Annotated in this window: 101 protein-coding genes, 2 tRNA genes, 1 other RNA gene, 2 pseudogenes and 2 riboswitches; of the genes and pseudogenes, 54 read left to right on the top strand and 52 right to left on the bottom strand. The window is 67.9% G+C overall.

Annotated elements, in window-relative coordinates:
- Positions 1 to 611 precede the first annotated feature (611 nt).
- The 3 genes from purF to arfB are packed head-to-tail and all read left to right on the top strand — an operon-like array spanning position 612 to position 3,720.
- Positions 612 to 2,156, top strand: a complete 1,545-nt coding sequence (gene purF, locus ACFXI3_RS11440) for an amidophosphoribosyltransferase (RefSeq protein ID WP_344266235.1) — start codon at positions 612 to 614, stop codon at positions 2,154 to 2,156.
- Between the two features lie 31 nt (positions 2,157 to 2,187).
- Complete coding sequence (purM, locus tag ACFXI3_RS11435) at positions 2,188 to 3,258, top strand: phosphoribosylformylglycinamidine cyclo-ligase (RefSeq protein WP_182892735.1); 1,071 nt, start codon at positions 2,188 to 2,190, stop codon at positions 3,256 to 3,258.
- 33 nt (positions 3,259 to 3,291) lie between these two features.
- Positions 3,292 to 3,720 (top strand): alternative ribosome rescue aminoacyl-tRNA hydrolase ArfB, encoded by a 429-nt coding sequence (gene arfB / locus ACFXI3_RS11430; protein ID WP_370933219.1) that lies wholly within the window; start codon positions 3,292 to 3,294, stop codon positions 3,718 to 3,720.
- Here the strand turns inward: arfB and ACFXI3_RS11425 are convergent.
- Both ACFXI3_RS11425 and ACFXI3_RS11420 read right to left on the bottom strand, forming a co-directional pair.
- Complete coding sequence (locus ACFXI3_RS11425; RefSeq protein WP_378399452.1) at positions 3,717 to 4,448, bottom strand: GNAT family N-acetyltransferase; 732 nt, start codon at positions 4,446 to 4,448, stop codon at positions 3,717 to 3,719. The two genes, arfB and ACFXI3_RS11425, sit on opposite strands and share 4 nt — an antisense overlap.
- Positions 4,449 to 4,641: 193 nt before the next feature.
- Positions 4,642 to 5,535 (bottom strand): Gfo/Idh/MocA family protein, encoded by an 894-nt coding sequence (locus ACFXI3_RS11420; RefSeq protein WP_378399451.1) that lies wholly within the window; start codon positions 5,533 to 5,535, stop codon positions 4,642 to 4,644.
- A 28-nt stretch (positions 5,536 to 5,563) separates the two neighbouring features.
- A riboswitch (cobalamin riboswitch) is annotated at positions 5,564 to 5,713 on the top strand.
- Between the two features lie 12 nt (positions 5,714 to 5,725).
- Between ACFXI3_RS11420 and ACFXI3_RS11415 the strand changes: the two genes are divergently transcribed.
- The 4 genes from ACFXI3_RS11415 to ACFXI3_RS11400 are packed head-to-tail and all read left to right on the top strand — an operon-like array spanning position 5,726 to position 9,819.
- Positions 5,726 to 6,376: a hypothetical protein gene (locus ACFXI3_RS11415; RefSeq protein WP_344266220.1), complete on the top strand. Its 651-nt coding sequence runs from the start codon at positions 5,726 to 5,728 to the stop codon at positions 6,374 to 6,376.
- Complete coding sequence (locus tag ACFXI3_RS11410) at positions 6,363 to 7,442, top strand: CbiQ family ECF transporter T component (RefSeq protein WP_378399450.1); 1,080 nt, start codon at positions 6,363 to 6,365, stop codon at positions 7,440 to 7,442. Before ACFXI3_RS11415 ends, ACFXI3_RS11410 begins: the two co-directional genes overlap by 14 nt.
- Positions 7,439 to 9,037, top strand: coding sequence for an ABC transporter ATP-binding protein (locus ACFXI3_RS11405; RefSeq protein ID WP_378399449.1), 1,599 nt, complete (start codon positions 7,439 to 7,441; stop codon positions 9,035 to 9,037). The genes ACFXI3_RS11410 and ACFXI3_RS11405 overlap by 4 nt, the downstream gene beginning before the upstream one ends.
- Positions 9,034 to 9,819: an ECF transporter S component gene (locus tag ACFXI3_RS11400; protein WP_378399448.1), complete on the top strand. Its 786-nt coding sequence runs from the start codon at positions 9,034 to 9,036 to the stop codon at positions 9,817 to 9,819. Before ACFXI3_RS11405 ends, ACFXI3_RS11400 begins: the two co-directional genes overlap by 4 nt.
- Here the strand turns inward: ACFXI3_RS11400 and ACFXI3_RS11395 are convergent.
- From ACFXI3_RS11395 to ACFXI3_RS11385, 3 genes are all read right to left on the bottom strand, one after another.
- Positions 9,812 to 10,645, bottom strand: coding sequence for an alpha/beta fold hydrolase (locus tag ACFXI3_RS11395; protein ID WP_378399447.1), 834 nt, complete (start codon positions 10,643 to 10,645; stop codon positions 9,812 to 9,814). The genes ACFXI3_RS11400 and ACFXI3_RS11395 overlap by 8 nt on opposite strands.
- A 68-nt stretch (positions 10,646 to 10,713) precedes the next feature.
- Complete coding sequence (locus ACFXI3_RS11390; RefSeq protein ID WP_344266205.1) at positions 10,714 to 11,574, bottom strand: 3-hydroxybutyryl-CoA dehydrogenase; 861 nt, start codon at positions 11,572 to 11,574, stop codon at positions 10,714 to 10,716.
- 111 nt (positions 11,575 to 11,685) lie between these two features.
- Complete coding sequence (locus ACFXI3_RS11385) at positions 11,686 to 11,868, bottom strand: DUF3073 domain-containing protein (protein WP_037353984.1); 183 nt, start codon at positions 11,866 to 11,868, stop codon at positions 11,686 to 11,688.
- A 207-nt stretch (positions 11,869 to 12,075) separates the two neighbouring features.
- Between ACFXI3_RS11385 and ACFXI3_RS11380 the strand changes: the two genes are divergently transcribed.
- Positions 12,076 to 12,972, top strand: coding sequence for a hypothetical protein (locus ACFXI3_RS11380; RefSeq protein WP_344266198.1), 897 nt, complete (start codon positions 12,076 to 12,078; stop codon positions 12,970 to 12,972).
- Here the strand turns inward: ACFXI3_RS11380 and ACFXI3_RS11375 are convergent.
- Genes ACFXI3_RS11375 through ACFXI3_RS11365 form a run of 3 tightly spaced genes read right to left on the bottom strand, consistent with a single transcriptional unit; the run spans position 12,953 to position 15,631 of the window.
- Positions 12,953 to 13,897, bottom strand: coding sequence for an asparaginase (locus ACFXI3_RS11375; RefSeq protein WP_378399446.1), 945 nt, complete (start codon positions 13,895 to 13,897; stop codon positions 12,953 to 12,955). The two genes, ACFXI3_RS11380 and ACFXI3_RS11375, sit on opposite strands and share 20 nt — an antisense overlap.
- Positions 13,894 to 14,460 (bottom strand): aerial mycelium formation protein, encoded by a 567-nt coding sequence (locus tag ACFXI3_RS11370; RefSeq protein WP_344266192.1) that lies wholly within the window; start codon positions 14,458 to 14,460, stop codon positions 13,894 to 13,896. Before ACFXI3_RS11370 ends, ACFXI3_RS11375 begins: the two co-directional genes overlap by 4 nt.
- Before the next feature lie 49 nt (positions 14,461 to 14,509).
- On the bottom strand, positions 14,510 to 15,631 hold the full coding sequence (locus ACFXI3_RS11365) for a YgfZ/GcvT domain-containing protein (protein WP_378399445.1): 1,122 nt from the start codon (positions 15,629 to 15,631) through the stop codon (positions 14,510 to 14,512).
- 31 nt (positions 15,632 to 15,662) lie between these two features.
- Here ACFXI3_RS11365 and ACFXI3_RS11360 point away from each other — a divergent pair, with 31 nt between their 5' ends.
- Positions 15,663 to 16,508: an aminodeoxychorismate lyase gene (locus tag ACFXI3_RS11360; protein WP_378399444.1), complete on the top strand. Its 846-nt coding sequence runs from the start codon at positions 15,663 to 15,665 to the stop codon at positions 16,506 to 16,508.
- On the opposite strand, the gene ACFXI3_RS11355 is transcribed toward ACFXI3_RS11360, so the two are convergent.
- The 11 genes from ACFXI3_RS11355 to ACFXI3_RS11305 form a co-directional block, all read right to left on the bottom strand.
- Positions 16,490 to 16,687, bottom strand: coding sequence for a hypothetical protein (locus ACFXI3_RS11355; RefSeq protein ID WP_378399443.1), 198 nt, complete (start codon positions 16,685 to 16,687; stop codon positions 16,490 to 16,492). The two genes, ACFXI3_RS11360 and ACFXI3_RS11355, sit on opposite strands and share 19 nt — an antisense overlap.
- 198 nt (positions 16,688 to 16,885) lie before the next feature.
- Positions 16,886 to 17,296: a hypothetical protein gene (locus ACFXI3_RS11350; protein WP_378399442.1), complete on the bottom strand. Its 411-nt coding sequence runs from the start codon at positions 17,294 to 17,296 to the stop codon at positions 16,886 to 16,888.
- A 2-nt stretch (positions 17,297 to 17,298) separates the two neighbouring features.
- On the bottom strand, positions 17,299 to 18,150 hold the full coding sequence (locus ACFXI3_RS11345) for a biotin-dependent carboxyltransferase family protein (protein ID WP_378399441.1): 852 nt from the start codon (positions 18,148 to 18,150) through the stop codon (positions 17,299 to 17,301).
- A complete protein-coding gene (locus ACFXI3_RS11340; RefSeq protein ID WP_378399440.1) occupies positions 18,150 to 18,752 on the bottom strand; it encodes an allophanate hydrolase subunit 1 in 603 nt (200 codons plus the stop codon). The genes ACFXI3_RS11345 and ACFXI3_RS11340 overlap by 1 nt, the downstream gene beginning before the upstream one ends.
- 16 nt (positions 18,753 to 18,768) lie before the next feature.
- Entirely contained in the window at positions 18,769 to 19,380 is a 612-nt protein-coding gene (locus ACFXI3_RS11335; protein ID WP_344266171.1) for an FABP family protein, read from the bottom strand.
- Between the two features lie 129 nt (positions 19,381 to 19,509).
- Positions 19,510 to 20,844 (bottom strand): MFS transporter, encoded by a 1,335-nt coding sequence (locus ACFXI3_RS11330; RefSeq protein WP_378399439.1) that lies wholly within the window; start codon positions 20,842 to 20,844, stop codon positions 19,510 to 19,512.
- A 119-nt stretch (positions 20,845 to 20,963) separates the two neighbouring features.
- Positions 20,964 to 21,269 carry a DUF1416 domain-containing protein gene (locus ACFXI3_RS11325; RefSeq protein ID WP_344266165.1) on the bottom strand — a complete coding sequence of 102 codons (306 nt, stop codon included), beginning with the start codon at positions 21,267 to 21,269 and terminating at the stop codon, positions 20,964 to 20,966.
- Complete coding sequence (locus ACFXI3_RS11320) at positions 21,269 to 22,105, bottom strand: sulfurtransferase (RefSeq protein WP_344266162.1); 837 nt, start codon at positions 22,103 to 22,105, stop codon at positions 21,269 to 21,271. The genes ACFXI3_RS11325 and ACFXI3_RS11320 overlap by 1 nt, the downstream gene beginning before the upstream one ends.
- 28 nt (positions 22,106 to 22,133) lie before the next feature.
- Complete coding sequence (locus ACFXI3_RS11315) at positions 22,134 to 22,568, bottom strand: DUF4395 domain-containing protein (RefSeq protein WP_344266159.1); 435 nt, start codon at positions 22,566 to 22,568, stop codon at positions 22,134 to 22,136.
- Positions 22,569 to 22,974: 406 nt separating this feature from the next.
- A complete protein-coding gene (locus ACFXI3_RS11310; protein WP_378399438.1) occupies positions 22,975 to 23,409 on the bottom strand; it encodes a TlpA family protein disulfide reductase in 435 nt (144 codons plus the stop codon).
- Between the two features lie 5 nt (positions 23,410 to 23,414).
- Positions 23,415 to 24,317 (bottom strand): DUF2993 domain-containing protein, encoded by a 903-nt coding sequence (locus tag ACFXI3_RS11305; protein ID WP_344266153.1) that lies wholly within the window; start codon positions 24,315 to 24,317, stop codon positions 23,415 to 23,417.
- 174 nt (positions 24,318 to 24,491) lie between these two features.
- Between ACFXI3_RS11305 and ACFXI3_RS11300 the strand changes: the two genes are divergently transcribed.
- The 6 genes from ACFXI3_RS11300 to pstB all read left to right on the top strand — a co-directional run bounded on the left by ACFXI3_RS11300 (position 24,492) and on the right by pstB (position 30,317).
- Complete coding sequence (locus tag ACFXI3_RS11300; protein ID WP_344266150.1) at positions 24,492 to 25,223, top strand: response regulator transcription factor; 732 nt, start codon at positions 24,492 to 24,494, stop codon at positions 25,221 to 25,223.
- A gap of 22 nt (positions 25,224 to 25,245) precedes the next feature.
- Positions 25,246 to 26,145 (top strand): mycothiol synthase, encoded by a 900-nt coding sequence (gene mshD / locus ACFXI3_RS11295; RefSeq protein WP_378399437.1) that lies wholly within the window; start codon positions 25,246 to 25,248, stop codon positions 26,143 to 26,145.
- A gap of 239 nt (positions 26,146 to 26,384) precedes the next feature.
- Positions 26,385 to 27,515, top strand: a complete 1,131-nt coding sequence (pstS, locus tag ACFXI3_RS11290) for a phosphate ABC transporter substrate-binding protein PstS (RefSeq protein ID WP_344266144.1) — start codon at positions 26,385 to 26,387, stop codon at positions 27,513 to 27,515.
- Positions 27,516 to 27,699: 184 nt separating this feature from the next.
- Positions 27,700 to 28,620: a phosphate ABC transporter permease subunit PstC gene (gene pstC, locus ACFXI3_RS11285; RefSeq protein ID WP_344266713.1), complete on the top strand. Its 921-nt coding sequence runs from the start codon at positions 27,700 to 27,702 to the stop codon at positions 28,618 to 28,620.
- A 2-nt stretch (positions 28,621 to 28,622) separates the two neighbouring features.
- Positions 28,623 to 29,537, top strand: coding sequence for a phosphate ABC transporter permease PstA (gene pstA, locus ACFXI3_RS11280; protein WP_344266141.1), 915 nt, complete (start codon positions 28,623 to 28,625; stop codon positions 29,535 to 29,537).
- Positions 29,538 to 29,540: 3 nt separating this feature from the next.
- The gene (gene pstB, locus ACFXI3_RS11275) at positions 29,541 to 30,317 is read left to right on the top strand and encodes a phosphate ABC transporter ATP-binding protein PstB (RefSeq protein WP_116204524.1); all 777 of its coding nucleotides are present in this window, start codon (positions 29,541 to 29,543) and stop codon (positions 30,315 to 30,317) included.
- A gap of 115 nt (positions 30,318 to 30,432) precedes the next feature.
- Here the strand turns inward: pstB and phoU are convergent, their stop codons facing one another.
- Together phoU and ACFXI3_RS11265 are read right to left on the bottom strand one after the other, a co-directional pair.
- Positions 30,433 to 31,107 (bottom strand): phosphate signaling complex protein PhoU, encoded by a 675-nt coding sequence (phoU, locus tag ACFXI3_RS11270; protein ID WP_344266135.1) that lies wholly within the window; start codon positions 31,105 to 31,107, stop codon positions 30,433 to 30,435.
- 83 nt (positions 31,108 to 31,190) lie between these two features.
- Complete coding sequence (locus ACFXI3_RS11265) at positions 31,191 to 32,579, bottom strand: LCP family protein (protein ID WP_377926896.1); 1,389 nt, start codon at positions 32,577 to 32,579, stop codon at positions 31,191 to 31,193.
- 1,740 nt (positions 32,580 to 34,319) lie between these two features.
- Here ACFXI3_RS11265 and ACFXI3_RS11260 point away from each other — a divergent pair.
- On the top strand, positions 34,320 to 35,225 hold the full coding sequence (locus ACFXI3_RS11260; RefSeq protein WP_378399436.1) for a hypothetical protein: 906 nt from the start codon (positions 34,320 to 34,322) through the stop codon (positions 35,223 to 35,225).
- Positions 35,226 to 35,945: 720 nt separating this feature from the next.
- Here the strand turns inward: ACFXI3_RS11260 and ACFXI3_RS11255 are convergent.
- The 3 genes from ACFXI3_RS11255 to ACFXI3_RS11245 form a co-directional block, all read right to left on the bottom strand.
- On the bottom strand, positions 35,946 to 36,605 hold the full coding sequence (locus ACFXI3_RS11255; protein WP_378399435.1) for a GGDEF domain-containing protein: 660 nt from the start codon (positions 36,603 to 36,605) through the stop codon (positions 35,946 to 35,948).
- 115 nt (positions 36,606 to 36,720) lie between these two features.
- Positions 36,721 to 37,284 carry an isopentenyl-diphosphate Delta-isomerase gene (idi, locus tag ACFXI3_RS11250; RefSeq protein WP_344266123.1) on the bottom strand — a complete coding sequence of 188 codons (564 nt, stop codon included), beginning with the start codon at positions 37,282 to 37,284 and terminating at the stop codon, positions 36,721 to 36,723.
- A gap of 148 nt (positions 37,285 to 37,432) precedes the next feature.
- Positions 37,433 to 38,266 (bottom strand): alpha/beta fold hydrolase, encoded by an 834-nt coding sequence (locus tag ACFXI3_RS11245; protein ID WP_378399434.1) that lies wholly within the window; start codon positions 38,264 to 38,266, stop codon positions 37,433 to 37,435.
- Between the two features lie 164 nt (positions 38,267 to 38,430).
- Between ACFXI3_RS11245 and ACFXI3_RS11240 the strand changes: the two genes are divergently transcribed.
- On the top strand, positions 38,431 to 38,850 hold the full coding sequence (locus ACFXI3_RS11240) for an Hsp20/alpha crystallin family protein (RefSeq protein WP_344266118.1): 420 nt from the start codon (positions 38,431 to 38,433) through the stop codon (positions 38,848 to 38,850).
- A 77-nt stretch (positions 38,851 to 38,927) separates the two neighbouring features.
- Here the strand turns inward: ACFXI3_RS11240 and ACFXI3_RS11235 are convergent, their stop codons facing one another.
- A complete protein-coding gene (locus ACFXI3_RS11235; protein WP_344266116.1) occupies positions 38,928 to 39,614 on the bottom strand; it encodes a DUF2306 domain-containing protein in 687 nt (228 codons plus the stop codon).
- 310 nt (positions 39,615 to 39,924) lie between these two features.
- Positions 39,925 to 41,097 carry a tRNA dihydrouridine synthase DusB gene (dusB, locus tag ACFXI3_RS11230; protein ID WP_378399433.1) on the bottom strand — a complete coding sequence of 391 codons (1,173 nt, stop codon included), beginning with the start codon at positions 41,095 to 41,097 and terminating at the stop codon, positions 39,925 to 39,927.
- A 94-nt stretch (positions 41,098 to 41,191) separates the two neighbouring features.
- On the opposite strand from dusB, the gene ACFXI3_RS11225 reads away from it, so the two are divergent.
- The gene (locus tag ACFXI3_RS11225) at positions 41,192 to 43,594 is read left to right on the top strand and encodes a DUF2339 domain-containing protein (RefSeq protein ID WP_378399432.1); all 2,403 of its coding nucleotides are present in this window, start codon (positions 41,192 to 41,194) and stop codon (positions 43,592 to 43,594) included.
- Between the two features lie 192 nt (positions 43,595 to 43,786).
- Positions 43,787 to 44,188, top strand: a complete 402-nt coding sequence (locus tag ACFXI3_RS11220) for a TIGR03667 family PPOX class F420-dependent oxidoreductase (RefSeq protein WP_378399431.1) — start codon at positions 43,787 to 43,789, stop codon at positions 44,186 to 44,188.
- A gap of 13 nt (positions 44,189 to 44,201) precedes the next feature.
- Here the strand turns inward: ACFXI3_RS11220 and ACFXI3_RS11215 are convergent, their stop codons facing one another.
- The gene (locus ACFXI3_RS11215; RefSeq protein WP_378399430.1) at positions 44,202 to 44,789 is read right to left on the bottom strand and encodes a superoxide dismutase; all 588 of its coding nucleotides are present in this window, start codon (positions 44,787 to 44,789) and stop codon (positions 44,202 to 44,204) included.
- A gap of 967 nt (positions 44,790 to 45,756) precedes the next feature.
- Here ACFXI3_RS11215 and ACFXI3_RS11210 point away from each other — a divergent pair.
- Positions 45,757 to 46,230: pseudogene (locus tag ACFXI3_RS11210) on the top strand (DUF6328 family protein); the annotation flags it as partial.
- A 112-nt stretch (positions 46,231 to 46,342) separates the two neighbouring features.
- On the top strand, positions 46,343 to 48,172 hold the full coding sequence (locus tag ACFXI3_RS11205; protein WP_378399429.1) for a LamG-like jellyroll fold domain-containing protein: 1,830 nt from the start codon (positions 46,343 to 46,345) through the stop codon (positions 48,170 to 48,172).
- A 1,730-nt stretch (positions 48,173 to 49,902) separates the two neighbouring features.
- Here the strand turns inward: ACFXI3_RS11205 and ACFXI3_RS11200 are convergent.
- Positions 49,903 to 50,400: an Lrp/AsnC family transcriptional regulator gene (locus ACFXI3_RS11200; protein ID WP_116202834.1), complete on the bottom strand. Its 498-nt coding sequence runs from the start codon at positions 50,398 to 50,400 to the stop codon at positions 49,903 to 49,905.
- Positions 50,401 to 50,580: 180 nt separating this feature from the next.
- On the opposite strand from ACFXI3_RS11200, the gene ACFXI3_RS11195 reads away from it, so the two are divergent.
- Positions 50,581 to 52,107: an APC family permease gene (locus tag ACFXI3_RS11195; protein WP_378399428.1), complete on the top strand. Its 1,527-nt coding sequence runs from the start codon at positions 50,581 to 50,583 to the stop codon at positions 52,105 to 52,107.
- Here ACFXI3_RS11195 and lysA read toward each other — a convergent pair.
- A complete protein-coding gene (gene lysA / locus ACFXI3_RS11190; protein WP_378399427.1) occupies positions 52,104 to 53,438 on the bottom strand; it encodes a diaminopimelate decarboxylase in 1,335 nt (444 codons plus the stop codon). The two genes, ACFXI3_RS11195 and lysA, sit on opposite strands and share 4 nt — an antisense overlap.
- A gap of 210 nt (positions 53,439 to 53,648) precedes the next feature.
- Between lysA and ACFXI3_RS11185 the strand changes: the two genes are divergently transcribed.
- Positions 53,649 to 54,614, top strand: a complete 966-nt coding sequence (locus ACFXI3_RS11185) for an RNA polymerase subunit sigma-70 (protein ID WP_378399426.1) — start codon at positions 53,649 to 53,651, stop codon at positions 54,612 to 54,614.
- A 4-nt stretch (positions 54,615 to 54,618) separates the two neighbouring features.
- On the opposite strand, the gene ACFXI3_RS11180 is transcribed toward ACFXI3_RS11185, so the two are convergent.
- Complete coding sequence (locus tag ACFXI3_RS11180) at positions 54,619 to 55,521, bottom strand: dihydrodipicolinate synthase family protein (protein ID WP_378399425.1); 903 nt, start codon at positions 55,519 to 55,521, stop codon at positions 54,619 to 54,621.
- A gap of 169 nt (positions 55,522 to 55,690) precedes the next feature.
- Between ACFXI3_RS11180 and ACFXI3_RS11175 the strand changes: the two genes are divergently transcribed.
- Entirely contained in the window at positions 55,691 to 56,404 is a 714-nt protein-coding gene (locus ACFXI3_RS11175) for a class I SAM-dependent methyltransferase (protein WP_378399424.1), read from the top strand.
- A 34-nt stretch (positions 56,405 to 56,438) separates the two neighbouring features.
- On the opposite strand, the gene ACFXI3_RS11170 is transcribed toward ACFXI3_RS11175, so the two are convergent.
- Positions 56,439 to 57,668, bottom strand: a complete 1,230-nt coding sequence (locus tag ACFXI3_RS11170) for a M20 family metallopeptidase (RefSeq protein WP_378399423.1) — start codon at positions 57,666 to 57,668, stop codon at positions 56,439 to 56,441.
- A gap of 76 nt (positions 57,669 to 57,744) precedes the next feature.
- Here ACFXI3_RS11170 and ACFXI3_RS11165 point away from each other — a divergent pair, with 76 nt between their 5' ends.
- The 11 genes and pseudogenes from ACFXI3_RS11165 (at position 57,745) to ACFXI3_RS11115 (ending at position 70,461) form a co-directional block, all read left to right on the top strand.
- A complete protein-coding gene (locus ACFXI3_RS11165) occupies positions 57,745 to 58,227 on the top strand; it encodes a tRNA adenosine deaminase-associated protein (protein WP_344266077.1) in 483 nt (160 codons plus the stop codon).
- A gap of 23 nt (positions 58,228 to 58,250) precedes the next feature.
- Positions 58,251 to 58,691: a nucleoside deaminase gene (locus tag ACFXI3_RS11160; protein ID WP_378399422.1), complete on the top strand. Its 441-nt coding sequence runs from the start codon at positions 58,251 to 58,253 to the stop codon at positions 58,689 to 58,691.
- A gap of 43 nt (positions 58,692 to 58,734) precedes the next feature.
- Positions 58,735 to 58,824, top strand: a tRNA-Ser gene (locus ACFXI3_RS11155).
- Between the two features lie 619 nt (positions 58,825 to 59,443).
- Complete coding sequence (locus ACFXI3_RS11150; RefSeq protein WP_378399421.1) at positions 59,444 to 60,607, top strand: hypothetical protein; 1,164 nt, start codon at positions 59,444 to 59,446, stop codon at positions 60,605 to 60,607.
- 75 nt (positions 60,608 to 60,682) lie between these two features.
- Positions 60,683 to 62,107, top strand: a complete 1,425-nt coding sequence (locus ACFXI3_RS11145; protein WP_378399420.1) for a hypothetical protein — start codon at positions 60,683 to 60,685, stop codon at positions 62,105 to 62,107.
- Positions 62,104 to 63,996 (top strand): SNF2-related protein, encoded by a 1,893-nt coding sequence (locus ACFXI3_RS11140; protein WP_378399419.1) that lies wholly within the window; start codon positions 62,104 to 62,106, stop codon positions 63,994 to 63,996. Before ACFXI3_RS11145 ends, ACFXI3_RS11140 begins: the two co-directional genes overlap by 4 nt.
- On the top strand, positions 63,996 to 64,940 hold the full coding sequence (locus ACFXI3_RS11135) for a protein NO VEIN domain-containing protein (protein ID WP_378399418.1): 945 nt from the start codon (positions 63,996 to 63,998) through the stop codon (positions 64,938 to 64,940). The genes ACFXI3_RS11140 and ACFXI3_RS11135 overlap by 1 nt, the downstream gene beginning before the upstream one ends.
- 401 nt (positions 64,941 to 65,341) lie before the next feature.
- A complete protein-coding gene (locus tag ACFXI3_RS11130; protein WP_378399417.1) occupies positions 65,342 to 67,102 on the top strand; it encodes a hypothetical protein in 1,761 nt (586 codons plus the stop codon).
- 935 nt (positions 67,103 to 68,037) lie between these two features.
- Positions 68,038 to 68,310: pseudogene (locus tag ACFXI3_RS11125) on the top strand (AAA family ATPase); the annotation flags it as partial.
- A gap of 969 nt (positions 68,311 to 69,279) precedes the next feature.
- On the top strand, positions 69,280 to 69,645 hold the full coding sequence (locus ACFXI3_RS11120) for a hypothetical protein (RefSeq protein WP_378399416.1): 366 nt from the start codon (positions 69,280 to 69,282) through the stop codon (positions 69,643 to 69,645).
- A gap of 21 nt (positions 69,646 to 69,666) precedes the next feature.
- Positions 69,667 to 70,461: an SAM-dependent methyltransferase gene (locus tag ACFXI3_RS11115; RefSeq protein ID WP_378399415.1), complete on the top strand. Its 795-nt coding sequence runs from the start codon at positions 69,667 to 69,669 to the stop codon at positions 70,459 to 70,461.
- Here ACFXI3_RS11115 and ACFXI3_RS11110 read toward each other — a convergent pair.
- A complete protein-coding gene (locus ACFXI3_RS11110; protein WP_378399414.1) occupies positions 70,458 to 71,027 on the bottom strand; it encodes a hypothetical protein in 570 nt (189 codons plus the stop codon). The genes ACFXI3_RS11115 and ACFXI3_RS11110 overlap by 4 nt on opposite strands.
- Positions 71,027 to 71,320, bottom strand: coding sequence for a hypothetical protein (locus ACFXI3_RS11105; protein WP_208720114.1), 294 nt, complete (start codon positions 71,318 to 71,320; stop codon positions 71,027 to 71,029). Before ACFXI3_RS11105 ends, ACFXI3_RS11110 begins: the two co-directional genes overlap by 1 nt.
- Positions 71,321 to 71,645: 325 nt before the next feature.
- Between ACFXI3_RS11105 and ACFXI3_RS11100 the strand changes: the two genes are divergently transcribed.
- The gene (locus ACFXI3_RS11100; RefSeq protein ID WP_378399413.1) at positions 71,646 to 72,566 is read left to right on the top strand and encodes a TauD/TfdA dioxygenase family protein; all 921 of its coding nucleotides are present in this window, start codon (positions 71,646 to 71,648) and stop codon (positions 72,564 to 72,566) included.
- Here the strand turns inward: ACFXI3_RS11100 and ACFXI3_RS11095 are convergent, their stop codons facing one another.
- A complete protein-coding gene (locus tag ACFXI3_RS11095) occupies positions 72,567 to 73,133 on the bottom strand; it encodes a TetR/AcrR family transcriptional regulator (protein ID WP_378399412.1) in 567 nt (188 codons plus the stop codon).
- Between the two features lie 98 nt (positions 73,134 to 73,231).
- Between ACFXI3_RS11095 and ACFXI3_RS11090 the strand changes: the two genes are divergently transcribed.
- Positions 73,232 to 73,939, top strand: a complete 708-nt coding sequence (locus ACFXI3_RS11090) for an alpha/beta fold hydrolase (RefSeq protein WP_378399411.1) — start codon at positions 73,232 to 73,234, stop codon at positions 73,937 to 73,939.
- Between the two features lie 378 nt (positions 73,940 to 74,317).
- On the opposite strand, the gene ACFXI3_RS11085 is transcribed toward ACFXI3_RS11090, so the two are convergent.
- Entirely contained in the window at positions 74,318 to 75,334 is a 1,017-nt protein-coding gene (locus ACFXI3_RS11085; protein WP_378399410.1) for a CapA family protein, read from the bottom strand.
- A 215-nt stretch (positions 75,335 to 75,549) separates the two neighbouring features.
- On the opposite strand from ACFXI3_RS11085, the gene ACFXI3_RS11080 reads away from it, so the two are divergent.
- The gene (locus tag ACFXI3_RS11080) at positions 75,550 to 77,961 is read left to right on the top strand and encodes an endonuclease/exonuclease/phosphatase family protein (protein ID WP_378399409.1); all 2,412 of its coding nucleotides are present in this window, start codon (positions 75,550 to 75,552) and stop codon (positions 77,959 to 77,961) included.
- Between the two features lie 53 nt (positions 77,962 to 78,014).
- Here ACFXI3_RS11080 and ACFXI3_RS11075 read toward each other — a convergent pair whose 3' ends face one another.
- The 8 genes from ACFXI3_RS11075 to ACFXI3_RS11040 all read right to left on the bottom strand — a co-directional run bounded on the left by ACFXI3_RS11075 (position 78,015) and on the right by ACFXI3_RS11040 (position 83,928).
- Positions 78,015 to 78,221: a hypothetical protein gene (locus ACFXI3_RS11075; protein ID WP_378399408.1), complete on the bottom strand. Its 207-nt coding sequence runs from the start codon at positions 78,219 to 78,221 to the stop codon at positions 78,015 to 78,017.
- A gap of 317 nt (positions 78,222 to 78,538) precedes the next feature.
- Positions 78,539 to 78,910: a hypothetical protein gene (locus ACFXI3_RS11070; protein WP_344266039.1), complete on the bottom strand. Its 372-nt coding sequence runs from the start codon at positions 78,908 to 78,910 to the stop codon at positions 78,539 to 78,541.
- Positions 78,907 to 81,657: an FtsK/SpoIIIE domain-containing protein gene (locus ACFXI3_RS11065; RefSeq protein WP_378399407.1), complete on the bottom strand. Its 2,751-nt coding sequence runs from the start codon at positions 81,655 to 81,657 to the stop codon at positions 78,907 to 78,909. The genes ACFXI3_RS11070 and ACFXI3_RS11065 overlap by 4 nt, the downstream gene beginning before the upstream one ends.
- Positions 81,658 to 81,664: 7 nt before the next feature.
- The gene (locus ACFXI3_RS11060; RefSeq protein ID WP_378399406.1) at positions 81,665 to 81,913 is read right to left on the bottom strand and encodes a hypothetical protein; all 249 of its coding nucleotides are present in this window, start codon (positions 81,911 to 81,913) and stop codon (positions 81,665 to 81,667) included.
- Positions 81,914 to 81,918: 5 nt separating this feature from the next.
- Positions 81,919 to 82,179 (bottom strand): hypothetical protein, encoded by a 261-nt coding sequence (locus ACFXI3_RS11055; protein ID WP_009084635.1) that lies wholly within the window; start codon positions 82,177 to 82,179, stop codon positions 81,919 to 81,921.
- A gap of 371 nt (positions 82,180 to 82,550) precedes the next feature.
- The gene (locus tag ACFXI3_RS11050; protein WP_378399405.1) at positions 82,551 to 82,928 is read right to left on the bottom strand and encodes a nuclear transport factor 2 family protein; all 378 of its coding nucleotides are present in this window, start codon (positions 82,926 to 82,928) and stop codon (positions 82,551 to 82,553) included.
- A 102-nt stretch (positions 82,929 to 83,030) separates the two neighbouring features.
- Positions 83,031 to 83,115: transfer RNA gene (locus ACFXI3_RS11045), tRNA-Ser, on the bottom strand.
- A 63-nt stretch (positions 83,116 to 83,178) separates the two neighbouring features.
- Positions 83,179 to 83,928 (bottom strand): protein phosphatase 2C domain-containing protein, encoded by a 750-nt coding sequence (locus ACFXI3_RS11040; RefSeq protein WP_344266024.1) that lies wholly within the window; start codon positions 83,926 to 83,928, stop codon positions 83,179 to 83,181.
- A gap of 77 nt (positions 83,929 to 84,005) precedes the next feature.
- On the opposite strand from ACFXI3_RS11040, the gene ACFXI3_RS11035 reads away from it, so the two are divergent.
- Both ACFXI3_RS11035 and ACFXI3_RS11030 read left to right on the top strand, forming a co-directional pair.
- Positions 84,006 to 85,748 (top strand): N-6 DNA methylase, encoded by a 1,743-nt coding sequence (locus ACFXI3_RS11035; RefSeq protein ID WP_344266021.1) that lies wholly within the window; start codon positions 84,006 to 84,008, stop codon positions 85,746 to 85,748.
- Between the two features lie 17 nt (positions 85,749 to 85,765).
- Positions 85,766 to 86,653 (top strand): serine/threonine-protein kinase, encoded by an 888-nt coding sequence (locus tag ACFXI3_RS11030; RefSeq protein WP_344266018.1) that lies wholly within the window; start codon positions 85,766 to 85,768, stop codon positions 86,651 to 86,653.
- On the opposite strand, the gene ACFXI3_RS11025 is transcribed toward ACFXI3_RS11030, so the two are convergent.
- Positions 86,643 to 87,155, bottom strand: coding sequence for a hypothetical protein (locus ACFXI3_RS11025; RefSeq protein WP_378399404.1), 513 nt, complete (start codon positions 87,153 to 87,155; stop codon positions 86,643 to 86,645). The two genes, ACFXI3_RS11030 and ACFXI3_RS11025, sit on opposite strands and share 11 nt — an antisense overlap.
- A 260-nt stretch (positions 87,156 to 87,415) precedes the next feature.
- Here ACFXI3_RS11025 and ACFXI3_RS11020 point away from each other — a divergent pair, with 260 nt between their 5' ends.
- The 3 genes from ACFXI3_RS11020 to folP all read left to right on the top strand — a co-directional run bounded on the left by ACFXI3_RS11020 (position 87,416) and on the right by folP (position 92,170).
- Entirely contained in the window at positions 87,416 to 88,054 is a 639-nt protein-coding gene (locus ACFXI3_RS11020; protein WP_378399403.1) for a L,D-transpeptidase, read from the top strand.
- A 93-nt stretch (positions 88,055 to 88,147) separates the two neighbouring features.
- Entirely contained in the window at positions 88,148 to 91,126 is a 2,979-nt protein-coding gene (locus tag ACFXI3_RS11015) for a PQQ-dependent sugar dehydrogenase (protein WP_378399402.1), read from the top strand.
- A 76-nt stretch (positions 91,127 to 91,202) separates the two neighbouring features.
- Positions 91,203 to 91,293, top strand: a riboswitch (ZMP/ZTP riboswitch).
- Positions 91,294 to 91,318: 25 nt separating this feature from the next.
- Positions 91,319 to 92,170, top strand: coding sequence for a dihydropteroate synthase (folP, locus tag ACFXI3_RS11010; RefSeq protein WP_378399401.1), 852 nt, complete (start codon positions 91,319 to 91,321; stop codon positions 92,168 to 92,170).
- Positions 92,171 to 92,284: 114 nt separating this feature from the next.
- Here the strand turns inward: folP and ACFXI3_RS11005 are convergent, their stop codons facing one another.
- Both ACFXI3_RS11005 and ACFXI3_RS11000 read right to left on the bottom strand, forming a co-directional pair.
- Positions 92,285 to 93,802 carry a 3-hydroxyacyl-CoA dehydrogenase gene (locus tag ACFXI3_RS11005; protein ID WP_378399400.1) on the bottom strand — a complete coding sequence of 506 codons (1,518 nt, stop codon included), beginning with the start codon at positions 93,800 to 93,802 and terminating at the stop codon, positions 92,285 to 92,287.
- 46 nt (positions 93,803 to 93,848) lie between these two features.
- Entirely contained in the window at positions 93,849 to 94,529 is a 681-nt protein-coding gene (locus tag ACFXI3_RS11000) for a TetR/AcrR family transcriptional regulator (protein WP_378399399.1), read from the bottom strand.
- A gap of 125 nt (positions 94,530 to 94,654) precedes the next feature.
- Between ACFXI3_RS11000 and ACFXI3_RS10995 the strand changes: the two genes are divergently transcribed.
- Positions 94,655 to 95,101 (top strand): nitroreductase family deazaflavin-dependent oxidoreductase, encoded by a 447-nt coding sequence (locus ACFXI3_RS10995; RefSeq protein WP_344266001.1) that lies wholly within the window; start codon positions 94,655 to 94,657, stop codon positions 95,099 to 95,101.
- Between the two features lies 1 nt (position 95,102).
- Here ACFXI3_RS10995 and ACFXI3_RS10990 read toward each other — a convergent pair whose 3' ends face one another.
- Together ACFXI3_RS10990 and ACFXI3_RS10985 are read right to left on the bottom strand one after the other, a co-directional pair.
- Entirely contained in the window at positions 95,103 to 95,297 is a 195-nt protein-coding gene (locus tag ACFXI3_RS10990; protein ID WP_344265998.1) for a hypothetical protein, read from the bottom strand.
- A gap of 60 nt (positions 95,298 to 95,357) precedes the next feature.
- Positions 95,358 to 95,933, bottom strand: a complete 576-nt coding sequence (locus tag ACFXI3_RS10985) for a hypothetical protein (RefSeq protein WP_344265996.1) — start codon at positions 95,931 to 95,933, stop codon at positions 95,358 to 95,360.
- Between the two features lie 179 nt (positions 95,934 to 96,112).
- Here ACFXI3_RS10985 and ACFXI3_RS10980 point away from each other — a divergent pair, with 179 nt between their 5' ends.
- From ACFXI3_RS10980 to ACFXI3_RS10970, 3 genes are read left to right on the top strand one after another with little or no spacing between them, the layout of a single operon-like run.
- A complete protein-coding gene (locus ACFXI3_RS10980) occupies positions 96,113 to 96,865 on the top strand; it encodes a response regulator transcription factor (RefSeq protein WP_043834561.1) in 753 nt (250 codons plus the stop codon).
- Entirely contained in the window at positions 96,840 to 98,327 is a 1,488-nt protein-coding gene (locus ACFXI3_RS10975; RefSeq protein ID WP_378399398.1) for a sensor histidine kinase, read from the top strand. The genes ACFXI3_RS10980 and ACFXI3_RS10975 overlap by 26 nt, the downstream gene beginning before the upstream one ends.
- 45 nt (positions 98,328 to 98,372) lie before the next feature.
- The gene (locus ACFXI3_RS10970) at positions 98,373 to 100,190 is read left to right on the top strand and encodes an ArnT family glycosyltransferase (protein WP_378399397.1); all 1,818 of its coding nucleotides are present in this window, start codon (positions 98,373 to 98,375) and stop codon (positions 100,188 to 100,190) included.
- Here the strand turns inward: ACFXI3_RS10970 and ACFXI3_RS10965 are convergent.
- Positions 100,177 to 101,082 (bottom strand): serine/threonine dehydratase, encoded by a 906-nt coding sequence (locus tag ACFXI3_RS10965; RefSeq protein WP_378399396.1) that lies wholly within the window; start codon positions 101,080 to 101,082, stop codon positions 100,177 to 100,179. The two genes, ACFXI3_RS10970 and ACFXI3_RS10965, sit on opposite strands and share 14 nt — an antisense overlap.
- Positions 101,083 to 101,343: 261 nt before the next feature.
- Between ACFXI3_RS10965 and ACFXI3_RS10960 the strand changes: the two genes are divergently transcribed.
- From ACFXI3_RS10960 to ffs, 4 genes are all read left to right on the top strand, one after another.
- Positions 101,344 to 103,689: an ATP-binding protein gene (locus ACFXI3_RS10960; protein WP_378399395.1), complete on the top strand. Its 2,346-nt coding sequence runs from the start codon at positions 101,344 to 101,346 to the stop codon at positions 103,687 to 103,689.
- A complete protein-coding gene (locus ACFXI3_RS10955) occupies positions 103,686 to 104,105 on the top strand; it encodes a roadblock/LC7 domain-containing protein (protein ID WP_009084595.1) in 420 nt (139 codons plus the stop codon). The genes ACFXI3_RS10960 and ACFXI3_RS10955 overlap by 4 nt, the downstream gene beginning before the upstream one ends.
- Positions 104,106 to 104,108: 3 nt before the next feature.
- Positions 104,109 to 104,603 carry an ATP/GTP-binding protein gene (locus ACFXI3_RS10950; protein WP_344265976.1) on the top strand — a complete coding sequence of 165 codons (495 nt, stop codon included), beginning with the start codon at positions 104,109 to 104,111 and terminating at the stop codon, positions 104,601 to 104,603.
- Between the two features lie 5 nt (positions 104,604 to 104,608).
- An RNA gene (gene ffs / locus ACFXI3_RS10945) (signal recognition particle sRNA small type) lies at positions 104,609 to 104,708 on the top strand.
- A gap of 7 nt (positions 104,709 to 104,715) precedes the next feature.
- Here the strand turns inward: ffs and ACFXI3_RS10940 are convergent.
- Complete coding sequence (locus ACFXI3_RS10940; RefSeq protein WP_378399482.1) at positions 104,716 to 105,525, bottom strand: spermidine synthase; 810 nt, start codon at positions 105,523 to 105,525, stop codon at positions 104,716 to 104,718.
- Positions 105,526 to 105,612: 87 nt separating this feature from the next.
- Here ACFXI3_RS10940 and ACFXI3_RS10935 point away from each other — a divergent pair, with 87 nt between their 5' ends.
- The gene (locus ACFXI3_RS10935; protein ID WP_378399394.1) at positions 105,613 to 107,736 is read left to right on the top strand and encodes a DNA polymerase III subunit gamma and tau; all 2,124 of its coding nucleotides are present in this window, start codon (positions 105,613 to 105,615) and stop codon (positions 107,734 to 107,736) included.
- A gap of 238 nt (positions 107,737 to 107,974) precedes the next feature.
- Here ACFXI3_RS10935 and ACFXI3_RS10930 read toward each other — a convergent pair whose 3' ends face one another.
- Both ACFXI3_RS10930 and ACFXI3_RS10925 read right to left on the bottom strand, forming a co-directional pair.
- The gene (locus ACFXI3_RS10930) at positions 107,975 to 111,073 is read right to left on the bottom strand and encodes a TIM-barrel domain-containing protein (protein WP_378399393.1); all 3,099 of its coding nucleotides are present in this window, start codon (positions 111,071 to 111,073) and stop codon (positions 107,975 to 107,977) included.
- A 105-nt stretch (positions 111,074 to 111,178) separates the two neighbouring features.
- Positions 111,179 to 111,997 (bottom strand): N-acetylmuramoyl-L-alanine amidase, encoded by an 819-nt coding sequence (locus tag ACFXI3_RS10925; protein WP_378399481.1) that lies wholly within the window; start codon positions 111,995 to 111,997, stop codon positions 111,179 to 111,181.
- A gap of 139 nt (positions 111,998 to 112,136) precedes the next feature.
- On the opposite strand from ACFXI3_RS10925, the gene ACFXI3_RS10920 reads away from it, so the two are divergent.
- Positions 112,137 to 112,493, top strand: coding sequence for a YbaB/EbfC family nucleoid-associated protein (locus ACFXI3_RS10920; protein ID WP_344265967.1), 357 nt, complete (start codon positions 112,137 to 112,139; stop codon positions 112,491 to 112,493).
- A 3-nt stretch (positions 112,494 to 112,496) separates the two neighbouring features.
- A complete protein-coding gene (recR, locus tag ACFXI3_RS10915; RefSeq protein WP_043834546.1) occupies positions 112,497 to 113,093 on the top strand; it encodes a recombination mediator RecR in 597 nt (198 codons plus the stop codon).
- The last annotated feature ends 339 nt before the right edge of the window (positions 113,094 to 113,432 follow it).

Genomic DNA, 113,432 nt, shown 5'->3' with positions numbered 1-113,432 from the left:
TGGCTCATTTCTGCCCCCCCTCGCGCCGCCGCACGTGGCCCGCCCACTGCCGTGAGGGCCACCTTCCCGGACTCTGAGTCCCTCAGGGTTCCCCTCACGACCCGCGCACGCCGTGAGGGACCCCTTCACGGACCTGGATTCCCTCAAGGGGCCCTTCACGGCCCGCCCGCTCACCGCCGCCGCTGCCGATGCGCCCCAATGTGGCGTTGGGTGCATGCCGCGAACCCCGACGCGCCCACGCGCTCCAGCCGCGCGCCCTAAACCGCAATCCCGCACCCCCAACTCAGCCATGCAGCCACTCCCGCCCCGCACCCCGATACGAAGCCAAAATGCGGTCTGAGGGTGGTTGTCAAGGCATCTTTCCCGCCTTGACAACCACCCTCAGACCGTCATCACAATCGGCTTCGGGGTGCCCACCCAGGAGAAGAACGGCAATGTCGCCGCCAGGCGACGAGCCGAATCCCGGAACGAGACCCCCGCTCCAAAACCAGATCACCGCTCCGCAACGACCTCCCCCGTAGTGGTCAGAACCACGCCGCAACCCCGATCCCCGACCGATCCACCCCTTACACTTGGACCTGGCCCGCCCGCGTCTTCCTGGGAGCTCCCCGGTGGTTTCCGACCCCTCCGCCAGTCCTGCTCGACCCGAAGATCAAGATCAACCCGATCCGGAACCCCGTGAGGAGTGCGGCGTCTTCGGCGTCTGGGCTCCCGGGGAAGAAGTCGCCAAGCTCACCTACTACGGCCTCTACGCCCTGCAGCACCGAGGGCAGGAGGCAGCGGGCATCTCCGTTTCGGACGGCTCGCAGATCGTCGTCTTCAAGGACCTCGGGCTCGTCAGCCAGGTCTTCGACGAGCAGGTCCTGCAGTCGCTGCAGGGCCACATCGCCGTCGGGCACTGCCGGTACTCCACGACCGGAGCCACGATCTGGGAGAACGCCCAGCCGATCTTCCGCACCACGGACACCGGCAGCGGCCTGTCCTTCGCGCACAACGGCAACCTGGTCAACACCGCCGAGCTGCGCGATCGCACTGTCGCCGCGGGGCTGAAGCCGCACGCCGGGCTCACCGGGTCTTCCAGCGACTCCGACCTGGTCTGCGGGCTGCTCGCCGCGAACGCCGCCGACAAGGGCATCGAGGCCGCCGCGCTCGAGCTGCTGCCCACCCTCAAGGGCGCGTTCTGCCTGGTCTTCGCCGACGAGAACACCCTGTACGCGGCCCGCGACCCGCACGGCGTGCACCCGCTGGTGCTCGGCCGGCTGGAGCGTGGCTGGGTCGTGGCGAGCGAGACCGCCGCGCTCGACATCTGCGGCGCGTCCTTCGTGCGCGAGGTCGAGCCGGGCGAGCTGATCGCCATCGACGCCGAGGGGCTGCGTTCGTCGCGGTTCGCGAACCCGGAGCCCAAGGGCTGCGTCTTCGAGTACGTCTACCTCGCGCGCCCGGACACGTCGATCGCCGGCCGCAGTGTGCACGCCACGCGCGTCGAGATCGGCCGCAAGCTGGCCGTCGAGCACCCGGTGGACGCCGACCTCGTGATGCCCGTGCCGGAGTCCGGCACCCCGGCCGCGATCGGGTACGCGCAGGGCTCCGGCCTTCCGTACGGCACCGGTCTGGTCAAGAACGCCTACGTCGGGCGCACCTTCATCCAGCCGTCGCAGACCATCCGGCAGCTCGGCATCCGGCTGAAGCTGAACCCGCTGCGCGACGTCATCCGCGGCAAGCGCCTGGTCGTGGTGGACGACTCGATCGTCCGCGGCAACACCCAGCGCGCGCTCGTGCGGATGCTGCGCGAGGCAGGCGCACTCGAGGTGCACGTGCGGATCGCGTCGCCGCCGGTGCGGTGGCCGTGCTTCTACGGCATCGACTTCGCCTCGCGCGCCGAACTCGTCGCCAACGGCGTCGACCTCGACGGCATCCGCCGGTCGATCGGAGCCGATTCGCTCGGCTACATTTCGCTGGACGGCCTGGTCGCGGCGTCGGAGCAGCCGAAGTCGCGGCTGTGCACGGCCTGCTTCTCCGGCGAGTACCCGATCGCGCTGCCCGAAGACGCGCTCATCGGCAAGCACCTGCTCGAAAGCATGGACGCCGCAGGTGGCGCGGCCGCTCCCGTCAGTGCGGCCGGGTACGGTGCCGAAGACGCCGTCCGGCGTCCGTGAACCAAGCATGTCCAGTAGGGAGTCCGCTTCCGTGAGCGAGTCCACGAGCGCCACGTACGCAGCCGCCGGGGTCAGCATCGACGCCGGTGACCAGGCCGTCGAGCTGCTCAAGCCACACGCCGAGCGAGCCACGAGGCCCGAGGTGCGCGGCGGGGTCGGCGGTTTCGCCGGGCTCTTCTCCCTCAAGCTCGACAAGTGGAAAGAGCCGATCCTCGCGTCGTCGACGGACGGCGTCGGCACCAAGATCGCGGTCGCGCAGGCGCTCGACAAGCACGACACGGTCGGCATCGACCTGGTCGCGATGGTGGTCGACGACCTCGTCGTCACCGGGGCCGAGCCGCTGTTCCTGCAGGACTACATCGCGGTCGGCAAGGTCGTGCCGGAGAAGATCGCGGCGCTGGTCGGCGGCATCGCCGAGGGCTGTGTTCAGGCTGGTTGCGCGCTGCTCGGCGGCGAGACGGCCGAGCACCCCGGCCTGATGGGCGAGCACGACTACGACCTGTCGGCCACCGGCGTCGGCGCGGTCGAGGCGTCCGCGCTGCTCTCGCCGGAGAAGGTCCGCCCCGGTGACGTCGTGATCGCGATGGGCTCGTCCGGCCTTCACTCCAACGGCTACTCGCTGGCCCGGCACGTGCTGCTGGACATCGCGCGGATGCCGCTGGACGGGCACGTCGAGGAGTTCGGCCGCACCCTCGGCGAGGAACTGCTCGAGCCCACCAAGATCTACGCGAAGGACTGCCTCGCGCTGGTCGCCGAGACCGAGGTGCGCACGTTCGCGCACATCACCGGCGGCGGCCTCGAGGCCAACCTCGCGCGCGTGATGCCGCGCGGCCTGGTCGCCAAGCTCGAACGCGGCACGTGGACGCCGGCTCCGGTGTTCGCGCTGATCGGGCAGCGCGGCAAGGTCGAGCGCGCGGAGCTGGAGAAGACGTTCAACATGGGCGTCGGCATGGTCGCGATCGTGTCGGCCGAGGACGTCGACCGGGCGCTGGCGGTGCTCACCGCGCGGCACGTGCCCGCGTGGATTCTCGGCGACGTCCAGCCCGCCGAAGACCCGGACGGCCCGCGCGCGGTGCTGTCCGGCGACCACCCGCGGTTCTGAAAGCCGCTTGCCACGTCTTGAGACACTGAAGACATGGCGGAGGACGTACGCGTCGGCGCCCGGTTCGTGATCCCGGGCGCCGAACTGCGAGAGCGGTTCTCCCGGTCCTCGGGACCGGGCGGACAGGGCGTGAACACGACGGACTCGCGCGTCGAGCTGTCGTTCGACGTCGCGAGCTCCGCCGTGATCCCGCCCGCGCTGAAGGAACGCATCACGGCCCGTTTGGGCACGCGTCTGGTCGACGGCGTGCTGACCATCGCGGCCAGCGAGTACCGCTCCCAGCTGATGAACCGCGACGCGGCCCGGGAGCGGTTGGCCGACGTGTTGACGAAGGCTTCCGCGCCGCCGCCTGCCAAACGGCGTCCGACCAAGCCTTCGCGAGGCTCGAAGGAACGCCGTTTGGCGGCGAAGAAGCGCCGCAGTGATGTGAAGCGTGGTCGCGGCGGCCGGTACGACGATTAGGTCAGCGACAGGTGCACGCACTCACCGGCGACTTGGTAGCCCGCGCGGCGGTACACGGTCCCGATGCCGACATCGCCTGGTGTGAGGAAAGCCGTCCGTGCGCCGCGTTCGTGGGCGAGGCGCGTTAGGTACGCGGTGATTGCCGCCGCGATGCCTTGGCCGCGGTACTCGGCCGCCACCGCGATGCCGACGATTTCTGTTGCACCGGAGACGATGTCCAGCGCGATTCCGCCGCCCACAATGGTTTCGCCGTGTTCGGCCAGGACGGTCAGGTAGTTGCGGTTGCGTTCGACATCAGCATCCGACACCTCCGGAGACTCGCCGAAGGCGACATTCTGCACGGACCGCAGGCGGCGGAATTCGTTGTCGGACAACGGTTCCCGAAGCTGAACGTGCTCCGGTGCGCCGCAATCGACGCGGTCTTCGGCAGTGCAGGTCATCACCGGCACGCGTCGTTCCAGCGTGAAGCCTGCGGTGACAAGGGATTTCTCGACGTCGGGAGCGGCGTCGGTGAAGAACTCCAGCCGCGGCAGGAGATTTCGTTGCTGGTAAGCGGAAATCAACAGAGCGATCTCAGCGGGCGTGGGTGCGGCGCTGTCATCGGGGATGGCGTAGTTCTCCATCGGATGCGAGCTGTCCTCGGCGAAAGTCGCCAGGAACGGGCCGATGCGCTCGGTGTCGCGGCCGATCGGTGCGGTCGCGCGGACGTAGGCCTGAAGGGCGGACATCTCTGGTGGAAGCCTTTCGAGAAAGAAGGAATGCAGCACAAGAACCGGGCAGGGCGAACCCCACGACCGGCGCGCAGGCCGAACAGCTCAGGCCACGCGGCCGGAGTGGGCCGTGGCGGAGCACATAGGCATTCCTTCGTCCGAAACGAACTTCCCGTTCATCGTCTCAGGCCGGGCAAGCGAATAAACGGGCTCAGCGAAGAGCGGCGCGCGCCTGGTCCACGATCCGAGCCAGGTGCACGCCCCGCCGGACATCGCAGGGATGCGTGGTCGTTCCGCACGACACCATCGCGGCGAAATCGTCCAGCAGCGCGGTGTACGCGTCGTTCGCCGTGCCGGTGCGGCCGAGGGTGCGGAAGCCGTGCTCGCCGAAGACCGAGTACTCGACCACCGTCGGCTGCACCGGCAGGCGCAGGCTGAGCGTCGCGGTGCTCGTGATGCCGCCTTCGTGTTCGAGCAGCAGTTGCCACAGGTCCTCGGGACCGCGGTGCGCGGCGAGGACGTCGGTGATCGGGCCGAGGGCGGCGTCGAGCAGGTCGAACGCGTGCGGGCCGATGTCGGCGAGCGCGCCGGCAGCCGGATCCTGCCGCCAGGCCGAGGTCGCGTACTTCCCGGCGAGCAATGCGCCGGACAGCCACCGCACGCTGCCGCCTCGCCAACCGCCAGCAGCGGTGACGCCGTCCAGCCAATCGCGCGTCTGCTGAGCGAACCGCAGCGTCAGCATCACCAGCGACGCGACGCCAGCGGACGTCACGGCGTCGGCGAGACGCTGCGCCGAGGCGAGGTCGGGGGCGATCGGCTTCTCGAGGATCAGGTGCTTGCCCGCCTCCGCGGCCCGGGTCGCCAGCTCGGCCTGCACGGTCGGCGGTACGGCGAACGCGAGCGCGTCGACCTGCTCGAACAGCTCGTCCAGATCGCTGGTCGGCACGGCGTCGTAGGCCTGCGCGAGCGCGGCGGCGGCCTCCGGCCGACGGCTCCACACGGCACTGAGCACGGTCCCTGGATGATCCGCGAGCCCGGGAGCGTGCACCGTGGTGGCCCACGGTCCGGTTCCTACGAGGCCGACGCGCAGCTGGTCCTGTCCCACGCCCGGAAGTGTAGGTGTGGCCGCGGTCGCTTCCAGCGGGGCCTGCGGTGCGTTAACGTCGACAAGTTCTTCGCCACGAACGGGGGAAGCCGGTGAGAATCCGGCGCTGGCCCGCAACCGTGAGCGGCCCCTCGAGGGACCGCGAGCCGGATCGCCCGTCGTGGTCCGATCGATGCGAGGTACATCTGACATGCGATTCGTGCACGCGCGGCACTGGGGGCGAGTCCTCGCCGGCTGCGCTCTTCTCGTCGCCACCGGTTTAGGCGGGGCGTCCTCCGCCTCCGCGACCACGCCCGGCAAGGGCGCCGACGGCTATTGCCAGGACGACAACGGCGTCACGGTAATCGTCGATTTCCAGGGGCTGGGCGGGGAAACCCTCATCCGGTGCGCGCCCGGCAAGCAGGAAAACGGCGTCACCGCCCTGCAGAACGCGGGTTTCGAACTCGCCGGCGCGGGCAAATACGGCCTGGCCGTGATGTGCAAGATCGAGGGCAAGCCCGCTGACCAAGCCTGCACCGGGATGCCGCCGGAGAAGGCGTCGTGGAGCTTCTGGACCGCCACCAACGGCGGCAAATGGGAGTCGGCGCAGGTCGGCGCACAGAGCTGGAAGCCGCCGGCCGGGGCGTTCGAGGGCTGGTCCTTCGCGATCGGCAAGTCCTACACCGAGTATCCGCCGCCGCGCACCGAGCCGGTGCGCAAGGCCGCCGCGCCTGCCCAAGCCCCGGCGTCCACTTCGGACAGTGGATTCCCGTGGGGCCTGGTGATCGGCATCGTGGTCGTCGTGCTGCTCGCGGTGGCCGGGACGGTCGTCGCGGTGCGTCGCAGGCGTGCCGCGGAGTAGTCCGCGGGCGCTCCATCCCGGCGCGTGGTGGGTGTGGGCGCTCGCGCTCGCCGTCGCCGCGAGCCGGACCACGAACCCGGTTCTGCTCGCGCTCGTGATCGCGGTCGCCGGGTTCGTCGTGGTGCTCCGCCGCGGCGACGCGCCGTGGGCGCTGGCGTTCCGGATGTACGCCTGGATCGCCGGGGTGATCCTGGCGTCGCGCGTGCTGTTCCGGATCCTGATCGGCGGCGAGGACGGCGGCCACATCCTGTTCACGCTGCCGACCATCCCGCTGCCGAGCGTCGCCGCCGGCATTCAGCTCCTCGGCCCTACTTCGGCCGAGGAGCTGCTCGGCGGGCTGTACGACGGGCTCCGGCTGGCCACGATCGTGCTCTGCATCGGGGCCGCGAACGCGCTGGCGAACCCGAAACGCCTGCTCAAAGCCGTACCCGGCGCGCTGTATGAGGTTGGTACCGCGGTCACGGTCGCGTTGTCCGTCGCGCCGCAATTGGTCGAGAGCGTGCAACGGGTGCGCCGCGCGCGTCGGCTGCGTTCCGGCAAGACGCGCGGCCTTCGGTTCGTGAAGGGGATTTTCGTGCCCGTGCTCGCCGACGCCATGGACCGATCGCTGCAGCTCGCGTCGGCGATGGATTCCCGCGGCTACGGACGGCGCGCGTATCTCTCGCCACGCGTCCGGATCCTGATCGCGACCTGCGTGCTGGCCGGGCTGGTCGGCGTCGCGGTGGGGGTTTACGGCGTGCTCGACGGGTCCGCTTCGTGGCTCGGCGTGCCGATGCTCATCGCCGGTCTGGTGCTCGCCACCGCCGGATTCGTGCTGGGCGGACGGCAGATCCGGCGAACGACCTACCGGCCCGATCCGTGGCGGCTGCCGGAGACGCTGGTCGCGCTGTGCGGCGTCACGACCGCGGTGCTCGTGCTGATTGCCGACCCGGTGTCGCTCACCACCCCGGCCAGCCCGCTGACCTGGCCGGAGCTGCCGCTGCTGCCGACCGTCGCGGTGCTGATCAGTGTGCTGCCCGCTTGGTTCGCGCCGCGTCCGGCGCTGGTGTCGGAGGTCGCCCGATGATCGAGTTCTCGCACGTCAGCGTCACCTACGACGGGGCGGACCGGCCGGTGCTCCGGGACGTCGACCTCGTGATCGAGGAAGGCGAGCTCTGCCTGGTCGCCGGGCGTACCGGTGTCGGCAAGTCGACATTTCTCGGGGCGATCAACGGTCTCGTCCCGCATTTCACCGGCGGCAAGCTGGCTGGACGCGTCGCGGTCGCCGGGCTCGACACCGCGACGCATCCGCCGCGCGAACTGGCGTCGGTGGTCGGCGTGGTCGGGCAGGATCCGCTGGCCGGATTCGTCACCGACACCGTCGAGGAAGAACTGGCTTACGCGATGGAGCAGCTCGCTGTCGCGCCGGACGTGATGCGCAAACGCGTCGAGGAAACCCTTGACCTGCTGGGCATCGCCGAACTCCGCGACCGTCCACTTCGGACGCTCTCCGGCGGGCAGCAGCAACGCGTCGCGATCGGCGCGGTGCTCACGGCGCATCCGAGCGTGCTGGTGCTGGACGAACCGACATCGGCGCTCGACCCGACCGCGGCCGAGGAGGTGCTGGCCGCGATCACGCGGCTGGTGCACGACTTGGGCACGACGGTTGTCGTCGCCGAGCACCGGATGGAACGCGTCGCGCAGTACGCCGACCGCCTGCTCTACCTGCCCGGCGACGGCACCGTGGTGTCCGGTCCGCCGGCGGAGGTTTTCGCCGAGACCGATGTCGCGCCGCCCATCGTGGAGCTGGGACGACTCGCGGGCTGGTCGCCGCTGCCCCTCTCGGTCCGCGACGCCCGACGGCTCGCCAGTCCGCTCAGGGAACGCCTCGCCGAGCGTCTGCCGGCTCAGGCGGCACAAAGCTCTGGCGAAGCGGTCCTCACCGCGAGAGGTGTGCGGGTTCGGTACGGCGGCGTGAACGCGGTGCGCGGCGTTGACCTGCGGCTGGATCGCGGCGAGGTTGTCGCGCTGATGGGCCGGAACGGCTCGGGCAAATCTTCGCTGCTGTGGGCGTTGCAGGGCAGCGGACCCCGATCCGACGGCACGGTCGACGTCGAAGGCGCGGACCCGAAGACGCTCCGCTCGCGCGCTGCCCGCACCCGCGTCGGCCTGGTTCCGCAGACCCCGTCTGACCTGCTGTATCTCGACTCAGTCGGCGCGGAATGCCGACAGGCCGACGTCGAATCGGACGTCACACCAGGCACCGCGCGGAAGCTGCTCGACCGCCTCGTGCCCGGCATCGAAGACGACACCAACCCGCGAGACCTGTCCGAAGGCCAGCGACTCGCCTTGGTCCTCGCCGTGCAACTCGCCGCCGCCCCGCCGGTCGTGCTGCTGGACGAGCCGACCCGCGGCCTCGACTACCCGGCGAAACGGCACTTCGCGACCATCCTCGCCGACCTGGCCGCCGAGGGGCACGCGGTGCTGCTGGCCACCCACGATGTCGAGTTCGTCGCCTCCGCCGCGCACCGCGTCGTGGTCCTGGCCGAGGGCGAAGTGGTCGCCGACGGCCCGACCGCGGACGTCGTTGTGGCCTCGCCCGCCTTCGCGCCGCAGGTGGCGAAGATCCTCGCGCCGGAGCCGTGGCTGACCGTGGACGCGGTGGCGAAGGCGTTGGCGTGACCGATTTCCTTGGCCCCGCCGTCCGCATCCGGCACCGCACGGCGCTGGTGCTGACGGCCGCCGTCGTGGTCGGCCTGGCGATGTTCTGCTGGCCGTTGCTCGCCCGCAGCACCGTCGGGACCTCCGCACACGTGACCGACGCGCCGTTCGTTTTTCTCGTGACACTCCCGGTGCTGATCCTGATCGTGCTGGCCGAGCTGTCCAGCGGCGGACTCGACGCGAAGGCGCTCGCGCTGCTCGGCGTGCTGTCCGCGGTGAACGCCGCGCTGCGTCCGCTGGGCGCTGGCACCGGCGGGATCGAGCTGGTGTTCTTCCTGCTCGTGCTGGCCGGGCGGGTCTTCGGGCCAGGCTTCGGGTTCGTCCTCGGCTCGACGTCGCTGTTCGCGTCCGCGCTGCTCACCGGCGGGGTCGGGCCGTGGCTGCCGTTCCAGATGCTGGCGTCGTCGCTGGTCGGCCTGGGTGCCGGGCTGCTGCCGCGCCGGGTGAAGGGCCGGTGGGAGATCGCGATGCTGGCGGTCTACGGCGTGGTTGCCGCCTACTTCTACGGCCTCGCGATGAGCCTCTTCACCTGGCCGTTCCTGGCGAGCCACACCGCGCTGGACTTCGTCCCGGGCGGCCCGCTCGGCGAAAACCTGCACCGGTTCCTGGTCTTCACCGTGCTGACGTCCACTTTGGGCTGGGACACCGGCCGCGCGCTCACGAATCTGGTCGCGATCCTCGTGCTGGGCCCGGCGATCCTGACGGTGCTGCGCCGGGCCGCACGACGAGCCGCGTTCAGCTGAGCGACTGGCCGACCTTGTCCAGCACCTCGACGAACTGAGCCATGCCGGCCGCGTTCGGGAAGTGCGACGTGTCGATGTCGTGCACCTCGAACTGCGTGCCGGGCGTGCGTGCGTCGGCCTCGGCGATCATCCGGTCCTGCAGGGCGAGCGGCACCAGGCGGTCTTGGAGATGCCGGACGTAGAAGCGCGGGACGCGCCCCCACCGCTCCGGCGTGCCGCGCGAATCGGTCGAGCTGCGGCCGATGATGTCGTCCGGGGCCATCGCGTTGAGCAAGGCGTAGAACTCGCCGTCGGTGGCGTCCGCGCAAAGAGCCGCCTTCGCCGCCGTCAACGCCTCCGCCGACGAAGACCGCCAGTTGAACCGCATCGCACCGATCACCGCCGGATCGGCCGCGATGAACCCGAGCATCGCCCCGACCTGCGACGACGCGGCTTCGGGCGTCGCCAAGTACTCCTCCGGCGTCGGCAGATCGACACAGCAGAACGCGGCGTCGTAGACCAGCGCCGACACCAGATCCGGGACCTCTTCGGCGACGAGCGTGACCAGCGCGCCGCCGATGCTCGACCCGACCAGCACGACCGGACCCAGCGTGGCGGCGCGGCGGACGACGTCCACAGTGGTCGCGACCTGGTCGGCCACGGTCACGCCGGCCAGCGCCGACGGTTCCGTGGCGAACGCGCCGAGAGCCTGCGGAGCCTGGTACGACAGCCGAAACTGCTGCTCCGGCTGCGGCACCCCCACCCCGCGATACCCGCGCAGCACGAGTTCCGGCGGGGCGGCGGACACGCCGTTGGCACCGGCGGCGAAGACGAACGTCGAAGTCATGCCGCACAGTCAAGCGACCCGCCCGGCCCAGCACAGCGGGGAAAAGTGGATCAGGCCCGCAACTAAAGTCAGGAGTAGGAGTAGAACCCGCGGCCGGTCTTCTTGCCGAGCAGCCCGGCGTCGACCATGCGCAGCAGCAGCGGCGGCGACGAGTACAGCGGCTCTTTGAACTCCGCGTACATCGAGTCCGCGATCGCCTTGATGGTGTCGAGGCCGATCAGGTCGGACAGCCGCAGCGGACCCATCGGATGCGCCGTGCCCAGCTCCATGCCGCGGTCGATGTCCTCGGCCGAGGCGAAGCCCGATTCGATCATCCGGATCGCCGACAGCAGGTACGGCACCAGCAGTGAGTTCACGATGAACCCGGCCCGGTCCTGCGACCGGATCACCGTCTTGCCCAGCGCGCCGGTGGCGTGCTCCTCGGCCCGGCGGGCGGTCTCCTCGCTGGTCAGCAGCGACGGGACCAGCTCGACCAGCGGCAGCACCGGCACCGGGTTGAAGAAGTGGATGCCGACGACCTGCTGCGGACGGCCGGTGGCCATGCCGAGCTTCATGATCGGGATCGACGAGGTGTTGGACGCGAACACCGCGTCCTCGCGCTCGACGATTTTGTCCAGCTGCCGGAACACGTCGACCTTGGCCTGCTCCTGTTCCAGGATGGCCTCGACGACGAGATCGCGGTCGGCGAACTCGGCGATGTCCGTGGTGAAGCGAAGCCGCCCGAGCGCCGCTTCGGCGTCCTCGGCGGCCAGCTTGCCGTTGCGGACGCCGCGTTGCAGCGACTTCTCGATGCGCGCCTTGCCCGCGTCGAGAGCGGGCTGGTTCACCTCGGTGACCAGCACGTCCAACCCGGACCTGGCGTGCACCTCGGCGATGCCGGAGCCCATCAGCCCTGCTCCGACCACACCTACTCGTGCGATGTCGCTCACCCGTCCAACTCCTTCGTCACCTCGCCGACAGCAAGAAAACGGGCAGCACACAACGCACGAGGGCGTCTCGGACCTCAGTCCGATTCCGCCCTCGCGTGTCGTGTGCCTGCGTCAACGGCGGTACTCGTCGTACCCGTCGTCGTACGGGTCCTCGTACCGCTTGTCGTCCTCGTGGTTGTCCGAGGAACTACTCGACAGCTCGCGCTGCAAAGCATCGAAATCGGTGTCGTGGGAGCTGTACTTGAGCTCGCGCGCCACCTTCGTCTGCTTGGCCTTAGCCCGGCCGCGCCCCATGGCTCGACCCCCTCGCACAGGGGCGGGGCGGCCGGGGGAATCGGCGGCCCCGCATCGTCTCGACAGTTCTTTCCTGCTGACACCGTACCGTGTCCCGGGGGTTGGATGCGACGTGGCACGGTGTGCTCGTCGCGACAGTGTCCGCCGGACGCCGGTTACCGGCACGTCGATGCCGATCGGCCCTGGTCGGCGTGCCACGATGCTCGGGTGCTCCGACCCTTCGTGGCCTATCTGCGGGTGTACGAACCTCTGCGCGCGCTGGGCGATCCCCCCGCGCAACAGCTGGTCGAGGCCGTTTCCGCGGGCGGGCTCAGCCGGGTCGGGATCGGCGAACGCGAACAGTGGATGTGGCTCAAGTCACAGGCGGCCGCGCCGGTGCGTTTGCTGCCCGCGCAGCTGCGCGACGGACGCCCCTCGCCGAGTCTCGTCAACGACGTGCTCGTGCTGGATCCGGCCGACGTCCCCGCCGGCCACTCGGCCGAAGGCCCGTTCGCGTGCCCGCTCGAAGTGCGCGCCCGCTCGGCCGCCGCGTTGAGCACCTTCCTCGCCGACGCCGAGCCGGCGTTGCGGATCGCGGTCCTCGACTCCGGCGGCGTCACCGCGGATCGCGCCCGCGCCCAGACCAAGGCCGCGATGACCGACCTCACCGCCACCGCCGCGCACACCCTCACCACCACCTGGACCGTCCCGCTGCCGTGGTTTTCACTGGTCGACCCGGACGAGCGCAAGCTCGTGCTCGGCAGCGGCCCGGGCGACCCGACGCGGGAGGCGTCCTGGCGCACCCCGATGTCCGAGGCGCTGCGGCGGGCGTCCGAAGCGGGCGAGCTGATCGAGACGACCTTCGGCGACTCCGGCCCCGGCCGGGTGCTCTCGCAGACCCGCCAGTGGCTGGAGAGCTTCGACGCGGACTCGGTCGTCGAGCTGGATTACGGCGGTCTCGTGCAGCTATTCGCCGATTCGCTGCTGGACGCCGACTCCACCGCGGAGGAGGTCCACGACATCCTCGACGCGCTGCGCACCGGGAACGTCGAGGAGCTGGCCGAGCTGTTTTCGCAGCTGCGCGAGTTCTGGGGCGACCTCGCGGCTAAGGAGCACTCCAACTGACCCGCAGCTCGCCTACCGGTTGACCACCGCCGAGCACCGGCGGATGGACCAGGTCGGCCAGTTCTTCCGGCGCCTCGATGCCGAGCCGAGCGAGGACGGCCATGGCCAGCGGAGCCAAGGCTCGCTTGCTGCCGTCCGCGATCTTGATCGCGCACGCGGTGCCGTCGCCGAGCGTGAACGCCAGGACGCCCTCCGCGCCGCTCTTCGACAGCAGCCCGGGCACGGCCTGCATCAGCCGGGTGTCTTCGCGGCCGGTGCCCGCGACCAGCCACGGGTGCCCGCGCATCGCGTCGGCCACCCGGCGTTCGTCGGTGCCCGGCTCGGCCTGAACAAGGCGGCCGAACGACCGGGCGAGGCCGGTCGGCGAGAACGCGAACAGCGGCGCGCTGCAGCCGTCGACCCCGACCGCGGCGATGGATTCGCCGGTCAGCTCCTCGACCGTCTTCGCGAGCTGGACCTGTAGTTGGTGGCCTGGCCTCTGGTAGTCCTCGATGTCCCAGCCGTTCGCGACGCAGGTGGCGAGCATCGCCGCGTGCTTGCCGGAGCAGTTCATCGTGATCTTCCGCGGCTCGTCGGCCGCGCGCCGGGCGTCCTCGCCGATCGGCAGCTCGGCCGGGCAGGCCAGCGCCGAGGGATCGAGCCCGGCCGCGGACAGCATCGCGGCGACGCGCTCGAGATGTCCGGTTTCGCCGGAATGCGAGGCGCAGCCCAGCGCCAGGTCCGCGCCGTCGTAACCGAGCCCGGCGCGGAGCATCCCGACGCCCTGCAGCGGCTTGTTCGCCGACCGGGGGAAGAACGGGCTGGTCACATCGCCCGCGGAGAACTGGACGGAGCCGTCCGGCGCGGTCACGACGAGGCATCCGTGGTGGACGCTCTCGACGAACCCGTTCCGGACGACCTCGACGAGAATCGGCTGGCCGGTCATTCCTCGACGCGCCCCAGTTCGCTGTCCAGCAGCTGGTCCACAGTGGCCGCTCCGCTGCTGTAGCGCGCGGCGATCTCGGCGTTGAGCGTGTCCATCACGCCTTGGACCTGGCGGCGAAAGGAGGACACAGACGCTTCCTCGGCCGCGTACGTGTCCAGCGCGGCGGCGAGCTTGTCGTCGGTGAGCGAGCCGACGTCGGTGAGCCCGGTGTCGCCGATCAGTGCCTCAGCGTGCCTGCGGTGCTCGCCCGCGCGGGACGGTTCGAGCTGCTGGTGGCGGCCCGAACCGGCGGCGGGGCCGAGCGCGTTGTCGGCGAGGATCGACGCGAGCCGGTCGACGATGCTGGCTTCCCCGCCGGACGAACGGCGCTCCTGTTCCGCGCGCACGATGTCGATGCGGGCGTGCAGGAGCCGGCGCAGGTAGGACAGGTCTGTCTCTTCCTGCGCGGCCTCGTCGCGCCGCTCGCGCAGCACCGGGAGCGGCAAGTCGCCTAATCCGGTGAGATATCCCGGGCCGAGGACGCGGTCGATCCGTCGCCGCCCGCCGGGACGCACTTCGATCACGGGCACATCCTGCTCCACATTCCGCGACGACGCTACCGTCGAGTTCACTTCAGCCCCGCAGTCTCTGCGCTGCTTCCCGTCCGGGCGCCGCGTGCTCGCCCGGCACCGAGTCCGGATCGACAGTGGCCTGGACCACTCGGTCCTCGTCGCCCGCCAGCAGTTCCGCCCCGCCCGGCACCGAGCGCTTGACCAGCGCCAGCGCGATCGGCCCGAGTTCGTGGTGCTGCGCGACCGTGCCGATCCGGCCGACCACGCGCTCGCCGAGCTTCACCGGGTCGCCGGTCTCCGGCGTGATCTCCGGCGAACCGTCGAGGTGCAGCAGCGCGAGATACCGCGGCGGGCGGCCGACGTTGTGCACCTTCGAGACAGTCTCTTGGCCGCGGTAACAGCCCTTCGCGACATGCGCGGCCGAGCCGATCCAGCCGACCTCGTGCGGGATCGTCCGTTCGTCGGTGTCGACGCCGAGCCGCGGATGCCGTGATTCCACGCGCAGCGCGTCGAAGGTCCACGAGCCGGCCGGACGCGCGCCGGCGTCGGTGAGCCGTTGCCACCATTGAGTGAGCTGAGCGCGCGGCACCACGAGATCCGCGCCCGCTCGCGTCGGCCACGGCATCCGCCGGGCGAAACCGCCCTCGGGCAGCGCGGCCACCGAGTACGGCTCGGCGCCGAGCTCGACGCCGAGCACGCTGTCGGTCTCCGGGCCGAGCACCGAAAGAACGGCCAGTTCTTCCGTCGCGTCGCGAATCTCGACCTTGGACCAGAATTTCATCGCTTCGAGGTACTCGCGCAGGGTTTGCTTGCCGCCCTTGGGCAACGCGCTCGTGACGAGCGGGCCGGGGTCGCTGTCGAGGTACACCGTGTCGCCGGTGTGCGCGAGCACGAAATGGGTGTCGACGTGGCCCTGGCTGTCGAGGACGAGCGCTTCGGTGCCCGTGTTTCCGGCGAGTTCGGTGACGTGTTGCGAGATCACCAAATGCAGCCAGGACAAGCGTTCCTCGCCGGTGACGGCGAGGATTTCTCGGTGCGAGCGGTCGATCACGACCACTCCTCGGGCGGCGGTGCGCTGCTCGGCGAACGGATCGCCCCAGTGCCACGGAACTCCGGCTTCCGGATGGCCCTCGGGCGCGGCGACCGCGCGGGGGATTTCGAGCAGCGGCGAGCTGTACGGCATAGCCCTAAGGGTAAGTGAGTACCTTGTGGGGATGCGCGTTCTCGCCTTCCTCGACGGTTCACTGGCCGACCCCGAAGCCGCCCACCTCCGGGTGGACGACCTCGGCCTGCTGCGCGGAGACGGGGTGTTCGAAACGATCCTCGTGGCAGTGAAAAAGCCGCGGGAAATGCGTCCGCACCTCGACCGGCTCGCCCGTTCCGCGGCGATGCTGGACCTGCCGGCACCGGACCTGGACGGCTTCGCCCGAGCCGCGCAGGCAGTCGTCGACGCGTGGCAGGGCGGACCGGAAATCGCCCTGAAACTCGTGTACACGCGGGGTGTCGACGGTGATCCGGAAGGCAAGCCGACGGCGTTCGCGATGGGCCTGGAGGTCGACGAAAAGGTGCTGCGGGCGCGCACCGAAGGCGTCTCCGTGGTGACCCTGGAGCGCGGTTTCGGCCCCGAACTCGCCGAACGCGCCCCGTGGCTTTTGCTCGGCGCGAAAACGGTTTCCTACGCGATGAACATGGCCGCGCTGCGCGAGGCGGCCCGTCGCGGAGCCCAGGATGTGATCTTCACCGCTACCGACGATTCGGTCCTCGAAGGACCGACGTCGACGGTCGTCCTGGCGAAGGAACGGACGCTCTACACCCCGCCGTCCACTGTTGGCATCCTGCCAGGAACGACGCAGTACGCGTTGTTCCGCGGCGCGGAGAAGGCCGGTTGGTCGGTGAAGGTGGAGCCGCTGTCGGTGGACGACTTGCTGCACGGTGACGGCGTTTTTCTTACGTCGTCGGTGCGGAAGGTGACCCGGGTGCACACGCTGAACGGGACGGAGCTGCCGGATTCGACGGCCCTGCACGAGGAGCTGGTGGCGGCTTACGAGAGCGAGTACTGAGCGGCGTTCGCTTCGATGTGGGCGATGTCGCGAAGGCGGTCAGCGGCCGAGTCGATCACTGCTCGCGGGTCGGTGAATCCGTAGCTGTCGCAGACCAGTTTCGCGCGAGGCGGTAGAAGGCGTAGCCGAGGTCGTGCGCGCGGACCGGGATGCGCGGTGTCGAAGTCGATGAGGCCCACGATTTCTTCGCCGCGCAGCACGCAGTTGTACGGCGCTTCGCGGCGGAAATCAGTGCGGGCGGCCGCGGTCAGCGGATAGTTGCTGACCGCGCCGGGCAGGAACTCCAGCGCCTCGGTGTCGTCGTCGGCGCTGACGAACCGCGGGGCCGAACCGTATTGCCGACCCGCACGACGGTGTTCAGGTCGCCGACGAACTTCTCAGTCACCCACGACCTCCGAAATCAGCACCACCGACGGCGTGATCCCCTCTGCCCGGTACGCGCTGATCTTGTGGTGCCCGTCCACCAGCAACGGCCGCGTACCGGACAAAACCACCGCCACCGGACGGTGTCCGGAGCGGATTGCCGTGCGGTAGTACGTGACGCGGGCATCGTCGTCGTCCGGCCAGTCGCTCGCCGGGACCAGGCTCGCCGCCTCGAAGCGTTGCGGGCCGCTGACCCGGTATTGGCCGTCGACGAGCAGCGCCAGCAGTTCGCGCAGGGTTTCCGTCAGCGGCAGGCGTACCTGACCGGTCGCGAGCGCGATGCGCAGCGACTGCGGCAGCTCCGCCCGTCCTCCGGTGTTCAGCTCCAGGAAACCCGCGCCGCCGGTGATCGTTACCCGTTCCACGCTCAGAAGGACGCGTGGAACCGCACCAAGGTTCCGGGGCGTGCTTGAGCGAGTGCTCCGAGTGACTCCCGTCTCACGACCGCGACCACCGGATAACCGCCCGTGGTCGGGTGATCGGCGAGGAACACCAGCGGCGATCCGTTCGGCGGGACCTGAATCGCGCCGGTGAGCACGCCTTCGCTGGGTAACTCCGAATTGGACACTCGACGTAGCGGCTGCCCGGCAAGGCGGACCCCCACTCGGTTGGATTCCGCGGTGACTGTCCACTGTGTGTTGAGCGAGCTCGCGGGCTCGGCGAACCAATCGTCGCGCGGGCCGAGCAGGACGGGCACTGTCAGCTGCGACGGCACGGGCGCGGCGACGACCACGTCGGCACCAGAAGGAACACCGGTGACCGGACCGAGGGGGACTTTCGTACCAGCTTCTAACGGCGAGGGGCCGAGTCCAGAAAGGACATCAGTCGACCGGCTTCCCAGCACCGGCGGCACGGCGATGCCGCCGGACACCGTCAGGTAGCAGCGCAGCCCGGTGGCTGGTCGGCCGATCGTCAGTTTTTGGCCTGGCCGCAGCGAAATCGGCAGGTGCGAGCCGGTTTCCCGGCCGTCCACGGACACCGCGACCGGCGGTCCGGTCACCGCGGCAGTGCACGAAACCACAGCCCGGACAGCCAGTCCGCCCAGCACGGTTTCGATCCCGGCGGCGTCCTCGGCATTGCCGACCAGCCGGTTGCCGAGCCGTAGCGCGGCGACGTCAAGAGCACCCGACGGTGGGACGCCCAGATGTGCGTAACCGGGCCGGCCGAGGTCTTGCACCAGAGCCAGCGATCCGGTCGAGACGATCTCCAACGCGCGCATCAGACGCTCCGGAACCGCACGCGGAGGCCGGGCGTGAACAACGCCGGCCGCTCGGCGGAAGGGTCGAAAAGCGTCGCCTCGGTGTGTCCGATCAGGCGCCAGCCGCCAGGAGATTCTCTCGGGTAGACGCCGGAGTACTCGTCAGCGATGGCCACCGAGCCAGCGGGGACCCGGGTCCGCGGAGAGGCCAGCCGTGGCTGCCGCAACTGAGCGGGAAGCCCGGCGAGATAACCGAAACCGGGCGCGAAACCAGTGAACGCGACCGTGTAGACCGCGCCGGTGTGGAGGGCGACGACCTCGCCCACGCTGAGCCCCGCGTCTTCAGCGACCAGCGAGAGATCTTCGCCGGAGTAGCGCACGTCCAAAACAACTTCGCGGGCATCCCCGGCGGGCGGATGGTCCAGATCGGCCGAAGCCAGCAAGGAACGCGCAGCTTCCAGGGCACCCGCGGACGCGACTACCAGCAGCGTGCGAGCCCCAGGGACGATCTCCTCGACGCCGTCGAGCGCGGCTTCGGCGAGGGTCGCCCGGGCTGCGCTCATCTCCGCGAGCGAGGCGCAGTCGAGCAGGGCGGCGTGTTCACCGTACCGCCGCCAGCGCACGGCGTCTCCCGGAGCCTCAGCCCACCACGCGGCGCAGCAGCGCGGAGGCGTGCGGCTGCATTTCCTGGCCGACCATCGCGCGTTCCTCGACGTACCCGAGGTCGCCGTTCACCAGGCCGTACAGCCTCTGTGCACCGGTGACCTCCTTGGCCGTCGCGGTGCGGATGACCGCGTCGGTGCCGAGTTCCCAGGACGTCTGGCTGCGCGGTTTCCCGTAGTACAGCTCGACGATGCCGGAGCTGTGCGTGAGCAGCAGTTCCAGGGTGTCGTCCTCCTGCGGACGCCAGAACCCGGTTTCGCGGGCGGCGGGCCGCAGCACGCTGCCGTCCTCGTTCAGCAGCCACGAGCGCGCCTCGTGGTACAGGAACGGGCGGCCGTCGTGGGCGACGGTCAGCTGCTGGGCGAACTTGATCGGCCCGTCGATCGTCGGGTAGTCGATCTCGCCCTCGCCGCGCCAGACGCCGACGAGCGGCAGCAGTGCGAGGCACGCGTCGTTCAGGTTCGGGCCCTCGCGCAGGTTCGCCGTGTCGTTCGGGATCGCCAAGTCGTCCCACAACGGCAGGTTGCGGTCGCGCGTGCTGGCGGCCCGCTCCTCGGCTGCCGCGATGGCCTCGTCGCCACTCGTCATGCTGGTCAGCGCTGGTCGGCGTACAGCCGGTAGACGACAAAGACCGCGAACAGCACGGTGGCGATGCCCGCGATGATCAACAGGGTCGTAAACAAGGTCTCCACAGCGAGGACAATAGTCCGCCCCGGCTCATCTAGCGCTGCGCAGGGTCGTCGCGGTGAGGACGGTCACCGCCAGCAGCGCCGCTCCAGCCACCGCCATCGCGGTCTGCAGCCCTGTCGTGAGCGTGCTGCCGCGATCGAGAAGAGCTCCGAGCGCGGCGACACCGAGCGCCATCCCGACCTGTCGCGCGGCGTTCACCGTCCCGGCCGCGGTGCCGGTGCGCTGCACCGGAAGCCCGGCGAGCCCGACGACGTTGGTCGGGGTGATGCTCAGGCCGAGACCGATGCCGGACAGCGCCAGCGGGACGCTGAGCAGCCAATACGGGCTCGTGGTGTCGACCAGCAGAAAGGCGAAACTGCCCGCCGCGGTGATGACCAGGCCGATCGGGAGCACCCGTTCCGCGGTGAAGCGGGCGGCGAGCCTTCCGGAGAAGAACGCGAGAACGGCGTTGGCGACCACGTACGGCAGCATCTGCACGCCGGTCGTCGAGGCGGTGCTGCCCCAAGCCTGCTGCAGGTACACGGCGATCAGGATGGGCAGCGGGTAGCAGGCGAAGCCGATCACGAACGACGTGAAGATCGAGGTGGCGAAGCGGAGTTCGCCGAACAGCCGGATCGGCAGCATCGGATGCGGGGCGCGCAGTTCCACCACGATGAACGCGGCCAGCCCGAGCGCGCCGAGCACCGCGACCACAACGTTGGACGCGATCACGGCGTAGGTGAACGCGCCGATCCACAACGCGCCGAGCACCTGTCCGGGCAGGTCCAGCGCACCGTGCGCCGGATCGGACGACTCGCCGAGACCCCGGCGGCCGGCGAAGACCGCGAAGACGCCGATCGGCAGGTTGACCAGGAAGATCGCGGGCCAGCCGAACGCGTCGGTGATCGGTCCGCCGATGAGCGGCCCGATGACCAGCGCACCTCCGGCCACCGCGCCCCACGCCCCCAGCATCCGCGCCCGTTCGCGCGGCTCCGGATACGCGTGCGCGAGCAGCGCGATGCCGCCGGGGATGACTGCGGCCGCCGCGACGCCTTGCGCGACGCGCGCGGCGATGAGCAGTTCGAGCGTCGGGGCGAGGCCGCACACCAACGAGGCGAGCGTGAACACGGCGAGTCCGCCGAGGTAGATCCGCTTGCGGCCGTAGCGGTCGCCGAGCGTGCCGCCGGTGAGGATCACCGCGGAGAGCGCGACGGTGTATCCGTCGACAATCCATTGCAGGTCAGTGAATTCGGCGTGCAGCTCGTGTTGAATCGTCGGCAGCGCGACGCTCACCACGCTCGCGTCGAGCAACGCCATGAAGCTGCCGACGAACACGGCGATGGCCAGAAGTGGGCTCCGCGCAACGATTTTCGTTTGGGACACCCTCGCGATCTTGGGTCCTCAAGTCGGCTTGAGGTCAAGCGTCCGGAAAGCCGTGAAGGGCCCCTTGAGGGAATCAGATTCCCTCAAGGGGCCCTTCACGGACCGTAAATCAGGTGTTCTCAAGCAACCGAGATGGCCAGCTGGTGCAGGCCCGGTCCCTCCGCGGTGACGTTGGCCTCGCCGTTGCCGGTGCGGTGCAGCGCGCGCACCGTCCAGGAACCCTCGGCCGCGTAGAAGCGGAAGTCGCCGTCAGCCGAGGAAACGACCTCGCCCGCGAAGTCGCCGCCGCCGTCGAGCAGCCGGACGAACGCGCCGCCGACCGGTCCCTCGGTGCCGGTGACCTTGCCGGCCAGCACGACCTGGCCGTTGGTGTCGAAGTCCGCCGGGGTCGCTTCCTGCACAGGTGCGCTGCAGCCGTCTGCCATTACTTAGCTCCCAACTCGACCGGAACGCCGACCAGCGAACCGTATTCCGTCCACGAACCGTCGTAGTTCTTCACGTCCGCCTGGCCGAGCAGCTCGTGCAGGGCGAACCAGGCGATCGAGGAACGCTCGCCGATACGGCAGTAGGCGATGGTCGCCTTGCCCTCGTCGTAGCCGGCCTCCGCGTAGAGGTCCTTGATCTCCTGCTCGGACTTGAAGGTGCCGTCCTCGTTGGCGACCTTCGCCCACGGCACGTTCAGCGCGCCCGGGATGTGGCCCGGCACCTGCGACTGCTCCTGCGGCAGGTGCGCCGGGGCGAGCAGCTTGCCGGAGAACTCGTCCGGCGAGCGCACGTCGATGTAGTTCTTCGCGCCGATCTCCTTGACGACCTCGTCGCGGAACGCGCGCAGCGACAGGTCCTGGTCCTTGGCCTTGTAGCTGGTGGCCTCGCGCTTGACCTCGTCGGAGTTCAGCTCGCGGCCGTCGAGCTCCCACTTCTTGCGGCCGCCGTCGAGCAGCTGCACGTTCTCGTGGCCGTAGAGCTTGAAGTACCAGTACGCGTAGGCGGCGAACCAGTTGTTGTTGCCGCCGTAGAGGACCACGCGGTCGTCGTTCGAGATGCCCTTCTCCGACAGGAGCTTCTCGAAGCCCTCCTTGTTGACGAAGTCGCGGCGGACGCCGTCCTGGAGGTCGTTGCGCCAGTCGAGCTTCACCGCGCCGCGGATGTGCCCGTTGTCGTAGGCGGTCGTGTCCTCGTCGACCTCGGCGAACACCACGCCCGGGGTGTCCAGGTTTTCCTCGGCCCACTGGGTGGTGACCAGGACGTCTTCTCGGCTCATGGAAGCTGGCTCTCTTTCTTGGTTGGGTTTACGAGGACGCCCGCGCGGGGCTGAAACGCTTGATCAGCAGGTACACCTGGCACCCGAGGCAATAGTTGAACGCCGCGTTGAGGAAGGCGGCGAAGAGCGCGAACGCGGTCGCGACGACGCCGAGCGGCGTCACGCCGGTCGCGAAGCCGATCGTGCCGACGAGCGCGAACACGAACCCGACCGCTTGGGCGAACCGCAGCGGAGCGGCGTCCTCGCGTTCGGTCGGCGGCCCGAGCCGCGGCGCGACCACGAGCCGGTACAGCACCGAGTACGGCGCGGGCTTGAGCCCGACGAACGCACCGATCGCGAAGACCACGGTCTGCAGTGCGAGCAACGGCCACCACTGCGTGACGAGCACGACGGCGAGCACCACCGTGGTCACGATCGCGGCGAACCTGGGACCTCGCGGGTCTACGGCCGGTCCGGCGGACATGGGTTCCTCCTGCTCAGTGCGAGGGGAAGGGCGTGCGGGCAGCACGCGGCGAAGACGGGTACAGCGGAACGGCGCGAGACGTGCTTCAGCGCCGGCCGGAAAAAGGCAGACACAAGCTGCTGCGCACGCGGCAGAAATCGACCGCGCGGCGCTGCGTCAGAAGGGTGATGGGCAGCTCGTCCACAGGGGGGAGGGTACCCAGGCTCGCTCGCTCCCGGAACCATGTTCATTCCTTGGGACGAGGTCCGGATCCTGAGAATCAACCGCCGCGGGGCCGGGCTCTCTCCCCGTGCCCGCCGGCCCGGTACGCCGTGCGGAGGTCCGTGAAGGGAACCCTGACGGAATCAGAGTCCGTGAGGGTTCCCCTCACGGACGTCGGGGCAAGCGGAGCCGGGCGGCGAGAGGGTCAGTGCGACGCGGCGGTGAGGTGCGGGCGGAGCGCCTCGAGCAGCTCCGGGCCTTTGGGCACGCCGCCCACGCGCAGCAGTTCCCGGCCTTCCGGGTCCAGCGCGAGCGTGGTCGGCGTGCTGAGCACCGACAATGCCTGCGCGACCTCGGGACGTTCGGTGACGTCCAGGTCGACGTGGTGCAGGCCGTCGGTCTTCTCCGCGAGCGACGACAGAATCGCCCGCGTGTGCCGGCACGGGGTGCAGAACGTGGTGGAGATCTGCACCAGCGTGACGGCGGATTCCGGATCAAGGGCCTCGGCGACCGGAGCGGGGAGAGTGCGGGTCGCGGCGGCCGGTTTGGCCGCGCGGATCCGGCCGTTGCGGGCGCGCAGGACCAGGCCCGCGGCCGTCGCCACGACCAGCGTCGCCAGCAGCACCCACACTCCGGTCACCGGGATCAGCCTCCGTGGTTGGTGGACAGGTCGGCGAAGTTCACGTCGTGCGCTTCGCCCTTGAGCGTCACCGAACCGCTGTCCACGCGGACCGCGGTCGGCGTGACCGACAGCGGCAGCCGGGACGTGGAGATGGTCGCCCGGAAGTTCGGCAGCAGAGCTTTCTGCACAGCTTCCGGAACGATCGTGGTGCTCTGGTCATTCCCGAACTGCAGCCGGTAAGGCACGATCGAGATCGACTTCGCCTTGAGCTCGATCAGCGCGAAGCAGAAGATCTCCACCTTCTGCCCGGCCACCTGGACGTCGCCGGAGATCCGCAGTCCCGCGCTGGTGCCGTCGGCCGGTTCGCCGTCGGCGTTGGTCGGCGTCGGGTCCGGCTGCTTGCCCTGCTCGGTGTCGCCGTACTTCACATACGCCTGGGTCGACTGCTCGATCTTCAGGTTCTGGATCTTGTTCAGCGGCGAGACGCGCGCGAGGTCGGCCGCCTTGATCGTCACCGCGCCGGTGAGCTTGCCGATCTTCACCGCCTTGGTGTTGCCGGACGTGAGGTCCGACAGCGGCGCGATGACGTCCTCGAGTTCGGCGCTGACCCGCAGGTCGCGAAGTTCGCTGCCGACCGGCACGCCGTCCGCGGAAACCGTGATGTGACTGTAGTCACCGGAGAGCGCCTGCACGGTGAACGGGAAGCCGTGGATGGTGACCGACGGATCGTCGCTCAGCCCGAGCTGCGCGCGGGCTTTCTGCGAGATCGTGTGCTCGGCGAAGGCCGCCGCTCCGAAATCCGCACCGACCAGCAGGAGCACCAGCACTCCCAGCACGATGAGCCACCGCCGCACGCGCCTGCCGCGGCGGCCGTTGCCGGGGTTGCTGGCCGGTCGGTCGTCCCGGGTCACGGGCCTGCTCGCCATCGCCTCGGTTCTCCTGTTCGGGTGGATTTCGTCGTGGTGCGGGTCACGCCCGGCGCGTTAGACCAGGTGTGATCGATCCAGCACGAGCTAGGTGCCGGGGTGTTCACCCGCTATTCTCACTTAGCACCGACCGACGCCACGTTTGAGGCGACGAATCTGAAGGCGGTGCGGATCATGAGCTTGGACCTGCTGGTGCTGACGGGGGAACTCGACGCTACCTCCGTACTACCCGCGCTGGACCTGCTGCCGCACACCGTACGCGTACGCGAGCCGGAAGTGACGGCCCTGCTCGACGCGGGCCACCGGGACGTCATCCTCCTCGACGCGCGCAGCGATCTCGCGTCCGCGAAGAGCCTGTGCCGCCTGCTCAAAGGCGCGGAGGACGAATCGGGCACGCCGGTCATCGCGGTCGTCGGCGAAGGCGGTCTGGTCGCGGTCAACGCCGAATGGCGCACTGACGACATCCTTCTGCCCACCGCGGGTCCCGCCGAAGTGGACGCGCGGCTGCGGCTCGCCACCACTCGCGACGGCATCGGCCTGCAGGCGGACGCCGAGCTGCGCGTAGGCGACCTTGTCATTGACGAAGCGACGTACACGGCGAAGCTGCGCCGTCGCACGCTTGAGCTGACGTACAAGGAGTTCGAGCTCCTTAAGTACCTCGCCCAGCACGCCGGCCGGGTGTTCACCCGCGCGCAGCTGCTGCAGGAAGTGTGGGGTTACGACTTCTTCGGCGGCACGCGCACGGTCGACGTCCACGTACGGCGGCTTCGCGCGAAGCTCGGTCCGGAGCACGAGCAGATGATCGGCACTGTGCGAAACGTCGGCTACAAGTTCGAGCGGCCGGCGAAGGGCGCGAAGCCGGTGATCGCCGTTCCGTCCGACGCTTCGGAGCTGACCTCCCGCTGACTTTCGCCGGTAAGGTCGGTCTGTGGCTATCGACCTTGGCGACTGGACGACCGATCCCGGCGACGCGGTGCGCGAAGTGCTGCTCGCGGCGAAAGCGACTGACGGGCGTCCCGAGGTCGACGCGACCGGGCCGTTGCCGCGCGACTTCGAGGGCGGGCTGCATCTCCTCGCCCGCCTCGACGGCGCGCCCGCCGGGTACGTCCACCTTGATACCGAAGGCGATTCCCACGGCCATCAGGTCGCGGAGCTTTTCGTGCACCCGGATTTCCGGCGTCGTGGCGTCGGCACCGCGCTCGCGCGGGCAGTGGTCGAACGCGCCGACGCGGGATTCCGCGTGTGGGCGCACGGCGATCACCCTGGTGCGGCGGCGATCGCGGCGAAACTCGGCCTCGGCCGGCAGCGCGAAATGCTGATCCTGCACGTCGATGTCGCCGGTGCGGACTGGCCGGAACCGGTGCTGCACAACGGTTTCCGGTTGCGCACCTTCGTGCCGGGCCAGGACGAGGACGCGATGGTCGCGGTCAACGCGCGCGCCTTCGACTGGCATCCGGAACAGGGCGCGCTGACCGCCGCCGAGGTGCGCGCCGAAGAACGGCAGGCCTGGTTCGACCCGGCAGGCTTCTTCCTCGCAGAGAACGAGAGCGGCGACGTCGTCGGCTTCCACTGGACGAAGGTCCACGACCCGGTGCCCGGCCGGTTCGACGGAGACCCAGTCGGGGAGGTCTACGTGGTCGGCGTGGATCCTGCTACTCAGGGTAGTGGCCTCGGCAAGGCGCTGACCTTGGCCGGACTCCGTTACCTGCGGTCCCGGGGGCTACCGAGGGTGATTCTCTACGTCGAGGGCGACAACGCCGCGGCCTTGGCCGTGTACAACAAGCTGGGGTTCCAGCGTTTCGAGACCGACGTCCAGTACGGTGAGTGATCACGGTCGGCGCATGCGGTGACCCGGGTTACTTTCTGCGTACTAGCAGGTCACGACCAGGCCACGGCACCCATTCGGGGTAGTAGTCCTGCTCACAAACGGTGACTTGTTCACCTCCCGTTCATGCAACCAAGGACGACCGTCCACCGAGGCTGCCTAGTGTCCGGTTCCGGTGCGGCTCACCCGCCGCCAATCCCGACCGGATTCAAAAAGGCACATCTCCGAGTGGAGGAAATGCAGTGAAGATCATGCGGCCCCTGGGTGCCGTCGGCATCGTGGCGAGCGCCGCCCTCGTCCTCGCCGCTTGTGGCTCCGACCCTTCGGCGTCGAACAGCGGCTCGGGCTCGAACTCCGCCGCTCCCGCCGCCACCGGAACCGCCCAGGTCGACTGCGGGGGCAAGAGCCCGCTTTCCGCTGAGGGCTCGACGGCCCAGAAGAACGCCATCGAGGTGTTCAACCAGGCCTACAACAAGAAGTGCTCCGGCCAGAAGGTGAACTACAACGGCACCGGTTCCGGCGCCGGCGTCAAGCAGTTCAACGCCAACCAGGTCGACTTCGGCGGCTCGGACTCGCCGATCAAGGACGCCGACCTCGAGGCCGCCACCAAGCGCTGCGCCTCGCCCGCGCTGAACATCCCGCTGGTCGTCGGCCCGATCGCGGTCGGCTACCACCTGTCCGGGGTGGACAACCTGACGCTGACCCCGCAGGTCATCGCCAAGATCTTCAACGGCGGCATCAAGAACTGGAACGACCCGGCCATCAAGGCGGTCAAGGGCAACGAGAGCCTGAACCTGCCGGACAAGCCGATCCAGGTCGTCTCCCGCTCCGAGGAGTCGGGCACCACCGACAACTTCCAGAAGTACCTCGGCGCGGCCGCGAAGGACGTCTGGACCCAGGGCGCGGGCAAGAAGTTCGTCGGCGGCGTGGGCAACGGTGCGCAGGGCTCGAACGGTGTCGCGAGCACCGTCAAGGGCGCCGACGGCTCGATCACCTACGTGGAGAGCGCGTTCGCCAAGGACGGCGTCACCCCGGCCAAGATCGACAGCGGCTCCGGCGGCGTCGAGCTGAGCGCGGAGAACGTGGCCAAGTCGCTGGACGCCGCCAAGTTCGCCCACCCGGGCACCAACGACCTGGCGATGGACCTCAACGGCATCTACTCCAGCAACGTGCCGGGCGCCTACCCGCTGCTGCTGACCACGTACGAGATCGTGTGCTCGAAGTACTCGAACCCGGACGTCGCGAAGGCCGTCAAGGCGTTCCTGACGGTGGCCGCCACCGACGGCCAGCAGCCGCTGTCGGCCAAGGGCTACGTGCCGATCCCGCAGAGCCTGCAGGACAAGGTGCTGAAGGCCGTCAAGGAAATTTCCTGAACCGCCTAACTGGTACGAAGGCTGACAGAGACTGTCGATGAGCGACCAATCCTCGACGCGAACGCCCACCGGCGACCCCGGTGGGCGTTCGTCGTCCGCCCGAGCGTTCCCGGAGGATCCGATTTCGGACAAGCCACCCGCGCCGGCGCCGGAAGCGCCGCCCGCGCGGAAGAAGCCGACGAAGGTGCGAGCCGGTGACCGCATCTTCCAGAACTTGACCACCGGGGCCGGGATCTTCGTCGTCGCCCTGATCGCCTTGATCGGGATTTTCCTGGTCGTGCAGGCGATTCCGGCGCTGAAGGCGGACAAGGTCAACTTCCTGTTCAACCACGGGTGGTCGACGAACGACCCGGCCAACATGGCGTTCGGGATCGCCGACCTCGCCGAGGTCACCGTGGCGACCTCGCTGGTGGCGCTGATCATCGCGATGCCGATCTCGCTGGGCATCGCGCTGTTCCTCACCCAGTACGCGCCCGCGAAACTGGCCCGGCCGTTCGCCTACGTCGTGGATCTGCTCGCCGCGGTGCCGTCGATCATTTTCGGCCTGTGGGGCATTCTCGTGTTCGCGCCGGCGATCGAGCCGTTTTCCGAGTGGGTCAACAGCACCTTCTCGTGGATTCCGATTTTCGCGCCGGGCAACATCGCGCCGAACGTGCGCGGCACCATTTTCACCGCCGGGATCGTGCTCGCGGTGATGATTCTGCCGATCATCACGTCGCTTACCCGCGAGGTTTTCGAGCGCACGCCGACGGCGCAGGTCGAGGGCGCGCTCGCGCTCGGAGCCACGCGCTGGGAGGTCATTCGCACCACGGTGCTGCCGTTCGGCAAGGCGGGCTTCGTCGGCGCGTCGATGCTGGGCCTCGGCCGCGCACTCGGTGAAACCATTGCGCTGGCGGTGATTCTGCTGATCCCGCAGGGCCGCAACTTCGACTGGAGCCTCTTCGACGGCGGCGCGACCTTCGCCTCGAAGATCGCCCAGAACTACAGCGAGTTCAACAACCCGACCTCGGCCGGCGCCTATATCGCGGCCGGCCTGGTGCTGTTCGTGCTGACGTTCCTGGTCAACTTCGCCGCCCGCTCGATCGTCGGAAAGAAGGTGGGGTGACCATGTCGACCACCCTCGAACGGCCCGCGACGACACCGGCTTTCCAGCAGGTGAGCGCGGCCCGCAAGGTCAAAAACGGCGTCGCCACGGTGCTCGTGTGGCTGTCCTTCCTGATCGCCGTGGTCCCGCTGGTGTGGGTGCTGTACACGGTGATCGCCAACGGGATCAAGCGGATCCCGTACAGCAACTGGTGGGGCCAGGACTTCGGTTCGGTGCTCGGCGACGAGGTCGGCGGCGGCGTGCTGCACGCGATCATCGGCACCCTGTTGCAGGGCGTGGTGTGCGCGGTCATCTCGGTGCCGATCGGCCTGCTGGTCGCGATTTATCTCGTCGAATACGGTCGCGGCAAGCTGGCCAAGGCCACCACGTTCATGGTGGACATCCTGTCCGGTGTTCCGTCCATTGTGGCCGCACTGTTCATTTACGCGCTGTGGGTCACCACGCTCGGCCTGCCGCGCAGCGGGTTCGCGGTGTCGCTGGCCTTGGTGCTGCTGATGATTCCGGTGGTTGTCCGTTCGGCGGAGGAAATGCTGCGGATCGTGCCGGACGACCTGCGCGAAGCGTCGTACGCGCTGGGCGTGCCGAAGTGGAAGACGATCATGAAGATCGTGCTCCCGACGGCGTTGTCGGGCATCCTCGGCGGCATCATGATGGCGCTCGCCCGCGTGATGGGCGAAACCGCGCCGCTGCTGGTGCTCGTGGGCTACACGTCTTACGTCAACTGGAACATCTTCAGCGGGGAGCAGGCGTCGCTGCCGTTGGTGATGAACAACGAACGCGCCACCAACTCGATGGACCCGGGCAGCGTCGGCTTCGACCGGATCTGGGGAGCCGCGCTCACCCTGGTGCTCATCATCGCCGTGATCAACCTGCTCGCCACGGTCCTTTCCCGCATCGTCGCCCCGAAGAAGAAGTGAGTCATGGCCAAGCGAATCGACGTCAAAGACCTGGACATCTACTACGGCAAGTTCCACGCCGTGGACAGCGTCACGCTGAACGTCCCGCCGCGGAACGTGACCGCGTTCATCGGGCCGTCGGGCTGTGGCAAGTCGACGGTGCTGCGCACGCTGAACCGCATGCACGAGGTCATTCCCGGCGCTCGGGTCGACGGCCAGGTGCTGCTCGACGGCGAGGACATCTACGCCTCGGCGGTGGACCCGGTGCAGGTGCGCCGCACCATCGGCATGGTGTTCCAGCGGCCGAACCCGTTCCCCACGATGTCCATTAAGGACAATGTGGTGGCCGGGCTTCGCCTTGGCGGCACCAAGAACCGCAAGCAGCTCGACGAGATCGCCGAGCGGGCGCTGCGCGGCGCGAACCTGTGGAACGAGGTCAAGGACCGGCTGAACAAGCCGGGCGGCGGCCTCTCCGGCGGTCAGCAGCAGCGGCTCTGCATCGCGCGGGCGATCGCGGTGCAGCCGGACGTGCTGCTGATGGACGAGCCGTGTTCGGCGCTGGACCCGATCTCGACGCTCGCGATCGAGGACCTGATCGGCGAGCTGAAGAAGGAATACACGATCGTCATCGTGACGCACAACATGCAGCAGGCGGCGCGGGTTTCCGACCAGACCGCGTTCTTCAACCTGGCCGGCGTCGGCCAGCCCGGCCGCTTGATCGAGCTGAACGACACGGAGAAGATCTTCTCCAACCCGGACGAGAAGGCCACCGAGGACTACATCTCGGGCCGCTTCGGCTGATTCCACTGTGGACGGCCGCCCTGGTTTTCCTTGCCAGGGCGGCCGTTTTCGTTTCCGGGCACTAAAAAACCGCCACCCGCGCTTGGTCCGGATGGCGGTTTTCGTTGTGGTGTCTTTAGATAGTCAGGTCTTCGTCGTCGGTGCCGTAGCCCGGCATCCGGCCGGTGACCACGAAAATCATCCGCTTGGCGACGGACACCGCGTGGTCGGCGTAGCGCTCGTAGAAGCGGCCGAGCAGCGTGACGTCGACGGCGGAAGCGACGCCGTGCGGCCATTCGCGGTCCATCAGCACGGTGAACAGGTGCCGGTGCAGGTCGTCGACCTGGTCGTCCTCGGCCTCGAGGTCCTTGGCGGCGGAGACGTCCTTGGTCTTGATGACCGCCTCGACCTGCCGGGCGAGCTTGACCGCGGCCTGGCCCATCTCGGCGAAGTACGGCTTGACCGCTTCCGGCAGCACCGGGTCGGGGTGGCGGCGGCGGGCGGCCTTGGCGACGTGCAGGGCGAGATCTCCCATGCGCTCCAGGCTTTCCGCCGCGTGGATGGCGGCGAGCACGGTGCGCAGATCGGTCGCGACCGGGGCCTGCAGCGCGAGCAGCGCGTACGCCTGCTCCTCGCATTCGGCGCGCGCGTCGTCGACCTTCGCGTCGTCGCTGATCACCTGCTCGGCGAGGCCGAGGTCGACCTCCAGCAGTGCTTTGGTGGCCCGCTCCATGGCGTCGGCGACCTGAACCGACATCGCGGCCAGGTTTTCGGCGAGCTGATCGAGTTCCACATGGTAGGCCTCACGCATGAGCACACCCTACGACGTGGACTGTCCGAATACCGCATCGCTGGGTGAACCGCATATGAACCCCGCCTAACGAATCCGAATGATCAGCCGGTGTTGACGCTCTTGCGCGAATCGGCGTTGGCCGGCGGCGCGCTGGCCGCGGTTCCGGCGGGCTGGTTGCCCGGAAGCGGCGTGTTGTCGCGCAACGCGTCGAAGAGGCTCTTGGACTTTTCCTGGACCAGCACTTCGTTGCCGCGCTTGTTCGGCAGGCCGACGGTGGGCACGGTCATGAAGTTGATGTTGGCCGGGTTCAGTCCGCGCATCGACTGCGCGAGCGTCATCATCTGCTGCACGCCGAGGTTGTCGCCGAACGTGGCGTGCGCGAACGCGGTGATGAAGCCGGACAGTTTTCCCGGATCCAGCACGACATCCGAGGACATGACCTTCTTGAGCAGCGCGCCGATGAACGCCTGCTGCCGCTTGATCCGGCCGTAGTCGGAGGTCGGGTCGCCGATGACGTGCCGGGCGCGCACGTAGCTCAGCGCCTGGTCGCCGGAAATAGTGACGTCGCCGGTTTCGGCCAGCACCTTGCCGAGCGTGGTGTCGTCGATCGGTTTCTCGTTGTGCACGGTCACTCCGTGCACGGCATCGACCATTTCCTTGAACCCGTTGAAATCGATGCCGATGAAGTGGTTGATCCGCAGGCCGGTGATCTTCTGGATCACTTTCGTCATGCACTGCGGCCCGCCGACCGCGTAGGCCGTGTTGAGCTTCGCGATCTTCTGCTCGCGCACGATTTCGTCGGTAGTCTGCGATTTGGCCGGGTCCCACCGATTGCAGTCCGGGCGGTCGATTTCGAGGTCCCGGGGGAATGAGACGACGACAACCCGCTTCCGGTCCGCGGGAACGTGCGCCACCATCACCGTGTCCGACCGCGCGCCAGGGATATTCGCCGCGTCCCCGACATTTTCCTCGGACGACGCCCCGTCCCGCGAATCTGAGCCGACCATGAGGAAGTTCTCGTCGTTGGCCTGCGCGTCGGCGTTCTGGATGTCGGAAGAGTTCTCGTCCAGCGCGGAAACCTCGGTGAACTTGGCGTCGAACCACGTGACCGCACCCCAGGCGACTCCCGTGCCGATGAAGATCAGCACAGCGACCACAATAAGCGCGATCCGCCCGATCCGGATATTGCGCGCGATGTGCCGCTGCTTTTTCTCCTGCAGCCGGGTCTGCTCGGATTGTTCGGCGGGTTTCTCTTCTGCTTCGTCCTCTTTGTCCAGCAAAACGACCCGCTGCAACGCGGTCCGGGTCTGCTCGAACAACGCCATCGACCGGGTAGTGAGCCGCTCCCGCCGTTCCCGGCGCTTCGCCTCCTCAGCCGCCGCGTCGTCGTGCGCGGCCGAGAACCGGGCGAGACTGTGATCGATCTTGCGACGGTACTGAGTCGCCTCGTCGATCGCCTCCATCTCGTCGGTCATGGTGAGCGGATCCATCTCAGCCCGCGCCGCCGCGGCCGACTTCACCGGCGTACGCCGCGGCCGCTTGCCGTTCGGCCCCGCAACGGCTGGGCTCAGCTGCGTGCGCTCCGGATCAGCATCCGGTTTGACGGCCGGGCTGAGCTGGGTGCGCTCGGGATCAGCGTCCGGTTTGGCCACCGGGCTGAGCTGCGTCCGCTCCGGATCGGCTGGATGCTCCTCGACCGGGCTGAGGCTGAGCCCCTTGACCGGCGTGAACTGCGTCCGATCGCCCGCGAGCGCGTTCCCGCCGAGCGGCGCGCGTTCCGGATCCGGCCCACGCCGAGGCCGCTCACCACGCCGGCTGTCGATCGCGGAACCGTCGCCGTCCAGGGCCGGACTGAGCTGGGTCTGCTCAAGCCCCGGCCCCCGCGAACCACCACGCCTCTGGCCAGGCTTGCCCCGCAACCGATCCGGCTCGAGGGCCTGACTGAGCTGGGTCCGCTCGAGCCCGTCCTCCGGCTCCGCGCCGTCGACGCCACTGGGCCGCCGCCCACCTGCTGCCCGCCGACCAGGCGTGTTCGGACCAGGCACCCGGTGCCCGCCGGAGTCCTGCCCAGGCGCCCGCTGCGCCTCGGGGTCGGGCCCGCCCGGCATCGCCGCCGATTCAGGGGCCATCGACTGCCCCGCGGACTCAGCGCCTGCGGCCCGTCGCCTGGCCGGGCCGGGCATCGGCATCGCCGCCGACTCGGGACCGGCTACCGGTGGCCCAGCGGACGCTCGTCGTCCTGCGGGACCTGGCGTTCGCTGACCGTCTGGATCGGGCCCGCCCGGCAGCGGCCTTGCCGCCGATTCGCCTGCCACCGCTTGCCCAGCGGACTCCGGCCCTGCCGCGCGTCGCCTTGCTGGGCCGGGCATTCGCTGTCCGTCAGGTTCGGGTCCGCCAGGCATCGCCGCAGACTCGGGGCCGCCCATGGGCTGCCCCGCGGACTCCGGCCCGGTAGCCCGTCGCCTCGCCGGACCGGGCATTCGCTGCTCGCCTGATTGGTGCCCGCCAGAGTCTTGACCGGGCGTCCGTGGCCCAGCGGAATCGGGGCTAGCCAACCGGTGCTCGTCAGGCGGCAGCGCCGCCGAGTCAGGACCAGCGCTCCGTTGCGCGGCCGCGCCGGGATCCGCGACCGGCTGCCCGCCAACGCCCGCCACCCGCGGTCCGCCCGGGCCAGCCATGCGCGGCCCGTCCAATTCCGGACCAGGCAACCGATGCCCGCCGGAATCCGGACCGGGCACCCGCTGCCCAGGAGCGTTCTCCGCCCCGTGCGGCCGCCGAGGCCCAGGCGGATCCGGCGAAACCGGAACCCCACCACCCTGCCGAGGCCGAGGCGGAAGCCCATCCGCCCGCCGACGCCGAGGCTGCATCCCCCGCTCCGGAGAACCCAAATCCTGCTCGGCACTCCCCGGCAGCCCGTCGTCCGCACGCCGCCGCGGTTCTCCCGGCCGCTCGCCCAGCTCCGCGGACCGGCCTTCCTCAAACCGACCGCCAGACTCGGCAACCCGCCCACCCGGCTCCCCACGACGGCCGCCGGTTCGCCCAGCTAACTCGCCAGAACCAGTCTCGTCAGGACGTCCACCTGCCTCGTGCCCGCCCAAGTCCCTGCGACGATCACCAGGCCCGCCGACGTCACCAGGCTGATAGGCCCCAGTCTCCCGACGTCGCGACTCAGCGCTCCGAACCTCGTCAACGGCACCATCCACCGGCGACCCGGCAACATCCGGAGCACCGTGTCGATTGCCGTCAGGCACCGCACCGCCGAAAAGCGCCCGTCCGCCTACTCGCGCGGCATTCCCGCCGTTGACGTCCGAAACACCACCCCGACGATCCCCGTTCGCCCGACGGCCGCCGGACAAACCATCGCCATCGCCCGAAGAACCATCGCGCCGGTCGCCGATCCCGTTGACCTGGCCATTCGCGGGTACGTCCGCTGTCGGCCCGCTGGCTCCGTTCCGGAGCTCGGAACCGTCGGCAACTTCTCGACCGTGCCGACTGCCGACGCCATTGGCCCGGTCAGAGGCCACACCGTCTTCCGCAGCACCACTGTTACGGTTGCCGCGGCCGTTCGCTCGCCTGCCGACCGAGTCGTCGATTCCGGCCGATTCGCCGTGCCGTCCGCCGATTCCGTTGCCGCGCCCGTTCGCCGATCCGCTAACTGGCGGGATGTCTGCCGCGGGCTCGCCGTGCCGACTGCCGATTCCGTTGGAGTAGCCGTTTGCCGGTCCGCTAACTGGTGCGGCCTCATCGGGCTCGCCGTGCCGTCCGCCGACCCCGTTGCCGCGGCCGTTTGCCGGTCCGCCAACGGGCGGGACATCGTCCGCCGCGGGCTCGCCGTGCCGACTGCCGAAGCCGTTTGCCCGTCTGCCCACCGAACCGGCGTCTTCTCCGGCCGGTTCACCGTGTCGACTGCCGACTCCGTAGCCGTTTGTCCGCCCGCCCGCTGGTGCGGCGTCGTCTACCGCGGGTTCTCCATGTCGGCCGCCGACCCCGTTGACCTGGCCATTCGCCGGTCCACCCGCTGGCGCGAGGCCGTCTGCCGCCGGCTCGCCGTGTCGGCTGCCGAACCCGTTGGCTCGCCTGCCGGCCGTGCCGTTGCTGCCTCCGGCCAGCTCGCTGCCGTGTGCGCTCGCTGCTGAAGCGTCGTCCTCCGCCGACCCGCCGTGTCGGCCGCCGACCCCGTTGACCTGCCCATTCGCCCGATCGCCGCCCAGATCCGAGGCGTCTCCCGGCCCAGCGTGCCGACTTCCGAATCCGTTGGCGTGCCCGTTCGCCCGCCGCCGGCCCGGTTCGGCGGGCAACCCGGTGCGACCGTTCGCCCCCGAATAACCAGCGTCCGGCTCGGCCCGCCGTCGTCCCGGTTCGGGTCGTTCGGCGTCCGCGCGGCGGCGGCCCGGCTCTGCCCGGCGGGCGCCCGGTTCGGCGAGCCGGCTCACCGGCTCCGAGAGTTGCGTCCCGGCATCCTCGGCGAAGGCGGGTCGTTCCCCGGTGTGCCGCGCGACCACGTCGGACACGCTGATGCCGCCGTGAGTGTCCATCGAACGGCGGCGTCCGCCTCGGGGGCGTGCCGTGCTGTCGGAATGGCGACCGGTGCCGGGGGTGTTGCGCTCGTCGGGCACTCGGTCTCCTCTCGCACGTCAGGCACCAGGCTGGGGCGGCTTACCTTTGAACACCCGGCGGCTTCGCCGGGTCTCCCAGGACTCGTCGTACCGGGGGAGCTTTTCGTTATCGTACGGATACCCGCCGTTCGTGACGACACCCTCCCGCGAATTTCTTCACCATGAGTCGCCCTAAGGCGCACTGAAGCGGACGAACAGGTGAAGTTCGGGTTCGGTGAATGGAGTAATCGCAGACGTGCGTTACTCAGAGTGCGTAATTACCTGCGCGGTCTCGCGGTCATGGAAAGCGACCTTGTTGCGGCCGGCCCGCTTCGCGGCGTAAAGGAGATTGTCGGCTCGATGGAGCTGCCGCGGCCCGGATTCGGTGCCGTGCGCGAGGCCGACGCTGATCGTAACCCGAAGGCCTGGCTGCAGTTCTGACCAGGGATGACGAGCGACCCGCAGGCGTGCGGCGTCGGCGACCCGGACGGCTCCCCGATGATCGATTCCCGGCAGAACGAGAGCGAATTCCTCGCCGCCGTACCGTGCACAGAACGCATCGGCAGGCAGCCCCTCCTGCAGGAGATCGGCGACCCGACAGAGGACGCGGTCGCCGAGAAGGTGACCGTACGTATCGTTCACGGACTTGAACCGGTCCAGGTCGACCAGGGCGACGGCCACCGCGGCCGGCAGTTCGGGCAGCCGCTGGTCGAGGTAGCGGCGGTTGTAGCTCGAGGTGAGCGGGTCGCGAAGACTGCCCGCTCGGGCAATGTCGAGCGCCGAGCGCAGGTGCCGGTAGGCCCGCCGCCAGTCGCCGCGCGTCGCGAACAGGTCCGCGATGGACTCGTGCAACGTGAGCAGGTCTGGCGCGGTCTCCCCCGTTCCGAGCTCGTCGTCCGCCGACACTCTGACCTCCGCCACTCCATCGTTTTCGTCGTAAAGGAGCGGCGGCTTGAGTCATCGGTACGTTCGAAGGTGAATTTCGCTCAAGTGGACGACGGACTTCCGCTGATGTCACGCAACGGAGTTCTCCGCCTCAGAGCGCGGAAAAGGGCTTTTTGTCCTTGAGCTGCGCGAATTGATCACGAGCCCAGTAACTCGCGTCAGTCGTCGGATCCGTGATCCACTGTGTGTAATCGGCCCAGGAAATCCATCGCCAGCCGCCCACCTCTTCGGGATTCGGCCGCGGATCGACGTCCGTCCACGCGGCGAACACCGGACAGAACTCGTTCTCCACGATCCCCTGGAAGGGCGGCGTGCGGTAGCGGTACGTGGGCAACACGCACTCGAGGTCCTCGAGCCCGGGCAGCCCGAGTTCGTACGAAGCCCGCCGGCGCACGGCGGTCTCCAATGCTTCGGCTGGCGCGGGATGACCGCACACGCTGTTGGTCCACACTCCCGGCCACACCTTTTTGTGCGGCGCGCGTTGAGTGATCAGCAGGGCGTTGTCCGAACGGCGCAGGACGTAGCAGGAGAACGCGAGGTGCAGCCGCGTCTCGGCGTGATGACTGGCGAGCTTCGGCCCGGTCTCCCCGGTGGGCACGCCGTCCTCGGTCACGAAGACGACGCGTTCGGTTTCGGCTTCAGTGCTGGTGTCCACTCCGGATACTGAACACCACGCACCTACCGGCCGATACCGCGAGCCGGGTGGCCGTTTCGCCCGATTCGAGTGTCGGATCTTCACGCAGCGCTTGAATCCTCGTCCCGCCGGACACCCAGCCGAACGACGGCGCAGGCCAGACCGGGTGTCACCGGCTGCCGAGATGCTCGACGATCAACGAGGTCAACGCCTCCGGCGCTTCCTCCGCTACCCAGTGCGACACCTCCTCCAGCATCTCGAACCGGTACGGCCCGGTGCACCAATTCGCCGTGTCGAGCGCGGCGGCCGAGCCGAAGGCGACGTCCTCTGTGGACCACACGTACATCGCCGGCACCGAAATCTTGCCGATCTTCCCGCCCGGACGCCCGGCTCGGTACCAGTTCAGCGCGGCGGTGAGCGCACCTGGTTCGGACAGTCGCTGGACGTACTCGTCGATCTTGCTCGGCGGGATGCGCCGGTCGAAGATCTCGCGCAGCGCTTTGGCGTTGTCGGCCAGCATGCGCTGCTCGGTCGCGGGCGTTTGCCGCCACTCCGTCATATAGGCCGACCGCAGGTGCTGGTCCTCGTCCGTCCGCAGCGCTTCGGCGAGCGCCCCGGGATGCGGCGTGGACACCACGGTGAGGCTGCGCAGCCGGTCGGGGTGCTCGTCGGCCGTCCACCACGCGACCGCGCCGCCCCAGTCGTGGCCGACCAGGTCGAACGTGCTCCAGCCGAGCGTGTCGGCGATTGCCACGACGTCGGACACCAGCGACGCGATGCCGTATTCGGCCGGGCGCTCGGGCCGCACGTCCGGCGAATAACCGCGCTGATCCGGCGCGATCGCGCGGTATCCGAGCACGCCGAGCGTCGCCACCTGGTGCTCCCACTCCACGGCGGCCTGGGGAAAGCCGTGCAGCAGCAGTACCGGTCGGCCGTCTTCTGGGCCGGCCGCGATTGCGTCGAAGGATCCCGCATCGGTCGGGATCGTCAGCTGGTCGATCACGAGACGCACTCTACGGACAGGCACCGACAGTTTCGGGCGGTCTCTCGCTGTCACTGTGATCTGAGCTACATGGGAACAAATAAGTTGAGTCGCTCGTTGGCAACTTTGCAAGGCTTGGTCAGCGCCCCAGCAGCTGGCCGCAGTTGTCCGAAAGGGGATTCGACATGCTGATCCGCACCGACCCGTTCGCCCAGTTCGACCGCCTGACCCAGCAGGTCTTCGGCAGTCAGGGGACCGCGCCGCGCTCCGTCCCGATGGACGCCTATCGCTCCGGCGACGAGTACGTCATCCAGTTCGACCTCCCGGGGATCGCACGCGACTCCATTGACGTGAGCGTCGAGCGCAACGTGCTCACCGTCCGCGCCGAGCGCACCCCGGTCGCGGTCGAGGACGCGCAGGTCCAGGTGTCCGAGCGGCCGCGCGGCAAGTTCTCGCGCCAGCTGTTCCTCGGCGACACGCTCGACACCACGCGCATCGCCGCGGACTACGTCGACGGAGTGCTGACGCTGCGCATCCCGGTCTCCGAGAAGGCCCAGCCGCGCAAGATCACTGTCGGCGGCGCGCCGCAGGAGATCGACGCCTGAGGTCGCGAACCCAAGTTGTCCCCAGGTTGTCCACAGTGGGTTGTGGATAACCTGGGGACAATTGCTATCCGCGCAGGTCAGCTGGGGATACCCGCTCGCTCGCCCGGCTGCCGCTTGCGCACTAGCGGCGCGATTGTGCGGTTGAGGACGAAGTACTCCGCGACGACCACGCAGATCGTGATCGAACCCCACGCGCTCGTCGTGTAGATGTCGGCGAAGCTCAGCGTCGGGAAGATGCCCTGCATCGCCGCGCCGATGCCGAGAAAGCCGCGGAGCACGACCGCGGCGAAGCTCAGTGCGTAGTTGCGGATCATCCAGATGCGGTGGAGCTGGATCTGGCCCTGCCGGATGAAGGTGTAGCCGCGGTAGAGCGTGTAGAGCCACGCGACGGACAGCAGGTAGAAGGCGATTTGTGACGAGATGCCGTCGACCGAGAACGTCGCTGCCACGAGTGCGGCGACCGCGGCGAAGATCATGCTCACCACGTAGACGCGGCCGAGCACCCGGTGGAGTTTCGGTCGACGTGCGCGCAGTTGTTGGGCGAACTGGAACGGTCCGATCAGCAGCACCAGGCTCGCGGGCAAGGCGTGCAGCACGATCGTCAAGTAGTGCAAGGCGATCCCCGGGTTGAGCGGGATCCGGCTCAAGGTCGGGTCGCCGGTCAGGTAGGTCGCGGCGGAGAACAGCGCTACGCCGACGGCGGACACCGCGACGGCGGCCCAGGCGATCCGTCGGCGGCTGCGGCGGGGAACGGCGAAAGTCATCACGAAACTCCTGCTCGGACTGGGTCTGTGCAGTGAGCGTCTCGTGATGGCGGGGATGGCCGTGTCGGCGAGAATTGCGTAGATCGGGTGGTACGCGCGGGTTTGCCGTCGCTGCTGGTTCGGCGAGGTGTCGAGTTCGCGGTCGCAGTTGTGATGGGACCTCTGCGGTGCAGTGGAGTACGCGACGGCAGGGTTCCCAGTTTCCGAACCACTGCTGCGCAGGCAGCGGTGAAACTGGTCTTCCCGGCCGACGGAGACCGTCGTGTTTTGCCCTAGTGCCGCGGTGATCAGCTCGGCCGATCCCTGCTGGTCAGCCTCCGGAGTGCATGTCCTCGGCCTCGGGGACGCAGTCGTCGTCCGGGTCGTCCAGCCAGCCGTGCGGGAGCGTCACCTTGCCCGGCGAGCCCTGGCGTCCGCGCGGGCCGGTGGCGGCCTCGGGGAAGGGGGCGTCGTGGTCGAGCTGGGCGATGAGGTCGTCGAGTTGGTCCATCGACGAGAGCATCGCGAAGCCGCGCCGCAGCTCGGAGCCGACCGGAAAGCCCATCAGGTACCAGGCCATGTGCTTGCGGATGTCGCGCATCGCCTTGTCGTGGCCGTCGTGCTCGATGAGCAGTTCGGTGTGCCGGCGCAGGACGCGCGCGACTTCGCCGAGGTTCGGCCCGGCCGGAATCTCCCGGCCCTGGAAAGCGGCTTCTAGTTCGCCGAACAGCCACGGCCGACCGAGGCAGCCGCGCCCGACGACGACGCCGTCGCAGCCGGTCTCGGCGACCATGCGGAGCGCGTCGTCCGCGCTGAAGATGTCGCCGTTGCCCAGCACCGGAATGCTGGTGACGGCCTCCTTGAGAGCGGCGATCTTGGTCCAGTCGGCCTGGCCGGAGTAGCGCTGCGCGGCCGTGCGCGCATGCAGACTGACCGCGGCCGCGCCCTCGGCTTCGGCGATGCGTCCGGCGTCGAGGAACGTCCGATGATCGTCGTCGATGCCGACGCGGAACTTCACGGTGAACGGAACACCGCCTTCATCCGCCGCCTTCGCCGACTCGCGCACAATGTCCGCGAACAGCCGCCGCTTGAACGGCAGCGCCGCGCCGCCGCCCTTTCGCGTCACCTTCGCGACAGGGCAGCCGAAGTTGCTGTCCACGTGGTCGGCGAGGCCTTCGCCAACGATGATCCGGACCGCCTCGGCCATCGTCTTCGGGTCGACCCCGTAAAGCTGCATGGACCTCGGCTTTTCGTGCTCGCCGAAGGTCATCATGTGCATCGTGCCGGGGTGCCGCTCGACGACCGCGCGGGCGGTGATCATCTCGCATACGTAGATGCCCGCGCCGTACTCCTGGCAGAGCTGCCGGAACGCCACGTTGGTGATCCCCGCCATCGGAGCGAGCACGACGGGAGGATCGACCTGGTAGGGGCCGATCTTCAACGTGGGCGCGGTCAAGGTGGCAGTCACGCTTCCATTGTCGCCCGTGACGTACGGCACACGCATCCGGGCAGCTCCGCGGTCGCGAGACCATCTCGTGTCCAGCCTTGAGTAGTGCTACGGATCCGATCATCGCGCCGTTTCTCCGACGATGTCCGGTATGACCACGGAAGCTGCAACGCTCCACCGCTTGGCAGGCGAACTGGACGACCTCGGCCGCCGCCTGACCCACGTAGGCGCCGAACTCCGCGCAGTGCACCTCCAGCCCGAGTCGGCCACCGATCAGCCCGCGCTGGCCACCGACAAGCCCGCCGAGGCATCCGGCCCAGACGCAGCGGCCTCCCAGCCGACGCCAGGCCACCCGAGCGGCCACGCCGAGCTGGCAGCGTCGACCGGGGAGTCGTCGCAGTCGGCCTTCTCGCCCGGCCTCACTCAGCCGGTCAGCTCCGACGCGGCGGCGGAGGGCATTGCCGACGTGGCAGGCGCTTCCGCTGCGCTGGGTCAGGCCGCCGCGCCGGGCGAGCCGTCCGAGTCAGGCCGCCTCACCGAACAAGGCCACCCGGCCGAACAGGGCCGCCCTACCGAAGAGAGCCGCTCCACCGAACAGGGCCAGCCCGCCGAACAGGGCCGCTCCACCGAACAGGGCCGGGCTGCCGAAGAGGTCCGGGCCGCCGAGTCAGGCCGCTCAGCTGGGCCAACTCAGTCTCCTGCACCTGGTCACCCTGCCGCGCAGGGCTATCCGGCTGCTCCAGGCCAGTCGCCCGCCCCGGGCTACCCAGCTGCGCAGGGCGGCCCCTACCTGTACCCGGCCTACTCGGCCGCGCACGGTGCGGCGTTCCACCCCCACCCGGGTTACTACCCGCACAACCCTTACGCAGCTTCGTATTCCGCCCAATCTGCGGCCAGCGCGACCCACCCGTCAACACCGCAACCCGGCACCCAACAGCCAGGCCCGGACGGTCTTGCAGCTGGACAGTCAGCCCAAGAACACCCGCAGGCAACCGCCCAGCAGGTGCCGTATGGCCAGAGGCTCTTCGCTCAACCGCCTTTCGGCTATCACCGCTACACCCCATCTCCGACGCTCCGTGAGCGACTCGGCCGTGAAGGCGCCGGTTCGCGACTGCTGGCGTGGGTCGGCGGCGCGGTGACGTTGCTCGGGGTTGTCCTGCTGCTGATTCTGGCCATTCAGCGCGGCTGGCTCGGCCCGCTGCCGCGGGTGGCAGTCGGCGCCGCGTTCGGCGGAATCCTTGTCGGCGCGGGCGCTTGGCTGCACCGCAAACCGGCCGCGCGCACCGGTGCGTTCGCCCTTGTCGCCACGGGGATCGCGACGCTCTACCTCGACACTGTCGCTGCCACCTCCTTGTACGATTTCCTACCGGTTCCCGCCGGGCTCGCGGTCGGCTTCGCGATCGCGGTAGGCGGACTTTTGCTTGCGGTCAAATGGGATTCCTCTCTCTTGGCGAATGCCGTGGTGGGAGGATGCGGAGTGTGTGCGCCCCTGATCACTTGGGGCTTCACCTATGAACTCGTGACGTTCCTTCTCATGATCCAGATCGCGACCGTTCCTGTCCACCTCCGACGGTCATGGTCGCCACTTTCGTTTACTGCAGCCATTCCGCCCTTGACAACGGCGCTGATCGGTACCGGGCTGCGCACCTTGCCGGTGTGGGCAGTGATTGCCGCCGGTGTCGTCAGCGCGGCGACGGCGCTGATCACGTTGCGGCGTAACGATAATGAGCCCTACTCGCTGGCCGTGCTCGCTGTTGCCCCGCTGCCTGTCCTGGCTGCCGCACTGCTTCTGCACCGGCCGGAATCCGTGTTTCTGGCGGGCGGAACGGCGGTCGTGCTCATCGCGACCTGGCCCATCGTGCGGGGGAATTCCGGTACTGTCGCGGGAATCGCTGGCCTCGTCGCCGCGATGCAAGCGACTGTCACGCAGTTCGATGGCGGGGCGGTCCTGCTCGGCGAAGCGGTCGTGCTCGCTTTTGCGGCGAAGTTCACGCGGAACCGGTTCGCGCTAGGCGGTTCTCTCGCCTTCGCGGTGATCGGCGGCCTGTTCGTGCTCGGGTCGGAGCTGACGCTGCCACTGCTGATGCTCCCGCACTGGCATCCGCGGGATCTTCTTTTCGCCGCACTCGCCTCTGCTGCGCTTCTCCTCGCCGCCGCGATCGCGTTGCCATGGGCGGCAATTCGGCTCAATGTGGTGAAATCGGCCAGTCTTGCGCCTTGGCTGCCCGCAGGACTGTGTGCGCTCTACGGCGCTGCTGGTCTGGTGCTCGCCGCGTCCATGCTCGTGTCCCCTGGTCGGGTCGGATTCCTGGTCGGCCACACGCTAGTCACGGTTTCCTGGACGGTGGTCGCGTTTGTCCTTCTCCTGCGCGGGATCGAGGTGGTCGCGTTGCGGATCGCCGGGCTGGTGCTGGTGGCTGCCGCGGTGGCGAAGCTCGTGTTGTTCGACCTTGCCGCGCTGGACGGTTTGGCCCGAGTGGGCGCTTTCCTCGGCGCTGGCGTGATCCTGCTCGTGGCGGGAGCACGGTACGCGCGGGTTGTCGCGTCGCGCTGATTCGCGAGAAGTCCCCCGATCCGGGGAATCGAGAATGATCTCGAATCGGAGGATTTCCCTTTTGTGTCAACAAAAATTTACTGTAGTGACAGTGGCTGGAGACGGCCCGGGGCGTCCTCGGTGCGGGCTGATGTCGCGGAACTGTCGGTGGCTCGTGGTTACCTGGGAAACCTACCGAGGAGGTACCCGACCATGACCTACACCCACGACCCGAAACTCATCCAACGCGCAGGCGAGTCCGTCGCATGGCTCACCACCGTGACTCCGAGCGGCCGCCCCGCGCCGAGGCCAGTCTGGTTCGTGCTCGACGGCGAAGACATCGTGGTTTTCAGCCGGCCTGGTACGGCCAAACTCCGGCACCTTGCCGCCAACCCGGAGGTGAGTTTTCACTTGAACAGCGACGAACACGGCGGGAGCATCATCGTCGTCAACGGGCGCGCGCACATCGACGAAGCCAAAGCCTCTGAAGCTCCCGGCTACCTGGCGAAGTACCAACGGCATTACGCCGGTATCGGGTTCGCCGATCCAGCCGCCTTCGACGCCGACTACTCGGTGCGGATCCGGATCGTGCCTGAGAAGTCCTGGGGGTTTTGAGGGCGTTCCGGATTCAGAAGCCGACGTTCAGGCAGGCCAGCCGCCCACCCGCGGTTCCGGCGTGCCCGGGGTTGGTGTGGGTATGGGTTTCGTGGATTACCACGGACTTCGCCCGTCGTTCGCCGAATTTCCAGTCCACAATGGAGGTTGCATGACCGATGCCTGAGCGGTCGGTGGTGAAGTCGAGCCAGATCTCGTTGCGCGGGTTGGCGTAGGCCGGATCCACCGATGGCTTCACCGGGTCCGGCACGTGCTGGAAGTGTCCGCCCGCGGCGTCACCGGTGGCGCCGCAGGAGTTCACGTGCGCGTGTGCACCGTATTCGTGCTGCGGCAGGAGGCCGCTGATCACCAGCACGGTGGTGGTGCCGACGCGGCTGCCGGACAGGGCGGAGACGTGCGCCCTGGCCCCGGCGGGCACGAGATCCGGGCGGTAGGTGACGGCTTGGCTGCCCGGTGTGTATGCCGCGAACGTGCCGTGGGCGGTGGTGAAGCGCAGTGGTGAGGCCTCGGCCGGAGCTGCTGCGACGGTGGTGGCCGAGAGGCTCGTGACGGTGAGACCGGCGGCGAGGGCCGTAGAAAGGAACTTAGGGAGGAAATGCATGAAACTTCTCTAACTAGTCGGCGCGTGCCGTGCCATGTTCTCCACTCGAACGTGTGGAGGTCTCCCGGATCTCGGGACGGCTTTCGTTCGGGCGTGAGGTGCGCTGGGGCGTCGGTTGGGGCGGCAGCGGGAGCGGCCAGATTTAGACGTGGGCCAAGCCGTGCCGCTAGGCAGGTGGTCAGGCCGGGCCAGGCTCGGGTGGGAGCGCGGGCTTCTGTCTGGACGCAAGGCGTGCGGCCGCGCTTGGCATTGGTGCTGGTGCCGGTCGTGTCGCGGTGACGGAGTCCTGGTGCACTCCGCTGACAGGAACGGGCCGATGGGCCGGATGCGGCTTGGGCGGCGGTTGCGGCGGAGGCGAAGGCCGCTCGACTGGCCTGGGCGAGTTTTCGTGCGATGACGCGTTGGGTACTTGGCAGCGTGGCAGCGTCGGACTTGCCCGGCGATGCTTCGGCGAGCACCGGTGGAGCCTGACATGCCTGACGACCCGAACAGCGCCATGGGGTTTGACGGCCGTCGTGCGGACGTCCACGGGTCGGCAGAGGCCGGTGGACCGGTCGAGGCTGGTGGGTCGCCGGAGAGTGGCCGGCCGGCGGACTCCGGCGGGCAGGCCAGCGGCGGCGGATCGACCGAGGGCGGGCAGGCTAGCGGTGGCGAATCTCCCGGCGGCGGGAATACCGGCGGCGGTCAACCGGTCGACGGTGGGCTGGCGAGCAGTGGCAAACCGGCCGACGGTGGGCTGGTGAGCGGTAGCCGACCGACTGACAGTGGGTTGGACGGCGGTGGCCGACCGACTGGCAGTGGACTGGCCAGCGGCAGCCGATCGGCTGGCGGAGGGCTGACGGAAAGCGGCGGACCTTCGCAGCGCACCGGATCGTCGGACGGCACTGGCTCCTCGGAGGGCGGCGGGTTCGCTGCGGTCGGCGGGTCGGCGCGGGTCGGCGGGTCAGCGGAGCTAGACGACGACGTCGAGCACACTGGCGAGACGCGGAACCAGATGCTGCAGCGGAACGTCGGCGAGCTGTTGCAGGAGTTGCGGGTCGCGCAGGCGGGCGTTCAGATCCTTTTCGGATTCCTGCTGTCGGTGGTCTTCACGGGCCGGTTCCACGACGCCAGCGGGTTCGAGAAGACGCTGCACCTGCTGGCGGTGCTGCTCACCGTCGCGGCGACGGCGTTGCTGATCGCGCCTGCGGCTTGGCATCGCATGCTGTTCCGGACTGGGCGGCGGGAGGAGATCCTGCGGGTTGGCAACCGGGTCGTGCTTGTTGGCTTTGGGTGTCTTGCCGCGGCGATCACGGTCACCGTGGCGCTGATCGCGAAGGTCTCTTTCGGACCGGTTGCGATGGGGCTCGTCGGTGGGATGGCGGTGTTGCTGTTCGGGCTGTTGTGGTTCGCGGTGCCGGGCATGCTCGTCGGCGACCAAAGGCGACGCGACGGTCACTGAGCGGCGTCGGTGCGTGCCGGATTTGTCCTGCACAGGACAGAAATGGAGCTGTTCATCGAGCCGTCGGCAATTGTTGCCGTAGCGGTTGGGGCCGGCCCGTAGCTTCCTGCTCGTGACTGACTCTTCACGGCGGAACTTCCTGCGCGGTGCCGGAATCCTCGGTGCCGGCGCGGCGGTGTCCGCGCTGCCTGGTCTGAACGGGATCGCCGCGGCTGATCCCAGTGTCGCTCGCCGGCCGGACGGTGACAGTCCGCGGTTCACGATCGCGGTCATGCCGGACACCCAGTACCTGTTCGACGAGGACCGGGGCGACTCGACGCCGGTGGACGCGTCGTTGTCGTACGTGCTGCGCCACGCGCACGACGACAACGTTGTCTTCCTCGCGCACCTCGGCGACCTCACGCAAAACGGGCAGGCGCGGGAGTTCGCGGGCATCAGCCGGTCGTTCCAGGCGCTCGACCGGTTCCGGTTCCCGTACAGCACGCTCGCGGGCAATCACGACATCGACGGCTCCACCGACGACCAGCGCGGGCGCACGCCGTACCTCGACGCGTTCGGGCCGCAGCGGCAGCGGAACTCGCCGACTTTCCGCGGCTCCTCGAAGGACGGCTACAACACCTACCACGTGTTCCGGGCCGCCGGTCGGGAGTGGCTGGTGCTCGCGATGGACTGGCGTCCGTCGGCGGGCGGTTTCGCGTGGGCGAAGCAGGTTCTCGCGCAGCACCCGCGGATGCCTACCATCCTGACGATCCACGAGCTGGTCAACTCCGACGAGCAAGGCAAGGCCTTCCTGTCGGACTTCGGCCAGCAGGTCTGGGACCAGTTCGTCAACGAAAGCGACCAGATCTTCCTGACCCTCAACGGCCACTACTGGCCGCCGAGCCGTCTGGTGAAGCGCAACGCCGCCGGCCACGACGTCCACCTGCACCTCACGAACTACCAGGACCGCTACTACGGCGGCAGCGGCATGATCCGGCTGTACCAGTTCGACGTCGCCCGCGGCGTGATCGACGTCCGCACCTTCTCGCCGTGGCTCGACGGCAAGCGCGACCTCACCGAACTCGAGCGCATCGAGGCCGAGCGCAGCACCGACGTCGACTACTTCAGCATCGACATCGACTTCGACAAGCGGTTCGCCGGTTTCGCGCCCGTTCCGGTGCCGCCGGCCCGCCCGGTGAAGCCGCAGCTCGTGCCGGGCACCGTCGCGTACTGGCGGTTCGAGGGCGGCCGCGCGGGCTCTCCGGTGCCGGACAACGCGGTGATCAAGGACCTCACCGGCCGCGGCAACGACCTGCGCCGCATGACCGTGCCGGGCAGCGGGCCGACGGCGTTGACTTACTCGGCGGACTTCGCGTCTCGCCAACCATCGCGGGCGAGTCTTCGCTTCGACGGCGCGCGCAATCCCGGTCGGGGCGCGTACCTCCAGACCGTCGACAGCGCACCGATGAACAGCCTGACCTTCCAGCGCGGTTACACCGTCGAAGCGTTCGTCCGGCTGCCGGAAGACTTCCGCGACGGCACCCACGGCTGGTGCGGCATCTTCGCGCGCCTCGGCAACGGCGGCGCGGCCGGGAAGTCCGGCGATGACCCGAACGAATCGGCCGCGACCTTCAGCGTCTCGGACGGCGCGGAGCTTCAGTGGGCGGTGTTCCCGTTGAACCAGAACGGGATCTCGACCAACTGGGGCCACGAACTGCCGCTGGCGAAATGGTGGCACGTCGCGGTCGTCAACGACGGGTGGCGCAGCACGCTGTACGTCGACGGCTGTCCGCTGCTGCGCAATCCCAAGACACCGGCGATCGGCCTGGCCAATCCGGGCGGCGGCTGGCTGATCGGCGCGTCGTCGTACCGGGGCAAGGTGGAGCGCAGCTTCTACGGCGAGATCGGCGAGGCCCGGGTGGTCGACCGGGCGCTGGCTCCGCGGGAATTTCTGCTGGGCTGACCGGCGGCGTCGAGTGGCCGCTCGGCAATTGCGGCTGGCGACCACGGTTCGCGAGGCGGACGCGGCGGCTGGGGATGAGGGAAAGTGGCGCGGCGGCTCGGGATTACGGAAGACGGGTGCGGCGGCTGGGGTTGCGGAAGACGGGTACGCGGCTGGGGATTGCGGAACCGACTTGTTGGCGGAAGGCCGATACGGAATCCAGCTCGCTATTCCGATTGCGCAGCAGGCAAATTCGACTGGTGCGACCGTTCGGGGGTATTAGCAAAACTGATGGCTTCGGCCAGTCGGGCTAATCGGGGAAGGGTTTGTAATGGCCAGCAGTTAAGAGCATCGGAGTGGCTGGTCGCGAATTCGTCGGTGGCGAGCGTTGGCCGCGGGGCATTTTTTCGCGGCCAGCGCTGTTCCGATGAGTGGGACGCAGGTCTGCTGTGCGGAGGGCACGCGGAAATCGGCGAGCGTTCCCGTGCCGGGGACTGGGGCAGGGAACGTCGGTGTGCGACCGGAGGCGGTCCAGCGTCGATGCTGGGACGGGATTCCGGGGGCATGGCCGGTGCCGTTGCCGGAACCGGTGCTGATGCCGGAGTCGCGTTGCCTGGTCGGCACGGATGCCGGGGCTCGGGCTGACGCCCGTTGCCGGGACCAGCGCCTCCGCCTTCGACGGTGACGCCGGGTGGTGCGTGTTGCCGGACCAGCGCGGATGCCCTGGCTGGCGGTGGAGCTCGTTGCCGGGGCCAGCACGGGTGCTGGAACCGGTGGTCGAGCCGGGACCGGCGTCGTTGCCGGGACTGGTGCTGACTTGCTTTGTCGCCGGGTCAGCGTCGTTGCTGGAACTGGCGGCTTAGCCTGTTTGTCGCTGGACCGGCGTTGTTGCTGGAGCTGGCGGTCAAACCTGCTTCGTTGCCAGGTCAGCTTGTTGCTGGAGCCCGTGGTCAGGCCGGAGTCGGATGCCGCGCCAGCGTCGTTGCTGGAGACGGTCGCCGGGTTGAGCCCGTGCTGGCCAGCGTCGTTGCTGGGCCAGCAGTGGGGCCGGGAATCAGTGCCGGAACTGGCGTTTGGCTGGAGCCCGTTGCCGGAACGGGACCTCGTCGCCTGGACCAGTGCTGATTCCGGGACCGGTGTTCGTGTCGGAGTTCCGAGGCCGGGTCCAGTCCGGTTCGGGTACGCCGAGCCAGGCCTGGGGACCAGCCCGGTCCAGTCCGCGGAGTCGCGCCGACGCAGCCGGGGTACCGGTCCGATCCGGACCGGCCGTGTCAGCCCTAGCGCGCCAGACCGAGGACATCGTTCGATGACCCGAGCCGGGCGCTCTAGCCCGAGAGCTAGGACTGAAAGTCCAGCTCAAGCCGCGTGCTCCGGTCTGAGGACCAAGACCGAAAGCCCTGCCCGCGCCGGGCGCTCCAGCCCGAGAACCGAGGCCGAAAGCGCTGCCCAAACCGAATGCTCCGACCCCAGGACCAAGACCACAAGTCCGGCTCAGGAACCCAGTCAGGCATCCGCCCAGCTGAAGAACCCTGCCGAGCAACCGGTCCGTCCGCGCCGGGTGGAGAACCCAGTCGGTTGGCAAGCCGCGCAGCTCAGGCCGGGAACCCCACCGAGAACCCAGTCCGAGCACGTCAGATCGTGGACCCGACCACGAGCCCGACCACGCGCTCACCAAGAGCCCAGCCACGAGCCCGACCACGAGCCAGGCCGGAAACCCGGCCATGGACCCAGTCGCGAACCCAACCCGCGGATCAGGCGGTCAGCCTTCCCCACGAATAGTCCTGTTTCGCGAGCTTCAGGTACACGAACAGCTCCGTCGCGACGACTCCCGCGATGGGCCGTACCTCGTCGCCGAGTACGGACAGCAGGTGGTCGTCGTCGCGGCACAGCAGTTCCGCCAGCAGGTCGAAGCGGCCCGAGCAGAGTGCCACCTGGTGTACGTCGGCGACCTTGGCCAGTTGCTGGGCCACTTCGCGGGCGTCTCCGTCCACCGTGATGCCGACCATGGCCCTTCGGGTCAGGTCGACGTGTTCCGGCGAGGTCACGGCGACTATCTGCACCATTTCCTCTCGCAGCAGCCGTTGTACTCGCTGCCGCACCGCGCCTTCCGAAAGACCCACCGCCTTGGCCAGTGCGGTGAACGACGCCCTGCCGTCTTCCTGTAACAGCGTGATGAGCGTCCGGTCGGTCCCGTCTAGCGCTCTCGGAGCACGCGGTTCCTCGATTTTCGTACGGTTTTCGTCACCCATGCCGTCCCTCCCTGTGTTTCGGCATGTGATTCGTCAGACGCGCAGCGTATCGGCAGGAGCCGGAGAGCAGGAGACCCTTTCCCGTTTTCTTCTCCAGATGGCGGACATGCGGCCGCCGTTCTGGCTCGGGCAAACGCCGGGTACGGTCGCGGACCGCCGATCTTGAGGAGGAATATTCCAATGACCGAAGCCGTCGCCGCGCCGGTGGTGCCGGCCAAGGGGCTCCGCTCGAACGCGCTGGGCATGGTGTCTTCGACGGTGATCGGAATGTCGTCGACCGCCCCGGCTTATTCGATCGCGGCGACGCTCGGGTTCCTCGTGCTCGCCGGAACGGGGTTCAAGGCCGCCGCGTTCGTGTTGCTGTCGTTCGTCCCGGTGCTGTTCGTCGCTTTTGCCTTCCGGGAACTCAACGCGGCCGAACCCGATTGCGGCACCAACTTCACCTGGGCGACCCGCGCGTTCGGCAGTCGCGTCGGCTGGATGACCGGCTGGGTCGTCCTCGTGGAGCAACTGCTGGTGATGAGCAGTCAGTCGGCGCTGACCGGCCGGTACACCCTGCTGCTGTTTGGTCTAGACGACCTGGCCGGCAACCGCGCGGTGACGACGGCGATCGGGGGCGCGTGGCTGCTCGCGCTGTGCTGGCTGTGCTACCGCGGCATCGAGGTGTCCGCACGGGCGCAGTGGGTCCTCCTCGGCATCGAACTCACCGTCCTGGTGATCTTCTCCGCCGTAGCGCTTTCGCGCGTCTACAGCGGCACTGCGGGCCCGCAGGCGACGACGCCGCAGTGGGACTGGCTGTGGCCGAACGGGGTCAGTGTCGGGACGGCGGTGTCGGCGGTGCTGCTCGCGGTCTTCATCTACTGGGGCTGGGAGAGTTCGCTTTCGGTGAACGAGGAATCGGCTGATCCGCGGCACGCGCCGGGCCGGGCGGCGATCCTCTCCACCGTGCTGCTGGTGCTCAACTACCTGCTGGTGACCGTCGCCGCGCTGGCTTTCGCGGGCGTCGGCGAGCACGGGATCGGGCTGGCCAACGAGGCGAACGCCGAGGACGTGCTCGCCGGGCTGGGCGGCGCGGTGTTCGGGACGTCCGGGTTCGGCAAGGTCATGGGGGTGCTGCTGATCGTGTCCGTGCTGACCAGCGGTGCGGCCACGAGCCAGGCGACGATCATGCCCGCCGCGCGCACGACGTTGTCGATGGCCAGTCACGGCGCGCTGCCCAAGGTGTTCGGCCGGGTGCACCCGAAGTACCAGACGCCGTCGGTGACGACGTGGGCGTTCGGGTTGGTGTCGCTCGCCTTGTACGTGCTGCTGGCGTTGTGGAGCCGCAACGTACTCGCGGATTCGGTCGACGCGGTCGGGCTCACGATCGCGATCGAGTTCACGGTGACGGCGCTTGCTTGCGTATGGGTGTTTCGCCGGACGCTGTTGTCGAGCGTGCGCAACTTCCTGCTTCGCGGGTTACTGCCCTTCGTAGGCGGCGTGTTCTTCCTGGCGGTACTGGTGCTCGCGGCGATCGCGTACGCGAAGCCTGACGCCGGAGAGACCACTGTGTTCGGCATCGGCGGTGTCGCGGTGATCGGCGTCGTAGCGATCCTCGTTGGCTTCCCGTTGATGTTTGCCGTGCAACGCGCCTGCCGTGACTTCTTCGCCGGGCGACGTCTGACGCGCGGCGCCGTTGCCCGCGACGGTCAGACCATCGAGAGCTAGCAGCGGCGAAGCAGGTCTTCTTCGGTTTCGCGGCGTACGAGGAGCGTCGCGTGTCCGTCGCGGACGCCGACGAGTGGTGGGCGGCCGACGAGGTTGTAGTTCGACGCCAGCGAGTGGTGGTAGGCGCCGGTGCACGGTACGGCCAGCAGATCGCCGACGTGGATGTCGTCGGGCAGGCAGACGTCCGCCAGCACGTCGCCGGACTCGCAGTGCCGTCCGACAACCGTCATCGGCGTACGCGCGGCCTTCGTGCGACGGCCGACGAGACGCGCGGTGTAGCGCGCGCCGTACAGCGCGGGGCGTGGGTTGTCGCTCATGCCGCCGTCGACAGCGACGAAGGTGCGCGCGCCGCGTTTCACGGCACACACGCGGTAAACAGTGATGCCAGCCGGTCCGACGATCGCTCGGCCGGGCTCGATTGTCAGTCGTGGCAACGGGAAGTCGCGTGACGAGCATTCGTAGCCCAGTGCGACGCGGAGGCGTCGTGCGTACCCCTCGAGGTCGAAGGACGCTTCACGGTCGGCGTACGGCACTGCGTGGCCGCCGCCGAGATCCAAGTCGCGCAAGGTGATTCCGTAGTGGTCGCGGATGCGGACGAGGACTTCGACCATCTTCCGCGCGGCTTCTTCGTAACGGTCCACACGGGACACTTGCGAGCCGATGTGGCAGTGCAGTCCCGTTAATTGGAGGCTCGGTTGCGAGAGCACTGCTGCGACAGCGCGGTCGACGTTGTCGCGTACATCGGGGCGCAGCGAGAAGCCGAACTTCTGTCCTTCGGTGCCTGTCGTGATGGCGGCGTGCGTGTCGCCGCTGACGCCCGGCGTGACGCGGATGAGAACGCGTTGTGCGCCATGGGCAAGGGTGCCGAGTTGTTCGATTTCGTCGAGAGAGTCGAGGACGATGCGGCCGACGCCGTACTGCAGCGCGGCTTTCAGGTCTTCGGGCGTCTTCGCGTTGCCGTGCAACAGAATGCGCTCCGCGGGAAAACCGACAGCGCGCGCGACGGCGATCTCGCCGGCGGAGCACGTGTCGAGTGACAGTCCTTCTTCGGCGACCCAGCGCAACACTGCTCGCGTACAGAGCGCCTTGCTCGCGAAGGCGACGTCAGCCTCCGGCAGCGCACGGCGATACGCGCGGGCCGTGCTGCGCACCTGTTCCTCGTCGAGAAGGTAAGCGGGCGTACCGAAGCGCGCGGCCAAGTGGCTGACCGGCGCGCCAGCGAAGAGCAACTCACCGCCTTCGCCGAGCTTCGTGCCTTGCGGCCAGAGTCCCGGTTCTAGATGGTCGGCGGCCTCGCAGCCAAGACTCGGGAGCAGCTCGCTGAGCGTCACGGTTACCTCCGGTCGATGTCGATCGCGGCGAACATCGCCAGCACACGCCGCCGACCCCGGACCGGGGCGTCCCGGCAACGGGCCCCTGACGGTCCCGGCGGTCGTGCTGACGTGTTCTTAACGCGCGAGTAACCTCCGCCACACCCCGGTTGAGCTGGGCTTTGCTGAGTTTTCCGGGGCCCGGCCGTCTTATCGGACATGGTTGAACAGATGACAGACTTCGCGAGCGAGACCGAGCCGTACCGGCACGAGCTGCGGGTGCACTGCTACCGGATGCTGGGTTCGTTCGACGAGGCGGAAGACCTGGTCCAGGAGACTCTGCTGCGCGCGTGGCGCGGCCGTTCGACGTACGAGGGCCGCGCGAGCCTGCGGGCGTGGTTGTACCGGATCGCGACCAACGCGTGTCTGGACCACCTCGACGCACACCCGCGCGAGCTGCCGACGCTCGATCTTCCGGTCACGCACGACTCCGACCTCGCGCCGCGTCCCGATGTCGCGGTGCCGTGGTTGCAGCCCGCGCCCGACAGCGCGCTTCAGCCGGACGCTGTCGTCGTCGCGCTCGAGACGGTGGAGTTGGCGTTCCTCGCAGCCATCCAGCATCTTTCGCCGCGACAGCGGGCTGCGTTGGTGCTTCGCGACGTACTCGGCTGGTCTGCGCGCGAAACGGCTTCAGCGCTCAGCACGACGCCTGCGTCGGTGAACAGCAACGTGTTGCGCGCGCGGGCCGAGCTGAAGGAGCACTTGCCTACGCGACGTACGGAGTGGGCGTCGGCGTCCGCGAGCGACGAGGAACGGGCTGTCGTCGCGAAGTACGTGAAGGCGCTCGTAGAGCATGACGAAGCGGCCTTCGCCGAACTGTTGCGCGAAGACGTGCGTTGCAGCCACGCGCCTGGCGCTGGCGGGCATATGGGAGCGGAACCGACGTGGTACGCGGGACGGGCTGCTGTGCTCGAAGGCTGGGCACCGGCGTTGCATGGCGGGGCCGCTGCCGAGTTCCGCGTTGTCGAGACGCGCGCGAACGGTCTGCCCGCGCTCGCCACGTACGTGCGCACAGCCGGAGAGTTCCGGGCCTTCGGACTGGTGACGCTGCGTCTGGACGGCGGCCGCGTCGCGGAGGTGACCACCTTCGGTCCGGAAGTCTTCCCGGCTTTCGACCTCCCGCCAGCGCTCTCCTGACGCGTTACGCAAGCCCCCACGCGGACAGGATTTCGAACAGCTGGTCCCGTTCGGCGGCCGTCAGCAGCCTGCTCGGCGGCCGCACGTCGGGGCGGCACAGGCCGAGCTGGGAGAGCGCGTCCTTGACCACGCTGACGTTGTTGGCGTTGCCCTCGGCGGCGCGCATCTGCTCGAACGGGCGGATCCGGTCCCATATCTCCATCGCCCCGGCGAAATCGTGGTTGCGCAGGCGGCGGAACAGGTCGAGCGAGATCTGCGGAGCGACGTTCACCAGGCCGGAGGTGAAGCCCGTCGCACCGACTGCGAAGTACCCAGGGGCGGACAGCTCGGCGAGGCCCGCGATCCACACGAAGCGCTCGTACCCCGCGTCGCGCGCGACAGTGCGGAAGCGCACCGGGTCCGGCACTGCGTACTTCACGCCGAGCACGTTCGGCGCGACATCGGCGAGCTGCGCGAGGTCTGAACCCTCGATGGCGGGGTTGCGCACGTACAGGACAACCCCGAGTTCGGGCACTTCGTTCGCGATAGCGCGGTGGTAGTCGATCCAGCCCGCGCGCGAGACGTACGGGTGCACGGGCTGATGGATCATCACCATGTCCGCTCCGGAAGCGCGCGCGTGCTTCGCGGCCTTCACGGCTGTACTCACGTCATGGCCGACCCCAGCGAGGACGCTCGCCTCGCGCGCGGCCTTCGTGGTGACTTCGAGACACTGCCGCGTTTCTTGCTCGTCGAGCGCGTAGAACTCGCCGGTGTTGCCGTTCGGCGTGACGACCTCGACGCCGTTCAGCACGAGCCGTTCGACAAGCCGCTCGTACGTCTCGGCGTCCACGTCTCCGACCGCGGTGAACGGGGTCACCGGGATCGCCACCACGCCGGCGAGCCGCTGTCGCTGTTTCTCGAACGCCACGAGCAGATCCGATCTGATATATGATGTCTCGACGCACGGAGCGTAACACGCGGATCTGCGGGACAAGTGTCCTGATCTTTGGGATAAGCGTCCCAGTTCGGCGTTAGCGAAGGCTGGACCTGGAGAAAAACAGGGTGGGCGAAGGAGAGTCGCTGAGTACCGTGGTCCGGTGCCTGATGCGATTTTCGCCGATCCCCGCCTCGCGCCGATCTACGACACCTTCGATGGCGACCGGGTCGACCTGCCCGCGTACGTCCGCATCGCCGACGAGTTGAACGCTCGCCGGGTGCTGGACGTCGGCTGCGGGACGGGCTGTCTGGCGGTCTTGCTGGCCGGAACCGGACGCACGGTCGTCGGCGTCGATCCGGCCGAGGCGTCGCTCGACATCGCGCGGGCGAAGGACCCGAGGGTCGATTGGCGGCTCGGGGACGCGACAACCCTGCCCGCGCTCGACGCGGATCTCGCGGTGATGACTGGGAACGTCGCGCAGGTCTTCCTGACCGACGACGACTGGGCCGCGACCCTCCGCGGGATCCGGACGGCCTTGAGGCCCGGCGGGCACCTGGTGTTCGAGACCCGCCGGCCGGACTACCGCGCCTGGGAAACCTGGGACGTGCCGCCGCACACCCGCGAGGTGCCGGGGATCGGCGCGGTGGAGCAGCGGGTCGACGTCACCGAAATCCGGCTGCCGTTCGTCTCGTTCCGCATGACTTACACGTTCCAGGCCGACGGCAGCGTCCTCACCTCGGACTCCACCCTCCGGTTCCGCAGCCAGGACGAGGTGGAGGCAAGCCTGCGAGAGCAGGGTTACCGAGTCGCCGACATCCGGCAGGCACCCGACCGGCCGGACCGCGAGTTCGTCTTCCTCGCACAAGCCGAGTGAGTCGGCCCGCCCCGGTCAAGGGCGGGCCGGAAACTCAGCGCAGAGCGTCCAGCGCGAACGCGGTGTACATGGCCACCCCGGCCGCCATCGCCGGTTCGTGGAACCTCACCCGGTTCGAGTGGTTGTCCTCCGTGGTCGCCGGATCCGCTCCCGGCTCCCGGGCCCCGATGAACGCGAACGTCCCCGGAACCCGTTGCAGCACATACGAGAAGTCCTCCGCGCCCATGATCGGGGTGGTCAGCTCCTCGGCGTTCTCCGCGCCCAGCACCTCGGCGCCCAGCGCCAACACCTCAGCCGCCACCTGCGGGTCGTTGACCGTCGTCGGGTAGCCGGGGTCCACTCCGGCCGACACGCGGCATCCGTGGGCCGCTCCGACCGCCTCGCACACTTTCGGCAGTTCCTCGCGGACGAAGGACCGCGTCGCCTCCGACAGGGTGCGAATGGTCCCCTCGAGCACCGCCGTCTCGGGGATGATGTTCGTCGTCGTCCCGGCCACGATGCGGGTCACCGAGACCACTGCCGGGTCGAAGACGCTGATGCGACGGGTGACCATCGTCTGCAGTGCGCCGACCATCGCGGCCGCGGCCGGGACTGGGTCGATGGCGTCGTGCGGAGCCGAACCGTGGCCGCCGCGGCCGGTGACCTCGACGCTGAACGTGTCGGCTGAGGCCATCATCGGTCCGCCGCGCACCTGCAGGACTCCGCTCGGGCTGTTGGCGATCGTGTGCAGGCCGAAGGCTCGCGTGACGCGCGTGCCCGCCGCGTCCAGCACGCCCTCGTGGATCATGTGCCGCGCGCCGTGGAGGCCTTCCTCGCCCGGCTGGAACATGAACACCACCGAGCCCGCGAGGTCGTCGACGCGCTCCGACAGCAGCCGCGCCGCTGAAGCGAGCATCGCGACGTGCGTGTCGTGTCCGCAGGCGTGCATCGAACCGTCGATCTCGGACGAGAACTCCAGGCCGGTGTCCTCGGTCAGCGGCAACGCGTCCATGTCGGCCCGCAGCAGGATGGCCGGTCCGGGACGGGCTCCGCGCAGCACGCCGGTGAGCGACGTCGTGGAGCGGCCGTCGGTGAGTTCGATCGGCAGGTCGGCCAGTGCGGCGCGGATCGCCGCCTGGGTGCGCGGCAGCTGCAAGCCCTGTTCGGGGTGCCGGTGCACGGCGCGGCGGAGCTCGACAGTGCGGTCCTGCAGCTGCCGAGCGGCGTCGAGCAGCCCGGCGTGCCGATTGCCGGGGAGGGTGGGGAGGTCGGTGGGTCCGGTCATGGCTCGATAGTGGCACCTCGCACGCTTCGGGCGCACCGTGCGTGCGTTCGTCAGCGAGGCGGAATACGGTGTGCGCATGGCGGTGCAAGAGCCGGTCACGGGCTTCGCGATAGCTGTGGTCCGTGAAGACGGTCGGTGGCGGTGCAGTGCGCTCGATTCTTCGGCGCTCACAGAATTGGACGCGGCGATCACCGAGCTGGGGAAGCTCCGGTCGACCGGGGCGGCGTTCGGCCTGCTGGCCGTCGACGACGAGTTCTTCGTGATCGTCCGGCCCAGCCCGAGGGGACCGTCGCTGCTGCTGTCGGACGCCGCGGCGGCGCTCGACTACGACATCGCGGCGGACGTCCTCGACGTGCTGCGCGTCGACCCGCCCGACGAGGACGACGACGCCGTGTGGCCCGAGGGCGACCTCGACATCCTGGCCGACCTCGGCCTTCCCGGCGGCGAGCTGGAGGTGATCGTCGGCGAGGTCGACCTCTACCCCGACGAGCAGCTCCAGATGATCGCCCAGCGGTGCGGGTTCGAGGCCGAGTTCTCGAAACTGCTGGACCAGCTCTGAGACGGCCGGACGACATCGAGGCCGTGCGGGCCGCGCTGGACGCGGCCCGCGCTCCTGGTGCCGACGTGCCCATCGGCGCGGTCGTCTTCGATCCGGACGGACGTCCGCTGGCCGCCGCCCGCAACGCGCGCGTCGAGCTGGCTGACCCCACCGCGCACGCGGAGGTCCTCGCCCTGCGCGCGGCGGCCCGCAAATTCGGCGACGGCTGGCGGCTCGAAGGCTGCACGCTCGCGGTCACGCTGGAGCCCTGCACGATGTGCGCCGGCGCACTCGTGCTCGCCCGCGTCGCCCGGCTGGTGTTCGGAGCCTGGGAGCCCAAGACGGGCGCGGTGTCGTCGCTGTGGGACGTCGTGCGCGACCGCCGCCTCAACCACCGGCCGGAAGTCCTCGGCGGAGTGCTCGAAAACGACTGCGCCGCCCTGCTCGAGGCGTACTTCGCGGACCGTCGGCCCGGGGCCGAGTAACCCCCGCCGCACCCGCTGTCGGGGGTCCGGTATTGTTCTCGGCGGTGGCGTGTCCGAGCGGCCGAAGGAGCACGACTCGAAATCGTGTGACGGTTAATCCCGTCCGTGGGTTCAAATCCCACCGCCACCGCCACCGCCGTAGAGACGGCGTTCAAACCCCCGGTCGAGATCACTCGGCCGGGGGTTTGGTTTTCTGTCGGGACGTTTGACCGGCCCAGGCAACCGCCGACGAGAACACGGTGACGTCGTTCGATACTTCCTAGTGATTACCCGCCTCATCGGAACTTGGCGTGGAACGTGCTGCTGCTGTCGGCGAGCGCAAGCACCCGCAAGCTGGCGAACGGCTCGGTGAACCCCGCTCCCACGATAGAGCCCTCCTCACTGTCGTACAGCTTCTCGGAGAAACGTTGGTTGAGCTGACGACGGAGCGCAGGCTCGCCGTGGTGTGGAGCGTAGTGCAGTCGAGGGCACGGTTGAGCTGATCACTCTCGGCTCAGCTCGCTTTCTGGGCACTCCGACCGGCACCCGGTATGACGTTCCGCTAGCCCGCTTTCTCGCTGCGTCTCTAGGCTGAGGCGCAGACAGGGTAGGGATGTGCGGCCCGCGCCGGGTCGGTGGTAGCGCTTGGCGTGGGAGCAGGCGCTTGAGAGCGACGTCAGTCGCCCACCTACACTCGGAGATCACGATCTGCGCGAAGGGGCTCCGGTGCGTACGGACGTAACGTGCCGGGGAAGGTAGCGGAGGGACTTGAGATGGACATCGAGGATGCTCGGCAGTACCTGATCGCGGCTACGGGGCGTAAGACACTTCGCGACGCCTTGGAGTGGCTAAGGGGAGATCGCACACTGAGGCAGTCACCGAACAGTCGCCGGCTCTTCTCGGCGCTATCGGCCGTTAAACAGGAGCATCCAGATGCGGACACAAAGCGGCTCGGCGAGGAGGCCTTTCGCGTCTTCTGCCGCCGTCAGTTGAACTCTGGAACGGGCATCGCGGCCGGCCTGATCGACGTCGACACAGTAGTTCGACCGCAGCGCTACCGCGATGACCTGGCGCTAATCACGCAGTATACAAAGAGTCTAACTTTAGTCGATATCTCGACAGCTGCGGTTCAGGCTGCCTTGCGCGAAAGTCCTACTGTTATCGACACCCTCTGCGCCGTGGCGGGAATCACCTTCAAAGAATTGAAGAGGCGGACACCCTCTGTTAAATTGCCGAGCGCGCCGGATGGACGGTGGAATAGTCATCAGATTACCGAAGCGTTCCAGGTTATCGATGCAATTGTTCAGGGTCGTATCGAGATGGATTTTCCGCGCATGACGGCAATGCGCCCAGTTGAACTATTGATCGGTGCAGGCAATGTGGCCGCAGGCTGGGCACAGGTACACGTAATGTTCGATACCGGTGTTAGTTACGAAAACCTGCTAGCTCAGCGGGTCGTCGGCACAGCCTGGGGAGCTCACAAGAACCGAACGTCCTCGAAGATGCAGGAACCAGTATTCTCGCAACTTCGGAACGTTCTCGACACGCATCAGATTGGCTACGTCGAAGTGGGTAGGACGGCGAAGCTGAGGAAGCCCCTTCAGGACCTTGTGAAGCAGGGTGCGGCTAAGGGCGACAGCAGCTCGGCGGTTAGTGACGCTCTCGGGAAGGTGAAGCTGGTCGCGACAGCGGGTGAGACCAAGTTCGCCATCGCAGTGTCGGTGGCGAACGACCCTGGGACCGCCAACAAGAGCGGTGCGAGCCTGGCAAAGCTGCCACGGAGTCTCATCGTGCCGGCGGTAGCGGTCCTGGCTGGCTCAGGTTGGGCGGACCGAACGGAGTCGATCGACGTCGTGGAGGCGTTCGGTGGTCGCGTCTACACGGACTTGACCCTCGAAGCCCTCGCCCGGGAACTCGTTTCCCCAGGCCAGTCGTAGGGTAGCTCGGTCTTGTCGGTGGCGGCGTCCATAATGACGATCGCCCGTCGCACTGCACAGCAAGAGAGGCTTCCGATGACGCCCATAACCAGGCAAGCCCGCCGCGATCTGATCGCTACTCGCCTGGCCGCGGCTGAGACGAACCAAACGAGCGACCGTCGGTCCCTGAAGTGGCGTGGTTTGGATGTTTCATGGCCTGAAGTGCAGATTCCTGTCGATCATGCCCTGCTGAATCCGCACAGCCACCGCATCAAGCCGCAGGTCCAATCGGTTGCTTCACGGCGTCAGGTGCTGAGCGACGATCCCTTCAGCGAAGAAGCGCAAGAGATCATCGCGGAGATCATCCGGAACACGCCTGGCTACGCCCGGATCAAGGCTGAGCTGGCGCGCGATGGCCAGGCTGAGCCGGGAATGATGACCTGTGAGGGCGTGTTGGTCAACGCCAACACTCGGCTGGTGGCGCTGCGCGAGCTCAAGTTCAGGAATATCAAGGTTCAGGTTATGCCAGCAGACGCTAGCCCGGCCGAACTAACTGAACTTGAGCTGATTTTCCAGATGCGCCGTGATGTAAAACAGGACTACTCATTCACGGCACAGCTGCTCTTTGTCCGCGACCTTGTCGATGCCAGCTGGTCCCCTGAAAGCATCGGCCTCGCCATGGATCGTTCGCTCGATGATTCACGGGAAACTCATCGTAAACAGGCCCGACAGAAAGTTGAAGCCGATGATCGGATTCTTAATATCATCGGAGAAATTATCGAACGATCTTCGGGGAATCTAACCTACGAATTCTTCGACGACAAACAACAGGCGCTCAGCGAGATCGACGCGGCGTATCAGGGGCAGAAGGAAAAAGACGAGTCGCTCGCAATGCGGGAGCGCGAGGCTAAGATCGCAGGTATGTTGGCTGGCCTCGACTATCGACGGATCCGCCAGATTGACGATACGTACCTAACGGACTATCTGTTGCCGGCGCTCGATGAAGAGGAGATCTTCGCGGGACATGTCGCGATATTGACCAGCCGGACGCAAGATTCTTCGGCTGTCGATGGCTTATCTGGCCTGGATGTGCTCGATGATATCGACGCAGGATCTTCGACAGCTGCGTCAGAAATCTCGCTGGATCCCATTATCAATGCGTTGACGGCGACGGCTGATGATGACGATGTTGTCCTCAAGGGGGGAATTGAAGACGAAGAGCTGCGTGTCCCGAAGAGGTCGTTCGCGGCATCGATCAATCGGGCATTCCAGACAGCGGCCGACATCAAAGATCGTGATAGTCGCGGGCAAAACCTTTTGTCGTCGCCGATGAGGCACCTCGACAACGCGGCTAGAGAATGCGACCGTGTCATCGGCGCGATCAAAGAGATTTCAGATGCGCGTCGACTTGACGTGCGCAAGCTGCGTCGAGCATATGAAGGCTACTTGCGCTCGCACGACGAGCTCGTGATCACGCTTGAGCGTATTGGCGCAATTGATCCTCGGGCGGATAGACCGTGACTATTGCACCGCAGCTGCGCCTGGTGTTGGGGGTCCAGAACCCGCCGATAGTTGTCGCCGAACGCGACAACTTTGTGCCTGATAACTTTTGGGCGCAGTTGCGTGAGATCTGGGGATACGACGGCGATCCAGCAAAGCGTGTCCGTGTGCCGCTTTCCCGATTCCGGACTAACCTGACGTGGTTGAAGTCGGCATGTCAGCGCTACGGGGTTGGGATCGATTGGGATCCACGGGTCGTCGCGCTCGTTCGGCAGGCGACCGAGGAGCGCCAACAGTTGGACAAGGCTGTCAACAGCGTCGCAGGATTAGCTGTTGACGAGGTTGAAGCGCGTCTTGCCGGCTCGCGCTTTCGACGGTCGCTCAAGCAATTCCAATTGCGGGACCTTGGGCGGCTGCTTGCGTTACCCAATGGTGCAAACTTCTCGGTTCCGGGGGCTGGCAAGACGACAGTTGCATACGCCACATACGAAGCTGAGCGGGTAGCTGAACGTGTGTCCCAGATGCTCGTCGTCGCGCCGATATCTGCCTTCGACTCATGGCAGAAAGAAGCCGACGAGTGCTTTACGTTAGATGATGTGCCAGCTGTCGGCGTCTATTCCGGTGACTATCTTAATAATGTCGAAATTCTGGTTGTCAACTATCATCGATTGGCGAGTAGATATAATGACATCGCAAAATGGGTGAGTCGAGAGCCGACGTTGGTGCTGCTTGACGAAGCTCATCGGATGAAGGCCGGGCGAAGCGGAACCCACGGTAGCGCCTGCCTAGACATCGCATTTTCGGCAACGCGGCGGGATATTCTGACAGGCACGCCGGCTCCTCAAGCACCCTCGGATTTCGTGGCACTTCTCGATTTCCTCTGGCCCGATCAGGCCAGGCGCTTGTTGCCAGCAGATGCGCTCCGCAGCAGGCCGCCAGACGACGCGATGCATCGAGTTGGCGACGCAATCAAGCCGCTGTTCGTGCGAACAAGGAAGCAGGAGCTGGGGCTGACACAGCCTGTCATGCGGCTTCGTCATGTGGCCCTCAAGGGACTCCACCGAGATATCTATTTGGCGCTGCGCGACCGCTACGCGGGAATGTTCAACATGACGATGAGTGATCGCGCGGAGCTCGGTCGCATGGGCACCGTCACGATGTACCTCCTTGAGGCAGCCAGTAACCCGCACCTCCTTGCGGCAGGCTCCAGCGACGATGATCCGCCGGTCTTTCGCCACCCACCATTGCCGGTCCAGCCTGGAAGCCGGCTGTGGGACCTCATTCAGCGCTACAACCAGTACGAGACACCGCCGAAGATCGTCGAAGCGATGCGGATGATTCGAGAAAACGCGGAGGCAGACCCACCGAGGAAGACGCTCGTGTGGTCTAACTTCGTCCGCAACCTCCGCACGTTGGAGAGGATGCTCGAGCCGTACAAGCCAGCCCTCATCTACGGGGGAGTCCCGTCCGAGCTCAATCGCCCGCTCGTCGAACGTACACGTGAAGGAGAGCTGAAGCGCTTCCGCGAAGACCCCGGGTGCATGGTCCTGCTGGCCAACCCAGCAGCAATGAGCGAGGGGGTCAGCCTGCACCTGGACTGTCACGACGCGATCTACCTCGACCGGACGTTCAACGCAGGCCAATACTTGCAGAGCATCGACAGGATCCACCGCCTGGGACTCCCCGATGACGTCGAAACAAGGCTGACGTTCTTGGTGACGGCGAGCACTATCGACGAGGTCGTCGACGAGCGGATCGTTATCAAAGCCCGTGCCTTGAGTGACATGCTCGATGATCCGGACCTCGTGACCATGGCGCTCCCTGGCGAGGACGAGGATGAGTACGGCGCGGTCCTCGACGAAGTTGGAGACGTTACGGCTGTGCTCGCGCACCTGCGCGGGGAGGCTTGATGTCTCAGCGCGAGAATCCGACCTACGGACAGGCTTCGCTACCGACGGTTTTCCAGTGCAACGCCGCCTTTTGGGCGGCTAAGGCTCTCGACGTCACTGGAAGTACCCAGGAGGCGCTGAACACAAGCTACAATACTTTGCCAACAGGCGGTTTGTATGACCAACGGTCCTTGCTCGCCGGTCAGCAGCTCTTGCTCAGCTACGAGCTGATAGAGCAGCGAGGGACGTTGCTCTTTCCCGGTGAGTTGTTAGTCGAGTGGCAGGGCATGCCAATCGATCCCTTTACAGAGCTACTCGTTGAACACGTACTTGTCAAGCGCAAAGACCTGTGGCTGCCGAGCCTCGCTGGCGAGGATCAGGTCTTTTGGGAACGAGTGCCGAACGATGCAACGAGGCTTCTGCAGTCGGCTTTTATCGAGCAAGCACAACGCGATGCGTTTGTGCTGTCAGTTGCACAGAAAGTTGATATCGAGCTCCTGAGTGCGATTGGCGCAGAAGGGGAGGAGGTTGTCGTTTCAGACTGTCGTAAATATCTCGCTGATCGCGGCCGCGAGGACTTGGCTGTTCGTGTTGTTCGGGTTAGTTTGCGGGATGACACTCTGGGCTACGACGTGTCAAGTCCTGATTGTATGGGCCGACTCCATCGCCTTGAAGTAAAAGCTACTCGATCACTTGGCGACAGCGTCGATTTCTACATCAGTCGCGGCGAAGCAGAAAAAGGGCAATCTGACCCGATGTGGGCTCTTGTCGTAGTTCGGCAGGATATCATCTCGTCGCCGGACAATATGTCAATGCACGTCGCTGGCTGGTTGCCGTACGGCGAGATTGCACCCTCTCTTCCTGCGGATGCTCCGCCGTGTCCGAATCGCAAGGGAAAATGGCAGTCGGCGCGAATATCGGTTCCGGAGAAGTCTCTCTTCGGCGGGCTTCCGTTCGATAGATGATTGTCGCATTTTCTATTGATTGAAGGAGTGTCTCGTGTAGGGTTGCAAGACGGTATGCAGGCGATAGTCAGTCGATCCGCGGCCCCGAACACGATCGGGTGGGTTGATCAACACGCCGTGTCGTCACCGGTGGACGACGCGGCACAGGGCATGATTGAGGTATGACGGTGACAGTCACGACAAGTCAAGGCGCGACCAATGATGGTGGGGCGTCTGACCTTGCGTGGAGGTTGTCCGAACCGCTCCGCAGCCCTTTGCGGCACCTGAACCCTGAGGAGATCAGCTCGGCGGCACGCGTGGAGAGCAGGAATCGCGAAGTCCATCTTCCGCCGATCAGTACGTATAGATGGTGGGCACGCAGGACCGCAGCCGTCAACGGAGCTATCATCGATGCCGTCAGCATGGATTCGCCTGACCGTCGTCTGTTGATTGCTGACATGTTCGCTGGAGGCGGGGTCATCCCTCTGGCTGCCGTGGTTCGAGGTCATCAGGTCTACGCTCAGGACTTGAATCCGTGGGCAGCCGACGGACTGTCCGCGATGCTGGGCTTGCCGGCACTGGACGCGCTTCAGGAAGCCAAAGCGACGCTAGAGAAGTGGTCCGATACCTTCATCCAGGCTGCCTACGGTACAACGTTGTCGGATGGGGAGCCTGGTCAGATCTCGCACACATTCCGGGTTGCAGCATCGCGGTGCTGCAACTGCGGTGAACGTGGCCGAATGTTTCCACATGCGCTTGTTTCGCTTCTGGTCCGGCGAGAGAGGGATCAACCAGAAGCTTACCTCGCGTGCCCGCGAGGCCACCTGTTCCGCGGCGACTCATCACGCGAATTGCAGAAGTGCCCGCACTGCGGGGACCGCTTCGACACGGCAAAAGCCTATACGGCTGGACGCAAGATCAAGTGCTGGGCGTGCGGCAATGTGGACCGCTTAGTGCAAAGGGCTCCGACCTGGGAGTGGGAGGTAGTTCTCGTCGAACGTAGCCGACACCGTTTTCGAGAGCTGGCTATTCCGACTGAGGCGGAGAAGTCCGGGGCGGATTCAAGCATATGGCAACCAAGTCGCACTCTCGGCGAAATCCCGGATGGGCAAGAGACAAGAGTTCTCCTCAGGCATGGGTTCGTGACATGGGACCAATTATACCCAAGTCGCCAGCGTGCCATCATGGAAAGATTGCTAGATAATGCCCAGCGGTGCTCGCCGGACCCGGCTGTTAATAGAGCTATTATGATGGCGATCATAGGTACGGCTGAGATGGCTGGTCACTTGTCTCGTTGGGATAGGTACTACCTCAAAAGCTATGAGTCCATGGCAGGACATCGGTTCAACTTGACTACATTTTCCGTTGAACCGAATGTATGGGGCGCGCCATCTAGCGGCCGAGGAACGGTGACGCGCCGGCTGGCGCTGCTCAGCAAGGCCGCGTCTTGGTTGCACGGAAAGACTGGTCGCGAGCTCGCGATTGACGGGCCGATAGCGAGCAGCAAGCGTCTGAAAAGGCTTGAGTTAGATGCTGACGTCCGCGTTGTTGAGGGCTCCTCTGAGCGGATTCTTTTGCGCGACGACTGTGTTGATCTTGTGTTGACAGATCCGCCATATCACGATGATGTTCAATACTCTGAACTGTCGATGCCACTCAGGGCATGGGGAAAGTTGGCCGGAGGGCAGCTGATTGGCGAAGCGGTTGTGAACGCTGCTACTGGTCAGCTTGTGGACGACGGCGCGTATGAAGACCTTTTGGTTCGAATTTTCGATGAGACCGTCCGGACGCTTCGTTCAGATGGTCATCTAATCTTCAGCTACGCGAATCGTAGTCCGAGGGCATGGACTGCGCTCTTTGCTGCCCTTCAGCGCGCTGGGCTTCAGGCTCTCGGCTGCACAGTAGTGCACAGCGAGAACGAGACCGACCACGCCAAACGAGGTGTGCGCGCGTGTACGCTAGATCTGATCATGGATCTTGTTCCCATCGACCGGAATCGTCACGTCGAAAACCATTTACCTCCACTTCGAGGTAATGATGGCAACCTCGACGAGGTTGAATTCTTGCAGATAGTTGTCGACTATTTCATGAGAGTCGGTTCACTGAACGGCAACTGGAAAGAGAAAATGCGGGATGCATTGCGCGGATCCATGTTCCTAAAGTTTGCTGGTGCAGTTGAATGAGCTGCCGATGTTGCCGAGCCTGGAAGACTTACGGCTGGTATTCGGAGCACTACTGAATGAAACTCTGACTGCATCTAGTTGCACAGCGCCACCCGCTAGGATCGGTTTGTGCTTCGGTGGGTGGGGTCAGGGCACGCGTGATGAACTGGTGCCGTCAGCGCATCGCGTGCGCCTGCGACAACGACAGCTCGCTGATCTACCGCGGCCGAATGAACCGAGAGCGCCGGCCGGACGCGCCAAGCTGCCTAGCTCGTTGGCGCGTGCAGATGTTGCGTTGGCTGCACCGGACCTTGTCGGCTTGATGTCTAGGGGCTTGGGTTGGTTGCTACCGTTGGCAATTTGGAGAGTCAGGGCCACGGCTTGACCTCGGCGTGAACAGCATCCAAAGTGACTGAACCACGGAGCCAAAGGTGCTTGCAGGAGAAGCGGTGATGGCTGGGGTATCCAGGGATGGCGACGAGCTTGTCGGGCTTGTCGAGGTAGCGGAGATGGCCGGGATGAGTCGGGCCGTTGTCTCGAACTGGCGTAACCGAGATCAGCGTTTCCCTGCTCCTATCGCGGACCTCAAGTCCAGGCACGTCTTCCGGGTTGATCAAATTAGGCGGTACTTGAAGAGGCGGGTGACTCATATGGCAAATGTAGTCGCGACCATCAATCTCAAGGGTGGGGTCGGCAAGGCAACGACCACTGTCGCACTGGCGGAAATCCTGTCCGGTGAATACGGGAACGCGTCCTCTGCGTGGATCTTGATCCACAAACCAACCTGACGACCGTGCTCGTCGGGGAGGAGGCTTGGTTGAAGCTAAACCAGGACGGTCATACTCTTGCGACTCTATTTCGGGATGCCCCTGAGGCCGGAAGGTGAGCCGCCAAAGTTCGACCTCGGGAAGACGCTCCAGCGCAGGGTATCCTCGGTGTGAGAAGTCAGTCGAGTTGACCTGTTGCCTTCGTCGTTGGATCTGATTGACGTGCAAGATCACCTTGGGGCAATGTCGTCCGGAAAATTCTTTGCGAATAACCCGACTGATCTTATTCGTAAAGCAATAAAACCGATTATTGATGACTATAACTATGACTATGACTATGACTACGTGTTGGTGGACTGTCTGTCAAATCTGGGTATAGTGACTCTTAACGATCTAAGAATCTCGGACGGTTGCATTATTCCGACCATGCCGGACGTGCTTTCGACCTATGGCATTCCGTAGCTTCAGAAGCGTGTTGGCGAGTTTGCTGAGTCTATCAGTGAAGAGATTTCCGAGATCGGAATCGTGATCACTAATTTTCGGGCAGTGTCGAAGGTTCACAATAACACGGTCAGTCGTCTTGAGGGAAATCCGACCCTGCCTGTGGTAATGAAGTAGTTTATCCCTGAGGCGGATAATATTGCCGCATCTGCCGAGTTCGCTGAGCGGGGTACTCTTCGGTAAAAGTATGGGTATCAAGGGCAGTTCGATGTCTTCAACGCGCTGACGAAGGAGTTCATAATGCTGGTTGAGGAGAGTGCCTGATGGGTCAGGGATCTGATGGTCGTGGGGATCGGGCTGCTTCGGTATCGTCGGCTTCGAGCCAGCTTCCCCTGGAAGTCCGAGGGGCCACTGAAGCTCTCTTAAGGCTCGCTGAAACAGATCCGGCGCTCGCAGGGCGGCTCGCCAGGTTGATTCGAGTGGTGGCGGCCGAGGCCGGGAGAACTCAGAGGTTTAGTCGCGCTCTATCGAAGGCGCTTGAAGTGTCATCCGCCGAGGTTGGTGGACCCGGCGGAGAGCGAAGTGCCTCCCGCTTGCGCAACCGGCGAGCTCCTGGAGTGATTGACCTATTTGCCTCATTCGCCCGAGAAGGGCGAATCGGGGCTCCGCGCCAGCTTGGCTGCTCTCGAGCTGGAGCAGCTGCGAGATGTTGTCGCGGAGCACGGGTTGGATCACGACCGGCTGGCGATGAAGTGGAAGGATCCACAGCGGGTGATCGAGAGGCTTTGGGATCCACGCTGCGGGTGAACAGTTTCGGTAGGTAGTTTCTTGGTACGCGTTGAACTTTCGCCCGCGCGTGTGGAAGGCATCCACGGGTCCGCTCGCCATTGTTCTTGGGGAAGCAGGCCTCGTCCGGAGGAGCCTCGCCCCCGGATACCCCGGGGGTGGGTCACCTCGCCATGCAGGGCACTCCGGCCGGGGTTCGTTCGTTTGACCTTCCGGGTAGCTGATCCCCGTACCGGAGGTGGCGCGTTGTACATCTATGCCCGGCGTCGTTCGCTCACATTCAGCGGCAAGCAGGTGACGATCAGGGCCGCGATCAAAGACGGCCTGTTCGGCGCGAACAAGACGCACAGTTTCAGGGTCAGCAGGATCAGCGGGGTCAGCAACACCGAACCCCGCGCGTTCAGCCCGGGGTGTCTCAAGTTCAAGGTGACCGGGGCGTCGACGGCGGTGATCGAGAACCCGGCCTCCGGCGGCGACAAGGCCGATCTGTGCACCTTTTACTACAGTTCGTCCGACAGGAAGAAGGTGCGCCGGCTGGTCGAGGAGATCAAAGCCCTGATGCCGAAGTAGCTTCGTCCGTACGCTGGGCTCATGAGCGAAGAGCTTCCGCCGGTCGGCAAGACCGCGGTTGGGGTGGCTGGGCTTCGGGCGTTGGAGAGCGGGCGGCCGGACCGGTTGTTCGAGGATCCGTACGCGGGCGCGTTCTTCCATGCCGGGCGCGCGATCTTCGAAGGCAAGGAGCGGGATTCCCGGCTCGGGATGGTGTTCGCGCAGCAGGTCGCGATCCGCACCCGGTTCTTCGACGACTTCGTTTCCGGCGGGACGCAGACGGTGCTGCTCGCGGCCGGTCTCGACGCTCGTGCGTTCCGGCTCGACTGGCCGGACGGCGCGCGGGTGTTCGAGGTCGACCTGCCGGACGTGCTCGCGTTCAAGGAAGCTGTGCTGGCTGAACAAGGCGCGCGGCCAAGGTGCGAGCGAACGGCCGTCCCGGTGGATCTGCGGGACAACTGGGCCGCTGCCTTGGAAAACGCGGGATTCGACCCCGGTCAGCCGACGGTTTGGCTCGCCGAGGGGTTGCTCATCTACCTCAGCCGGGACGAGGCGGAGCGGCTGCTCACGACCGTCACCGAGTTGTCCGCGCCAGGCAGCCGGATTTCCTTCGAGCACCGGCCGGACGGTGAGCGGGATGGGCTGCTGGATCAGGCTCGCAACGTCGGCGGCGAGGTCACGTCGCTCTGGCTCGGCGGGCTTGCCGGCGACGCTCCGAAGTGGCTCGCCGAGCATGGCTGGCGGCCGGAAACCGTTACTGTCGCGGAACTTGCTGTCCAGTACGGACGCGAGCCGTTGGACATCACGCGCGGCGGATTCGTGACCGCGACCCGCTAGTTTTCTTCCTGCAGCACCGGTGTTCCGAAGGCGTCGAGGAAAGTCGTTGCCTCTCCTATGGTCGCGACGCCGCGAGCGACCGCTTCGGCGATAGTCCCGCACGCCTCTCGGACCGCCGGTTCCGCGGATCGGTCTCCGGCCAGCAGCGCGACGGCCGCCGGGGAAACGCCTTCCGCGATCAGCATGACCCGCGCCGCGGTCTGATCTGCCAGCCGGTCAAGGAGATCCGCCAGATCCAAGCCGACCGACGCGGTGCGGGCGGCGGCTTCGGCGGCTTGCCGGTAATGCGCGTCCAGTTCGTCGGCGCTGCCCCGGAATTGCGCGGCCGGTTCACCGCCCCATTTGCGTTCCGCGCTGTGCGCCCCGCGTTCGAACTCCAGACGGGCCATGACCAAAACGTCGCGGCCGCCGGACAGCGTGCGCGCCGATTCGCGGATCGTCTGCGGGGAACAGTCGATCTGCCTGAGCGCGGCGATCGGGTCCGGTGCGCCGATCACGGCGGCCGCGGCGCCCAATGAAGCAAGCCCGGCGGCCGCGTTGTCCAGCGCCGGGTGGAGGAACGGCATCAACTCAGCAGCGCCGTCGCGATCGTCGGGCGGTGGTGGTGGCCGCGGGCGGCCATCCGCAGCTGGCCGGCGAGGTCGGACGTCGCGTCGCCGAGGATGCGCGCGTCGACGTCCCGCGCGGCGAGCGCGGCCTCCCACCGGGCGGCGATTTCCCGTGCGGGCGCGGAAATCCCCCACGGTGTCGATTCGAGGCGGGCTTCGGAGAACCGGCCCGCCGCCCGGTCCGCGTCGGCAGCCGCTCGATCGAGCGCGTCCGCGGCGGCGTTGAGCCGCTCGCTCGTCGAACCTGCCATCGGGACCTCCGCTTCCGGGAGAGCGCGAACCGCGGTCCGCCACCCTCTGGAGAGATCTAACCCCATCGAGGCGGCCCGGGTCACTCGGCCGGGCGTGCGACGATTCCACATCGTGGGGATCCTTGACCGGGCGTTCCCCGCACCGCCAGAATTGGAGTCATGCCAGAGAACCGGGAAGTGCCGCTAGCCGGCCGTGCCCCGGCGCGGTCGGACGGAGAGGGCGTCGCCGCCCTCCTGAGGCGTCGCGGTCGTCTCGGCTCTCCTCCCGCGTAGGCGATTTTCCGCTGCTGCAGCCGAATTCACCTATTCTTCCGGGAGTACCGCCATGTCTGTAGACCTGCCTGCCCGCCTGCGCTCGTCCGCCACGCCGGACGACGGAATCCTCGAAGGCCCGCGCGTGCTGCGCCGCCTTTCCGGTGCCGAAGCTCCGTACGAACTTTTCACTCTGCGCCCGCTCGGACGAGTGATCGGCGCTGAAATATCCGGAGTGGACCTCGGCGCGCCGGTGCCGCCGCCGCTGCGTGCGGAGCTGAACCGCGCGCTGCTGGAGTGGAAGGTGCTGTTCTTCCGCGACCAGCACATCACGTCGCAGCAGCAGCGCGCGTTCGCCGCGAACTGGGGTGAGCTGGAAACCAACCCGTTCATTCCGCGGGGAGATTCCGACCAGGTCGTGCGGTTCACCCGCACCGCCGGGATGCCCGGCTACGAGAACATCTGGCACACCGACGTCACCTGGCGGCCGAATCCGGCGCTCGGCTCGGTGCTGCGACTGGTCGAGGTCCCGCCGATCGGCGGCGACACGATGTGGGCCGACATGGCCGCCGCCTACGACAACCTGCCCGCCGACGTCCGCGAGCGGATCGACGGCCTGACCGCGGTGCACGACTTCATCCCCGGTTTCGACCGGTTCACCGACCCGGATCTGCTGGCCCAGTGGCAGGACGCGTACCCGCCGGTCGAGCACCCGGTGGTGCGCACCCATCCGGAGACCGGACGGCGGACGTTGTTCGTGAACCAGGCGTTCACCACGCACATCGTCGGCCTCGACCGCGCCGAAAGCGACCGGCTGCTGCGGTATTTGTTCCTGCAGGCGCACACGCCGGAGTTCCAGGTGCGGTTCCGCTGGGAGCCGGATTCGGTGGCGTTCTGGGACAACCGCGCGACGCAGCACTACGCGGTCAACGACTACCACCCGCACGTCCGGATCGCGGAGCGCGTCGCGATCGTCGGGGATCGGCCGTATTGATCAGCGGGTGACTCCGGTGAGGACGGTGTCGACAAGTCGTTCGAGGTAGGCGTCGTCGGCGGATTTCGCACGGATCAGAGTGTGGAACCACAGGTTTCCGCCCAGGAGATCCATGATCATCTCTGCATCCGCGGCGTCGGCTAGTTCGCCTCGGTCGCGGGCGCGGTCGAAGACGGCCTGCTCGCGGCCGAGGCGGTCGGCGAAGAAGCGTCCGGCTGCCTCGGCGGTGGCGGGACGGTCGGGCAGCGCGGAGACGACGGCCGTGATGACGCGCCGGTTCGCGGGATCGGACAGCAGTCGGTGGATTTGCTTCGCCAGTGCGAGGAGATCGCCGCGCAGGGAGCCGGTGTCGGGGATGGCGAAGGTCAGCTCCGGAGCCTGGACCAGGGCATCGGCGAGGACCTCGTCCTTGGTCGCCCACGTGCGGTAGATCGTCGTTTTGTGCACTCCCGCCTGCGCCGCTACAGCCTCGATCGTCAGTGCGTCGTAACCGCGTTCGGCCAGCAGCGCGAGGGTCGCGGAGAAGATGGCGTCCGCCTTGCGCGGGCGGGAGGCAGTCCGGTCCATGGCCCGATCCTAGCCAGTTTTGCAACGGTGCGTTGCATTTGGCCCTGGCACCGTGGTAGACCCGAATGCAACGATCCGTTGCATTCGGAGGTGGGGGCATGAGCGACGTTCTGCCGATGGTTTTCGTACACGGCATCCGGCTGTCCGGAGCATGTTGGGAGCAGCAGAAACGCCTGGCACGCGGCCGAATCGCCGCGCCGGACCTGCCTGGACACGGGACGCGACGCGGGGAGCGGTTCACTCTCGAAGGCGCGGTGGACGCGGTCGCCGAGGCTATCGACGAGGTCGGTGGCCGGGCAGTTCTGGTCGGGCATTCGCTCGGCGGCTACGTCTCGATCGCGACCGCGGCCCGCCATCCGGATCGGGTCGCTTCCCTGGTGGGAGCCGGATGTTCGCTCGCGCCGAGTTCGGTGCTGCGCGGCGGTTTCCGGTTCGCCCGGCGCGGCTTGGCGACGACTGCTGACGACGGTGCGTCCTTCAGTGCGTGGCTGCTCCGCCGGGTTCTTCCGGCCGAAGTCGCCGAGCCGGTCATTGCTGCGGGAGTCGCGTCCGAGGTCATTCCCGACGTGATGGAAGCAGCTGCCGGGATGGACCCGCTAGCCGACCTGGCGCGGTACCCGGGGCGGGTACTTCTGCTCAACGGCCGCCACGACCACTTCCGACTCGGCGAACGCCGGTTTTTGGCTGCCTGCCGGGACGGGGCGCTGCAGATCGTGCCGGGGGCCGGTCATTACCTGCCGCTCACTCACGGAGAAACGTGCGCGCGCGCGGTGGACGGCGTCGCGTCGGCTCTCGTCAGCGGATAGTGCTCACGAGTGGCGAGGCGGGCCGCCTTCCTCCCCCTCCCGCGCTCCCCCGCGCGGTTAAGGCGGCGCCTCGCCACTCGCGAGGCTTCCCCGGGGCAAATCCGTGGAGCCGCGGTCGCGGGCGAAGCGGAAAGTCCCGCGCCCGCGGCTGTTTTCCCGGGTGGTGGCACCCGCGCACTCGACGACGGTCAACCCCCACGTGACCGTGTCGCCTCCCCCGCGAGGTGCTACCCGTGAGCCCGGGATGCGGCCCGAAAGTGGTCTGGGCCACAGTTTCCGCGCTCATCGGTAAGGTACTCCCGCCCGGTACCGGTAGACCCCGGGCTTGAGCTGCATTTAAGGCAGATGCGCCGTCCGGGTGACGGCGGGACAGGCGGTCTAGCCGCGAAGTCCTTCGACGGTCGCGAAGCCGTCACTGACCGTCACGTTCGTCCCGCGCCGCGCGGACAGCTCCACAAACCGCCGCAGCGCGTCGTCTGCGTCCGCTCCCGTCAACGGTACGCATTCGTTGTCTTCGTCGCGGCGGATCGGCACTAATTCGACTCGCATCTGCTCGCCGACGACGCAGCCGGCGAGCAGTCCGTCGCGGTGCCGGTCGCGCATGGCGGGCCAGTCGAAGACGAGGTTGCCGAGGCTGTAGAGGATCGGGCAGCCGCGGTAGACCTCGACCGGTTGCACGGTGTGCGGACCGTGTCCGACGACCAGGTCGGCGCCGGCGTCGATGATCGCGTGCGCGTAGGTCACCTGGTACTCGGTCAGTTCTTCGCCGGGGATGCCCCAATGCATCGACACCACGACGTGGTCGGCCTCGGCGCGGGCCCGGCGGATGTCGGCGAGCAGCAGCTCCAGGTCGCGGCGGACCGGCGTGGTGTGCACGATCGGCGGGCGGCCGGGGACGTCCAGGACGCGCGGATCCGGTTGGTACGACGTGTAAGCGCTCGCCACGGCGACGCCAGCGGAATCCTCCGTCGCTTCTTGTCCGACCGGCCAGCACAGCGAGGTGTAGGCGAGGAACGCGATCCGGCCGCCTGGGCGTTCGAGGATCGCCGGCGCGTGCGCTTCGGCCAGGTTCGCTCCCGCGCCGCAATGCGCGATTCCGGCGCGGTCCAGCACGGCGAGGCTCGCCATCGCCGCGGCTGGCGGGTAAGTGACGTTGTTGGCCACCGACACCACGTCGATCTCGGCGCCGGTCAGCGCGGCGACCATCTCCGGCGGCGAGTGCCGCCAGTTCGGCTTGTGCGGGATGTCCATGCCGGTTGAGCCGGACAGCGGTCCTTCGAGATTCACGAACCGCACATCGGCACCGGTGAGCAGTGAGGTCAACGGGTGGAACGCCGTTTCCGGGTTCGCGCGGCCCTGCAGGTTGACGTCTCCGCCGAGTACGAGCGTGATCATTGCGTCAACCCGTCCAAAGGAGGAAATCCCTCCAGCTCGTTACGAATCGTTGCCCTTTCGTCTTCCTCTGCTTCGCTTGTTCGGGGGACGATGCCTCGACCGTTGACATGCAGAGGGGACTCAGGGTGACCATATCCCGTCGTCCCGCCGGGGGCCGCAGCGCCGGTGGGGCAAGACTGACCAGAGGCGCGGTTGCCGTCTCCGCAGCTGCTCTCGTGCTTGGCGGACTGGCCGCACCCGCTTCGGCGACACCGAGCGCGGACGCTCTGATCGCCGAGGTCTACGGCGGTGGCGGCAATTCCGGTGCCACGCTGACCAACGACTTCATCGAACTGGCCAACCACGGCGGCGCGCCCGTCGCGCTCGACGGCTACAGCGTCCAGTATCTGCCTGGTTCGGCGAGCGCGTCGAGCAAGTGGCAGGTCACGCCGCTCGCCGGGTCCGTTGCGCCGAAGGGTCGCTACCTCGTCGCGGAGGGGAAGGGCAACGGTGGCACGGTCGCGCTGCCGACGCCCGACGCGACCGGGGCCATCGCGATGTCCGCGACCGCCGGGACCGTCGCTCTCGTATCCGACAGCGCGCCGCTGACCTGCAAGACCGCTGCCGATTGCGCGGCCGACAGCCGGGTCAAGGACCTCGTCGGCTTCGGCGATGCCGTTGTCCGCGAAGGAGATCCGGCCGCCGCACCGTCCAACACGACCTCGGTCGCGCGCGCGGCGACGCTCGCCGACACCGACAACAACAGCGCGGACTTCGCGGTCGGCGACCCGACGCCGACCAACACCAAGGGCGAGACCACCGGCACGCAGCCGGGCGAGCCAGGTGTTCCGGCGAAGATCCACGACATCCAGGGCACCACGCGGATTTCGCCGTTCAAGGACAAGCAGGTCGAGGACGTCACCGGCATCGTCACCGCGGTTCGCAGCTTCGGCTCGGCGCGCGGGTTCTGGATCACCGACCCGCATCCGGACAGCGACCCGCGCACCAGCGAGGGCCTGTTCGTGTTCACCGGATCGACCACCCCGGACGTGGCGGTCGGCGACGCGATCACCGCGCAGGGCAAGGTCAAGGAGTACTACCCGGACGCGCCCGCGACCTCGAACTACCAGTCGCTCACCGAGCTGACCAGTGCACAGTGGACGGTCGACTCTTCGGGCAACCCGCTGCCCGCCCCGACCGTGCTGACGCCGGATCAGGTGCCGGATGTGCTGGCCCCCAACGCGGGCGGCAACATCGAATCGCTGCCGCTCGAGCCGTCGAAGTACGCGCTGGACTTCTGGGAATCGCACGAAAGCGAGATCGTCCAGGTTTCCGACGCGCGGGTGGTCGGCCCGAGCAACAAGTACGGTGAGCTGTACGTGACGACGAAGCCGCAGCAGAATCCGACGCCGCGCGGTGGCACGGTTTACCTCGGCTACGACAAGATCAACACTGGGGTGCTGAAGGTCCAGTCGATCATTCCGTCCTCGCAGCAAGCGGCTCCGAAGGTCAACACCGGTGACGTGCTCACTGGCGTCACGTCCGGTCCGGTGGAGTACAGCAACTTCGGCGGGTACACGCTGTTCGCGTCGAAACTGGGTGCGGCCAAGGACAACAAGCTGCAGCGGGAGACCACGCGCAAGCAGCGTCCGGGCGAGCTTTCGGTGGCGACGTACAACGTCGAGAATCTCGCGCCGTCCGATTCGGACACCAAATACGCGCAGCTCGCGCACGGCATTGTCGACAACCTCGCGACGCCGGATATCGTTACCCTGGAGGAAATCCAGGACAACAGCGGCGCGACCGACGACGGCACGGTTGATGCGGACGAGACGCTGAAGAAGTTCACCGACGCGATCGTCGCCGCCGGCGGCCCGCAGTACCAATGGCGGCAGATCAACCCGGTGAACGACGAGGACGGCGGACAGCCGGGTGGCAACATCCGCGTGGGCTTCCTGTTCAACCCGTCGCGAGTGTCCTTTGTGGATCGTCCCGGTGGCAGCCCGACTTCTTCGGTGGGCGTGGTTTCCGATCATGGCAAGGCGCACCTGACGCAGTCGCCGGGCCGAGTCGATCCGGGCAACGGGGCGTGGGAGGACAGCCGCAAGCCGCTGGCAGGCGAGTTCGTGTTCCGCGGCCGGACGGTTTTCGTGCTGGCCAACCACTTCAACTCCAAGGGCGGCGACCAGCCGACGCATGGCCGCTACCAGCCGCCGACGCGCAGCTCCGAAGTGCAGCGGCAGAAGCAGGCGACGGTTCTGCAGGGCTTCGTGGCGCAGTTGCTGGGCGCGGACCCGCGGGCGAACGTCGTGGTGGCCGGGGATTTGAACGACTACCAGTTCTCGCCTGCGCTGGCGAAGCTGACTTCGGGTGGGTTGTTGAAGGACCTGATCGCGACACTGCCTCCGGCTGAGCGGTACAGCTACGTTTTTGAGGGTCAGTCGCAGGTGCTGGACCACATCCTGGCTTCCGCTGCTCCGCGCGGTGTGGATTACGACGTGGTGCATGTGAATGCTGAGTTCGCGGATCAGGCCAGTGACCATGATCCGCAGGTGGTTCGGTTCCGGCCTTCGGCGGGGAATCCGTTCGCGGACCTCGCGAATGACGTGCTCGACCAGTTGGACCGGTTTCTGCACCGTACGGCGTAGCTAGTTGTTCGTGAGGGGAACCCTGAGGGAATCTGATTCCCTCAGGGTTCCCCTCACGGCTGTTGCTTCCTGGGGCGATCCATCTGTCCGCGATTGCCTGGATGGTGGATGGCTTCCGCGATCTTGGGAAGATCTTGAGGCAGGGCCTTCGCCGCGAAGGTTCTCGCCGTCAGCCACTTAAAGAGCGGCCGGGCAATGCTTCCTAGCAGCGTTCCGGACGCGGCAACAATTGCCGCGACTTCCGCCACTGTTGCCGTCACGACGTACGCCTCTCCCTGCGTAGATCGCCCCGATCCATGACCGCGGGCGATGTCACCGGCTAGAACTGGGCGATGTCTATCTCGAGTAGATCTGTATGCATTTGAATACAGAAGTCACACGAACGCGTGAACCGTGACTTCGTGGGCCGGATACTTTCTGGGTTGGCGTCGCTCCCACGCCGTTCGGGCGGGTTGAGGCGTCTCCGGTTCTGGCATGGACGATAGAGTTGGCCGACTGAGTTTCAGTCGTTCAGTCCACTTTCTGACGCGTTTCGCCAGCCGAGTGCGCTAGCTGTCTGGGACAGGGCTTTCACGGCTTAACGTTTCGCGCGCCAGCCGAGCCCCAGCACCGCCTGGACCAGCTCCTGGTAACTCGGCTTGACCTCTTCCAAATACCGGTCCAAATACTGCGGCCGAGCCGTAGTAACCGGCTGCGGATCATCCAAAGCCTCAACGAAATTCAGCCGCGAAACATTGTGCAGCGCCATCTTCCACCACCGGCTAGCGCGCTCTCGGGTCTTCTCTTCCCGATCCTGCGCGGCGACCACTGCGGCTTGGGCGTCCGACAGCTGGCGTTCGATCTCGTCCGCCCGTGCCAGTTCCCAAGCGCGCAGACTGTCCGCCGAACCCCGGGCCAGGCCGACGATTTCCTTGTACCGCATAGCGGGGCTGGTGGTTCCCTCGGTCACGGCGTACCTCCCGCGGTCGGCTCGGTTTCCGGGCGCTGGAACGGAATGATGACTTCCGGCGCCCCGTGCGTGGTGCGGTCGAAGAACAATGCCCGGCCCGGCCGCGGCGACCAGTGCACAACCTGGCCCGCGGCGAATGGCGACAGATCGTTGCCCTGGACGTCCAGCGCGGCCCAGGTCCCGATGTCGTCCGTGCCGCCGAAGCCGAGCGTGTCCTTGAGTCGCGCGATGCTGCGCCACCAGCCGATGGTGTGCACACCGTGCGCGGGGCCGTTCTTCAGCAGCAGGCGCAGGTGGTCGAGGCCGCTCTTCAACTGTCCGACGGCTTTGGCTTCCAGTGCAGGCAAAGCAGCGTCCACTCCGTACAGCAGCAGGATGCGTGGCGTCGTCGTGGAGAGTGACTCGACGATTGATCCCAGCTCGGTGGAGAGGTCTTCAGTGAGTGTCGCGAGATGACCTTCGGCTTCTAGGCGGCTCTTCAAGTCCAAAACCGCGGGGGAACTGGCCACAATGGGGCAATGGAGCAGGAATTCGACCTGTCCGAGCTCAAGCTGCCGGGAAAGCGATCGCGCGGCTGAGTCCATAATGGACAAAGCCTCCGCGGTCGCGCCGCCGAGTACCGCGATGTTTCGGCCGGGTACCCGAGGCAGCTCGACGCCGCAGGCAGCCTCGGTGACGTCGATCGACTGACCCAGGATCGCCCGCGGCTGCGGACTCGGCTTGAGCTCCATGAACGCCGGGAACTGTTCCAGCACCGGCGAATGCGCACCGTCGAACAGGCGGGGCCGGGAGAATCGGCCAGCGTAGAGTTCCCACAGTTTTTGCTGCAGGTTCACGAAAACGTTGCGAGTGCTCGCATCCGGCACGTGCGCGAGCTGGTTCCCGTGTGCGACACCGGAATCGTGGTTGATCACCGCATGCCACTTAGGTGCGGAAACAGCCGCGTTGTTCGTCTCTGCGAGCACCCGGCGCGCCTTCGGCATGGCGATGCGCAAGGTGCACTGCTCGAACACCGCGGGCTTACCCCAAAAAGCTTCGATACCGGCGACATCCTGGCTGGCCAGCACCAGATGGATGCCCTGCGAACGCCCACGGCGCGCGATGTCTTCGAGCAACTGCGTGGCTTGCGCGGTGACCTGGTCACGTCCGGCGAAGAGGTACTGGAATTCGTCGATCACCGCGACGATCCGCGGCCAATGCCCGCCCGGATCCTGTTCGCGCAGGTCAGCCAGGTTGGTGACCTCGTGCTCCTTCGCCGCGGCGGAGCGGCGACGCAGTTCGTCGGCGAGGAAACGCAGCAGTGCCAACCCGAATTCGCGGTCGGTGTTGACGTTGACGCCGACCAGCTTCGCGTGCGGCAGCCAGCTGGAGTCCTTGCGACCGGGTGCGAGACCGGCGAACGAGACGCCTTCCTTGAAGTCCAGCAGGTACAACGCCAGCTCATCGGGCGTGTAGCGCGCGGCGAGACTTCCCAGCAGCGCGTACAGGAAGTTCGTTTTCCCCGAACCGCTCGGGCCGCCGATGAGGGCGTGCGGGCTCGCGTCGCCGATCACCACTTCGACGGCTTCGCCCTCATGGAACCCGATCGGCGCGCGCAGTTCCCGCGCGGAACTCTCCTTGCCGATCTCGGCCGGCATCAGGTCGGCGAACGACCTGGGCCCGCCTTGGCGGGAAATCAGCGCTTCGGCGATGCGGTTCGCCGCGCGGATGACCTGCCCGGACGGCATCGGCGGATCCAGGTCCACGACCAGGTCGCTGCCGGTCATGCTGCTGACCGCGCGGCGTTCGTCCAGCAGGCTGAGCGTTTCGATCGACGCGCTCACCGCGGTGGGCACGTCCACCAGGATCAGGCAGATCCCGGCCGTGAGCGCGCCGCTGGCCACGCGCTTGAGGTCGCGCGCGCGTTCCGCGTCGAGGGTTTCGCCGTTGCCGTACAGCACCGCGATCCGGTACGGCTCCAAGCGCTGGTTGGTCGCTTTTCGCAGTTCCCGCAACGAGGTGTGGCCCGCCTGCATGCCGGTGGCGTGGATCCGGCGGATGTGCCCGGCGAGTTCGTCGAGCAGATCCTCCAGCCGGGTCGGGTCGTACAGCGACAGCGCGCTCGTGCGGCTGAGCGGGTACAGGTCCGGCAGGATCGCGGTGAGCTGGCCGACGTCCCACAGGTGGATTTTCACCGCGCCGGGCTCGAACGCCGACAGCACGCGCATCAGCAGGCCCTGCACGATTCCGTCCACCACCGGCCGGGTTTTCGGCGCGGAGGTGATGGCCAGGTGCGATTCGTCCAGCAGCGGCACGGCGACGTCGAACGTGCGCGAGATGTCGCGTCCGGCCGCGGTGGCCGAACCGACCCGCCACAGCCCGGGAGCGGTGACGCCGGAGTTCGTGCCGACGCGGCCGAGCCATTCGCTCGGCGGCCGCCCGGCCGGGCCCGGCGCGTGCGCGGCGACGAGGTCGCGCAGCTCGCCGGGACCGGCGCTCCAGTCGGTGTAGAAGGCGGTGCGGGTGCCGCCGAGCGCGGCGAACACCTCGTGCGCCGCCGGATGCCGCGCCCATTCCGTCTGCTGGGCCGGGTCGGCGTGATCCATGCCGACCCGGACGATCTCCTGTTCCAGCGTCAGCCGCGCCACCTCGGCCTCGGCCATTTCGCGCGCGCCGACCGCGGCCCCGAGCACGAGCCCGATCTGGTGCCGGACCCGGTCGAGAGCGGTTTGCACACGGTTGCGTTGCTCGGCTGACTTGCTGGCCATCTCATCCCTACAGGCGTGACTGGTATCCGCCCACCAGATCGTCGGCGGCGGCTAAACGGGTGAGGAGGTGTTCGAGCGCCTCGTCGGCCTGCGCGAACTGGCCCGGCAGCCACGGATCTGCCTTGGCCTGCGCGTCGACGAGTGCGCGCCGGGCGTCGCCGAGCAGAGTCCTCGCCCGCTCGGCATGCGCCCGTCCGTCGCCGACCCCCGCTCGCGCGGTGGTGAGCAACTGGTGGATTTCGGCGAGCCCCGACATCGGCGTTAAAGCCGCGCCGAGTAGGAATCGGCCGACGAGATGCCGGCCTGGATGGTGCTCTGCATGCCGGTGATCCCTTGCAGCGCTTCGGCGAGAAGGCCGTGCGCCTGGTTCACCTCGTGCTGGCTGCTGCCCTGGGTGGCTTGGGACAGCGACAGCTGTGCTTCTTCGAGTGCCTGCGCTGCCTGCTGCAGCGCGGCGATGCTCGCGGACGCCTTCTCGTTCGCGAGCGCGATACCAGCGCGGATCTCTTCCACTCCGGCCATGGGGGCGGGCTCCTCGGTGCGTCATGGGCTGAAACGACCACATACAAACTTAGCGTGATCAGGTGTCTTCGGTAAGTAAGTGGGAACGGGAGAATCGACAAAGCCCCGGACGCGGTCGGGCATCCGGGGCCAGTCGGGCGTCGGCTTCTCGGGTGCGCACGCGGGGCCCGAAACCCGCGTTTCAGCCTTCTGACCTGCGGGTTCTCGGTGTTCGTGCGACGGCCAACGCCCAGGTCAAAACGGTATTCGTGACACCGGGAAACCTCTCCGGACGGCTGCGATGAAGTCTGCGGCGAAGCCTAGCGGGTAGGACCGTTCGGCCGATCCCAGCCCCTGCCCCGGTTGCGGACAGCGACGGCCCGCCGCCCGGTTCAGCGAGCGCCTGCCGGATTCGGGTCGTCGCCGAGGTAGGTGCCGTAACCCTCGACGACGAGATCGCCGTCGAAGACCAGGACCTCGTTGACCAGTCCGCCCTTCTGGTTGCGGTAGTTGATAACGAGCGCGCCGAGTCCGACGTAGACGCCGATGACCTCGAAGCGGAGATCGGGAATCCGGCGCAGCCCCTCGGCCCAGTACGCGCGCAGCGCCGCCTTGCCGCGGATCACGCCGTCGCCGCCGATCACCTGAACCGCGACCGGGGACCGGAAGGTCACGTCGTCGGCGAAGTGGGTCATCAATGCGTCGAGATCGTGGGCGTTCCACGCCTGTGCCCAGTGGTCGGCGAACTCTTGAGCTGCGCTGTGGTTCATGACCGAATTCTGTCAGCGGAATATCGTTGCCAGGCAAGGGATTTACGCGGAAACGACGAAGGTCCCAGCTTCTGGGAAGCCGGGACCTTCGTGGTGTTGCAGCGGAGGATACAGGATTCGAACCTGCGAGGGCGTGAACCCAACACGCTTTCCAAGCGTGCGCCTTAGGCCGCTCGGCCAATCCTCCGTGGGGAAGAATACCGGATGGCTCTCCGGGCTTCCGCAGGTGGTCCGACCTGCGCGAACCGGTTCAGGCCGGGACGACGTCGGCGACCACGATGGTGATGTTGTCCGGGCCGCCGCCCTCGTTGGCCAGTGCGATGAGGCGCGGGACGATTTCCTCGGGGGTGCCGTCGGCGAGGACGTCCTGGATGGCCGGTTCGCTGGCGCCCGCGGTGAGGCCATCGGAGCAAAGCAGGTAGCGGTCGCCGGCTTGCGGGGTGAACTCCCAGACGTCCGGTTCGGCCGAGCCGGTGCTCAGGAGGGCCTTCATCAGCATCGAGCCACGCGGGTGGTGGTCGGCGTCGGCGGCGCTGATGGTGCCGTCTTCGACCAGGGCCTGGGCCAGGGTGTGGTCGCGGGTGATGCGCTGCAGTTCGCCGTCGCGCAAAAGGTAGCCGCGGGAGTCGCCGACGTGGGCCGCGGCGAAGTGGGTGCCGTCGAACAGCAGGGTGGTGAGGGTGGTGCCCATGCCTTGGGTGGCGGGGGTTTCTTCGGCCACCTGGGCGAGCTGTTCGGCGATCCGGCGGACGCCGTCGGAGAGCAGGTTCGACAGGTTGTGCGCGGTGAGGTCCAGCGTGCGCAGCTCCGCGTCCAGCGAGGCCAGCACGCTGACCGCGGTCGAGCTGGCCACCTCGCCGTGCGGCTGGCCGCCGATGCCGTCGGCCACCACGAGCATCCGCCCGCTGGCGTACACGGAGTCCTCGTTGTTGGTGCGTCGTCGCCCTTGATCCGATCCCGCGGAGTAGCGCAGGGTGAACCGGGTCTGCTCGGTGGCCATGTCCCCATGAAACCATTGGTTGACTGAGTTAACAAGCAAAACGATGGAAACCGCTGTCGTCGGCTATCGTGCTCGTCATGGCAGACGACGCGGCGGTGAGTGCGGCCGACATCGCGCGCCTGGCGGGCGTGCGCCGGGCGGCGGTGAGCAACTGGCGGCGGCGCCACGACGATTTTCCCAAACCTGTAGGCGGCACGGCGTCCAGCCCGTTGTTTTCGCTGCCGGAGGTGCAGGCGTGGCTGCGCGGGCGCGGGCGTCCGTTCGAGCTCGCGCCGATTGACGAGGCGTGGCAACGGCTGCGTGCCCTTGGCGACGACCTCGATCTCGGCGCGCGGCTGGCGGCGGTCGGCGAGTATCTCGCGGACGATGCTGAGGGGCCTGATGATGCGGAGCTGCTGGCGCTGATCTCCCAGCTCGCGTCGAGCGAAGGCGCGGCGGAGACGTTCGAGCAGCTCTGCGACCGTTTCTTCGAGGCCCATGCCCGCCGGCTTTCCACCACGCCGACCGCGTACGCCGACCTGATGGTGCGGCTGACCGGCGCGAAGGGGGCCACGGTGCTCGACCCGGCGTGCGGGTTCGGGTCGCTGCTGCTGGCCGCCGCCGCGACCCGGGCGCGGGGGCAGGACGTCGATCCGGACACCGCGCGGATCGCTGGCATCCGGCTGCGGCTGCACGGCGCGGACACCGAGGTGCACGCCGCAGACGCGTTGCGCGCGGACGCTTTCGCCGATCGGCTCGCTGACGTCGTGCTGTGCGATCCGCCGTTCAACGAGCGCGGCTGGGGGCACGAGGAACTGGTCGGCGACGCGCGCTGGGAGTACGGCTTGCCGCCGCGCGGCGAGTCGGAGCTGGCGTGGGTGCAGCACTGCCTGGCCCACGTGAAGCCCGGCGGCGCGGTGGCGGTGCTGATGCCGGGGGCGGCGGCCGGGCGGCGGAGCGGGAAGCGCATCCGGGCGAATCTGCTGCGCGCTGGCGCGTTGCGTGCGGTGTGCACGCTCGCGGCGGGCACCGATCTTTGGCTGCTCACGCGACCGGAGCCGGAGCAGCGAGCGCCGGCGACCGTGCTGATCGCCGACACGACCGCGGAGAACGTCGAGCAGGTGTGGCTGGACTTTCTGGCCGATCCGGATACCGGCGAACGCATCATCGACGTGCTCGACGACGACGTCGACCTCACGCCGTCCGGTCGCCCTGGCGAAAGTGACTCGGGCGAGGCTTTCCTTGCCGCGCAACGGCTCTTCGGGCAGATCGGGATCGAGCTGCCCAAGCTGGAACCGGCTTCCGGCGAACCGGCGCACACGACTGTCGGCGAGCTGGTGAAGGCGGGCGCGCTGCGGATCACGCACGCGCCGCCGCGGACCGCCGACGGCGACGAAGCCGTGCTGACCACCGACGACGTCCTAATCGGTGGCCCGCCGACCGGGCATGCCGCGCCCGATCCGGCGGCGGTGTTCGCCCATGAAGGCGACGTGGTCGCGTCGGTCACCGGCGCGGTGATCGTCCATAGTGGAGCACCGGTGCGGCTCGGGCCCGCGCTTTCCCGTTATCGCGTGGATCCGGAGCTGCTCGACGCACAGTTCCTCGCCGGCTGCCTGCGCGCCGCGGACTTCCCGGTGCACAGCGCGTCGACCCGGATCGATGCGCGGCGGTTGAAGGTGCCGCGGCATCCGCTCGAAACGCAGCGTGCGTACGGCGTCGCTTTCCGCGCGCTCGCGGACTTCGACCGGGCGCTGCGGCAAACCGCGGAAATCGGCCGCGACCTGGTGCGGCTAGGCTTTGCCGCACTCGCCGAAGGACGGCTGAAGCCCGGTGGCGGGTGAGCGCTGTGAGGGGGCCCATGCTGATCGCGGACCGCTACGAGGTCGACGATCTGCCGCTCGGACGGGGCGGCATGGGTTCGGTGCACCGCGGGCTCGACCGGCGGCTGGGCCGGCACGTCGCGATCAAGCTGCTGCGGCTGCCCGGCGGCGACGAAGAGCTGGAGGAACGCTTCGCGCGCGAAGCGCGGATCCTCGCCACGCTCGACCATCCCGGCGCGCCCACGCTGTACGACTTCGGCGCGCATGACGACCGGCTATTCCAGGTCATGCAGTTCGTCGAAGGCGTGACGCTGGACGATCTGATCGCCGAACACGGTCCGCTGCCGGTGCCGTGGGCGGCGGCAATCGCGGCGCAAGCAGCTGCGGTGTTGTCGGCGGCGCACGCTCGCGCGGTCTGTCACCGTGATCTCAAGCCAGCCAACCTGATGCTGTGTCCGGACGGCAGTGTGAAGGTGATGGACTTCGGGCTCGCTGTGTTGCGCGAAGCCGACACTGCTCGCTTCACGCGCGCAGGACAGCTGCTGGGTACGCCGTCGTACATGGCTCCGGAGCAGATCCAGCGTGGGCACGCGGAGCCGCGAAGCGACCTGTACGCGCTCGGTTGCGTACTGCACGAGATGCTGACTGGCCGTCCGGTCTTCACCGGGCCGACGGCGTACGCGGTGTTCGACAAGCAGGTGAAGGAAACAGCGCCGGTCGTTCCCGGCGTACCGCGAGAGTTGAACGCGCTTCTCGCCGCGACGCTCGCGAAGGATCCTTCGGCGCGACCGTCTGGGGCGGAAGTGCTGTACGCGAATCTCGTGCCTTTCGCGCGCGACTTGCCACCGTTGCCGGGTTTCCTGCACCCGGCAACGGTGCTGAGCCCTTCGCGGATGTACGCGCGCATGGTGGGGCTTAGCGGCTGATGCTCGCGGGCGTCTGCTCGGACAGCGGCAGGCCAAGCTTCTGGATGCGGTAGTAGGTGTAAGCGTTCTGTACGCCGATGCTGACGCCGATCGTGAGCATGATCGTCGAAGACGTCACGGTGTTGCTGACGCCGAGCGCGGCTCCGATGAAGGAGAAGCCAACGCGTACGCCGATGGTGGCGAACCACAGCACCAGCGTGAGCGGAGTGCCCTTCACGAACGTCGTGCCTTCGCGGGCACTGAGAACCGAAGTGGAGCTGCGCAGGACGCCCAGCAGGCCAAGGACTACGACGTCGCCAGCCAGCAGCGCGTATTCCGTCGCGGTCGCGCTTTGCAACGCGGTGGCGGCGGAGAACACGCCGATCGCGGTCAGGATGAACGGCAGCGTCAGCAACCGCTTGCGGCTGAGCAGCGTGCCGCGCCACTGCCGGTAGACGACCCGGTAGAGGACGAGTGCCGCGATCGCGACGTAGACAACGATGGTGAGCGGGCCGAGGTTCACGGTGCTCCTTCGGAGGTGGTCGGCTTCGCCCGGCCGGCGGCGGGTGCCGGGAGGCTGCCCGGCGTGCTTCCAGCCTCGCCGGGATCGGTGCGGTTTTCGTCGGCGTACGGGCTGGTGCCGGGTGGATCCGCGGCTCAACCCGGGGGTGGAGACGCCGGATCGTGACCATTTCCGAGCAACCACGTAGGGGTGGTGGTCGTCTATTCGGGTGATACGGGTCCTACCGAATGTGACCCGACCGAACGCGGGGGTACCGGATCGTGAAAAGGGTTCTGGTGGGGATGGCGGCGCTGGCCGCGGCTTTCGGGCTCGTGGCGTGCTCCGGCGGCACGGCCGGGTCGGCTTCCGGCGGCGGGGCGGTTCCCGCGGCGGCGAGCGTGCCCACCTCGTCGGCTAGCGCGCCGGCCAGCAGTTCCGCCCCGGCGACCAGCAGCAGCCCGGCGAGCACCAGCGCGACTCCGACGCCGAAACCGACTCCGAAGCCCGCGCCCGCGCCCAAGCCGCAGCCGAAGGCCGACCCGGAGCCGAGCGCCGACGTGCCGTGCGCGGCGGCCGCCGCCGCTTCGGGCACCAGCGCCTGTGTCGACATTTCCGGGCACCGCGCCTGGCTGCTGCAGGACGGCAAGGTCATCTACGGCCCCGTCTCGATGCTGCCCGGGCGCAAGGGGCACGCGACCCCGACCGGCACGTTCCACGTGCTGTCCAAGGAAAAAATGCACCTGAGCAAGCAGTTCGACAACGCGCCGATGCCGAACTCGGTCTTCTTCTACCCGGGCGACGCGTTCCACACCGGCAGCCTGAAGGTGTACTCGCACGGCTGCATCCACCTGTCGGCGGCGTCGTCGCTGCGGTTCTTCAACACCCTGCACGTCGGCGACGTCGTCCAGGTCGTGCCCTGACCCAGAGCGTCACGTTCGGATAAATATCACCCGATAGAGGCAACTCCATCCCCCTTTTGAGCGATTACTCCTCGCTGAGAAAGGGGGCCTTGGATGGCCTGGCGCAAGTTCCGTTCCCTGCTCGTGGCCGCACTCGTGGCGGTCGCCGTTCCCGTCGTGGACATCGCGGTCGCCCCGGCGGCAGCTGCCGATACTCCGGCGCTGCCGCCGGGGTTCGTCTTGCGGGACCTGCCCACCGGGCTCGGGCAGTACGAGTTCACCGACTTCGCCTGGCTGCCCGACGACAGCGTGCTGGCGCTCGGCAAGTCCGGCGTCGTCAACTGGGTCCCGGCCGCGGGTGCCGGCGCGCCGCAGCGGATCGCGACCTTCCCGGTCGAGACGCAGGGCGACATGGGCCTCACGAGCATCGCGCTCGCGCCGGACTACGCCACCTCGCACCAGATCTACCTGAACCGCTCGGTGTCGCTGGGCAACGGCCAGTACACGTTGCGCGCCGCCAAGTTCACCGTGCAGGTCGACGGCGACGGCCATCCGTCCGGACTGACCGGCGAGCAGGTGATTTTCGACCTGCCCGGCAGTCCGTATTACATCCACGGCCTCGACACCGTTTACCCCGCGCCGGACGGCACGCTCTGGTACTCCGTCGGCGACAACGGCGACGCGGGCAAGACCAACCCGGTCGCCTTCGTCGCGCAGGACCTCGATTCGCCGTTCGGCAAGATCCTGCACCTCACCGCGGACGGCAAGGGCGTGCCGAGCAACCCGTACTACAACGCTTCCGCGCCGGATTCCGCCCGCAGCAAGGTTTTCGCAAGTGGATTCCGTAACCCCTTCCGGTTCAGTCTTGACCCGAAGAGCGGCCTGCCGGTGGTCGGCGATGTCGGCTGGTACACCTGGGAAGAGCTGGATGTCGTGCAGCCTGGGGCGAATCTCGCTTGGCCTTGTTACGAGGGGAACCATCCCACGCCGGGCTATTCAACGGACGCGCGTTGTGCTTCCGTGGTGAACACTCCGCCGTTGTGGGACTACCAGCACGGGACTGGTCCTGCGCAGGGCAACAGCGTCACTGGCGGGATTGTGTATGGGGGCACTACTTATCCGGCTGCTTACCAGGGTGCGTACTTCTTCGGCGACTACGCGGGGCAGAAGATCTGGACGCTGCGTTATGACGCCCAGGGCAAGCTCACGCAGGCGCCGACGAGTCCGCCGCCGTTCCAGAATGTCGGTGGGGTTACTCGGATTTCTGCCGCGCCTAACGGCGACATTGTCTTCAGCGACCTCAACTCCGGGGTGCTCCGGCGGTTGAGTTACTCGACGAACAACGCTCCGCCAGTGGCCAAGGCGACGTCTTCGACGGATCCGGATACTCGCACGGTTTCCTTTGACGCCAGCGGTTCTACTGACGCCGACGGCGATCCGCTCACGTATGCCTGGGACTTCGGGGACGGCAGCACTGGTGCCGGGGTTCAGGCCAGCCACCAGTACGGGGACGGTGCTTCGTTCACCGCGACGTTGACCGTCTCGGATCCGCTCGGCGGGGTTGGGACGGCGAAGATTGCTGTCGCGCCGGGTAATCACTCGCCGGTGTTGACGTTGTCCGCGCCGGACAAGAACTTCGCCGTCGGTGAGCCGGTTTCGTTGTCGGCTACGGCTACTGACGTTGAGGATGGAGCGCTTCCGGTTACGTGGACGTCGTTGATTCGGCACTGTCCGGATCTTGGGGCTTGCCATGTGCATCCTGGAGACGGGGCGACCGGGCCCACGCTGACGGTTCCGTTTACCGATCACACGGACTCTCGGATGGAGTTCACCGCGACTGTTACCGATAGCGCGGGGGTGCAGGCCAGCAAGACGTATGTCGCTTACCCGCGCCAGCATCGGTTGACGTTGGTGGGAACGCAGCCTGCCGCGTTGAGCATCCCGAGCGAGGGCGGCGTCAGCAGCGCGATGGTCACTGAGGGTGCGACGTTCGACGTGACCGCGGCGTTGGTCGGCACTGACGGGGTCTCCAAGTTCACCGGTTGGCAGGGCGGTCCGGCTACCTCTTCGTGGTCGATCACCGTTGGCGCCGGCGACATGACCCTTACCGCCAACTACGTCACGGCGATCGACCAGCGATATGCGGCTGAACCTGGGTTGCGGAGTTTGCTCGGCGCGCCAACGGGTCCTGAGGTCGTGGACGGTCCGGTGCGGTATCGGGTTTACGCGAACGGCCGGTTGTACTGGTCGGCGGCTGCCGGGGTGCATGAGATCGGCGGGCAGATCCTGGCCCGGTACCTCGCGATCGGCGGGCATCAGTTGTACGGGCCGCCGGTGACCGACGAGACCCGGACGCCGGACGGGGTGGGGCGGTACAACCATTTGATCGGTACCCCGGCAAGCCAGGCCGCGTCGATTTACTGGACGTCTTCTACGGGTGCGCATTCGGTGCAAGGGCAGATTCGGGCTAAGTGGGCCGCGCTGGGCTGGGAGCGCGGGGTCGGGTATCCGACCACCGATGAGTCCGGGACTCCCGACGGGGTCGGACGGTATAACCACTTCACCGGCGGTTCGGTCTATTGGACGCCTTCCGGTGGGGCGCATCAGATCGGCGGCGCGATCCGGGACAAGTGGGCTTCGCTGGGCTGGGAGCGGGGTCTTGGCTATCCGACTACGGATGAGTCCGCGACGCCGGATCGGGTGGGCCGGTACAACCACTTCACTGGCGGGTCGATCTACTGGACGCCGGCTACCGGGGCGCATCAGATCGGTGGGGCCATTCGGGACAAGTGGGCTTCGCTGGGTTGGGAGCGAGGTCTCGGTTATCCGACTACCGATGAAACCAGTACCCCTAACGGGATCGCGCGGTACAACCACTTCACCGGCGGTGGCTCGATTTACTGGAGCGCGGGGACTGGGGCGCACATGGTGCAGGGGGAGATCCGCAAGCGGTGGGCCGCGCTGGGATGGGAGAACGGGTATCTGGGGTTGCCTACCTCGGATGAATATCCGATCAGCGGGGGCGCCCGAAGCGATTTCCGGGGCGGATATGTGATTTTCCGGAATGGGGTGACCACGGACTACCGGTGGTGAGTCGTTCTCGGGGCTGCCGTCGGTGCGCCATCGCTCGGCCGACGGTAGCTCCGCACCGGGATTTCTTGTTACTGTGTCGTTAGGCTGTGACTGGCGTGTGAAGATGGATCACCATCGGGGAGCGGCCTCGTCGACGTGACGTCGTGCCGTGCGCCTGGGCTCTTGCAGGATCGAGATCCGGGAGACACGGCGATGGTTCGACCTCTGGCCTTTTCGAGAGAATCCTGGCACCGGCCTCAGCTGGTGGGAATTGTCAACGTCAGCGCGGACTCGTTCTCTGACGGCGGCAGATTCCTGACACCGGCGAACGCGCTCGCGCACGCGCGCCGATTGCTGGCGGCGGGCGCGGACGTCGTCGAACTCGGCCCCGCAGCCAGTCATCCGGGCGCCGTGCCGGTGACCGCCGACGAGGAAATGCGGCGCCTCGACCTGGTCCTGGACCATTTGGTCGCCGACGGCATCCCCGTGTCGGTCGACTCGTTCCAGTCCCAGACACACCGGTTCGCCGCTGCTCGCGGAGCCACTTTTCTCAACGACATCCAGGGATTTCCGGACCCCGCGCGGTATGCGGAGCTGGCCGATACCGGATGCCGCCTCGTCGTCATGCACTCGGTGCAGCGGCGGGGACCCGCGACCAAGGTGCGCACCGACCCGCAGACGGTGCTGACGGCGCTGGAGCAGTTCTTCGACGAGCGGCTGGCTGCGCTCCAAGCGGCGGGCATCGACCGCGAACGGCTGATCATCGATCCCGGGCTCGGATACTTTCTCGGCGCCACGCCGGAACCGTCGCTGGCAGTGCTGGGCGCGCTCCGCGCGATCAGGACCCGGTTCGGGGTCCCGATCATGGTCTCGCCGTCCCGGAAGTCGTTCCTGCGCGCGATCACCGGACGCGAGCTGGCGGAGATCGGCCCGGCCAGCCTGGCCGCTGAGCTGTACGCCGCCAGCCACCGCGTCGATTTCATCCGGACTCACGACGTCGCGGCGCTTCGGGACGCACTCACCGTCCTCGCTGCCTTGGACCAGTACGCGGGAGCCAGCCGATGACGCGCCTCGACACTGCCCTGTTTCCGGTGAGCATCAAGCTCGAAACGGGCGTCCGACAAGCATCCTCTCCGGATCCGCCAGCACTGCCTAAGCTACCGCGCACCACCGAAAAAATCAGGCCAGATCAGCCGGACGGGTGCCGGTGGAGGCGAGCGGTAGGCCCAACGCAACCCGTTCGGTCAGCCAACCGCTGGGCCGGTAGCGAGGATCCCCGGTGGCGCGCAGCAACCCGTTCAGAATCCGGAGAACCTTTTCCGGACCGACCAGGTCGCCCCATTCCAGGGGACCGCGGGGGTAGCCAAGGCCTAGCCGCACGGCGGTGTCGATGTCGGCGGGGGCCGCGAGGCCCTGGTCGGCGATGTAGCAGGCCGTGTTGATGATCGAGGCCAGAAGGCGTTGCGCGATGGGGGCGGCACCGTCGCGGACGACCGTCACCGGGGTTCCGGTGGCAGCCAGGGCGGCCCAGGCGGCGCGGCCGTACTGGGGGGCCAGTCCAGGATGGACAGACATCGTGAAGCGCGATTCGTAGCCGAGGGCGTCGATTCCGCAGACGCGCGAGGCGGGCAATTCCAACTGCCGGGCAGCCTCCACAGTGGACTCTCCGCGCAAGGTCACCAGCAGAACCGTGTCCGGGTAGGCGTCGGGGACGACGTCGACGCCTGCCGCGGACAGCAGGCGGCCCAGGCGTTCGTCGGCGGCGTAGACCGGCATGGCGGGGGCGGGCGGGGCCGGAACCTCCGCGGGGACTTCTTGTTTTCCGTCGGGATAGCGGTAGAAGCCTTCGCCGGTTTTGCGGCCGAAGAGTCCGGCGGCGACGCGCGGGCGGGTGAGCCACGACGGGCGCAGGCGCGGTTCTGCGTGGAAGCCGCTCCAGATGCTTTCCAACACTGCGTGCGAGACGTCCAGGCCGGTGAGGTCCAGCAGTTCGAACGGGCCTAGCTTGAGGCCGAGGACGTCGCGTGCGATGCGGTCGATCTCGGCGGGAGAAGCGAGAGACTCGGAAAGGATCTGCAGGGCTTCGGTGTTCAGGCCACGGCCTGCGTGGTTGACGAGGAAGCCGGGCGCGTCCTTGGCCAGCACGGGTTCGTGGCCCCAGCCGCGGACCAGTTCGAGCGCTTCGCCGGGCAGCCAATCGGCGGTGCGGGCGCCGGGGATGACCTCGACCAGGCGCATCAGCGGGACCGGGTTGAAGAAGTGCAGACCGATCATGCGCGTGGGGTCGGTGATCCCGGCGGCGATTTCGGTGACCGACAGCGAGCTGGTGTTCGTCGCGAAGATCGTGTCGGGACCGCAGACCTTCTCCAAGCCGGCGAAGAGGGTTTGCTTCGTTTCCAGGTCTTCGCGGACGGCTTCGATCACCAGGTCCACGCCCTCGGCGGGCGCGAGCGGGCCGTCGACCGGGACGAGCCGTTCCTTCGCCGCGCGGCCGGCGTCCTCGGCGAGTTTGCCTTTGGCGACCAGCCGGTCGACCATCGCGCTGACGTGCTCGATCGCCGCGTTCACCGCGTCCGGTGCCGCGTCCGCGAGTTCCACGGTGGCTCCGCCGGTCGCGGCGAGCTGGACGATGCCTCGTCCCATCACGCCGGTGCCGATCACCCGGATCCTGCCGACCCGTCCGGCCCATCCCGTCACGTCGAACCCGCCTTTCGTTCTTGCGCCACGGCGAACTTACCCCGGACTACAGACCGACGAAGTCCGCCATCTGCCCGATGAGGTGCTCGAAGTACGCGTCGGCGGGGTCGACGCTGCCGACGTACTGGCCGAACAGCTCGAAGTTGAGCGCGCCGAACAGCTGCGTCCAGGCGCCGATGGCCCGCATGACGACCTCGGCGGGCGCGTCGATCTCCAGGATCCGGGTGAGCCGATCTGCTTGCGCGCGCAGTTCCGCCGACATCGGCGCGGTGACCGCCGGCTCGTGCGGATGTGCGTCGCGCAGCACTGCGACCAGCGCGAACGCCACTCGGCCCGCGGGCCCGACGGTGTCTTGCGGAGCTTGGTAGCCGGGGATCGGCGAGCCGTAGATGAGCGCGTACTCGTGCGGGTTCGCGCGGGCCCATTCGCGGGTCGCGCGCCAGATGGCTCGCCAGCGCGTGCGCGGGTCTTCGGTGTGCGGGTCGGCCTGTTCGGCCGCCTCGCCGACGGCGTTGTACGCGTCGACGATCAGCGCGGTGAGCAGGTGATCCCGGCTCGGGAAGTACCGGTACAGCGCCGACGAGACCATCCCCAGCTCACGGGCGACCGCGCGCAGGGAAAGCCCGAGCGCGCCGACCTCGGCCAGCTGGCGGCGGGCCTCGTCCTTGATCTCGCGGGTCAGCTCGGCGCGGACTCGTTCGCGGGCGGTCCGGGGTGCGGCAGTCATGCGATCAGTGTGCCTCGAATGAGAGCGCTGCGCAAAATCGAGAGCACTGCTCTTGACAGCCGACGGGTGCCGGTGTTCATTGTTCACAACAGAGAGCACCGCTCTCGCAAGCCGAGGAGGATCCCATGACCAGCACCCGTTACCTCGAACCGAGCAAGACGATGGCGGCCTTCAACGGCTTCGTCCGCTGGCTCACCAAGCGCGGCCTCAGCGTGTGGGGCAGCCGGGTGCTGGGCGTGCGCGGCCGCAAGTCCGGCGAACTGCGCGAGGTCCCGGTGAACCTGCTGCCGTTCGAGGGCAAGCAGTACCTGGTGGCCGCGCGCGGCGAAACGCAGTGGGTGCGGAATCTCCGCGCCGCGGGCGAGGGCCAGCTGACCGTCGGCCGCCGCACCGAGACCTTCACCTACCGCGAGTTGGCCGACGAGGAGAAGCCCGTCATCCTGCGCTCGTACCTCAAGCGCTGGGCGTTCGAGGTCGGCGCGTTCTTCGACGGCGTGGACGCGAAAGCTCCGGAGGAGAAGCTGCTGGAGATCGCGCCGGGCTACCCGGTGTTCGAGATCTTCACCCGGTGAGTCAGTGCGTGCGTTTCCGGAACGCAGTGGCCGCGACGAGGACCACGCCGACCAGGAACGCGACCAGCCCGATCAGGAACCACAGCTTCTGTCCGGTCATGAAGCTGCCGGTCAGCACGCCGACGCCCTGCAGCACCCACACCGCGCCGACGAGCACCAGCACCACACCGCACGCCAGCGTGATCCACCGCTTCACGACAGCCTCCTCGCTCGGAAGGGAACCTCGAGGAAGTCTCTCAAGGTTCCCTTCAAGCGACTAACCGCGGCGGCGAGGCTGTCCGTTGCCGAACTGCTGGGCTTCGCCGAGCGAGGTCGCGGTGGCCGTGGTGCCTTGGACCTTCGCGACCACAGTGACGTTGTCGCCGGACTTGGGCGAACCGGTTTTGCTGGTCGAAGAATCCAGCGTGTAGCTCTGCTTGTAGCCGTCCTTGCTCGTCAGGGTCACCGAGGTGGCGCTGAGTTCGGTGATCGTCCCGGTTTGCAGGCGTTCGGTCACGTACCCGCCGGCGGGATCGGCCACCACGAAGTCGCCGTGCAGTGCGTCCCGCAGCGCGGCCATCCCGCCCATGCCTCCGCGACCGGCGAAACCGCCCTGTCCGCCGGGTCCTCCCGGGCCGCCGAAGCCGCCGGGACCCTGACCCTGCTGTGCGGTCGCGTTGTTGCCGCTGGTGCCCGCCCAGATCGCCAGCCCGCCGCCCACCGCGATCACTACCGCGACGCCCGCCGCGATCGCGGTCTTCCGGCCCGACCACGCTTTCCCCGGGCCGCTGCCGCCGGATGCGGGAGCAGGCTGCTCTCCCCAGGTCGCGCCCTGTGCTGGATCGGTCGTCATGGTCTCCTCCGGAACGTTCGAGCTGGTTCTTCCCGAGCGTCGGGGCGCGCGCTGTGCGGAAGCTGTGCCGGACGTGGGGGACACCTGTGCACCCAGGCGGGGGAACGCGGGGGACACTGCACAGGAAACGCACAGCCGGGGCACAGCTCGACCTGAAGGCGGGCCCCGAAGATGGCACCATGAGCAGTGTGAACGCCGCATCTGCCGGCCGGGGCAAGGCCGAACTGCGCCGCGCGGACGGCAGCCCGGTCCGCGTGCTGGTCGTCGACGACGAATCGACGCTGGCCGAACTCGTGTCGATGGCCCTGCGGATGGAGGGCTGGGAGGTGCGCAGCGCGGGCACCGGAGCCGAGGCGGTGCGCGTCGGCCGCGATTTCCGGCCGGACGCCGTGGTGCTCGACGTGATGCTGCCCGATTTCGACGGGCTCGAGGTGCTGCGCCGGATGCGCGCCGAAACGCCTTATCTGCCCGTTCTTTTCCTGACCGCGAAAGACGCGGTGGAGGATCGGATCGCCGGGCTCACCGCGGGCGGCGACGATTACGTGACCAAGCCGTTCAGCCTCGAAGAGGTGGCGCTGCGGCTGCGCGCGCTGCTGCGCCGGGCGGGCGGGGTTTCCGGGTCGACCGGGTCGCAGCTCGTGGTCGGCGATCTGACGCTGGACGAGGACAGCCGCGAGGTGCACCGCGGCGGCGACCTGGTGCCGCTCACCGCGACCGAGTTCGAACTGCTGCGCTACCTGATGCGCAATCCGCGCCGGGTGCTGTCGAAGGCGCAGATCCTCGACCGCGTGTGGAGCTACGATTTCGGCGGCCAGGCCAATATCGTCGAGCTGTACATTTCCTACCTCCGCAAGAAAATCGACGCCGATCGGGAACCGATGATCCACACCATGCGCGGCGCCGGGTATGTCCTCAAACCCGCCGCGGGCTGAGCGCCGCCGTCCGTGGTCGTTGCGCCGCCGGCTGATCATGCAGCTGGCGGCGCTGCTCGCGTTGGTCTGCGTAGTGGTCGGCGTGGTCACCGAACTCGCGTTGAACAGTTTTCTCGTCGGGCAGCTCGACGTACAGCTGGCGGCGGCGAGCGATCGCGGGTTCCGGCACGGCGTGCCGCGGCCGCCCATCAACGGCACCGGCAAGGTGCCGCCGGACCCGCTGCGCGTGCTCGGCCAGCCGGAGGGGACGCTCAGCCTGACGGTGCACGACGGAAACGTGAACGGGCAGGTGATCGGCCCGCTCGGTCTCGTTCAGCTGACGACGGAGCAGGAACGGGTTTTGCTCGTGCTCGCGCCGAACGGCCAGCGCCGCACGGTCGAGCTTCCCGGGAATCTCGGGAAATACCGCGTGATCTCGACGTATTCGCCGCGCGGCGAGTTCACCGTGATCGGGTTGCCGATGACCCGGGTCACGGAAACGTTGTGGCGGTTGGGGTTCATCTTCGGCGGCGTCGCGCTCGGCGGCATTCTCGTCGCCGGGTTCGCCGGTGCGGTCACGATCCGGCGCACGATGGCTCCGCTGGACCGGCTCGCCGCCACCGCTTCTCTGGTTTCCGAACTGCCGCTGGACCGCGGCGAGGTCGCGCTGTCCGAGCGAGTGCCCGAAGTGGACACTGACCCGCGAACCGAAGTCGGCAAGGTCGGTTCGGCGATCAACCGGATGCTGGGCCACATCGCCGAGGCGCTCGCCGCCCGGCAGGCCAGCGAAAGCCGGGTGCGGCAGTTCGTCGCGGACGCGAGCCACGAATTGCGCACGCCGCTCGCCGCGATTCGCGGGTACGCGGAATTGACCCGGCGCAGCGGCGAACAGGTGCCGCCGGACATCGCGTTCGCGATGAGCCGGGTGGAATCCGAATCGGCGCGGATGACGACGCTCGTGGAAGACCTGCTGCTGCTCGCCCGGCTCGACTCCGGACGCCCGGTGGTGCACCAGCCGGTCGATTTGTCCCGGCTGGTCGCGGACGCGGTCGCCGATTCGCACGTCGCCGGGCCGGAACACAAGTGGCTGCTGGAACTTCCCGGCGAACCCATCGCGGTGCTGGGCGATTCCGGGCAACTGCACCAGGTGGTGCTGAACCTCCTCGGCAATGCCCGCACGCACACGCCCGCGGGCACCACGGTGACGACCGCACTGTCCACACGAGACGGATGGGTCACTTTGTCCGTTGTGGACGATGGGCCGGGAATTCCGCCGGACATCCTGCCCGAGGTATTCGAGCGGTTCGCCCGTGGCGACAATTCTCGTTCGCGCGCTGCCGGGAGTACCGGGCTCGGCCTGGCGATTGTCGCCGCGGTGGTAGCGGCGCATTCCGGGCGGGTGATGGTCGCCAGCGGGCCGGGGCGGACCGAATTCGTCGCCTCGTTCCCGCAATTGCGTGACGGTGGCAACACTCCTTCGTGAGTGATTCACAGCCCGCGCACAGCCCGGGCCGTGAGAATTGCGGGCATGACGATTGTCGACGCGCCCGCCTCGGTGGGCACGCCACGCTGGGTTCGCCCCGCGGTCGCGGTGTTGCTGCTCGGCACGGCCGCGCTCTATCTCGCCAATGTCGCGATTTCCGGTTGGGGCAACGACTTCTACGCGATGGCCGTGCAGGCGGGCACGTGGGACTGGAAAGCGTGGTTCTTCGGCTCGCTCGATCCGGGCAACGTGGTCACCGTCGACAAACCGCCGCTTTCTCTGTGGATGATGGGATTGTCCGGGCGGATCTTCGGATTCTCCAGTTGGAGCATGCTGGCGCCGGACGCGCTGGCGGGCGTGGGCTCGGTCGGGCTGCTGTATCTGGCGGTGCGGCGGCTTTCCGGTCCGGTGGCCGGGATCCTGGCGGGGTCGTTGCTCGCGCTCACTCCGGTGGCCGCGTTGATGTTCCGGTTCAACAATCCGGACGCGTTCCTGGTGCTGCTGCTCGTCGCGGGCGGTTATTTCCTGGTGCGGGCGCTGGAAAACGCGAGCACGAAGTGGTTGCTGCTGGCGGGCGTCGCGATCGGCTTCGGGTTCCTCGACAAGATGCTGCAGGCGTTCCTGGTGTTGCCTGCGTTCGTGCTCGCGTACGCGGTCGCTGCGCCGACTTCGCTGGGGCGGCGGGTGTGGCAACTGCTCGCCGCGGCCGGCGCGGTGGTGGTTTCCGCGGGCTGGTGGGTGCTCGCGGTGGCGTTGTGGCCGGTGGCGGATCGGCCGTACATCAGCGGGTCGACGAACAACAGCGTGCTGGAATTGGCCTTCGGGTACAACGGACTCGGCCGGATTTTCGGACAGTCGCACGGCGGGGACGCGAAACCGAAATTGCCGGAGTTTCCCGGCGCTGAGCATGGCTTTGGCGGCCAGACGGGCTTGACTCGGTTGTTCACTCAGCAATTCGGCGGCGAGGCGTCCTGGCTGTTGCCCGCGGCGTTGATCGGGCTCGTGGCCGGATTGTGGTTCACCCGCCGAGCGCCGCGCACTGACCCCGCGCGGGCGGCGTTGCTGCTGTGGGGCGCCTGGACGGTGATCAGCACGCTCGTGTTCAGCTACATGAGCGGGATCATCCACCCGTACTACACGGTCGCGCTCGCGCCGGGAATCGCCGCCACCGTAGCGATTTCCGCGACCGAACTGTGGCGCGGCCGCGCACACCTGGCCCCGCGAGTGGTGCTCGCGGTGATGCTGGCGGCGACTGTCGCGTGGAGTTTCGTGCTGCTGCACCGGACTCCGAACTGGCAGCCGTGGGTGCGGTACACCGTGCTGGTGCTCGGCGTTCTAGGCGTGGTCGCGCTGCTGATCGGGACTGCACGCCGAGCCGTCGCGGCGCTGGCGATCATGGCTGCACTGTTCGGGATGGCGTCTTTCACGGTGGCTACCGCGTCGACGGCGCACACCGGCGGAAGTCCGGCGTCCGGGCCGCAAAGCCAGCACAAGGGCCGCACCAGTTTCGGCGGGCCCCAACAGTCCAATGTGGAGCTTAACCGGCTGCTGGAGAACACGACGACTAAGTGGGCCGCCGCCGAAACCGGTGCGATGCAGGCCGCCGGGCTGGCTCTGGACAGCGGCAAACCGGTGCTCGCGGTCGGCGGCTTCAGCGGCAGTGATCCCGCGCCGACGCTCGCGCAATTCCAGCAGTACGTGACGAGCGGCGACATCCACTATTTCGTCGTCGCCTCGCGGGGCGGCCGCGGCGGCCCTGGCGGCAGCCGCGGCACCTCGGGGAAGATCACGAGCTGGGTCGAGCAGCACTTCCGCGCCACCACGGTCGGCGGTGCGAAGGTGTACGACCTCACTCAAAGCTGACCGAGATATTGGCTCCGCACAAGACAAAACACGGCAGCTCGGCCGGGACGCGCCCGGCGAGCCAGGCGGCCAGCGGTGCCGCGGCGGCGGGTTCGACCACGAGCCGGAAGTCGCGCCACAGCAGGTCGCGCGCGGCGAGGATCTCGGCGTCGGACACCAGCACGGACGTGACGGACGGCGAGTTGAGGAGGCCGAACGCCAGCTCGCCGACCCGAGTCGCGCCGAGCGCGGAAGCGGCGACCGAGTCGATCGTGACGTCCACCGGCTCGCCCGCGGCGAGGGCGGCATGCAGCGCCTGGCAGTGCTCCGGCTCCACCGCGAACACCTGGCGGCCGCCGGACGCCAGCGTCGCGCCGGACGCCAGCCCGCCGCCGCCCACCGCGACGGCGATGGCGTCGACGTCCGGAGCGTCGGCCACGATCTCCGCGGTCGCGGTTCCTTGACCAGCGATCACGTCGGCGTCGTCGTACGCGTGCAGGTAGCGGGTGCCGGGTTCCTCGGCGACCGCCAGCGCGGCTGCCGCGGCTTCGGCGTAGGCCGTGCCATGCCGGATGAGCTTCGCGCCCGCCGCTTCGATGCCGGCGGCCTTCGCGTCGGGCACGGACTCCGGCACGTAGACGACGGCGGGAATGCCCAGCGCCTGCGCGGCGGTGGCGACGCCGAGGCCGTGATTGCCGCCCGACGCCGTGACCACTCGCTTCGGCTTAGGACCGCTGAGCAGGGCGTTTACCGCGCCGCGGAGCTTGAACGAACCGGACCACTGGAGGTGCTCCAGCTTCAGGACGAGCGGACGACCGTCGATTTCGGTGCGTAACAGCGGCGTCCACCGGACGTGTGGTCGGAGGCGCAGATGGGCAGCGGCGACGTCGGCGGCGACAGGCATGGCGGGCATATCGGCCATTGTCCTCTCGGGCGTACCGGCGTGCGTGCCGCTCGCCGGGAAAACCCCAGCGTGTCAGGGCGCGACACGGTACAAGAGGGCATTGTCTAGATCTTGCGGATCTCGCTAAGCTCTGCGCAGACGTGGGGTGTCCGACCATGTGCGTACCGCGACAAGTACTACTGAGAGTAGTAGCGTCCTGCGGGTGTCCCCGTTCGGTGCACTCCACGCCTCGGTCTCGTCGGGACTCCTCGGGAACGGAAGGTGACGTGGATGCGCGACGGCTCGGCCCGGTCGCACGAATCCGCTGCGCGGCTGCTCGACCGCCTCGGGATCCGCACTGTGCAAGCGCGAGTGACCGTGGTGGTCGTAGCTCCGCTGGTCCTGGTCTTGGCGGCGGCGGTTCCGCTCGTCTTTGCCCAGGTCACCGCCGCGTCGACGGCCGCGACCACTTCGGACGCCGCGGCCCGGGCGCAGCGGGCGGGCGGCCTGGTTGGACAGTTGCAGCGGGAAAGCCTGCTCACCGCGGCTTTTGTCGCTGCTCCGTCGGCCACTAATACGGAGCTTGTCCGGCAGCGGCAGGCGGTGGACGGCGCGGCGCACGGCGTCGCGGACAGCCTGGTCAGCTCGGGTGGAGCACTGTCGAAACTGCGGCAAAACTCGCTCAATCGTCAGGTTTCCGTAGCCGATGTGGCGTCTGGCTACGATTCCCTGTCCATTGGGGTGATCGACGCGCTGGGACTGGCCACTTCGGACGGTACCGGCGCTCGGCAGCTCAACGCCCTCGACGCACTGCTGCGCGCGGACGAGCAGCGAGCGGCAAGGGCGACCGCGCTGATCGCGTCCACCGGAGCTGATCGCGCAGGTCAGCGCGCTGCCGTCTACGGAGAACAGTTCGCCCGGTTGGCCGGGAACCAGGACGCGGCACAGCTCGCCGTGGTCGAGACTGGGGCGACGGCTCAACAGCTGGACCGGCTGGCCGCCGCGCCGCGGCAAGACCGGCAGTTTGTGTCCGATGTGGTCACTGCCGGTACACAACTCGCCGATCAGCGCGGCGCAGTGGAAGCCCGGCTCTCCGGTGCGATCGCCGACGCCGCTGCCGCGAAGGCGTCCAGCGCGACCCGGACGGCGTTCCTCATCGGCGGCGCCGCGATTGTCCTTTTCGGACTGGTTGCCGCATTGTCCGTGCTGGCCGCGCGATCCGTCGTCCGGCCGCTGCGTCGGCTCAGCACGCAAGCGCGCTCGACCGCCGACCTCGCTGCCGCTGAATTGGTTCAGGTCGCCGAGCCGGAATCGGGTCCGCCGCAACCGTTGCTGCCCGCTCTCGACGCCGGAACCGGCGGCGAATTGGCCGAGCTGGCCGCCGCGTTCAACCGGCTCCGCGGTTCCGCGGCGGAAGCGGTCACCGAGCAGGCGAACGCACGCCGCGCCGGTGTCCAGCTGCTCGTCGGAGCCGCCAAGCGCACGCAGAACCTGGTCGCGGGCCAGCGCACGGTGGTCGAGGAATTGACGCGCGGCGCGGATGATCCGGTGTTGCTCGCTGGGCTGCATCGAGTGGAGCACGCCGCGCTCCGGCTGCGCCGCACTGCCGACGATCTGCTTGTGGTGACCGGAAACCGGGACGAAACCCGGGTCGGCGGTCCGATCGAACTGGCCACCGCGTTGCGTTCGGCCGCCGCGGAAATCGACGACGAATCCCGGATCCGGCTCGACGACCCGGCCGAGGCGCTGCTCGCGCCGTCGCTGGGGATCGACCTGGTGCTGCTGTTCGCCGAGCTGCTGGAAAACGCCGCCGCGTTCTCGCCGCCGGAATCCGCGGTCGAGATCTCGACGGAGTTCCAGCCGTCCGGCGATCTGCTGGTGCGCATCGCCGATCACGGCGTCGGGCTGTCCGAGGAACGGTTGGCGCAGGAGAACCGGCGGCTCGCCGAACCGGTCGACGCGGCGTCCGGACAGCAGCTCGGCCTGGCCGTGGTCGGACGGCTCGCCCAGCGGCATTCGCTGCGCGTCGAGCTGGAGTCCACTCCGGACGGCGGCGTGACGGCAAAGGTCTCGGTACCGCAGGCGCTGTTCACCCGCGACGTCGATTTCCGTCGCGGGCCAGGGCTTTTCGAACCGGGACAGGTGCCGGATCCGCGTCCGGTGCTGCTGCCCGCGCCCGCGATCGCCGCACTGTCCGCGCCGACTCCGGCCGGGTTCCGGTGGTTCATCGACCCGCCGGAGCCCGAAACCGAAGAGCCGGAGCAGGCCGAGACGCCGGAATGGCCGGACGCGGAACCGGAGTTCGCCTCGCGCGCCGGAACGCTGGAACTGCCCGACGAGCCGGAGGAAACTGAAGAGTCCGAAAAGGACACTTCGGAAGCGCAGGACGTCACGGACCCGTCCCCGACTCACCAGTTCACCGTGGTGCAGCCGGAATCCCGCGACGGCGTCTACCGCCGCGTCCCCGGTGCCCAGTTGGCCCCCGGGCTCAAACTGCCGCAGATCGTCCGCACCCCGTTGCCGCGCCGCGAATTGCGCGATCCGGCTGCCGAGCGGGCCACCTTCGACTCGTTTTCCGACGGCGTCGCCAAAGCACAGCAAGTCACCGCTCAGCAGGCCGATCAAGGAGGATCATGACCGTTCCCGCCGCCGCGCAGAACTTCAACTGGCTGGTCAACCGCTTCGCGCTGCACACCGCCGGCGCGATCGCCGCGCTCGCGGTGTCCGCCGACGGGCTGCTGATCGCCGCGTCGCAGGACCTCGACCGCGCGGACGCCGACCGGCTCGCGGCGACCTGCTCGGCGATGCTCGCGCTGGCCCAGAGCGTGTCCGAAAGCCATCCGCTCGGCGATCCGGACAAGGTCGTGGTCGAACTGGAACGCGGCTACCTGGTGGTCTGCACCATCAGCATCGGCTGCTCGCTCGGCGTGCTGGCCAACAAACAGGCCAGCCTCGGCACGATCGCCTACGAGATGGCGATGTTCGCCAACCGAGCGTCCGAAGTCCTTACCCCCGCGCTGGTCGAGGAGTTGAAGAACACCGCGTTCGCCTGACCCGTGAAGATTCTCGTGCTTGGCCCGGCCGGAGCCGGGAAAACGACGGCGGTGCACGCCGTTTCGGAGATCGCGCCGGTGCGCACCGACGCGGGCGACACGACCGCCGCGCTCGACTTCGGAAGATTCGGCGAGGGCGAGCGGCGGCGGTACCTGTTCGGCGCGCCGGGGCAGGCCCGGTTCTGGTTCCGCTGGCCGGACCTCGTGCGGGGCGCGGACGCCGTGCTCGTGGTGGTCGACCCGCGCCGGATCGCCGACGCCTACCCGGTGCTCGACGCGGTCGAAGGGCTGCGGCTGCCGTTCGTGGTCGGGGTGAACTGCTTCGACGGCCTGCTCACCCGGCCGCTGCACGACGTGCGCTGGGCGCTGACCGTGCGCGACGGCATCCCGGTGCATCCGTTCGACGCCCGCGACCCGGCGTCGGTGCGGGAAGTCCTCGACCTCGTCGGAGCCGGGGTGGCGCGGGGGTCGCGGGCGCCGCAACCGAGTCCGCTATAGTCGTCTGCGGGGACCCCCCGTGGCGTCCACCCTGTGAACTTCCCCAGGGCCGGAAGGCAGCAAGGATAAGCGGGCTCTGGCGGGTACGGGGGGAACCCGCTTTTTTTGTGCCCTAGAACAGGCCGAGGACGTCGTCTGGTGGCGTCGGCGAGGGCAGTTCCTCCGCGTCGGACACCGGGGCGGCCTTCCCCCGAAGCTGACGCAGCTCGTCCCCGTGCACCACCCGCGCCGGATACGGCGAGGACGCCGCGCGCCGGGTCAGTTCCGCCGTCGGCAGTTCGAGCCGCGAGGCGGCCAGCACGAGATTGCCGAATCGCCGGCCGCGCAGCACGCTGGGCTCGGCGAGCAGGACGACGTGCGGAAACACTTCCGCCAGCGTCGCGAGGAACCGGCGCGCGAACCGCAACCCGGGCCCGTCGGAGATATTCGCCAGCATCGTGGCGCCCGGCCGCAGCACGCGGGCGACGTCCGTCACGAATTCGACGGTCGCCAAGCCGCCGGCCAGCGTCGCGCGTTCGAAGGCGTCGATCACGATCAAGTCCGCCGTCGCGTCGTGCCTGCTGCGCACGCCCGCGCGGCCGTCCTCGATCCGGACCCGCAGCTTCGGGACGCCGCGCAGCTCAAGATGTTCGCGGACCAGGTCGATCAGCGGCTCGTCGGCGTCGAACACCAGCTGCCGCGAACCCGGCCGGGTCGCGGCGACGTAGCGCGGGAGAGAACAGCCCGCGCCGCCGACGTGCAGCGCGTCGAGCGGGCCGGGAGGAAGGAAGTCGACCAGATCGCCGAGCCGGCGCACGTAGTCGAACTCCAGATTCGTCGGGTCGTCCAGATCGACGTAAGACTGCGCCACCCCGTCCACCGAAAGCATCCACGCGTTGGGCCGATCGGCGTCGCGCAGCAGCTCGGCGGTCCCGAACCGCACCGGGTAAGTGCCCGGTCGCGGGCCGCTCGGCGCACGGCCGCGACCGGAACGGGAGGGGCTCACCGTGCTCACTGTAGTCTCGGGCACGTGGCTCTCGCGCTGTACCGGAAGTACCGTCCGGCGACCTTCGCCGAGGTCGTCGGCCAGGAGCATGTGACCGAACCGCTGCGCACGGCGCTGGCCGCCGGGCGCATCAACCACGCGTACCTGTTCTCCGGGCCGCGCGGCTGCGGCAAGACGTCGAGCGCGCGGATCATGGCCCGCTCGCTCAACTGCGCCCAAGGCCCGACCCCGGATCCGTGCGGCGAGTGCAACTCGTGCCGCGCGCTCGCGCCGGAAGGCCCCGGCAGCGTCGACGTCACCGAACTCGACGCGGCCAGCCACGGCGGCGTGGACGACGCCCGCGAACTGCGGGACAAGGCGTTCTACGCGCCCGCCGAATCGCGCTACCGCGTGTTCATCATCGACGAGGCGCACATGGTCACCACGCAGGGCTTCAACGCCCTGCTGAAGATCGTGGAAGAACCGCCAGAGCACCTCATCTTCATCTTCGCCACCACCGAGCCGGACAAGGTGCTCACCACCATCCGCTCGCGCACGCACCACTATCCGTTCCGGCTGATCCCGCCGAACTCGATGCGGGAACTGCTGGAGCGCAACGTCGCCGCCGAGGGCGCGACGGTCGAGCCCGCGGTGTACCCGCTGGTGATCCGCGCCGGCGGCGGTTCGGCTCGCGACACCCAGTCGGTGCTGGACCAGCTGCTCGCCGGCGCCGGCCCGGAAGGCGTCACGTATCCGCGGGCGATGGCGCTGCTGGGCGTCACGGACACCGCGCTGATCGACGCGGTGGTCGACGGGCTCGCGAACGACAATCCCGCCGAAGTGTTCGGCACCGTCGAGAAGCTCGCCGACGCCGGACACGATCCGCGCCGATTCGCCACCGACCTGCTCGACCGGCTGCGCGACCTGCTGCTGATGCGCGCGGTCCCGGAAGCGGGCGAACGCGGCCTGGTCTCCGCGCCGGACGACGAGCTGAAGCGGATGACCGAGCAGGCCGAGAAGCTCGGCCCGGCCACGCTGTCCCGCTACGCCGACATTGTCCACAATGGACTTCTCGAGATGCGCGGCGCGACATCGCCGCGGCTCGTGCTCGAACTGCTCTGCGCGCGGATGCTGCTGCCGTCGGTCACCGAGGCGGAGAAAGCCTTGCTGGCGCGGATCGAACGGCTTGAGCGGCGTCCGGCTGGTGCGCCCGCTCCGGCTGGCCCGGCTGGTCCCGCTGTCGCCCCTGGTCCTGCGCCTGCGCCTGCGCCCAATGCCGGTCCCGCATCTGCCCCGGCCGCTGCCGCTGCTCCGGCGGAAGCTCCGGCCCGGTTCCAGCGGCCTTCACAGCGTCCGGCTCAGGAAGCTCCCGCCGCACCGGCACCGGCCGCGACCCCGGCACCGGCTCGTCCGGCTGCGGAGGAACCCGCGCGTCCTGCGCGTCCGGAGGTCAGCCGTCCGGCCGCTCCCGTCGAAACACCTGCTCCGGCCGCCGCCGCGCCTGCTCCCGCTCCCGCGCCGGAGGCTCCGGCTGCTCCGGCCGCGGAGGAAGCCCCGGCGGCGGGCGGCGTCGACGCGGCCAAGGTGCGCGAGAAATGGCCGCAACTGCTGGCGTCGCTGCGGAAGTTCACCGGCGGTCGCGCGCTCGAAGCCATGCTCACGCAGGCCGCGGTCGCCGAGGTCGACGGGTCGGCGGTCACGCTGACGCACAAGTCCGAACCGCTCGCCCGGCGGCTGAGCGACCAGGGCAACGCGGGCAAGATCGCGGCCGGGCTGAGCGAGGTGCTCGGCGGCGAATGGCAGGTCCGCTGCGTGCACGGCGCGGCCCCGGCCGCCGCTCCGGCGCGGCAGGCTCCCCGGCAGCAACCGGCGGCGCCGGCTCCGGAACGGTCGTTCACGCGTCCGTCCGCGGCGGCCCAGCCCCCGGCGGCCGCCGCCGCGCCTCCGGCCCCGCCGAAGCCCGCGGCGGAAGCGCCGAGCCGTCCCCGCGTCACCACGAGCGAGCCGGACATCCCGCTCCCGCCCGAGCCCTCGGACGAGGACGACGACATCTACTCCGAGGACTCCAGCCCGGTCCCGCCCCCTCCGCCGCCGCCCGCGGAGGAGGACCCGGAGCAGATCGCGCGCAAGCTCCTGTCGGACCACCTCGGCGCGCGTCCGCTGGACTGACCGCCTCGTGAGTGCCGGTTAGAACCGGCGCCAACACTCACGAGGCCGTGCTGCGAGGGGCCCTCTCTCGAACTTGGCTTCCAAAGCCGGGCACCTGGGGCGGCAGCGCCATGCGCGGCGGAGTCGCGTGGCCTTGGCCGCCGCAGCTCTTGCCACAGGCGGATTTGCCGTCCGTGAGGGGAACCCTGAGGGAATCAGAGTCCCTCAGGGTTCCCCTCACGGACCTCGCCCGGGGCAGTTACCGCACGAGCCGCACGTTCAGCGGGTGCTGTGTCGGTGGCGTCTGCGCGGTCACCGTCCGGGTCGCGGCGTCCCAGGTCCAGGCTCCGCTGCGACGACCGTCCACGTACACCGCGGACGGTGCGGTCGCGTTGGTGAATCGGACGGTCCACGCCCGCTGCGTGCTGCCGATCGCGAGCGTCGCCGAGTGCGCGTTTTCGGTGTAGCGCAAGGAAGTCGAGGTGCCCTGCTCCTGGAGAGTGAACGCACCGTTGTGGCCGCCAGCCACGGTGGCGGTCGCGGCGGTGAGCGGTCCGTCGCCGGTAACGGTGCCGCTGCGGGTGACCATGATTCCGCCCGAGCGCACGAATACCGGCATCGTGTCCAAACCGGTGGTGATCTGCGCGGTGGTGCCGCCTCGGTAGGTCTTGCCGGTGAAGTAGTCCGTCCAGTCGTTGCCCGGCGGGAACCAGACGCTCGTGGTCGCCGTGCTGCCCGGGCTGGTCGCGGGAGCCACGAGGACGTCCGGGCCGTACAGGTATTCGCCGCCAGCCTGGGCGTACGCCTCCTGCTGGTCCGGATATTGCAGGTACAGCGGGCGCACGATCGGCATCCCGGTCGCGGTGGCTTGCTGGGCGAGCGTGTATGTGTACGGCACGAGATTTTCGCGCAGGTTAAGGAATTTCGTCGCCGACGCGTCCGCAGCGGCTCCGTACTGCCAGGGCAACCGGTCGCTGTGGTTGGAGTGCAGGCGATCGATCGGCTGGAACGTGCCGAGCTGCACCCAGCGGGCGTACAGGTCGTCGGGCAGTTTCGTGCTGCCCGGCTCCGTGCCCGGCTGCTGCAAACCGCCGGTGTGGCCGCCGATGTCGTGGCTGATCGAAGCCAGGCCGGTCGCCGCGGATTCGCCGGGCGTGTAGCCGACCTCGAAAGCCAGTGTGGCCCAGTCGGAAATCGTGTCACCGGTGAAGTGCAGAGTGGTGCGTTTGTCGGCCCACGGTCCGGTCGGCACGGCTGTCGGCGAGCTGTATCCACCGGCTTGCAGCGAGCCGTATGCGCGGGAGAACGCGAAGCCGCCGCGCTGTGCGTACTGCTGGTTGATCCACGCGTCCGGGGTGACTCCGGCGAGGCTGGATTTCGAGGCGTCGCAACACCAATCGAGCCACCAGACGTCGTTGCCCTGCTGCTCCATCGGCCGGTGCAGGTCGAAGTAGGCCCGCAGCTGGTCGGGGTCGCCGAAGTCGAAGACGTAGCAGTCCTTTCCGCAGCTGGGCTGGAGTTTGCCCTTCGCGGTCGCCTGCGCGGCCGGGAACTGCGGGTCGTCGCCGCGGATGCTGGGGTGGATGTTCAGCGACGTGTGCAGGCCCTGGTCGTGTGCCCACTGGAAGAACGCCTTCGGGTCGGGAAAGCGGGTCGGGTCGATTTCCCAGCCGTTCCACCGGTCCGGCGATTTGAAGTCGGTGTCGACGACGAGCATGTCGAGCGGCACGTGCTGTTCGCGGAACTTGGGCACGATCGTCTGCCGGAAGTCGGCGGCCGTGCGGTCGTAGTACTCGGAGTACCAGACGCCGTAGGCCCAGCGGGGAAGCAGCAGTGACGGTCCGGTCAGCTGGGCCAGCTCCTGCAGAGCGCGGCCGTAGTCCTGGCCGTAGGCGAAGACGTATCCGTCCTGGTAGCTCTCGCTGCTGGGGCGTTGGGTGACGACCTTGGTGTTCGGGTCGTACAGGGCCGAGGCGGTGTCGTCGAGGAGGGACCAGCCGTCTTGGTAAAGGATTCCGGGTGCGGAAACCGCGCTTCCGTCCACGCCGTCGAGACCGCGCCGGTAGCCACCGAGCGGCGCGTGCGGGGCCAGCAGTGCCGAATGCGAGGCGGTGATGGCGACCGTGTCGAGGTTGACGTGGCAGGTCGCGTCCGGGCAGGACAGCGTGACGGTGTTGGTGCCAGCCTTGAGCTTGACCGGGATTGTGTTGGTGCGCCACGAATTCCAGCTGCTGGTCGACGGCAGGGTGAGGTTGTTCGAGGTGCCGTTGGTTTGGAGCGTCAACGAGGTTGGCTGGGTTTGGCCGGATACGGCGATCGCGTCGGCATAGCGGAGTTGCAGATTGTAGGAACCGTCGGTGGGGACGCCGGTGATCGTCAGCGCGTCGGACGCACCGGCTCGTTCCATGCCTGCCAGGAAGGCTTTGCCGGAGTGTCCGTCGTGGTCGCTGGCCGGGTGCGCGCCGCCGGACAGGGCACCTTGCTCGGCCTCGCACAGGGTGCCGAAGGTGCACGGCGTCGGTGCGGGCGGCACGGGCTGCGGGTAGGCGGCACCGGTGTTGACCACGGCGAGGCTGTCGATGTTGACGTTCCCCGAGTCGGCGGTGCCGCGCTTGACGGTCACCTGGTGCTGCCCGGCAGGAAGGGTGAGCGGCACGGTCGCGAGGGCCCAGGTGTCCCAGTCAGCGGTGGCCGGAAGGGTGATGGTGCGTGCGTTGGCGCCATCCACGAGGACGCTGAGGGTGCGCGTGGTGTGCTGGCCGTCGCCGCCGGTTCCGTTGGCGTAGCGCAGATCCAGTTGCTGATCACCGGGAGCGGTCGCGCGGAAGGCCAGGCTGTCGCCGGGATTGATGAAGCCCGCCGCGAAACCGTCGCCCGTGTAGCCGCGGTGGTCGTTGGCCGTGCCCGGGCCGTTGAGCTGCAGTTGTTCGGCCTCGCAGAGCGTGCCGAACGCGCAGAGCGGAGTCAGCTTGCCCGCCCACGGCCGCGCGGTGACGTCTTGGCCGCCGGTGCGCAGCTGGACGGTCAGGTTGTCGTCGGAAAACGCGCCGGAGTCGAGCTTGTAGCGCAACTGGACGGCGCTGGTCCGGATGGTCAGCCACCCGTTGCGTTTGGTTGCGGTGTAAGGGGTTTTGGGGAAACTGCCGCGACCGATCGCGTTGAACGTGCCGGCGTCGACGAACTTGGCGTCGCCCGCGTACTCGGTCCGGATCAGCGTCGGGGACAGGACTTCGAACCGCGCTTGCCCAGCGGTGACCGCCGGTGGAGCGGCCTCGGCGACTCCCGTCGACACGAGCGTGCCCGCCATGGCTGTTACGGCCAGCAGCCGCACCAGTCGTCCTCGGAGTGATGTTGCCACCGGCGCCTCCTCGAGAAGTCCCCAGCGACGGTAAGTCGGGACCGATCAAGAAAGAAGGCGGTGTCCGGTGTTCTGTCCGCTCAGTAGCCCTTTCGGCTCTCTGCGTCAGGCGCTGGCCAGGTACGCCTCGATCGCCTTCGCGATGGCCTGCGCGTAGTGCGCCCGGCCCGCCGCCGACGACATCTGCCCGGCCTCGTCGGCGTTGCGCATGTTGCCGCATTCGACGAGCACGGACGGCCGGGTCGACAGGTTGAGACCGGCCAGATCGTTTCGTGGCGAAAGTCCTGCCGAACCGATGTAAGTGGAGGTGGCGAAGCCGTCGTCGCGGATTCCGTCGCGCATGGTGCGTGCGAGCTTCAGCGACGGTTCGCCCTGCGCCGCGTTCAACGGCGGCGCTGAGTACGCGACGTGGAAGCCGTGCGCGGTCGGCGAAGTGGAGCCGTCGGCGTGGATCGAGACCACCGCGTCGGCGTTCGCGTTGTTGCCGATCTGCGCGCGCTCGTCGACGCACGGGCCGACGCCGGAGTCGTTCTGCCGCGTGTAGACGACCTTGATTCCCTTGGCCGCCAACGCATTCCCGACCTCCTGCGCGACCGCGAAGGTGAACGCGTGCTCGGGGTAGCCGGCGTTGGTCGACGTGCCGGTGGTGTTGCACGGCTTCGTCTGCCCGCGCCCGGCGGGCACCTTCCGGTTGATCTCGGCCGGGTTCGAGGCGTTGCCGCCGTTGTGGCCGGGATCGAGGACCACGACCTTGCCCGAGCCGACCGGCGGCGCCGCGGACGTCGAAGGCGGGCTCGAAGACACCGGCGGCGGGCTCGACGGCGGGCTCGGGCTGGGGGCCGCCGAGCTGGTGGCGTTCGACGTCGGCGCGGCGGCAGGTGAAGCAGGCGTCTCGCCGCCGCCGGAACACGCCGTGAGCAGCATCAGGCCGGTCAGCAGCGGGAGTGTCTTCGCTCGCACGCGACCACGGTGCCACAGCACACGCGTGCCGCCAGGACGGACGCGCCGGGCGCGCGGCTAGGCTGGGGAGGAACACCCAAACGCGGAAGGACCGAGTGCGATCATGGTGCAACCCGGCGGCGGCGGCTTCGACCTGTCGCAGATCATGCAGCAGGCCCAGCAGATGCAGCAGAAGCTGGTGGAGGCCCAGGAGGAACTCGCCAACACCGAGGTCACCGGCACCGCGGGCGGCGGTCTGGTCACCGCGACGGTGTCCGGCGACAGCCAGTTGAAGAGCCTCGTCATCGACCCGAAGGTGGTCGACCCGGAAGACGTCGAAACCCTGGCCGACCTGGTGGTCGCCGCGGTGCGCGACGCGTCGGCGAGCGCGCAGAAGCTCACCGAGCAGAAGCTGGGCCCGCTGGCCGGCGGCCTCGGCGGCGGCATGCCGGACCTCGGCAGCCTCGGCTTCGGCGGCTGACACTTGTACGAAGGTGTCGTCCAAGACCTGATCGACGAACTGGGCCGCTTGCCCGGCGTCGGTCCGAAGAGTGCCCAGCGCATCGCGTTCCACCTGCTGGCCGCTGACCCCGCGGACATCGCGCGGCTGCAGGACGTGCTGGGCAAGGTCAAGGAAGGCGTGCAGTTCTGCGAGATCTGCGGCAACGTCTCGGAACAGGAAACGTGCCGGATCTGCCGCGACGAACGCCGCGACCTCACGGTGATCTGCGTGGTCGAGGAGCCGAAGGACGTCTTGGCGGTCGAGCGGACTCGCGAGTTCAAGGGCCGCTATCACGTTCTTGGCGGCGCGTTGGATCCGTTGTCGGGGATCGGGCCGGAGCAGCTGCGGATGCGGCAGTTGCTGCAGCGCATCGGCGAGGCTGATGTTCGGGAGATCATCATCGCTACGGATCCGAATACTGAGGGGGAGGCTACGGCCACTTACCTCGTGCGGATGCTGCGCGATTTCCCAGGGCTGTCGGTGACGCGGCTGGCGTCGGGGTTGCCGATGGGCGGGGATCTTGAGTTCGCGGATGAGTTGACTTTGGGACGCGCGCTGTCTGGGCGACGAGCGTTGTAAGAGCTTTTCGGCAGGGAAGGACGCGGCCGTAGTGCCGTGTCCTTCTTTGTGTGCTGGGATACTCGGGCGATGAAGCCGGTGGGGAAGGTCAGGTCGTTCTTCTTTGTGGGAAGAGAGGGACCACCGAGGTCCTCGGACTGAGGGGTTTGGTGACTGGCCTCGAACGACTGTGGGCCGGAATGGCCTGGTTGGTCGTGAGCTTTCGTGCCGAGGGGCTGGCGGCGCGTGCTCTAGTTTTGATGTTAGGTCGCCAACTGTGTTTTTGGCGTCGGCTTCGCCGCCGCGGGCGGGATCGCCTTTAAGTCGGCGTCTGACGGAGCTGCGCGCCCGGCCCGGGGG

The sequence above is a fragment of the Amycolatopsis sp. NPDC059235 genome (genome assembly GCF_042754125.1).
Lineage (GTDB): Bacteria > Actinomycetota > Actinomycetes > Mycobacteriales > Pseudonocardiaceae > Amycolatopsis > Amycolatopsis albidoflava.
The sequence above is the reverse complement of the archived record's forward strand: the minus strand, read 5'-3'. Positions and strand labels throughout refer to the sequence as shown.

Coding starts and splice junctions, on each gene's coding strand:
- arfB (WP_370933219.1), top strand. CDS start 3,292: ATGGCGGAGGACGTACGCGTCGGCGCCCGGTTCGTGATCCCGGGCGCC.
- ACFXI3_RS11425 (WP_378399452.1), bottom strand. CDS start 4,448: ATGTCCGCCCTTCAGGCCTACGTCCGCGCGACCGCACCGATCGGCCGC.
- ACFXI3_RS11415 (WP_344266220.1), top strand. CDS start 5,726: ATGCGATTCGTGCACGCGCGGCACTGGGGGCGAGTCCTCGCCGGCTGC.
- ACFXI3_RS11405 (WP_378399449.1), top strand. CDS start 7,439: ATGATCGAGTTCTCGCACGTCAGCGTCACCTACGACGGGGCGGACCGG.
- ACFXI3_RS11395 (WP_378399447.1), bottom strand. CDS start 10,645: ATGACTTCGACGTTCGTCTTCGCCGCCGGTGCCAACGGCGTGTCCGCC.
- ACFXI3_RS11385 (WP_037353984.1), bottom strand. CDS start 11,868: ATGGGGCGCGGCCGGGCTAAGGCCAAGCAGACGAAGGTGGCGCGCGAG.
- ACFXI3_RS11375 (WP_378399446.1), bottom strand. CDS start 13,897: ATGACCGGCCAGCCGATTCTCGTCGAGGTCGTCCGGAACGGGTTCGTC.
- ACFXI3_RS11365 (WP_378399445.1), bottom strand. CDS start 15,631: ATGCCGTACAGCTCGCCGCTGCTCGAAATCCCCCGCGCGGTCGCCGCG.
- ACFXI3_RS11360 (WP_378399444.1), top strand. CDS start 15,663: ATGCGCGTTCTCGCCTTCCTCGACGGTTCACTGGCCGACCCCGAAGCC.
- ACFXI3_RS11345 (WP_378399441.1), bottom strand. CDS start 18,150: ATGCGCGCGTTGGAGATCGTCTCGACCGGATCGCTGGCTCTGGTGCAA.
- ACFXI3_RS11335 (WP_344266171.1), bottom strand. CDS start 19,380: ATGACGAGTGGCGACGAGGCCATCGCGGCAGCCGAGGAGCGGGCCGCC.
- ACFXI3_RS11325 (WP_344266165.1), bottom strand. CDS start 21,269: ATGGCAGACGGCTGCAGCGCACCTGTGCAGGAAGCGACCCCGGCGGAC.
- ACFXI3_RS11320 (WP_344266162.1), bottom strand. CDS start 22,105: ATGAGCCGAGAAGACGTCCTGGTCACCACCCAGTGGGCCGAGGAAAAC.
- ACFXI3_RS11315 (WP_344266159.1), bottom strand. CDS start 22,568: ATGTCCGCCGGACCGGCCGTAGACCCGCGAGGTCCCAGGTTCGCCGCG.
- ACFXI3_RS11305 (WP_344266153.1), bottom strand. CDS start 24,317: ATGGCGAGCAGGCCCGTGACCCGGGACGACCGACCGGCCAGCAACCCC.
- ACFXI3_RS11300 (WP_344266150.1), top strand. CDS start 24,492: ATGAGCTTGGACCTGCTGGTGCTGACGGGGGAACTCGACGCTACCTCC.
- pstA (WP_344266141.1), top strand. CDS start 28,623: ATGTCGACCACCCTCGAACGGCCCGCGACGACACCGGCTTTCCAGCAG.
- pstB (WP_116204524.1), top strand. CDS start 29,541: ATGGCCAAGCGAATCGACGTCAAAGACCTGGACATCTACTACGGCAAG.
- phoU (WP_344266135.1), bottom strand. CDS start 31,107: ATGCGTGAGGCCTACCATGTGGAACTCGATCAGCTCGCCGAAAACCTG.
- ACFXI3_RS11265 (WP_377926896.1), bottom strand. CDS start 32,579: ATGGATCCGCTCACCATGACCGACGAGATGGAGGCGATCGACGAGGCG.
- ACFXI3_RS11240 (WP_344266118.1), top strand. CDS start 38,431: ATGCTGATCCGCACCGACCCGTTCGCCCAGTTCGACCGCCTGACCCAG.
- ACFXI3_RS11235 (WP_344266116.1), bottom strand. CDS start 39,614: ATGACTTTCGCCGTTCCCCGCCGCAGCCGCCGACGGATCGCCTGGGCC.
- dusB (WP_378399433.1), bottom strand. CDS start 41,097: ATGCGTGTGCCGTACGTCACGGGCGACAATGGAAGCGTGACTGCCACC.
- ACFXI3_RS11225 (WP_378399432.1), top strand. CDS start 41,192: ATGACCACGGAAGCTGCAACGCTCCACCGCTTGGCAGGCGAACTGGAC.
- ACFXI3_RS11220 (WP_378399431.1), top strand. CDS start 43,787: ATGACCTACACCCACGACCCGAAACTCATCCAACGCGCAGGCGAGTCC.
- ACFXI3_RS11215 (WP_378399430.1), bottom strand. CDS start 44,789: ATGCATTTCCTCCCTAAGTTCCTTTCTACGGCCCTCGCCGCCGGTCTC.
- ACFXI3_RS11200 (WP_116202834.1), bottom strand. CDS start 50,400: ATGGGTGACGAAAACCGTACGAAAATCGAGGAACCGCGTGCTCCGAGA.
- ACFXI3_RS11195 (WP_378399428.1), top strand. CDS start 50,581: ATGACCGAAGCCGTCGCCGCGCCGGTGGTGCCGGCCAAGGGGCTCCGC.
- ACFXI3_RS11185 (WP_378399426.1), top strand. CDS start 53,649: ATGACAGACTTCGCGAGCGAGACCGAGCCGTACCGGCACGAGCTGCGG.
- ACFXI3_RS11170 (WP_378399423.1), bottom strand. CDS start 57,668: ATGACCGGACCCACCGACCTCCCCACCCTCCCCGGCAATCGGCACGCC.
- ACFXI3_RS11165 (WP_344266077.1), top strand. CDS start 57,745: ATGGCGGTGCAAGAGCCGGTCACGGGCTTCGCGATAGCTGTGGTCCGT.
- ACFXI3_RS11150 (WP_378399421.1), top strand. CDS start 59,444: ATGGACATCGAGGATGCTCGGCAGTACCTGATCGCGGCTACGGGGCGT.
- ACFXI3_RS11145 (WP_378399420.1), top strand. CDS start 60,683: ATGACGCCCATAACCAGGCAAGCCCGCCGCGATCTGATCGCTACTCGC.
- ACFXI3_RS11135 (WP_378399418.1), top strand. CDS start 63,996: ATGTCTCAGCGCGAGAATCCGACCTACGGACAGGCTTCGCTACCGACG.
- ACFXI3_RS11130 (WP_378399417.1), top strand. CDS start 65,342: ATGGATTCGCCTGACCGTCGTCTGTTGATTGCTGACATGTTCGCTGGA.
- ACFXI3_RS11115 (WP_378399415.1), top strand. CDS start 69,667: ATGAGCGAAGAGCTTCCGCCGGTCGGCAAGACCGCGGTTGGGGTGGCT.
- ACFXI3_RS11110 (WP_378399414.1), bottom strand. CDS start 71,027: ATGCCGTTCCTCCACCCGGCGCTGGACAACGCGGCCGCCGGGCTTGCT.
- ACFXI3_RS11105 (WP_208720114.1), bottom strand. CDS start 71,320: ATGGCAGGTTCGACGAGCGAGCGGCTCAACGCCGCCGCGGACGCGCTC.
- ACFXI3_RS11100 (WP_378399413.1), top strand. CDS start 71,646: ATGTCTGTAGACCTGCCTGCCCGCCTGCGCTCGTCCGCCACGCCGGAC.
- ACFXI3_RS11095 (WP_378399412.1), bottom strand. CDS start 73,133: ATGGACCGGACTGCCTCCCGCCCGCGCAAGGCGGACGCCATCTTCTCC.
- ACFXI3_RS11090 (WP_378399411.1), top strand. CDS start 73,232: ATGAGCGACGTTCTGCCGATGGTTTTCGTACACGGCATCCGGCTGTCC.
- ACFXI3_RS11085 (WP_378399410.1), bottom strand. CDS start 75,334: ATGATCACGCTCGTACTCGGCGGAGACGTCAACCTGCAGGGCCGCGCG.
- ACFXI3_RS11065 (WP_378399407.1), bottom strand. CDS start 81,657: ATGGCCAGCAAGTCAGCCGAGCAACGCAACCGTGTGCAAACCGCTCTC.
- ACFXI3_RS11060 (WP_378399406.1), bottom strand. CDS start 81,913: ATGTCGGGGCTCGCCGAAATCCACCAGTTGCTCACCACCGCGCGAGCG.
- ACFXI3_RS11055 (WP_009084635.1), bottom strand. CDS start 82,179: ATGGCCGGAGTGGAAGAGATCCGCGCTGGTATCGCGCTCGCGAACGAG.
- ACFXI3_RS11050 (WP_378399405.1), bottom strand. CDS start 82,928: ATGAACCACAGCGCAGCTCAAGAGTTCGCCGACCACTGGGCACAGGCG.
- ACFXI3_RS11040 (WP_344266024.1), bottom strand. CDS start 83,928: ATGGCCACCGAGCAGACCCGGTTCACCCTGCGCTACTCCGCGGGATCG.
- ACFXI3_RS11035 (WP_344266021.1), top strand. CDS start 84,006: ATGGCAGACGACGCGGCGGTGAGTGCGGCCGACATCGCGCGCCTGGCG.
- ACFXI3_RS11030 (WP_344266018.1), top strand. CDS start 85,766: ATGCTGATCGCGGACCGCTACGAGGTCGACGATCTGCCGCTCGGACGG.
- ACFXI3_RS11015 (WP_378399402.1), top strand. CDS start 88,148: ATGGCCTGGCGCAAGTTCCGTTCCCTGCTCGTGGCCGCACTCGTGGCG.
- folP (WP_378399401.1), top strand. CDS start 91,319: ATGGTTCGACCTCTGGCCTTTTCGAGAGAATCCTGGCACCGGCCTCAG.
- ACFXI3_RS11000 (WP_378399399.1), bottom strand. CDS start 94,529: ATGACTGCCGCACCCCGGACCGCCCGCGAACGAGTCCGCGCCGAGCTG.
- ACFXI3_RS10995 (WP_344266001.1), top strand. CDS start 94,655: ATGACCAGCACCCGTTACCTCGAACCGAGCAAGACGATGGCGGCCTTC.
- ACFXI3_RS10985 (WP_344265996.1), bottom strand. CDS start 95,933: ATGACGACCGATCCAGCACAGGGCGCGACCTGGGGAGAGCAGCCTGCT.
- ACFXI3_RS10980 (WP_043834561.1), top strand. CDS start 96,113: ATGAGCAGTGTGAACGCCGCATCTGCCGGCCGGGGCAAGGCCGAACTG.
- ACFXI3_RS10975 (WP_378399398.1), top strand. CDS start 96,840: ATGTCCTCAAACCCGCCGCGGGCTGAGCGCCGCCGTCCGTGGTCGTTG.
- ACFXI3_RS10970 (WP_378399397.1), top strand. CDS start 98,373: ATGACGATTGTCGACGCGCCCGCCTCGGTGGGCACGCCACGCTGGGTT.
- ACFXI3_RS10965 (WP_378399396.1), bottom strand. CDS start 101,082: ATGCCCGCCATGCCTGTCGCCGCCGACGTCGCCGCTGCCCATCTGCGC.
- ACFXI3_RS10960 (WP_378399395.1), top strand. CDS start 101,344: ATGCGCGACGGCTCGGCCCGGTCGCACGAATCCGCTGCGCGGCTGCTC.
- ACFXI3_RS10955 (WP_009084595.1), top strand. CDS start 103,686: ATGACCGTTCCCGCCGCCGCGCAGAACTTCAACTGGCTGGTCAACCGC.
- ACFXI3_RS10925 (WP_378399481.1), bottom strand. CDS start 111,997: ATGCTGCTCACGGCGTGTTCCGGCGGCGGCGAGACGCCTGCTTCACCT.
- ACFXI3_RS10920 (WP_344265967.1), top strand. CDS start 112,137: ATGGTGCAACCCGGCGGCGGCGGCTTCGACCTGTCGCAGATCATGCAG.